This window comes from Pseudoalteromonas aquimarina (genome assembly GCF_049257255.1).
Classification (GTDB): domain Bacteria; phylum Pseudomonadota; class Gammaproteobacteria; order Enterobacterales; family Alteromonadaceae; genus Pseudoalteromonas.
The window spans coordinates 1-115343 of sequence record NZ_JBMMUG010000001.1; the positions used below are offsets into that span (position 1 = coordinate 1).

A 115343-nucleotide genomic window follows, 5' to 3' on the forward strand; every position below is an offset into this window, starting at 1 on the left:
TGGTGACCATAGCGTTTTGGAACCACCTGACTCCATGCCGAACTCAGAAGTGAAACGAAACAGCGTCGATGATAGTGTGGGTTCGCCCATGTGAAAGTAGAACATCGCCAAGCTCCTAATTAAAAGAAAGCCTCAACAGTGTGTTGAGGCTTTTTTGTATTTAGATATTAAGTTCATTACAACAAATATCGTCACTATACCTCGTCGTAACTTGGTTCCATCACATATCTCTATGTTCATCCATATGATGGGAAGCTTCTTTAAATGCAAGCGCCAGCCTTCAGTTAGATAAATCAGCTGAGCTGCTCAAAATATTCTTGCCGATCTATCGTCACTCATCTGATTCCCTAGCTCTGTGGGCACTTAAGCATCATTAGCTGTTCATAAAAAGCATACCTTAACAATATGTTTGAGTTTTTTGCATTTTAGAATTGAGATAGCGTTTCCTTTAACCCATCTATAAATATCATCTTTTATTGTCGTAGGGAGCAAGGTTTGTGTCTCTCAGCGCTATGAGTACATAAACACCCAACAATTGGGTCCAAATAGTGGATCACTAAAACAGCAGAATACTAAAGTAACTAATTAAACTCTTCGACTACTCAAATTAGGTGGATCTATTAATAGCTAGATTTTTAAAATTGAAAATGTTTTATTTAAGTTGTTTATTTGCGATGAGATGTATTTGATTCATTTCGTTATCATTTTTGTGTGCCTCTATGTATTTATCATTACTTCATAAACAAACTCATAAGGAAATTTAGGCTAGAAATTTTAAGAGATGTATTTAAACTGTTTTCTTGATAATTAACTCCGCAGTTTACTTCATAACCAATTGAGAAATAAACACTAAAAACTGCTTGCTGTGGTTGTATTAGTTTGTATAATGCAAATTCTTGATAAAGAGATAAGCCTTTTCAAGAATTTGTGCCAGTGTGATGGAATTGGTAGACATAGGGGATTCAAAATCCCCCGCAGCAATGCGTGGCGGTTCGAGTCCGCCCACTGGTACCATTAAATACATATAAAGTATTAATGAGAAGATAACCGACGAAAGTCGGTTTTTTTATGCCTGTAATTTAGCTTGTTTTAACTTTAATTAGCGTGTGTTCCTCTCTCTGGGTTAGAATAACGCGTACTTCAGCTTTAAGGTTTTACATCTTCTATGTCAAATATCGAACAACGAACTGGATTTATGCGCCGTTTAGCATCATGGGTTTATGATGCATTAGCTACCATCGCAATCATCATGTTAGCGCAGATTATCTTTTTAGGGTTAATTGAGTTATTGCTGTCTTTAGGAATAGTTAATAAAACAGATGATGCTGATATCTCTCATTTTGTAACGACTCAGCCATGGAATTTTATTAATCAATTTTATTTAGTGTGTGTGGCGTGTTTTTTCTATGTGTATTTCTGGTGTAAAGGCGGTCAAACCATCGGAATGCGTGCTTGGCGACTAAAAGTAAGAAATCTTGATGGTTCTCCAATTAGTAAAGGACAAGCGCTTATTAGAGCGGTTACGGCGCTTTTAGGGGTTGGCAACCTTTTGGTTATCTTCGATTTTAAGAATAAGCGAGCATTACAAGATTACTTTGCAAAAACAGAGGTAATTACCTTGTCAAAAGAAGAGAACAAAAAGGTATATCGAGAACTCGATTAACCCTATCTTAAAAAATAAAAAGGCGCTATTGGCGCCTTTTTAGTAGAAATGTTGCAATGGCAATAAAGATAACGCTTGGCATTATGGCACCAATAGAGGGGTGTAACTCATATACCAATACAAATGGGCCAAATATACGATCTGTTAAGTGGAAAACAATACCTGTTACCACACCCATTACAATGCGAGCGCCCATGGTTACGCTGCGTAGTGGGCCAAATATAAACGATAAGGCAACTAATAACATTACAGCGATTGTAAGAGGTTGAACTACCTTTCGCCAAAACGCGAGATCGTAAGTGCTAGTATCTTGATCGTTTTCTTTTAAATATGAAAGGTATGAATACAAACCAGTAAATGAGAGTGTTTCTGGTTTTACTGAAACCACTCCTAGTTTTTCAGGTGTTAATTTTGATTGATAGAAAAACTCTTTACTTACAGAAGTATCTGTATTGTTAGCATTAATATCAAGATTCTGAACCTTGTATAGCTGCCAACCATCTTTTTCAGGAACGGCTTTTTCGGCACGTTTTATCGATTGTAATTCAAGGCGCTCGTTGAACTGGTACATAGTTAATCCATCAAGACGACCTGACTCATCAACATTATTAATATTAATAAATGTATTGCCATCTTTTGCCCAAACCCCTTGTTGTGCGTTGAAAATACTACCACCGGAGATTTCCATTGTGCGTAGTTGCTTTGCGGTTTTTTGCGCTTCAGGAACAACCCACTCGGCGATTGCCATCATCACTAACGCAAGTAACAGTGCTGTTTTCATTACCGAGCGAATAATTTGAAAGCGTGATAGTCCAGCTGCTTGCATAACCACAAGCTCACTGTTTGAAGCAAGCGCACCAAGCCCAAGCAGGCCACCAATTAACGCAGCCATAGGGAAGAAGACAACTATATCGTAAGGCATGCTATATAAGGTGTAGAGCACAGCATCAACAATATCATATGTGCCGCGACCAACAGATTTAAGCTGTTCAATAAATTTAATTAACGTACCGATACCTACCAAAACTAACAGGGTAAATCCCGTTGTTTGTAAAAGGCTGCGGCCTAAATAACCATCTAATATTTTCATGCTGTAGCCTCCTTCTTGCTAAACCAAGCTCTAATTGTAGAGCCAAGAGGCCGGTCTCTGAGAATTAAGAATGTACCAATAAATAAAGCACTTAAGTGGATCCACCATAAACCAATAGAGGTAGGTACTTTGCCATCTTGCACTAAAAAGGTACCTGCATTTAATAGAACAAAGTAACCAAGGTACAGTGAAATAGCGGGTACTAATTTAGCAAACTTACCTTGACGCGGATTAACCACAGATAAAGGCACTGCTATTAGGGTAAGTAACGGAATTGATAAAGGCACTGCTAAGCGCCATTGGAATTGCGCAATCGCCTCTTTAGTGCCTTGCTCTAATAATTGCATTGATGGCAAAGCTTCTAATTTGCGACGTTTTTGTTCAATTGCCTGATCTTGAATTTGTACTTCATAATTAGTGAATTCAGTTAACTGCAATTGCTTTGAACCCGCAGGATTTTCGTAACGTTTACCATCGTTTAATATCAGTTTTTGTTCACCGGTGTTGCTATCTTCTAATACTTTACCTCTTTCGGCATAAACAACTTCTGAGGTACGCATTTCTCCGTCTTTATCAATCTGCGCATAAAAAACGCGGTCGAGCTCAGTTCCGCCTTGATTAATATCATGAATAAATACAACGGCTTTTTCGTTATCAGTTTGCTGAAATCGCCCAGAGCGAAGCGCTGCAAGGCCTGCATCGGCTTCAATTTTCTCTTTTAATTGGTATTCGTGCTCATTTGCCCATGGTGCAAGTTTAAGTGTAAGAAAACCGGCTAAAATAGCTAAAAGTGCTGAAGATACTAAAGTTAAGCGCACCACATACCATTCACTCACGCCGCACGCCTTTAAAACTGTCATTTCGCTGTCAGCATAAATGCGGCTATAAGCCAAAATAATGCCTAGGAAAATACTTAACGGGAGAATTAATGAGGCTAATTGCGGTAATTTAAGCATTACCATTTGGAAAACTAATTGGCCAGGAATAGAACCCTCTGCCGCATCAGCTAAAATAGAGACAAATTTCTGACTGACGAAAATTGTCATCAGGGTGAGGAATACCGCGAGCTGAGATTTAAATACTTCTGTCGATAAATAGCGAAAGATTAACACCGCGACCCCTACAAAACTTGTCTTTTTACTGGAATAGTCTGAAATTTTAAGTAAACTTTGTATTTTTACAACTTAAATATATGCCATTAGGACTTAAATTTAAAAATTAAGTTTGTTTTGGTTTAATTTATAGTCAAAATCACTCAGGAGTCGCTATGGAATTTAGCGTTAAAAGTGGCAGCCCAGAAAAACAACGCAGTGCATGTATTGTTGTGGGTGTTTATGAACCTCGCCGTTTATCACCAATTGGCGAGCAACTCGATCGTATTAGCGATGGTTATATTTCTAATTTGCTACGCCGCGGCGATTTAGAAGGCAAGCCTGGGCAAATGTTGCTATTACACCATGTACCAAACGTGTTAAGTGAGCGCGTGCTTTTAGTTGGTTGTGGTAAAGAGCGCGAGCTTGATGATAAGCAATACAAGCAAATTATTTCAAAAACCATTAGCACGTTAAACGATACGGGCTCAATGGAAGCGGTATGTTTCTTAACAGAATTACATGTTAAAGGTCGCGATACTTATTGGAAAGTACGCCAAGCTGTTGAAACAACGCAAGACAGCTTATACGTTTTTGATCAGCTAAAAAGCAAGAAAAGCGAAGCACGCAGACCGCTTCGTAAAATCGTTTTCAACGTACCAACGCGCCGCGAATTAACGATTGGTGAAACAGCGATTGAGCATGGTCTTGCAATTTCGCACGGTCAAAAGCTGTGTAAAGACGTTGCAAATATGCCACCAAATATCTGTAACCCAGCGTATTTAGGTGAGCAAGCGCAAGCACTTGAAGCAAACTTTGATAACGTTAAAGTAAACCTTGTTGGCGAGAAAGAAATGGAAGAGTTAGGTATGCATTCATACCTAGCGGTTGGCCGTGGTAGTGCAAATGAATCGATTATGTCGGTTATTCACTATACCGGTGCGGCAGAAGATAAAGCACCAATTGTACTGGTAGGTAAAGGTCTTACCTTTGACTCAGGTGGTATTTCAATTAAACCAGGCGAAGGCATGGATGAAATGAAATACGATATGGGTGGCGCCGCAGGTGTACTAGGTACGATGCGTGCGATTGTTGAAATGCAGCTGCCAATTAACGTAATTGCGGTACTTGCTGGTTGTGAAAACATGCCAAGCAGCAATGCATACCGCCCAGGTGATATTCTAACAACCATGTCTGGTCAAACTGTTGAAGTTTTAAATACGGATGCAGAAGGCCGCTTGGTATTATGTGATGCATTAACTTATGTTGAAGCATTCGATCCAGATACTGTAATTGACGTAGCTACCTTAACAGGCGCGTGTATTATTGCACTTGGTCACCATACTTCAGGTCTACTTGCTAACCACAACCCACTGGCACATGACTTATTAAAAGCATCAGAGCTTAGTGGCGACAGAGCATGGCAGTTACCGTTATGGGATGAATATCAAGAGCAACTTGAAAGCCCATTTGCAGATTTCACTAACTTAGGTGGACGCGCAGCGGGTACAATTACTGCTGCGTGTTTCTTATCGCGCTTTACCAAAAAGTATCACTGGGCACACTTAGATGTGGCGGGTACTGCATGGCGTAGTGGTAAGAACAAAGGTGCAACAGGTCGCCCAGTTGCAATGTTAACTCAGTATCTATTAAACCGTGCTGATGTTAATATGGAGCAAGATGCCTAAAGTGTTTCTAGAGGCAGTTTAATGAACGCAGTATTTTACGTTCTAAAACAACTAAATGAGCCGGTAAATACCATTCCGGCTCATTTTGATCTAGCAGCAAGGCTAGCTGCTGATTGTTACCGACAGGGAAAAAAAGTATTTATTTTTGTAGATAATCAAGAAGATGCCCATTTAATTGATGAGCATTTGTGGCAATTCGAAGTTGATAGCTTTGTGCCGCATAATCTACAAGGCGAGGGACCACAAGCAGGTTCACCTGTTGAAATTGGCGAGTCAGCGCCAGTGGCAAATCGCAAAGTGATAATAAATTTGGCTAAAACAGTGCCTGATTTTATTCGTCGCTTTTCAGAGGTATATGACTTTGTACCAGCTGATGAACAATTAAAAGGTGTAGCGCGTGAACGCTACAAAGTAATGCGTCAATTAGGGGCGCATTTGTCGACACAAGAGATAGAGATTTAGTATTAAGGTTCTGTGCAATGGATAAAACCTATAATCCACAAGATATTGAACAGTCGTTATATCAAGGCTGGGAAGAGAAAGGCTACTTTAAACCGTCAGGTCAAGGTGACGCGTATTCAATTATGATCCCACCGCCAAATGTCACAGGTAGCTTGCACATGGGCCATGCCTTCCAAGATACCATTATGGACACGCTTATTCGCTTTAAGCGAATGAAAGGCAATAACACATTATGGCAAGTGGGTACTGACCACGCAGGTATCGCAACGCAAATGGTTGTAGAGCGTAAACTTGCTGCTGAAGAAGGTAAAACGCGCCACGAGCTTGGCCGTGATAATTTCATTGACCGTATTTGGCAGTGGAAAAACGAGTCAGGCGGTACTATTACCAAGCAGTTACGTCGTTTAGGTGCATCGGTAGATTGGGACCGTGAACGTTTTACAATGGATGAAGGTCTTTCTGAAGCAGTTAAAGAAGTATTCGTTCGTCTTCATAAAGAAGATTTAATTTACCGTGGTAAGCGCCTAGTAAACTGGGATCCAAAGCTACACACGGCAATCTCAGATTTAGAAGTTGAAAACAAAGACAAACAAGGCCATATGTGGAACCTGCGTTACCCACTGGCTGATGGTTTAACGACAAAAGACGGTAAAGACTACATTGTTGTAGCAACAACGCGTCCTGAAACCATGCTGGGTGATACAGGTGTTGCTGTAAACCCAAATGATGAGCGTTATCAAGATTTAATTGGTAAAGAGATTATTCTGCCAATTGTTAATCGTCGTATTCCAATTGTTGCGGACGAGCACGCAGATATGGAAAAAGGCACAGGTTGTGTAAAAATTACCCCTGCGCATGACTTCAACGATAACGAAGTTGGTAAACGTCACCAATTACCGATGATCAACATCTTCAACAAAGATGCTGCGGTATTAACAGCGGGTGAAGGCTATACCTTTGATGGCAAGCCGCAAGAAATTGACGCACCAATTCCAGAGCGCTTCCATGGCCTTGACCGTTTTGATGCGCGTAAAGCGATTGTTGATGAGTTTGAACAGCTTGGTTTACTTGAGAAAATTGAAGATCACAGCCTAACAGTACCATATGGTGACCGTTCGGGTGTTGTTATTGAGCCACTACTTACAGACCAATGGTATGTACGTGTAGCGCCACTGGCAGAGCCAGCAAAACAAGCAGTTGCTAATGGCGACATTAAGTTTGTGCCAGCACAATACGAAAACATGTACAACGCATGGATGAACGACATTCAAGATTGGTGTATTTCACGCCAGCTTTGGTGGGGTCACCGTATTCCAGCATGGTACGATGCTGAGGGTAATGTCTATGTTGGGCGTAGCGAAGAAGAAGTACGCAGCGACAACAATATTGGCGCTGACGTTGCACTTAAGCAAGACGATGACGTACTTGATACTTGGTTCTCATCGGCACTTTGGACGTTCTCAACGCAAGGTTGGCCTGCACAAACTGAAGACTTAAAAGTTTTCCACCCATCAGATGTGCTAGTAACGGGTTTTGATATTATCTTCTTCTGGGTTGCACGTATGATCATGATGACCATGCACTTCATCAAAGATGAAGACGGCAAGCCGCAAGTACCATTTAAAACGGTTTACGTAACCGGCCTTATTCGCGATGAAAATGGCGATAAGATGTCTAAGTCAAAAGGTAACGTACTTGACCCAATCGATATGATTGACGGTATTGATCTTGAGACCTTAGTTGAAAAACGTACGGGTAATATGATGCAGCCACAACTGGCAGCAAAAATTGAGAAAAACACTCGTAAGACATTCGAAAAGGGTATTGAAGCACACGGTACAGATGCACTGCGCTTTACACTTGCTGCAATGGCATCAACAGGACGCGATATCAACTGGGATATGAACCGTCTTGAAGGTTACCGTAACTTCTGTAACAAGCTGTGGAATGCGAGCCGTTACGTTTTAATGCACACAGAAGAAAAAGACTGTGGCTTTAATGGTGGCGAAATGGAGCATTCACTTGCAGATCGTTGGATCTTAGGCCAATTCCAAAACACAGTTAAAACATTTACTGATCATTTAGATAATTACCGCTTTGACTTAGCGGCAAGCACTATTTACGAGTTCACTTGGAACCAATTCTGTGACTGGTATCTTGAGCTTACTAAGCCGGTATTGTTTAAAGGCAATGAAGCGGAGCAACGTGGTACACGTAATACGCTAGTTACTGTGCTTGAAGGTTTACTGCGCTTAATGCACCCATTAACGCCATATATCACTGAAACAATCTGGCAGCGTGTTGCACCACTTGCAAACATTAACGCCGATACCATTATGCTGCAATCTTTCCCTGAGTTTGATGCAAGCAAAGTGGACGAGTCAGCAATGGCTGATCTTGAGTGGGTTAAGCAGTTTATCGTTGCGATCCGTAATATCCGTGGTGAAATGGACATTAGCCCTAACAAGCCGCTTGATGTACTGCTTAAAAACGCAAGTGACGAAGATAAGCGTCGCCTAGAAGAAAACGCAAAGTTCCTAGCATCATTAGCTAAATTAGAGTCTACGACTGTATTAGCTGACACTGACGAAGCGCCAGCATCTGCAACCGCGTTAGTGGGTGGTCTTGAAGTACTTATTCCTATGGCAGGTCTTATCGATGTTGAAGCTGAGCTTGCGCGTATTAGTAAACAGCTTGAAAAAGCAGAAAAAGGCTTAGAGCAAGTTGAGCGTAAGTTAGCAAACGAAAAGTTTGTTAACAATGCACCTGAAGCAGTACTTGCCAAAGAGCAAGAAAAGCTTGCTGAATACAGTGAAGCAAAAGCGAAACTGCTTGAGCAAAAAGAAAAAATTGAAAGTCTTTAAGGCTTTTGTTAAAAAACCGCGATAAATTCGCGGTTTTTTTTGCAAGGACGAAAATGAATAGCCTAGGTATTTTTTATATTAATTTAGCGCGTAGCCAAGATAGGCGCGGTGCTATGGAAGCCGAATTAAACAAATATAACTGTACTTATACCCGTATTGAAGCTGCAGACGGTAAACAGCCAGAGATGCTTAAAAATTCAGGATACTGTGCAAAGCTTAATAAAAAGTATTACCACAAGGTACTTTCCAGCGGCGAAATTGGTTGTGTAGAAAGTCATAAACGAGCACTCAGCGCGTTTTTACAATCTGATTTTCAATGCGCGCTGATTTTAGAAGATGATGCACGCGCAAACTATGATCTTTTTAAGGAATTAACCTCACTGGCACAAACCTCGAATGACTGGGATGTTATTAAACTGTACTTAGGGAAAAAGAAAAAGCGCTTGAGAAACTCAGTTAAAATTTCAGAAAATTTGAAAATTGGAATACCAACAAAAGTTCCCACTTCGGCATTAGCTCAGTTGGTTTCTCGGGAAGGGGCTGAGAAATTATTGCGAGCTTATAAGAATTTTGGTGAGCCAGCAGATGTTTTGTTAAAGTCGTGGTGGCGCTACAATTTACGCATTCTTGCTGTGGAAAATGCTGTTTTTGACACTGCAGATGTTGAAAGTGAGATTGATGCTCAGAGTCATAGGAAAGGGGGCAAAAAGAATCGGCTCAAACGCCTGTGGCAAAAATTGAAGTATGAAGTGTTTAATCAAATCAATAAGCAATCCGACAACTTACTAAGTTCACTAGCAAAAGTGTCGGTTAAATAAATACCCAAAATTTTTACGCTTGTTTACTTTATTTAGCGCAAAAAATTGACTCGCAAAGTCATTTTAAGAGATAGTGATATTGTAACAATTTCATACGAAATACTAATAAAAAGGAAACGCACAATGCGCATTAAAGCGATCGCAGCTGCACTTGCAGTAAGCTTTGCAGGCTCGGCTTTTGCCGACGAGGGTATGTGGCAACCACACCAATTACCTGAATTAGAAGATGTTCTTAAAGCAAAAGGTTTAGCAATCGATGTTAAGTCAATTTCAAAGCTTACCGAATTCCCAATGAATGCCGTTATCAGCCTTGGTGGCTGTACAGCATCATTTGTATCGCCAAAAGGTTTAGTTGTTACTAACCACCACTGTGCTTATGGTTCTATCCAGTACAACTCAACAACTGATAACAACATTCTAGAAAATGGCTTTTTAGCAAAGAAACCATCTGAAGATTTACCAGCAGCACCAGGTTCACGTGTTTATGTAACTGAAAAAGTGACAGATGTTACGGCTAAAGTGAAAAAGGGTACTGAGAGTCTTGCAGGCAAAGCGCGCTACGAAGCAATTGATGCTAACCGTAAAGCACTTGTAGCTGAGTGTGAAGAGGATAAAGGTTACCGCTGTAATGTATACACCTTCCACGGTGGTTTAGAGTACTATCTTATTAAATCGCTTGAAATTAAAGACGTACGTTTAGCTTACACACCAGCAATGGGTGTAGGTAAATACGGCGGCGATATCGATAACTGGATGTGGCCTCGCCATACTGGTGATTTTGCATTCTACCGCGCTTATGTTGGTAAAGATGGCAAACCTGCAGAATTCTCAAAAGATAACGTTCCATTTGAATCTAACTCATTCTTAAGCGTGAGTGCTAAAGGCGTGCAAGAAGGTGATTTTGTGATGGTAACTGGCTACCCAGGCCGTACTAACCGTTACCGTGTATCTCCAGAAGTAGATTATGTTTTTAACACCGCATACCCGCTTTCTCGCAAGCACAACTCTAAATACGTTGAACTAATCGAAGAAAACGCACCCGAAGGTTCGCAAGAGCGCATCGCATACGAAAGCACGATTGCAGGCTACAACAATTACATCAAGAACTATGGTTCAATGATTGAGAGCTTCAAAAAAGGCTCGATGTATATCCGTAAGCAACAATTTGAACAAGACCTACAAGCGTGGATCAACAATGACAGTGACCGTAAAGCAAAATACGGTAGTGTGTTAGCTGATTTAGAAGCGCTTGTTGCAGAGTCTCAAAAGCACAACCAACGCGATCGTATGTTAGGCTACGTTCACCGCTCACAAATGATTTCAACAGCGCGTATGTTGTATCGTTTAGCCGTTGAAAAGCAAAAGCCAGACGCAGAGCGCGAAAGTGGTTATCAAGAGCGTGATTTACCGCGCATTGAAGCGCGTCTTAAGAGCATGAGCCGTCGTTATGCAGAGCCAGTTGATAAAGCAATTCTACTTCACTTCTTAGAGCTATACGCTGCACTTCCTGAAAATGAGCGTTTAGATGAAGTTGATAACGCGCTAAATCTAACCAATGGTTTTGATAAAACAAAACATGCAGCAATGCTAGATGACATGTATGCAAACTCTAAATTGGCTGATGAAAAAGCGCGATTATGGATGCTGGACTTAGATCTTGCGCAGCTTGATCAAAGCAACGACCCATTTGTGAAATACGCAAAAGCGATTTTCAGTGTAATGAAGTCAATTGAAGATCAAGAAAAAGAGCTAACAGGTAAAATGCAGGCTGCTCGCCCAGCATTAATGGAAGCGATTATTGCTTACAATAAGTCACTTAATAAGCCAGTATATGCAGATGCAAACAGCACATTACGTGTGACTTACGGTACAGTGGGTGGTTACTCGCCGCAAGATGGCCTTGTAGCAACGCCGTTTACTTCACTTGAAGGTTTACTTGCGAAAAATACCGATGTTGAACCATTTAACTCACCGAAAAAGCAAAATGACTTAATCAAGCAAAAGCAATACGGTGATTACACAGGTGGTATGAACACAGTACCAGTAAACTTCTTATCAAATGTTGATACCACAGGTGGTAACTCAGGTTCACCAACACTTAACGGTAACGCAGAGCTGGTTGGTTTACTGTTTGACGGTGTTTACGAAAGTATCATTGGTGACTGGGATTACGATGAAAACTTAAATCGTTCAATCCACGTAGATTCACGTTATATGCTTTGGGTAATGGACAAAGTTGATAATGCGCAAAATCTACTAAACGAAATGAAGATTGTACGATAAGTACAATATGCTTAAAAAAGGAGGCTTATGCCTCCTTTTTTGTTTTGAAAATTTCACCGTTTATTGGCTAGTGGCTGAATATAAGCAGGACTTCTAACGATATATCTATGTTAAATAAGATGTTATGCCAGTTTAGTGTGTGCTATTAAAAAACTCTTCCGCATCTTCTTTAATATCTTGGTAATCTTCATCATCAAGATCTAATACCGCTAACACTTTTTCTTTCATATACGGCCAATCAGGTGAAGCAACAAAGCGGCGATTCACGTGCACTATATTTTCAGCCATTTTAAGGGTCGCAAAGGTCAGTTGATCCTGACCAAAATCAAGCTTTTCTAAAAAGCTCACATCGTGATGACGCAAAATAATTTGGCATATATTTTTTGGTAAATTCCAGCTTGTTGCTAAAAAATAACCAACAACCGCATGGTTTGTGCGGTAAGTTGATTCTTCTCGCTCAATTAATGAAATGTGATAGTCACGATTTGATTCTGCTAGTACCTTAACATAATCATTGTAGTTCATTGCCATCGCAGGAATGCCTGCATCATGAAACAAGCCAACCATATGTAGGTTTTCAGTCGGTACCTTAGATTTAAGCTTTTTACCTATTAGAGTTGAAATTGCAGCGATTTCACTTGCGGTATCCCAAAAACGTTCAAGTTTGATACAGCACTTAGTTTGATCAAATGCTTTTTCTAACAGAAAACCAGTTACCAAATTAGTGATGCCCTCTAAACCAAGAAACATAACAGCTTGTTTTATATCTGTAATTGTTCTGGCAAGGCCATAAAAAGGGGAGTTGATCACTTTTAAAACCATCGCTGCAATAGCAACATCTGCTGCAACAATTGAGGCAATGTTATTTAACTCAGGTGACTCATTACTTAATTCATTTTGCAGTGATTGTAATAACTCAGGTTTAGGAGGAATAGTAAACCCAGATTCTAGGTCAGTAAGAACCTTACTATCAATTTCGATCATGTTAAGCACCATGTGTTCTTTGAATGGCTATTATACTTGGTCTTTATTTCTTAAGTTAGATATAAATCAAAGGTTCTTGGTTTATTGAGCGTATATATTTAGCCATCAGATCTGTGGCACAATCAAATAAGCGTTTTTATATTTGGGCACAATTTTGCGTTACCTACTTTTTTTAATTCTTATCTTTCCCGCTCTTTGTCGGGCGCAGTGGCATTTTGAAGAGCAAGCCATTATGGGCACTTCGGTCAAAGTAACGTTTTGGCATAACGATGAAGTGCATGCAAAGAAAATAGCGTCAGCATTTTTTGCTGAAATGCAGCGTATTAATCAATTAATGAGCCCTTACATTGAATCAAGCGAGCTCTATTCAATTAATAAAAACGCAGGAATTAAAGAAGTGGTAATTGGTGAGGAACTTTACCAGCTAATTAAGTTATCAATTGATATCAGCAATCAAACAAACGGTGCATTTGATATCACGTTTGCAAGCGTTGGCTTTTTATATAACTACCGTGAGCGCATTAAACCAAATCAAGAATTGCTGCAAAACAATCAAGCACTGATTGATTACAGGCAAATAAAGCTTAACCCACAAAAACAATCTGTATTGTTAGCGCAAAAAGGCATGAAAATAGATTTAGGCGGTATTGCAAAAGGCTATGCCGTTGATAATGCTGTTTCCTTGTTAAAAACCTTAGGTGTCACTTCAGCTTTAGTGAGTGCTGGTGGTGATACCAAAGCGCTGGGAAAACATGGGGAAAGGCCATGGTTACTCGCTATTCAAGACCCGCGTAAAAAAGGCAAGCACGCCATTCAACTACCAATGGAAGATGAGGCTATATCCACCTCAGGTGATTACGAGCGTTATTTTATTAAAGATGGTATTCGTCATCACCATATTATCGATCCTAAAACGGGGCGCTCAGCATCAGAGGTGCAAAGTGTTTCCATTATTGGCGCAAAAAGCGTGATGACAGATGCGTTATCGACCAGTGTGTTTGTGCTTGGAGTGAAAGAGGGGCTAGCATTAATAAATCAAATGCCAGCCTATGAAGCGCTGATTATTGATAAAGACAGAAAGCTGCATTTCTCTAACGGCTTATTAGCAAATTAACCCATAGTTTATGCTGCTAAACAATGGGCTCAAATGCGATTAAACTATCCATTAATCTGGCATTGCCTAAACCATGCATGGGGAATAAGTTAGCAAAATTGCCTTGCTCACCATGCAGCGCCATATAATTCAGAATAACGGTCTCAACCAGCAGGTTAACATTATTTGCAGCAGGGCCAGAGGCTGTTTCCACTGACGCATCACGGCGCATGTAACCAATTTGTTGGCGTTTTGCTTGTTGATCTGGTGTTGCACCTAATAACTGTGGTGTGCCCTGAGGGTTATACACCAAAAAGAATGATGCTGAAGTCGATGAATTATCGCCAGTCCATACGCCTTTACCGCGGCCAAACTCTGAGTCATCAATCATGCCGTTACTGGCAACTGAGCCATCACTGTAAACATACATCATCAGTGGTACACCAAGCCTTGCGGCGTACTCTATACATGCACCCATACAGCGACCCGCGCGCAAGTCGCGAATTTCACCCGTTGCTCTGTCACCCGTATGGTAATCATAACCACCCATAGTGATGGTGCCTGCACCCGCATAGCCATTTAAGACTAACTTCATAATTGAAGCTGTTTTTCTAAACTCGCTGTCTTGCTCTAATTCTTGTTCACTAAAAATGGCATTATCACCGGTGATCAGCGGATCAGTGAGTGGGTTTAGGTTATCTGGATTGCCAAAGCGGTCGGTAATATCAGCGGTTTTCACATAGCCACAGCGTACCAAATCTTTTAAAACATCGTCGCGACTTATTTGGGTGCTAACATTATTGAGTTTCATATCGCTGATACGTTGAATGGACTCCATCACTGCTACTGCATCGCTTTGGTCGAGCAGTCCAACTAAGTCGCCAGTATCAACAAGGCCAATAACATCACTTGGTCTATCAATTTTGGTAGGGCGTTTTGCAACATCAAATAAGCTGTTTGGCGACATTGAATTTGCACCAGAGTCTGAGTTACGAGAGCCAATCAGGCTGAGTAACGAGCCATCAGCCCCAACACGGTTAATGCCAAACATTGGGTTGTGAGGGTTGGTGCCAGTATCATTTTCAGAGCGAGCAGGAATAACCGCTCCATTAATGTTTGCGCGATTTGTAACCGACACTTTTTCTAATATACCGCGTAAAAATTGGCTATCAGAATGAAATGCAAGCCCAAGTTCACTATTTACAAAGTCGCTTAACCCCGTTTGTGCATTGGCAATAGGTGGGATCATATCACCGGGCAAGCCTAATTTGCTGTAACCTTCAGTTGATAAGAAATCCATTTGACCATTTGGCCCACCAACGAGCACATTTGAACCTGCGATATTTGCGCCGCCAGCTAAATCAAAACAAATAAAGGGGATTTTGCCAGCGCCTGACGTGGCAATACCGCAGCTTTGTTTTAATGCTTCTAAGTCGCTTGATAAAGTTCTTTGCGCTTGAAGCGGGCATGAGAATAAACTAAACAGCGAACCACTAAAAAAAGTGCCTAAACCTGCGGCAAAACCTTGAGCGATAAAATCGCGCCTGCTAATTGGTTTACTGTGATCTTGATGCAGTAATGGCGTATCTGGATTAAGAATATGTTTTTGCTTTTTCATAAGAGATCCATTACTTGATAATTGTGGCAGCACTACCAACGATGGCAGCACAACTGGCTTTGGCAATAATTTGTGTGCGCTCGGCATCGCAAGATTGCGGGCAGCGATTTAAACGGTCAATCAGATTGCTGAGCTCTTGCTGTAGTGCAACATAATTAGGTGCAGACGCGAGTTCTTGACCAAGTAAATAGTGACTAAGTTCGCTGATAAATTGTGTTTTGCTATTTGTTTCAAAAGCGATGTTTGGTGTTTGATTAACATCGAGTGCGCTAAATGCCTTTGCACGCAAATCACTATTATCAATAAATGCGCTGCAATATTTAATTGCCAATTGTGATATTGCCATCTGATTTGCGGCAACAAAGCTATCGATAGCGTTAACTGTTGGCAGTTGTTGCTTTAATTGCTCAAAGGTAGTTTTTACATCCGCTTGTGAAGTGGCAACACCTGTCATTTGTGCCATCGAAAAATTAATTTCTGAGAAGGCTTTTATGCCGATATCACTGGTTGGCTCAGCTGGAAACTCAATAGGAAAATCAGGCACTTCGGCTGGTACGCGCACAAATTGATGTTCACCTAAACGATCAAAGGTTAAAAAGAATTCATCATTATTTGGCCCTTGTTCTAACGGAATTAAGCTGCCTAAACGTGAAATGGGTTGTCCTGTTTGATTAGAGTAGTTATCACCTAACACCGTTTTAATATTGGCAAAGCTTTGACCTAGGGGACTTTCTTTACCATTAATACCAATACGAATGCCTTCAAGCGAAATATTTTCAGGCGATACCGTATTATCTAATGAGAGGAAAAACGGCTCTTTAAAGAGGTAGCTGAAACTATCAAATTGACTGACTTCGGCAACAATATAACTGCGTGGTAAATCAATAAGTTCACCAATAGAGAATAATAAAAAGAACTTTTCACCAACGCCCACATCATAATTTTGCACAATTTGTTGCGCTGAAAGTGCACGGTTATGAATTGCCAACATGCGAATTTGGCCATGCCATTTAAAATTACTGCTGGTTTCACTGCCTAGAATAAGTGCAAAACTGGCGTCCCAATTGGATAAAACACCCAAACTTTCACTTTGTTGTGCTGCCAGATTACCATTTACAAAAATGCGTTTACCGTTTACTGGGTCAAAAGTTAACACCACATGTTGCAATGTTGCTTGCAGTATTTCTTCATCATTTGGCGTTGAAAGCATCGGTTCGCCATTACTGCTGGTGGTGCTATCACGCAGTAAAAAGTCATAATTATAAAGCGTTTGACCAAGCGTCATGTTGCGTCTGTCATCACCGCCAGAGTAACTAATAATGCGTGCAGGCCCTTCTAGTGTAACATTATCGGGCACAAGCCATGCTTCAATACTAAACTCGCCTGACGCAGTAAGCATTTTGTGCAGCTTGGTACTTGAACTGGTTGCAGCTTGTGCGCGTCCGCCCGCAAGGCGTATGCCCCAGCCACCTACCCAAGAAACATCACCAGATAGTGTTAAATTGGCTGCGGGTTCAATGCCACTGGTATCATAGGCTGTAAAGCCTTGGCCTGATTTAAACTCCCATTTAGCAATAACATGTTGTTCAAAGCGATTGCCATTATTAGCCACAATACCTTCGGTTAATTTAAGTGCTTTGCTGATAACTAACGCTTCATCAACTTGATTAGTGGCAATGGCATCTGCCATTTGGCTAATGGCTGTTTGCATTTGGTTTGCATCGTTTTCGCAATTCGACCAACAATTATGGAATTCATTGCCAAGTCTCAAAACAAAACGTGAAAGTGCAGGTTGATTTAAATCTATTTTAGCTTTTGCAACTTGATAAGCCGCATCAATATTTGCTTCGGCAAAATAGGGCGCCACAGGAAAAGCGGCGCTGCTACTGTGGCAGCTTGCGCAATTAGTTTGCAAAATAGGATGTACATAGCTTGCAAATAATGCGCTTGATTCCGGAAAGCTTTTACTGCTGCCTGGGTCTTTTAAAATTGGGTCATCAAAGTCAATGGTAGTTGCTGTGCTGTCTGTGTCAGCCCATTCACTTATCCAAGTCGTAAGAATATCAGCACATACACTGTCGCTTTGTTGCCAGCAGTTATGGCCGCCAGCAACTTTAGTCACTAAGAGCGAATCTTTCGGGGATGTTAAATTAATAAATCCGTTGATTGCACCATAAGCTAAGTTAATGTCATCTCGCCTAGCAAATTGTGGTGATTGACCTTGCTCATTGTGGCAGGCGCCACATTTATCATCGCCAACAATATTATCCCAAACGGCGATTTTAAATTTTTGTACATCTGCAGATTCAGCTGCTGGGCCACTGTAAACAAATTCACCGCTATTGTCGTTGGGTGGTTTGGGTTGCTCGCTAACTTCGGCGTCAGAACCACAGCCAGCAAGCAGCAATAACAGCAAAAGTGATAAAGTAATGCGCATCTTAATTTCCTTTGCAGTAATTAGCTGTGGCGGCAAATACCGTTTTAAGTTTATACCCTGAGGCTTTAAAGGTATTTGTAATGGCATCAAGGGTAGTTTGGTCTTGTTGGTTTTGTGGTTTTCGTAAGCACACTTTTTCAAATACTTTATTTACTTGGCAGCTGGCAAATTGTTGGCTGTGAGCAATTTCTTTTCCTAAACTTTTTGCCCCTTGACCACTGCCCGAAAGCTGCGTATCCCAGCCTAATCGAGAGTTTAGGCCTTGGCGCCAAAAATTGTCCCAATGGTTTGATCCGGTGATATAGCCAAACTTGAAGGTTTCGCTATTGATATGATATTTAGCATCAACACTATTAGCTTGATAAACTAATTGACCGTTTTCGGCTTCAGCGTCAGTTTCTCTATCGTAAGCAAAATTATAATAAGCATATGCTTGTGCCATCGGATCCATGCCTGCATGGCAGCCACTGCAAGAGTTCATGAAAATTCGACTATCCCCACCAGGGCTTCGACTAACATCTTGGCGAATACGATCTGTTGCAATGCTGGTATCTTTTAACGCATCCAAATCGGTACACATATGATTAATAAAGGTATATCGGAACATAGCGCGGTTGGTGCCAGCAATAAAAAACGCTTTGCTTGCAGCGCGAGACGTAATTACGCCACTTGTTGCTTCAACTGGTAAATTAGTCACGCTTGATTGAGTTTGTCGTGTCAGCGCCTCTTTTAAATTTAATTCACTGTTTTCTAAAGCAATATAATGGTTGTTATCGGTCATTGAATACGCCGGTAAAGCACTACTACTTGATGCGGTATAAACAATATCATCAAACAAAATACTGCGAAAATCGAGGTCGTCACGGACAATTCCCATCACAGTGGCACTGTAGTCATTAAGTGGTTGGTGGATATCAAAATCTCGATTAGTCCAAGGCGTGATCCAGTCTTTTAGCGTCACACGATAGAACGCATCATTTTCCATCGCCAATAGTGCAGCAGCTTCGCTATTGCCTGCGTTAATTAAGTTAACCATTTCGGTTAATACTGTTTCTGATGGCGAAATACCAGTTAAGCGTGTATGCATGCGCTCAGCTTGTTCCTCTGAACCTGCTAAAGCACTGTGTGAGTTCCATGCAAGGATCAATGCAAGCAAGTTAAAAAGTAACGGAAAACTGACCTTGTTGTTCGAAAAGTCCATAGTGAATCTACTGATTGACCTTGATAGAGGTACGTATGTTAACATTGTTAAAAAATAAACATCAAAGAAAAGTTATTGTAATGATGATGTTTGCTGTAATAATATTATATTGCTAATTTTGATTTCTAAAATAATACTAAATGATGGTTTGTTTGGTGGCGCTTTAGGATAGTTTTTAAAAAGGAAAATTAAGTGGGTAAGCTGCTAAAAATAATTTTACTGTTAATGGTAACAGGATGTGGCAGTGATGTTGTTGAGCAGAAACCACAAGTTCAAGACCCAATTGTAGAAGAAGTGCCGTTGGCATTTGTGTTACGCAGTATCGAGCAGGCGGTTTCTTTTGCCGTTAACGACCCAACACTTTTTAACCCCGGTGCTGAACTTTTCTTAAAAAAACTCGCTGGCGTTGATGCCCCATTAATTAGCATTACAGATACTTTATTTGATGCGCCAATCGATATTAAACACGTTGCAGCATCTTACGATGGACAAAAGCTGCTATTTAGTTTGCGCGCGCCAGAGCTTGAAGATGTCTCAGATGATATGCAACCGAAGTGGAATATTTGGCTTTATGATGTAGCGTCAGAAACAGCCACTCCGATTATCAATGATGCATTAATTAGTGAAGAAGGCGATGATCTATTCCCTTCTTTTTTGCCTGATGGCCGTATTTTGTTTAGTTCAAACCGTCAACAAGGTAACAAGGCTCGATTGCTTGATGAAGGCAAGCCACAATACCAAGCCCTTAGCGATAACTTTCGAGAAAAAGCCATAACCTTGCATGTAATGGAACAAGATGGCACTAATATCAAGCAAATTTCGTTTAGCCAAGGCCATGATTTATATCCAACAGTTTTACAAAATGGCAAAATTGCCTTTGTTCGATTTGAGCACAGAGGACGTAACCGTGACCTCAATATTTATCAAATGGACTCAGATGGTAAACAACTCGAATTATTATTTGGTGCCCACTCAGATTTCCCAAATGACTTATCGGTTGCCAGTTTAAAACAAGCTCCAAATGGCCAGTTAATTATTGGTTTACGTAATAGCGAAAGCGAGCAATTTAGCACTGATTTTTATTATTTAGATACTGAAAGTTTTATGGATGAAGGGCGTTTTCATGATGGTGAAGCAACATCTGATTCGGCATTTAATTCTGCACTTTTTGCTGCCAGCCCACCTGAAGGAGAACTTTCACTAACAGGGAAATACCATTGGTTTTCGCCTATTTTTGATGGTTCACAAAGAAACTTAGTGGTGTGGAGTCAATGCCAAGTTGTTGACCCAGAAAATAACAATAATTTTCTCCCTTGTACGGCAGATTTACTAAACGATGAAAGCACCGTAGCGGCACCAGACCTGTTTGGTTTATGGATTTACGATGAAATAACGCAAACGCAAAAACCGGTAGTGCTTGCAAAACGAAATACATTGATTGAAGAAGTGGTTGTACTTGAATCAATAAACAGTCCTTTAACCACAGAATATCCGTCAAATATAAGTTTGCAAAACGAACAAATGGGCAGTTTGCACATACGCAGTGTGTATGATTTCTCTGGCATTGATACTGCTATTCCTAATATTTCAGCAGTTTCGGACCCTCAGCTAAATACCGAGCGCATATATGCGATGCGTATTGTTAAGCCAGTATCCATTCCCGATCGTAATGAATATAACTTTTCAACGGCATTATTTGGCCGCAGTAGTGGTCAGTCGATGCGCGATATTATTGGCTATGCGCCAGTGGCTCCCGATGGTTCGGTGTACGTTAAAGTGCCTGCTGATATGCCATTTGCCATCGAACTTTTAAATCGTAATGGACAGCGAGTTAGTCAACGCCATGAAAATTGGTTACAGCTAAAATCAGGCGAAGAAAGAACCTGCAATGGCTGTCATCAAAGTACTAATGAGCTACCTCATGGCAAAATTAATCAAGCAAACAGTATAAACTTAGGCGCTGCGAGTACGTTTTGGCCGGGCAGCTTTGGTGATATAGATGCAATTGTTGGCGAAACAATGGCGCAAAGTTATGCGCGAGTGGCTGGCATTCCGTCATTAAGTGCTGAGCCGATTTTTGCCGATGTGTGGCGAGATGGTTTGGCCGCTATCGCAAGTGACGATAGCAGTCTCAATAATTTAGATACGACATCGCCACTAACAGAGGCATGTGCAGCACGTTGGATAAATTTATGTCGATTATCAATTCATTTTCCAAAGCATATTGCGCCATTATTTGATTTATCGCGCCCAGTTTTTGACGATATGAGCAACGAAATTGATAACTATCGCTGTTTAAATTGCCATATCACCACTGATGATAATGGGGATGCACAACTACCCGCGGCGCAGCTTGATTTAAGCCTAGCCGCATCAAATGACAATAATCAGCATGCAGTGGCCTATCGCGAATTATTCTTTAACGATAATGAACAGGAAGTTGTTGAAGGCATTTTAGTTGATAAGCTGGTGGACAGATTAGATGAAAATGGTAATCCGGTTTATCTTGTCGATGAAGACGGTAACTTAATTTTGGATGAAAACGGTAATCCAATTATTGAGCAAGTGACTGTGACAATAAGGCCGCCACTGAGTGTCGCGGGTGCCAATGCGAACACCACATTCAATTTACTGTTTTCGTCTGCAGGCAGCCATGGTGCCTATCTATCTGATGCTGAAAAGTCACTTTTATGGCAATGGCTAGATATTGGTGCGCAATACGCTAATAGCCCGTTTTACAGTGAGCAAGATTAATATGAAAGGGATACTATTTTTACTCTTGCTGGCGCTCAGCTTTCAAATCATTGCTGAGCCGTTACAACTTTCGGTCAAAGACCCTTATTTGAATATTCATAGTGGTGCAGGGCGCGGTTATCCGATTATTTATGTTGCCGAAAAAAGCGAAACCATAACGGTAATTAAACGCCATACTAGCTGGTATTTAATCACACTTGAAAATGGTCAAGAAGGCTGGGCAGAGCAATCATCACTGGTAAATACTTTAACCCTAACAGGGCAACCATTTACCATCGAACATACAGGCATTGATGCATTTGAAAATCAAAAGCTTGCATTTGGTATTGGCTTGGGTGAGCTTGATGGTGTGAGCAATCAATCTGTTGATGCAAGCTGGCGATTCACACAAAACCTTTCAATCAACCTTGAATATAGTTATGCGCTCGGAGCGGTAGCAAAGAACCAACTGGTTGATGTTTCTGTTATTCATCACCCATTCCCCCATTGGCGTGTCTCTCCGTATTTAGGTATTGGTGCGGGTAATGTGTGGACAACGCCTAAAACACCTGTGATTGGTGGCGGTGATGAAACCAGACAATCAGATTTACTGAGCGCCACTTTTGGTGTGAACACGTATTTAACCAGCCGTTTTGTACTTAAAGCAGAATACAAACGGTTTAGTGCGCTTACAGAGCGTGATGCTACAGAGGATTTAGAGCAGTGGAAATTAGGTATAACCGTCTTTTTCTAAACGCATTTACCTGTTTAGGTATAGTGTTTTCAGGACAAACGCTCGCATCTAACGAAGCGGCTCCACCTGTTGTGGACCCTCAAATTGAGCGTACAGAAGTAGATGAGTCACTGATTGACAGCGATGATTTTGAGTTTGGTCTTTATGGCGGCGTAATTTCAATTGCCGATTTTTCGTCAACTTCATTAGTGGGTGCAAAACTGGCCTATCATATAAATGAAGATTTTTTCACCTATTTTAAGTATGGCATGGCAACCGCTGGCGAAACTAGTTACGAAAAACTCAGTGGCGGTGCCAAGTTATTAACCGATGACGAGCGCGATTACCAATTATTAGACCTAGGCATTGGTTACAACCTTAAAGGTGAAACGTTTATCTCACAAAATCTCACGCTCAATAGCGCGTACTATTTTACATTAGGTGCTGGCAGCACGCAGTTTGGTGGTGATGACCGTTTTACGGTATCGCTCGGCGCGGGATATCGCGTATTACTGAATGACTATGTAACCATGCATATCGATATGACGGATTACGTATTTGAAAGCGATATTTTGGGCGAGCCCGAAACAGTACATAATCTCGCATTTACACTTGGTTTAAGTGTTTATTTTTAAGGTATTTATAAGATGAAAAAACTGACACTGGCCTATTTATTTATGTTCTGTGTATTTGCGGGGCAAGCTGCTTCAGCTGAATTAGACAAGAGCGCGCCTGATTTCACATTAAAATCACTGAGCGGCGAGAATGTTCGATTAAAAGAATTAACAGGCCAAGTGGTGCTTGTAAATTTTTGGGCAAGCTGGTGCGGCCCGTGCCGTAAAGAAATGCCTTTACTAGATGAGCTGCACAGTAAATACAATGATTTGGGCTTTACTGTATTGGGTATTAATGTTGAGCAGCAAAACCAAAAAGCAAAAGACTTTATTTCAGAACTTAACGTGTCATTTCCAGTGTTATTGGACGATGAAAATACGGTGAGTAAATTGTTTGATGTTGAAGCAATGCCTACCACAGTAATAATCGATCGCAATAGCACCTTGCGTTATGTGCATTATGGCTACAAGGCTGGCGATGAAAAGCTCTATAAAAAAATGGTGAAGGCGCTTATCCGTGAATAAATTACTTATTTTGCTGTTACTCGGGGGGGTGTCTGGTTGCGTTTCAACAGGTGAGATTGAACCGTGGGTAAAACCATATGAGCGAGAGAATTTGGCTCACGCTGTAATGCAATGGCAATTAGACCCTGTTGAGTCTGGTTATATTCATCACGTTTACCAAGCCCGTGAGGGCGCAAAAGGCGCTGAAGGAACATCAGGTGGTGGCTGTGGCTGTAACTAACTTTAACCGTTTTTGTATTTTAGTTTTTGCGTTTATTAGCTTTTCAACGTTAGCAGCGGTATTACCTGAAGACCGTGTCGATGCTATGTACCATAGTTACGATGGCGGCGGTATGAGCATTGATGGCCCTTCAATTCTTATTCGCAAAAAAGTATCTAATGCGGTGTCGGTTTCTGCAAATTATTATGTCGATTCGGTGAGTTCCGCATCTATTGACGTTTTAGCAACGGCAAGCCCTTATAAAGAAAAGCGAGATGAACAATCGCTTGGCGTCGACTACTTAAATGAGAAAACCATTTTTTCATTAGGTTATAGCCAATCGCAAGAAAATGACTACGATGCGAAAAGCTATAAATTAGCGGTGAGCCAGAGCTTTTTTGGCGACTTATCCACTTTAAGCTTAAGCTACGCGCAAGGGGATGATGTTGTTAAACAAAATGGCAATGAATTATTTGAAGAAGAAGTAAAACGTTCAAACTACGCCGTATCATGGTCTCAAATTGCGACTAAAAATTGGACGGTCGATGTCAATCTTGAAGCAATCACAGAGCAAGGCTATTTAAATAACCCTTATCGCTCGTATCGCTACCGCGATGATAGCGCCGCGTTAGGGTACAGCTACGCGACTGAGATTTACCCTGAAACCCGCACCAGCAATGCAGTTGCACTGCGCTCTCGCTATTTTTTACCTGTGAATGGCGCTCTTTATGGTGAGCTACGTTTTTTTAGCGATACCTGGGGGATTTCTGCGAGTAATTATAAGCTCGGTTACAGCCAAGCACTTTATGATAATTGGTTGATTGATTTTCATGTGCGCCATTACGCTCAAACAAAAGCTGATTTTTATCAAGACATGTTTGAGCGAAAAGATCAGTTCAACTTTATGGCTCGTGATAAAGAAATGAGTACCTTCAACGATTTAACGATTGGTTTAAAAGCGCGCTATTTACATACATTCGACCGTTCAAGCTTGATTAAAAGTGCCAGCGTTAATATTGCTTGGGATCATGTGCGGTTTGATTACGATGATTTTAGAAATGTACTGCAAACTGAAAATCCGGGTGAAGAAGGGTTTTACAGTTATTCGGCAAACGTCGTGCGAGCGTTTGTTTCGCTGTGGTATTAGGAAAGCAAAAATGAAAAAGATTAGTCACCTTGGTTTTATGCTGCTGTTTTCGCTTTGCGCTGCAACTGCCAATAGCAATGAAAGCAAACCGCTTACAGAACAAATAGAAAATTTAAAGCAACAAGCAATTGCCTTAAACCGCGATTTATTTATCTTAGAAGAAGATCTGTTATACCCACCGGCAACACAAATTGCGTTTTATGTTGCGATGGATACCAGTCACTTATTCACCCTTGATGCGGTAAAGCTGTATGTGAATGATGAATTAGCAACACAGTACCTTTACACCGAAAAACAATTAAATGCCTTGGCCAAAGGTGGAGTGCATCGCCTATTTCAAGGAAATGTTAAGCAAGGTGAGCACCAACTTACTGCGTATGTGCTGGGTAAGGGGCCACAGGGCAGAGATATTAAACGTGCCGCGACACTGTCATTTACAAAAGATGACGAAGCAAAAGCACTCGAACTGGTTATTTCAGCCAATAGCACTAAAGAACAACCTGAATTTGAAATACGAGAAATAGAGTAAGTATGAAACGGGGTGTAGTGAATTTGCTGTTTTTAGCATTAGGCGTTAATGCCTTTAATGTTATTGCAAATAACGATATGAAGGCAAAAGTAGAAGATCCTCACTACGGCGTTGCCTTGTATGAGCTCTATCAAGGTAACTATCAAAATGCACTGACCGAGTTTGCTATTGCCGAAACTAAGGGCTCGATACAGCACCAAGGAGTTGATGCCCGTCTTGTAAAAGCTGGCGCGGCATTTTCTTATGGATTGCACCTCTCGGCTGCCAACGATTTTAAACGATTACTCGATGAAAAAGAGTTGGGTCTACTTAATTATGCGAATTTGCAATTAGCTAAAGTGTATTTTACGCGTGGAGAAATAGCCCATGCAGAACAATTTATTAATGAGATTTCCTTACAAAATCTAGATATGCAATGGCAAGATGAATTTCATTACTTAAAAGGGCGTATTAGCCTTGCTTTGCAGCAATTTAACCTTGCAGAAAGTGCACTTTCGCAATTGCCTAGCGATAACCCTTTACATGATTACCTTGCCCATAATTTACTGCTGGTTGCGAGTGAGCAGCAAACAATCCCCACTTTGCCAAAAAAACCAATTACAGCGCTCGACGACGAACAACTGGCTTTGTTAGACCGAAGCTTTTTAGCTATTGGCTACAGTGCACTTGAAAAACAATTGGGCGAGCAGGCAGAGCTCGCGTTTTCACAAGTTTCTCAGCAATCCATTTGGTTAAATGAAGCACTTTATGGCTTAGCTGCTAGTCAGCTTTTGCAAAGTAACTATGCTAAGGCGCTAACTGTATTAGACATGGTGATTACATCAGAGCAAGGGAATGTGTTTACCCAGCATCAGGCGCTTACTGCCAAAGCGCACGTGTTATTAAGCGAAGCAAAGTTTCAATTGGCACTTGATGCAATTGAACACGCAGAAAAGCGTTTTGCTGAATTTAATGCTGAGTTGAATACTGTTAATGCTAACTTGCAAAACAGTGCTGTGCTATTAGCGATGTTAAATAGTTCTGAGCAGCAGAATCAATACCAAAACGCATTGCACTCAGTGTTTGTAAGTGATGAATTTTATGAGAAAAATGAACAATTAAAATCACTTTTACAGCTTAAAGATCAGTTTAAATCGCAACAGCGAGCGCTAGAAAATTATGCTGAAATTTTAGCTGAAAAAGCGGCGCGCCAAAAACGTATTATTGAAACGACAAATTTAACAAGTTATGAGGCTCGTTTATCAGCACAAAAAGCAGAATTAGCAACATTATCAACTCGATTAGCTGAGGCAAAAGAAACGCGAACAGGGTTAATGACAGTAGATGAGTTAAAGATAAATCAGCGTATTATGAGTGCGGAGCAAAGGCTATCAAGCCTTTCTCAAAATCGAAATATGCAGTCTCAACAAGCCCGATTAATGCGCTTAAAAGGCATATTGCTGTGGCAACAAGACTATATGTTTGATGAACGTTATCAAGCCCATGCAAATCAGCTATTAGCAGCGCAAACAGCTTTGCAAGAGGCAACAAGGCAGTATCAAAAAAGTAGTCAGCTAATACAAACAGGGCAGGACTACAATCGTCTTTCACAGCAACTAAACGCGATAAAAGCGCAGCTTAGAACACGCCAACAACAGGCAAATGCGCTTATTAATCAACAGCTCGATGAAATTCAAATCTTACTTTTAGAAGATCTTAAAGAATCGCAAGCTTTTTTATCTGACGATGTTTATAAGCTTAAAGTAATGCGCAGTATTGCCCTTGAGGGGTTGGCAAGTCATAACGCTAATTCAGAGAGTGTCTTACCATGAAACGATGTTTAGTAAGTCTACTTTCGCTCAGTTTAACAGGCTGTTTTTTGACAGAAACCAAGCCATTAGAGCGCAAAACGCTTGGCCAATTAGATTTGTCAAAACCACAAAAAGAGGTAGCTGTAAAAGCGGTTACGCCAAGTGCAGATGATATTGTTGCTGCCTATCAAGAGGTGGCAAAATTAGCACCTCAAACCAATGCAAAGCTGCAAGCAAATAGTCGATTAGCACAATTAAGTTTAGAGCAACAACAGTTAGCACAAGAGCAAGGGCTTTCGCAAAGCAATGATTATTTTAGCCAAACAATAAACCAGTACCAATTGCTGCTAGCACAGCCTGATGGTTTAGAGTCTCGTGACGATGTGTTGTATCAATTAGCGAAAGCGTATTTTCTGAAAGGCGACCTTGACGCTGCATATACTACAGTAGCAAAGCTGCTTAATGAATATCCAGAGTTCGAACACAGTGAAGAGCTTTTATTTCGTCAAGGCGAATACCTCTTTAATCAGAAGCGTTATGGTGAGGCAAAAGCGCATTACGCACTTGTTATTGAGCAACACCCCAATTCAACACTGGTAAGCACTGCGCGTTATATGCTGGCGTGGTCTGATTTTAAATTATTTAATTATAAAGCGTCACTTAATAACTTTACCAAAGTGCTGGATTTAGCATTACAGCAAAATGGTGAAACTGCACTTAGCGTTGATGAGATAAGTAGCAGTGCCCGTTATTTAGTCGCAGATACCTTGCGCATTATGAGTGTGATTTTCTCATATAACGATTTTGACCAAGACCCCGTGTCGCATTATCAACAATATGGTTGGCAAACATTTAGTTTTATGAATTTTGAAGCACTTGCCAATTACTATTTGGAGAAAAAACGTTATCTTGATGCGATTGCGGTGTATCAAAAGTATATTGAACACGCACCAGCTAAAGCGCATAAAGTTGATTTTGCTCTGGCGCAGCTAAGTGTTTATAAAAAAGCGAACTTTATTGAACTACTTAGCAAGTATGAGCAAACGTTTATAGCGCAATTTGGTATTGGTAGTGTTTATCTTAAGGCGGATAGCGAGCCGCCAAGTGATGCGCATTTTAACGCATTAACGTTGTTAGAAAAAAAGTATGCTGATAGAAGCTATTACCAAGCTCAAACATTAAAAAAACAACATAAACCATTTGAAGCTCAATTTGCATCTGCAGCAAGCGGTTATTCGCGCTATCTTGAAACCTTGGCTTTAAAAAATGAGCGAGATATCGATAGCGAGTATTTACTGGCAGAGAGTTTGTATCAGAGTAAACAGTGGCAGTTAGCCCTCACACAATATAACAATATCGCTTACGACCAGCTGCCAAATCAATATCAAGATAGAGCCGGGTTTGCTGTTGTATCTATCTACATGACGAAGTTGCAACAAGCTAAGGGTGCTAGCAATACGATTTCACCAGAATTGGTGACAAATGTAGTGACCAACTGGCTTAAATTTGCAACCACGTTTAAGCAACACTCGTCTGCAACCACAGTATTGCTGCAAACGTTTAACTTATTGTTTGAACAGGGGCGTTACCAAGAGTTACTAAACTATGAACCCCTTTTAGCACAATTTAATTTAACAGAGCTACAAGGGTATCAAGCGCAATTACTTATGGCGCATAGTCACTATAATCTTGCTGACTATGATCAAGCTGAGCTTGCTTATAAACAATTATTGGCTAATAAGACTCAGCGCTCGCCACTTGTCGCAGAAAACCTTGCGCAAAGTATGATTAAACAGGCGGAGCAACTTGCAGGCACAGAGCAAACCCAATTAGCCCTAGATAAATACATTGCATTATTAACGCTCTTGCCAAACACACTTTACCGTGAGCAAGTTCAGTATCAAGTAACCCAGTATTTGTTCTCGTTACAACGCTTTAGTAAAGCGAGTAGTTGGGTTGATGATTTTATAGCGCGTTATCCAACCAACGACAGTATTGAGTTACTTCAAACTCAAAAGATTGATATTTATAAGCATACTCAGCAAGGGGATAAATTGGCAAAACAATATGCCTATTTAGCTGAAAATCACTCAGACAGAAATACCAGACGTATTTCTCTTTTGAAAAGCGCAGCGCTCTACTTCGAGATGGGGCAAACTGAACGCGCGCGTATTCAATACCGCAGTTATGCACATACTTACCCTGTGCCATTTGCACAAAACCTTGAAGCAAAAATAGCGCTTTCAGATATTTATAAAAATCAAAATAAAGCAAAAGAGTATCGCTTTTGGTTAAACAAAATAATTTTGGCTTATCAAAGTGCACCAGCCGCTGAAAAAGAATGGGCTGGTTTAGCAGCCGCTAAAGCAACTGAGGTGTTTGCTAATGATGCTTTTTATGCCTATCAGAATAGCCAACTAACTGTGCCATTAAAAACCAGCTTAGCGCGTAAGCGTGAGCGTATGACAACGGCACTGAATCGCTATCAACAACTCGCCGAATTTGGCCTTGCCGATTACACTACGCAAGCCAACTTTAAAATTGCCAAAATTTACCACTTAATGGCTGAGCAAATTATGGCATCTGAGCGCCCTAAACATCTGCAAGATCTTGCCTTAGAGCAATATGAGCTGTTATTAGAAGAACAAGCCATTCCATTTGAAGATAAAGCCATTGCGCTGTATGAGCGCAATAATCAGTTATTACACTCAGGGATTTACGATAAATGGGTGAAAGAAACTTTATCTGAACTTGCTAAATTGATGCCCGCACGTTTTGCCAAGCAAGAAGTAGCACCAGGAGAAACTCATGCGATTTTTTAACCTTGGTTTAGCTATTTTGCTGGTGGCACTCTCGGCGTGCCAAACTGCGCCAAAAAAGGATGCTGAACAAGCAACTGAGAAGGTAATTGAGCCTGTTGTTTTGAGTGCACAAGAGCAATTATTGCAAAGCGCAAATAAATACCAACAAGCTGATGTGCCAGAAGCAATCAAACCCCAATTTGACAGGGCGCTAAAACTAAAACAAGCAGGGGAATTGCAACTGGCGAAGCAGCATTTCACTAATATTGCTTTACAGTACCCAACTCTGTCAGGAGCGCATTTACAGTTAGCCTATATTGCAAAACACAATGGCAAACAAGACGAATTTACACAGCATTTAGATGCCGCTTTAGCTGCAAACAAATACAACTATTTTGCAGCTAATGAACTTGCTTTAGTCGCCCGTGAAAATGGCCAGTTTGCAGATGCATTAGCACTTTATGATCAAGCTATTAGTAGTTGGCCAGGTTTTGCACCTAGTTACATCAACAAAGGTATCTTGCTGGATATTTACCTTGGTGAAAAAGCCAAAGCGAAAGCAGCTTATCAAACCTATTTATTGTTAATACCTCAAGATGTGCCCAGTTATCGACAAGTTTCCACATGGTTACTGGATTTAGAGCATCAGTTAAAAGAAACCCAAGGAGCGAGTAATGAGTAAATCGCTTTTATTGTTGAGTTTGATTTTTGTCTCAAATTCCTATGCGGTTGAGTCGCCGTCAAAGCCAAGCAAACAGCCGCAAAAAATTGAGCTACAAACCACGATTTCAGGCGCTGAAGAAGAGCCTAAATTTATGTCAATTTTACCATGGCAAGATTTAGAAAAGGTTCAGTTAACAAAACCTCAGTTACGCTTACTTCCGCGTCATAAAATTAGTGCAATCGACCCGAGCAAACTAAAGCGTCAGATTGCATTTCACCAATCACAGAATAAAAACAATAACCCTAATTAACGGTTACATTTGGAGTTTAAAATGGAAAGTTTCGATACAGTTGTTAGATTTTTTCAAGATGGCGGTAGCTTTATGCTACCAATTGCAATTGTGCTTGCGATAGGTTTAGCTATTGCTGTTGAGCGTTTTATTGTATTAACAGGCGCTAAACTTGCTAATCAAAAGGCATTTAAACAGTTAATGCCTCACCTTGCTAAAGGTGATTATAAGCAAGTGCTTGCAGAGCAAGGTAAATCTGGCGTTGCAAAAATTATTAGTTCAGGTCTTGAGCGAATTGAGCACACTCAGCGCCGTGAAGAAATAGAATATGCTATGGAGGAGCAAGTGCTAGAGCTAATGCCGCGCTTGGAAAAACGCACCGCATACTTGGCAACGCTTGCAAATATTGCAACTTTACTTGGTTTATTAGGTACTATTATTGGTCTTATCGCCGCATTCTCGGCTGTGGCAGATGCTGATCCTGCACAAAAAGCTTCACTACTTTCGGCCAGTATTTCGGTTGCGATGAATACCACTGCATTTGGTTTGATTGCCGCTATTCCACTGCTGTTATGTCATTCATTTTTGCAAACTAAAACCACTGAAATAATTGATGGCTTAGAGATGGCTGGCGTTAAGTGCTTGAACTTACTCACTAAGCATAATCTCGTTTCACAAAAGACCCGTCAAACAGATTAAGGGGGCGACTATGTTTCGTCGCAAATTGCCAAATAAGCAAGATGCTGAGCTTGATATCACCTCATTTATGAGTTTGATGATTGTGCTAGTGCCCGTATTACTTATGATGATGGTGTTTTCTCATATTACCGTGATGCAGCTTAAATTACCGCCTTTATTAGCGGGAGAAAGCGCCGAGCAATTATCAAAAAAAGAGCTTCAGCTTGAGATTAAAAAAGACTCGCTGACTATTTATTATCCCGCAGGCGTACCCCTTAAGCAGTTTGAAAAAACGCAAAGTGCGTATCCGTTTGAGCAGGTTCAGTTAGCATTAAAAGATGTTAAAAACCTACTGCTGGAAAAAGGCGTAGATAAGAAAAATATTACCTTGTTAGTCGCTGAAGATGTTGATTATCAAACGCTGATTTCGGCAATGGAAACTGTGAGAAGTTACCAAGCAGTTGTTGTCGCATCGGTTGTTGAAGCAGAACTTTTTCCAGAAATTGCTTTGGGTGATGCTATGGTGGAGGCGCTATGAAAAAATCAGTTAGAGCACTTCGCATGGAAAGGCACCATAAAAGGGCGCAGCAGCAAACTAAACTGAGTTTGGTGTCGTTAATGGATATCTTTACCATTTTGGTTTTCTTCTTAATAGTAAATTCTTCAACAGTTCAAGTGCTTGATGTAAATAAAAATATTGACCTACCAAAGGCCAAGCAACAAGCATTAGCTGAAGAGACATTAGTGCTTTTGGTAAGTGAAACAAATCTTATTTTGCAAGGGCAATTAATTGCACAAATGAGTGAATTGGATAGCAGTAAAACAGAGGTATTTGCCCCTTTAGCAAAAGCATTAGCAACTCATGCAGACGCAATTGAGCCTGTTGATGATATGCGGCCGCTAACAATTATGGCAGATGGAAAAATTGCCTATCAGCGCCTTAAAAAAATCATGCAAACATCACAACAAGCAGGGTTTGGAGATTTATCGTTGGCTGTTGAACAAATTGCCGAAAGTGGTGGTAAACTATGACCACAGCAGTCTTGAATGCAAATTTTGAACTTTATGATAACGCAGGAAATCGATTATTTAGTCGTTTAACCAGTGCGTTTTTAGTGGGTACTTTGTTATTTGCTGCTGTCGTTAAACTCACGGAGTTACCCGAGCTTACACCAGCACAAAAAACAAAAATTCCGCCAAGTCTGACACGGGTTATTGAACGCGTAAAAGTTGAACCAAAACCGGAAAAGCCAAAACCCGAGATCAAACAGGAACAACCAAAACCTGAGCCTGAGAAGAAACCACAACCCGAAATTAAAGCGGAAGTAAAAGTAAAAACGCCTAACAAAAAAGCCCTTGAAAAAGCAAAAGAAGAGGCAAGTCGTGCAGGTTTAGTTGCGCTCGCTGATGATTTAGCGGCGCTTAGAGATGACTTTGATTTAACGCCTACTACACAGCCGTTAAAAACCAAAAAGCCAACATCTAAGGTGACGAGTGTTGAAGAGGTTACTGCCAAAGCCGATACATCCAAACAAATTAATGTGAAAGATGGCGCGCAAGCGAGTGCGAATGTACAAGCATTGGCAGATAAATCACTGATTGCTTTAGGTGATGAGGTTGTTGCAGAGCAAGGCGGTTATCAAAGTGATATGAGTGAGGGCGAAGTAGTTAGTGAAGAAACACTTGAGATGCGCAAAGTAGAAGCGATCCGCGCAGTACTTGATAAAAATCAAGGCGCATTTTACACCTTATATCGTCGTGCACTTCGCAAAAATCCAAGTTTGCAAGGTAAAGTCACGGTTGAAATTGTGGTTGCTGGCAATGGCCAAGTAAAGACTTGCGAAATACTTTCAAGCGACTTAAATGACGCGGAGTTGGAGCGAAAATTAGTTAACCGCATTCGCATGATCAATTTTGGTCAAGAATTGGTATCAGAAACGAAGCTCAATTACTCGTTTAATTTTTTACCTTTCTAACTTAGTGCGTTAACTGCAAACATGGCAGTTAACGCATTATTTTTCTTATTCAAGTGAACCATTTTCCTTTTTTAACCCTATAGCAGTGGGTGCTGTTCTTTCGATTAAGGCTTTAAGCTTTGTAAAAGCGAGCTAACCTATTATTTATGGGATTTGGCGGATAAAGTTTGTAACAGGCATTGAAAAGCTGAAAAAAGCACATATTTAAACCTACACGCTAGTTTCAATAAAAAGCTAGTGTTATAATATCACAAAATACTTGTTGGAAATGTCGTGGCTGAAGTAAGAGCAAGAGTCCAGCTCAAAGTTGGCAAAAACAGTAAAATCCCTGCAGAAATTGTATCTTTTCATGGTCTTTTAGACGGTGAAGAACACGTCGCTTTAATCTTTAATAACGCTGATAAAGAGCCAAACCCGTTAATTCGTATGCACTCTGAGTGCTTAACAGGGGATGTATTCCATTCTTCACGCTGTGATTGTGGCGAACAACTTGATGAATGCATTGAAATGATGCACAAGCAAGGCGGTATTATTCTTTATTTACGCCAAGAAGGGCGCGGTATTGGTTTATATAATAAAATTGATGCCTATGTTTTACAGTCGCAAGGTATGAATACCTACGAAGCAAATAATCATTTAGGCTTTGCCGACGACTTACGTGAGTTTAGAGATGCAGCGTTAATGTTGCAGGCGCTTGATATTGACTCAGTTAAACTTCTTACAAATAATCCACGTAAAGTTAAAGCGCTCAGTGAATCGGGCATAAACATAGTGGAGCAAGTCGGTACGTCAGCGCATTTAAAAGAAGGCAATGAAGCCTATTTAGCGACGAAAGTGGCTCATGGTTCACATATGCTGGATTTAACGCAACTAAAAAAGTAGCATAGACCTATCGTGTTGATTTATTAACGCTCCATTTTATGGAGCGTTTTCATTTATAAGAAAGAAAAATGGCAGTTGAAATACGGATTTTTAAGGCAAAAGCGGGTGTTAACTGGTTTAAAGCTGGTTGGGAGTTGTTTAAATGCCAACCTGGTACCTTTATTCTAATGCACCTATTTATAGGAATTTTATCTTTAATCGCATTGGTTGCGCCGATTTTTCAGCTGCCTGCAGCACTGGCAATGCCATTTTTCACGGCGGGTTTTTACCGTGCCATGCTAAATCGCCAACAAGGTAAAAAAATCGCATTTTTTGACCTTTTTAATGTGTTCAGTGAAGCTGGGCGACGTTTGATGTTATTTCGCTTAGGGCTTTATCACCTTTTTGGTGGCTTTATTTTAGCGCTTTTAACAACGTCGTTATTTCAAGGTTTGAGTGAGCCTCTTAATGCGTATCTTCAGGCTGTTGAATCACAAAATGTTGACCTAGTGCAGTTACATGCGCAGCAAGTAATCGATAGCATTCAGGTTTCAAATATCATTGTGCTAATTGCTGCGTATTCACTTTATACCATGTGTTTTGCTTACACGATTCCGCTGGTTTATTTTTCTGAAAACAACAGTATTTTAGAGTGTATCAAAGCAAGTCTTTTGGTGTTTTGGCATAATATGGCGGCACTGGGTATTTTTGGTGCAATCTCAGCGGGCCTAATTTTATTTGCGGCATTCTTATCGTTTATTCCATTGTTATTTATTTTACCAGTGCTTTATGCAGGGTTCTTTGTGTCTTTCCAAGCGATGTTTATGTCATCAGTAATCGTTAAATCTGAACAGTCAAATAATGAACAGCCGCAGGCGCAAAATCACGATAGATTTGATGCGTAAATGACAGAAAAAGAACAAGCCAAATTAAAAAATTATGTGCTTTGGTTGCTTTCACGACAAGAGTATTCCAAAGCACAAATTGCCAAAAAATTAGCTGCGCGTTGTGAAGACAACGAGTTTATTGAAAAGCTCATTTTATGGTGTGAAGATTATGGCTTTATTGATGATATTCGCTATGCCGAAAGTTTTGTGCGACGCCAAATAAATAAAGGTTTGGGGTTAATGCGAATTAAAAATGAAGCCTATCAAAAAGGGGTAAGTGCCGATCTAGTACAAACTATTGTCGAAGAATTAGAAATAGACTGGTATCTGCAGGCCCAATCCGCATATAATAAGAAATTCACAAATACAAGTAGTTCCCTCGACTTTAAAGAAAAAGCGAAGCGCATTCGCTACATGAATTATCGAGGGTTTAATCATGAACAAATTGAATTTGCAATGCAAACAAGTCCGTCAAACGAGTGAGAGGTAGCATGCAGCATATGACGACCGCGGAAATCCGCAACGCGTTTCTAAATTATTTCGCATCAGAGCAACACCAAGTGGTGCCATCAAGTTCATTGGTACCAGGCAACGATCCTACCTTGCTATTCACCAATGCAGGTATGGTGCAGTTTAAAGATGTATTCCTAGGTGCAGAGCGCCGTCCATACAATCGTGCAACGAGTTCGCAGCGCTGTGTGCGTGCTGGTGGTAAGCACAACGATTTAGAAAACGTAGGTTATACTGCCCGTCACCACACGTTCTTCGAAATGCTTGGTAACTTCAGTTTTGGTAACTACTTCAAGCAAGATGCGATTAAATTTGCATGGCAATTTCTAACAGATGTTATCAAGTTACCAAAAGAGAAGCTGCTGGTAACGGTTTATCATACTGATGACGAAGCGTTTGATATCTGGCACAAAGAAATGGGTTTACCGCAAGATAAGATCATTCGTATTGATACAGCAGATAACTTCTGGTCAATGGGTGATACAGGTCCTTGTGGTCCTTGTTCAGAAATTTTCTACGATCACGGTGAGCACATTTGGGGTGGACCTCCGGGCAGCCCAGAAGAAGACGGTGACCGTTTTATCGAAATCTGGAACCTAGTATTTATGCAATACAACCGTCACGCTGACGGTTCAATGGATCCTCTGCCAAGTCAGTCTGTTGACACAGGTATGGGTCTTGAGCGTATTTCTGCAATTATGCAGGGTGTTCACTCAAACTACGAAATCGATATCTTCCAAAACTTAATCAAAGCTGCGGCTGCTGTAACTAACGCACAAGATTTAGAAGATAAATCATTGCGTGTTATCGCTGACCATATTCGTTCATGTGCATTTTTAATTGCTGATGGTGTGATGCCATCAAACGAAGGCCGTGGTTACGTATTACGCCGTATTATTCGCCGTGCTGTACGTCATGGTAATAAACTTGGCGCAACAGGTACTTTCTTCTATAAATTAGTTGCAGCGCTTGCAACTGAAATGGGTGAAGCTTATCCAGAATTACATCAGCAACAAGCGATTATCGAAAAAGTACTTCGTATTGAAGAAGAACAGTTTGGTAAAACCCTTGACCGTGGTCTTGCGATTCTTGAAGAAAGCTTGAAAGACCTAAAAGGCGATGTAATCCCAGGTGATTTAGTATTTAAGCTTTACGATACTTATGGTTTCCCTGCAGATTTAACGGCTGATGTTGCACGTGAACGCTTTATGACAATTGATGAGCGTGGCTTCCAAGAAGCAATGGAAGTTCAACGTAAACAAGCGCAACAAGCAGGTAAATTCGGCGCAGATTACAATGACCAATTAAAGTCAGAAAAAACCACTGAATTTAAAGGCTATGATAGCGAACAATACACTGGCACTGTGGTTGAATTATTCAGCGGTGCAGATGCTGTTTCAGTACTAGAAGATGGTCAACAAGGTATTGTTATTCTTGACCGCACACCTTTCTACGCAGAAAGCGGTGGTCAAGTTGGTGATACGGGCGTGCTTAAAGTAGCTAATGGTGAATTTATTGTTGAAGACACCACAAAACTTGGTAATGCATTTGCCCATAAAGGTAAAGTAGTTGGCCGTATTGGTGTTAATGATCGTGTTGATGCACATGTTGATTCAACGCGTCGCGATAACACCAAGAAAAACCACACTGCAACGCACTTATTACACGAAGCACTTCGAGTGGTACTTGGTGAGCATGTTACGCAAAAAGGTTCATTAAATGATCCTGAGCGTTTACGTTTTGACTTCTCACACTTTGAAGCAGTAACAAAAGAAGAGTTACAACGCATCGAAGATATGGTGAATCTTGAGATCCGTAAAAACATCGATCTAAATACCGAATTAATGGCAATTGATGCGGCGAAAGAAAAAGGCGCAATGGCATTATTTGGTGAGAAATACGACGATGAAGTACGCGTTGTTAGCATTGGCGATTTCTCAATTGAGCTTTGTGGTGGTACGCACGTTAAGCGCACTGGAGACATCGGTTTATTCAAGATTGTGTCTGAAGGTGGTATTGCTGCAGGTGTTCGTCGTATTGAAGCGGTGACAGGTGAAGGTGCAGTTGCTTACATCAATAAGCAAGCTGAAACATTATCAGCAATTGCTGCGCTAGTTAAAGGCGATAGCAATAATGTGTTAGACAAAGTATCAGCATTAGTTGAGCGTGCTAAAGGTCTTGAAAAAGAAATTGCACAGCTTAACGATAAGCTTGCAAGTGCAGCTGGTGCATCATTACTTGACGCTGTAATTGATGTAAATGGCGTTAAATTACTTGTAGCAAATGTTGAAGGCACTGAGTCAAAAGCATTGCGTGGTATGGTTGATGACCTTAAGAACAAACTTGGTTCAGGCATTATTGCGCTTGGTGTTGCAAGTGGCGATAAAGTAAGCCTTATTGCAGGTGTGACGAAAGACTTAACTGGTCAGTTTAAAGCCGGTGAGCTAGTTAACCACATGGCATCACAAGTAGGTGGTAAAGGTGGTGGTCGTCCTGATATGGCACAAGCAGGTGGCTCTCAACCAGAAAACTTAGCTGCAGCACTTGAAAGTGTGAATGCGTGGGTGAGTGAGCGCGCTTAAACTTGGCGTTATTAGTTAAAAAATTTGGCGGCACTTCAGTTGGTTCAATAGACCGAATTGAAGCTGTCGCTGACCTTGTTGTACGATCTAAACAGCAAGGACATCAAATCGTAGTTGTTGTGTCAGCGATGTCTGGCGAAACTAATCGTCTTATTAATCTTGCAAAACAAATAGATTCCACCCCTAGTTCTCGCGAACTCGATGTACTGTTAACTACTGGTGAACAAGTCTCAGTAGCACTTCTTGCAATGGCAATTATCAAACGTGGTCATTCGGCAATTAGCTTACTGGCTGATCAAGCGGGTATTATGACGGATAATCTGTTTGGTAAAGCGCGGATTCAGATGATCCCGCCAAAACGCTTAAATCAAGAGCTAGAGCAGGGGCGTATTGTGATCCTTGCTGGATTTCAAGGACGTGATATCGAAGGGAATATCACGACGCTTGGTCGTGGTGGTACGGACACCACAGCGGTAGAAGTTGCAGCAGCAATTAATGCTGATGAATGCCAAATTTATACCGATGTTAATGGCGTTTATACCACCGATCCAAGGGTTGAGCCAAAAGCAAAACGAATGGATTACGTGACTTTTGAGGAAATGCTTGAGCTTGCCAGCTTAGGTGCAAAAGTTTTGCAAATCCGCTCTGTAGAAGCCGCTGGTAAACATAACCTGCCTTTACGTGTGCTTTCATCATTCGAACCTGATCATGGTACTTTAATTAGTTATGAGGAAAACCCTATGAATTCTAAAGTAGTTTCTGGGATTGCATTCAGCAAAGATGAGGTGCTGATCAAAGTACATAACTTAGAGAATACACCACAGCAACTGGCTGAATTATTAGAGATATTTTCTGATAACAACATAGAAATTGACATGATCAGTAATTTTTCCTGCAAAGGCGATAAAGTCGGCTATGCTTTAACTGTACATGAAGTCGATTCGCAGTTGGCAGAACAGTTAATTAAACAAAATCTTACAACTCTTAATGCGGATTCAGTTACAGTTAATGAAACTGTTGCTAAGATTTCTGTTGTTGGGATAGGAATGAAATCAAATGCTGGTGTCGCAGGAAAGCTTTTTAGAGCATTAGCAAATGAGAATATTAATGTTCAGCTTATTTCAACCTCTGAGATAAAAGTCTCGGTTTTAGTAGATGAGAAGTACCTAGAATTGGGAGTTAGAGCGTTACATAGTGCTTTTACTTTAGACCAGTAAAAGTTTCTAACTTTTTGAATAATATTCATGTAAAATGGAATTGATACGGAATCTTTAAACTTTGGATATTTAGGAGCAAAGAATGCTAATTTTGACTCGTCGCGTAGGTGAAACCCTAATGATTGGGGATGAAGTTACAGTTACTGTACTTGGCGTTAAGGGTAACCAAGTGCGTATTGGTGTTAATGCACCAAAAGATGTTTCAGTACATCGTGAAGAAATTTATATGCGAATTCAAGCTGAAAAAGCTAACTCTGAACCAGGCAACGAATAGTTTAGAGCAGAATTTTAAGAGCCAGCATTAATGCTGGCTTTTTTTTGTTTTTAATACCTTGTCACTGTTTTATCTACTGTTATGATGTATACAATTTTAACAATGATAAAAACGCTATGATCAAACAAACTTCTCTCGCATTAGCGGTAGGCCTTGCACTAACAGGTTGCATGGATACACAAACAAATTCGAATACAACCGCAATTGAAAAAACAGCCACAGAGCAAACAGCTCAATTATCTGAAAATCAAAAACTCAATCAACTTGTTGAAAGCTATTTTGATGAAGCTTTAGCATTTTCGCCGGTATCTGGTACTTATGTGGGTGAATCTCAATACAACAATCAATGGAGCCCGGTAATAAGCGCTGAAAACCGAGCGAAAGCAACGGCGTTTACTAAGAAATACCAGTCATTACTAGCTGCTATTGATGCTACAAAGTTAACCGGCCAAGATCTGTTAAGCTACCAAATTTTCAAGCGTGACTTAGCCCTTTCTTTGGAGTCAGAGAAATTTCCAAGCTACTTAATTCCAATTGATCAAATGGCGGGCGAACATAATACCTTTGCAAGCCTTGGTTCAGGTAAAAGTGCACAACCATTTACAACTAAGGCTGAGTTTGATGCCTTTATTGGTCGCGCTAATGGTTTTGTTACTTGGTTAGAAAGTGTCGAAGAAAATATGCGTGAAGGCATTAAGCAAAATGTGACTTTGCCTCAAGTGCTTGCGAAAAAGTTACTGCCACAATTCCAAGCCCACGTTGTAACTGATCATACACAAAGCGTTTTTTGGATGCCTGTAGCTGATATGCCAGAGTCAATTTCAGCACAAGATAAAGCGCAAATCGAAGCAGATTATCAAGCACTTATTTTGAACACGCTTGTGCCAGCATACGCAAAAATGGCTAAATTCTTAGAGCAAGAATACATTCCGGCAGCAAACGAGAAAGTCGGTTATGCAAACTTACCAAATGGTAAAGCATGGTATGAGTTTTTAATTAAACAACACACTACGCTTGATTTAAATGCTGAGGAAATTCACGAAATTGGTTTACGTGAAGTAGAGCGCATTTTAAATGAAATGAAAGGTGTGAAAGAAGCTGTTGGCTTTGAAGGTGATTTAGCCGCATTTTTCGTTCATTTACGTGATAGTGATGAGTTTTATTATGATAAGCCAGAAGATCTAGTAAAAGCGTATGAAGACGTAAAAGTTAAGATCGATGGCAAGCTACCTAAACTCTTCAATATCGCGCCAAAAGCAGATTATGTTGTTAAACCAGTAGAAGCATTTAGAGCGGCATCTGCTGCGGGCGCATCATATCAAGCACCAGCACCAGATGGTTCAAGACCGGGCGTGTTTTACATCAATACGCATAACCTAAAAGCGCAGCCAAAATTCTTATTAGAAACTCTTTCAATTCATGAAGCTGCTCCTGGTCACCACTTCCAAATTGCATTACAACAAGAAGTAGAAGGTTTACCACGTTTTAGAAAATTTGGTGGCTATACAGTATTTGCTGAAGGCTGGGCATTGTATGCAGAAAGTTTAGGTAAAGAGCTAGGCTTATTTACAGACCCTTACATGTGGTACGGACGTTTAGTTGATGAGCAATTACGTGCGATGCGCCTTGTCTTAGATACGGGTTTCCATGCGAAAGGTTGGACACGTGAGCAGGGTATTGAATACATGAAGGCAAATTCATCTATGGCTGAAAGTGACATTATTTCAGAAGTTGAGCGATATATTGGCTGGCCTGGTCAAGCGCTTTCATATAAGTTGGGTGAGTTTAAAATCCGCGAGCTGCGTGAAAAAGCGAAAACCTCACTTGGCGATAAATTTGATATTAAAGCGTTCCATACGCAAATTTTAATTGATGGTGCACTGCCAATGCCGATTTTAGAAGCTAAACTAGATAGCTGGATTGAAAGTGTAAAATAAGCAAATTTAAGTAGCAGTTTCGGCTGCTACTTAATGCAAAAACTTGTATATTCTAGCCGTCTTAGCTAGAAAAATAAGCAAACTGCATATTCTGTGAACGAACAGAAAAAATATGACTAAAATTGTTTGACTTATTTTCAATAGGCTTTAATATACGCACCCACAAGACGGAGAGGTGGCCGAGTGGCCGAAGGCGCTCCCCTGCTAAGGGAGTATAGGGTTTGTAGCCCTATCGAGGGTTCGAATCCCTCCTTCTCCGCCATGTCTTGTACGAGCTCGTAGAACAATTGGATAGTTTATCTAGGTTAAGTTGGCTACGAAAAAGGTTCGTGTACATCAGAGTAAGATGTAAAAACTAAAAATTTCGGACGCGTAGCTCAGCTGGATAGAGTACCTGGCTACGAACCAGGCGGTCGGAGGTTCGAATCCTCCCGCGTCCGCCACTTTACTAAAGTGGTTAAATAAATAGTCATCGGCTAAGATGTAAAATTAGAAATATCGCGGACGCGTAGCTCAGCTGGATAGAGTACCTGGCTACGAACCAGGCGGTCGGAGGTTCGAATCCTCCCGCGTCCGCCACTTCTTTTGAAGTGAAATCAACCGACAAACGTCGGTTTTTTTGTCTCTATAATTTAATAGACAAAAGCATCAGAGTAAGATGTAAAAACTAAAGCATATTGCGGACGCGTAGCTCAGCTGGATAGAGTACCTGGCTACGAACCAGGCGGTCGGAGGTTCGAATCCTCCCGCGTCCGCCACTTCTTTTGAAGTGATATCAACCGACGAAAGTCGGTTTTTTTGTGTCTAAAATTTGCTAGACACAGAACATCAGAGTCATATTTAAACGCAAATACATACTTCGACGGTTTAGCCCAGCTAGATAGAGTACCAAGCTACGAACCAAGCGGTCGGAGGTTCACTCTTTTAGGAAAAGAAGTCCCGCGCTAGCCACTTCTTTTGAAGTGATATCAACCGACAAACGTCGGTTTTTTTGTGCCTGAAATTTGTTAGATAGAAAGCATCAGAGTCAGATATAAACACTAAGACATATTACGAACGTGCAGCTCAGCTGGATAGAGTACCTGGCTATGAACTAGGCGGTCGGAGGTTCACTCTTTTAGATAAAGAAGTCCCGCGTCCGCCACTTCTTTTGAAGTGACATCAACCGACAAACGTCGGTTTTTTTGTGCATGAAATTTGTTAGATAGAAAGCATCAGAGTTAGATATAAACACTAAGGCATATTACGAACGCGTAGCTCAGCTGGATAGAGTACCTGGCTACGAACCATGCGCTCGGAGGTTTACTCTTTTAGGAATAAAAGTCCCGCGTTCGCCACTTCTTTTGAAGTGATATCAACCATTGAGCGTCGATTTTTTTTCTTAAAATTAGATAAATACTTTTTCAGATTTATCAAATTTCGCGATGATTCTGATTTTTGTAAACTTAATCAAGCTAATCAAAATTAAAATCGCCTTGTGACAATATTTCATCTACAGAGATACCTCTATTTATACTCCACTAATATTCGAGTCCATATTTTGAAAAATTGCGACATCAAATAAATATAACTTAGACTTAAATAATTGGTCTTACCAATTTTTAGTGTGATGACTTGCCTATTCGAATATACCGATTAAGCAGGTAATTTTATGTAAAAACAGCAGTAACATGCATAGCTGCTATCTACTTCCTCTCATATTAGATAAAAAAGGTCATGAAATAAGCTCATGTTTGTCATGTTTTTAGCCTATTGTTAATGACATGTTTAATCTTGTATAGTGTTGTGAATTGGTTTTACCAATTGACAACTACTTGTAAGTGATCAATATTGGTCATCACTTTTGAATAGTTATTAAGAAAAGTTAACTAAAAATTCTAATTTGAGGTGGGGAATGGATGTATCAGGATTGCTGATAGAAGCAGCTGTTTTAATGTTTACAGGTATGGTGGTGGTGTTTGTCTTTTTGACCATATTAATTTTTACCATTAAAGGCATGTCTAGAGCACTTGCTAACTTTGATACACCTGAAGTCAAACCAAACCCAGTTAAATTATCCGGTAATCAAGTACCAACTAGTCACGTAGCTGCGATTGCCGCGGCAGTCAAACAATACCGCGAAAAGCAATAATAAAAGGGGCCAAATCAATGTCACAATTAAAATTAACCGAATTAGTATTGCGTGATGCTCACCAGTCTTTGTTAGCAACGCGTTTGCGTTTAGAAGATATGTTACCCATTGCAGAGAAGCTAGATAAAGTCGGCTATTGGTCTATGGAATCTTGGGGTGGAGCGACATTTGACGCTTGTATTCGTTATTTAGGTGAAGATCCTTGGCACCGCATTCGTGCCTTAAAAGCGGCAATGCCAAATACTAAACAGCAAATGCTACTGCGTGGACAAAACTTACTAGGCTACCGTCATTATGCCGATGACGTTGTTGAACGTTTTGTTGAACGTGCACATAAAAACGGTGTTGACGTATTTCGTATTTTTGATGCGATGAATGATGTACGTAACTTAGAGACGGCAATTAAGTCTGCGGTAAAAGTAGGTGCACACGCGCAAGGTACAATCTCATACACAGTTAGCCCAGTTCACAACCTACAAATGTGGCTTGATCAAGCAAAACAGTTGGAAGATTTAGGTGTGCACTCAATCTGTATTAAAGATATGGCGGGTTTGCTCAATCCGTATGATGCGGAAAAACTGATCACCGGATTAAAAGAGACTGTTGCAGTGCCGATTGCAATGCAGTGCCATGCAACAACAGGTCTAAGTACAGCAACATACCAAAAAGCCATTGATGCCGGAATCGATATGCTTGATACCGCAATTTCTAGTATGAGTATGACTTATGGTCACAGTGCTACTGAAACTATGGTATCAATCGTTGAGAATACAGATCGTGCCACTGGCCTTGATATGAATCTATTGGAAGAAATTGCAGCCTATTTTAGAGAAGTACGTAAAAAATATGCGAAATTTGAAGGCAGTTTAAAAGGCGTTGATGGACGTATTTTGTTAGCGCAAGTGCCTGGCGGCATGTTAACAAACATGGAAAACCAGTTAAAAGAGCAGGGCGCAGAAGATAAGCTTGACGATGTATTACTGGAAATTCCAAAAGTACGTGAAGATTTAGGCTTTTTGCCATTAGTAACACCAACGTCGCAAATTGTTGGTACCCAAGCTGTTTTAAATGTACTTACTGGTGAGCGTTATAAAACAATCACTAAAGAGACCTCAGGTGTACTTAAAGGTGAGTATGGTGCAACGCCAGCACCAGTAAATAAAGAGCTACAAGAACGAGTTTTAGACGGTGCTGAGCCAATTACATGTCGCCCTGCGGATCAAATCGAGCCAGAGCTTAGTAAATTAGAACAAGAGTTAGATGAAATTGCGCAAAAAGATAAACTCGATTTAGCGGATGATGTGATTGATGATGTTTTAACGTATGCATTATTCCCGCAAATTGGCTTGAAATTCCTTAAAAACCGCAATAACCCTGATGCATTTGAGCCTGCGCCAAGCAATGAGCCGTTACCAACTGAGCAAACGCCAGCACCAAAAGGTAATGGTAAAACAGAACATTACAGTATTAGTGTTGACGGTAAAGTGTATGCGGTAAGTGTGGCGCCAAGTGGTGAATTAACCAATATTCAACCAGCACCAAGTGCTGCAAGCCAGCACACAGATGTATTGCCACAATCAGCTTCTGTTGATGCTGCCGAAACGCTAAATTCACCATTGTCAGGTAATATTTTTAAAGTGAGTGTAAAGCCTGGTCAACAAGTGTCTCAAGGTGATGTTGTGATTATTATGGAAGCGATGAAGATGGAAACTGAAGTTCGCGCAGCAAAAGACGGCACAGTAGCTGAAATATTTGTATCGGAAGGCGACTCAGTAGCGACTGGCGATCCTTTATTTTCGTTAGCGTAAGGTTGGAGAGGTGTAATGGAAAGCTTATTGACCTTATGGCAAGCGACGGGCATTGCTAATTTAGAATTGCCACAGTTAATCATGATGCTAGTTGGTGCACTATTGCTATACCTTGCAATTGTGCGCAACTTTGAACCTCTTTTATTAGTACCTATTGGTTTTGGTGCCATTTTAACTAATATTCCACTTGCTGGGCTGTCAGAGGCTGGTGGGTTACTTTATTACGTTTATAAAATTGGGATTGATTCAGGGGTGTTCCCACTGCTTATTTTTATGGGCGTTGGTGCGCTTACTGATTTTAGTGCGCTGATTGCGAACCCTAAAATGTTGTTACTAGGAGCGGCTGCACAATTTGGTATTTTTGCCACGTTATTTGGTGCAATATTCTTAAATTATATTCCTGGTTTTGAATTTACGCTGCAAGACGCTTCGGCAATTGCGATTATAGGTGGAGCGGATGGCCCAACTGCTATTTTCTTAGCGTCGAAACTGGCACCAGATTTACTTGGCGCGATTGCGGTTGCTGCTTACTCTTATATGGCATTAGTACCAATCATTCAGCCACCAATTATGAAGTTGTTTACTACTGAAGCTGAACGTAATATTGAAATGCCACAGTTACGTCATGTAAGCAAAGCGGAAAAGGTTATCTTCCCGTTATTAGTGTTAGTGCTTATAGCCATGTTTTTACCTGCGGCAGCACCACTTGTAGGTATGTTCTGCTTAGGTAATTTAATGCGTGAATCGGGTGTAGTGGATCGTTTAAGCAAAACAGCGCAAAACGAATTAATTAATATTACCACTATTTTCCTTGGTTTGGCTGTGGGTTCTAAGCTTGCTGCTGATCAGTTTTTAACAGTCGAAACTTTGGGTATTTTAGCCCTTGGCGCAGTGGCGTTTGGTATTGGCACTGCATCAGGTGTACTAATGGCTAAAGTAATGAACAAATTCAGCAAAACACCGATCAATCCACTTGTGGGTGCTGCGGGAGTATCAGCTGTGCCAATGGCTGCACGTGTTGTTAACAAAGTTGGATTAGAAGCAAATCCACATAACTTCTTGTTAATGCACGCGATGGGGCCAAATGTAGCAGGTGTTCTTGGTAGTGCAGTTGCTGCCGGTATACTGCTTGCCATGGTGGGATAAGTTTCATCGTAGAGCTCAACCAGCTCATTTCGCGGCCGTTAATTCGGCCGCTTTTTTATCTGCACTTTTCTCGATACAATCACTTTCTAAGCTAATACATTGGATTGTTTTAAATGAATGTTTTCATTTTGTTGATTGTGCTTTTTGTGGCATTAATTGTCATTATTCCACTGATTGAAAAATCGGGTGTGCGATTTTCAGAGCAGCAAACAGCTAAGATTGCTCGCTGGATTTGGCCACTGGTAATGATTTCAATGGTGATAAGCTTAATTTACCATTTAATGCGCTAAATGGGTTTCCTAAATCGGGTTTGCTGTAGTCGCACACTCCATTTGGGAATGTTTGTGCTAACTTGTCACGATAAGGGGCCATATCGATAGGGTGGTAAACACCTTGTTTTATAGCCTGCTCCACTGAAATTCGCTGGCATTTAAATACGCTGCCAGCCCAAGGGCCGCCAGCTTGAATGCGTGAGTTGGTATAAATTGGGAAATGACGCATGCACTCTCCGTCGTCTTGGTTATTCCAATCACCATTCCATACATCTTCTCCATCAGCGATAACTTCACCTTTTTCACCAAAGCAGCGATCACTGGCGTTTAACGGCGCTTTTTGTGTGGTTAACCACAAATCTAAAGTTTCAAAAGCTTCATTAAGTGGCGTGTAGTGCTTGTTTGATATCCAAATTCGGTGGTTTTTAAGGTTGCCATGTTGTTTCAGTATTCGTAAGCGAGTCGCAAAAGAAGTAGATATATGGTGCATATCAAGCTGCTCCTCGAGGTAGTGATGAATATCGATAGTAGGTATATCATTTACCCCTAAATAAACTTGGCCATAGCGATAGGCCTGTTGAATTGCCGCGATATTTGATTGAGTACGTTGTGCTGGCTTGTCGTCTGCACTCGTTATATTGTGGCGACTCCATTGCGTTAACCATATGGGTGTTTTAACAAAAGGAAAAAACAACAACTGCTCAGGTTGCTGTTTCGATTGCTGTTTCCAGCCACCAATATGGTAGTTGAGATGCAAAAACGTTTCGGGTGTTAATACTCCTTGCTGTAACCCTTTTAAACCATATTGCACACCTTGGTTGTCCCAAAGCGCAGGGGCATCCGTTTCATCTTTTTGCTGTGTAATAAGCGCTAAGTCTTGCCAATAACTCCAGTTAGTTTGCTGATTAACAGTTTGACTAAATAAAGGCTTTAAAAAACCTTGTGCTGGGTTATTAACAAGACTACTTAAGCCAAAATAACCATGTACACATTCACTGTATACTTTTGGGCGATACACTGTAGTGCCTGTTAGCAGTTGGTTGATAGGTGTGTAAAACCAAGATTTATGCTCAATTTCTGCATTATTTAAGCCTTCAACAGCACGTTTTTTTACGCTGTTATCCCACTGCGATAGCTCACTTTTAAAGTGGTAGTAGGTGTTAAATAAATCGCAATCTAAGGCGTAGATAGTTTGTGAAACCATGTCAGGGTAAGAGTAGAGCGGGATAGCTGCATCAATTAAGCCTGGGCTATTTTGTGCTATTAGATATTGAGCAAGGCCACCGCCAGAGCCGCCAATGCCAATGGTATATTTAGGTTTACCGTAAAGTGACTCAAATTGGCGTTTAACGCGCCAAGCAGTGTCCTCGGCAAGGAGCATATTATAGGTATAACTTGTTTTGTTGGCGCTTGATGTAATTACTGCATAGCCTTGATGTAATTCGCGATAGCGTCGATTAAGTAATTTAGCTGGATTAACTTTGCCTTGACGAAAGCCAATGCCAACACCGCCAGCAAACTGATAAATGAGTTTGTTGTTCCAAAGAGAGCGAGTTTTCCAACTACCAAATTCGTGTGGTGTAATTGGCATCGCAATGGTGTAGATATGTCGGTTAATTGTCCCTTGTTCTAATCTAATGAGTAGCAGCTGTTGGCTATTTTCTTTTCTTTTAAATTGTGAAAGGGAGAAAATCTCATCACTTTTACCCTCAGCGCTAAGAGCAAAGTAACGTAATTTTGAGCGTGCTAAACAGTCTTTACTGTAGCCCACAATAGTATTGGTGATTTTGCCTGTTTCATCTTCACGATAGACAGCAGTTCCAAATGCTTGCTGGTTATCTACCTCGGGTTGACCAAGCCCAGAGCGCATTGTGTCACAGGAAAATGGGTAGCGATTTGCGCCTGCGTAAAGAGGTGTAACGGGGCCTACGGAACCAAGCGCAAGTGGGTATTTAACAAAATCTGTTGGTCTTTTACTAAAGCGAATGTGTGACTCAACATCCAATTGGGTTGCCGTTTGTAAAGGTGCGGTGTTTAAAACGCGAAACTGGGAATGAGGTGCAGGAGTGCAAGTTAATAAAAAAGAACAAAGGCTTATAAGAATGAGGCGTCTGACGAGTAAAATAAACAACATAATATCTTCCTCCTTAGCCTTAAGTATAGGCAGAAGATATTTGCTCTGTTAGAACGAAAAAGGCACCCGAAGGTGCCTAATATGCTATTTTGCTAGAGCGAGTTGTAACTCTCTGTTTTTCTGTAAACTCGCAACCATATTTTGAGCATAAGGCTTAAAACTGGCTAATTCAGATTTAGGTAACGCCTCAGCTTTTGGTAGCTTAACAGTACGTGGATTACGATGAACCCCGTTTACTAAAAACTCATAGTGTAAATGTGCGCCTGTAACACGGCCAGTTGCACCAACAGTACCAATAAGTTGGCCTTGTTTTACTTTTTCACCGCGTTTAACTTTGCGCTTATGCAAGTGAAGGTACTTGGTTACGTATTCTTGCCCATGGCGAATAAAGACATAATTACCATTGTACTTGTTGTAACCAGCTTTAATCACCGTACCGTTACCAGCTGAAACAACCGGAGTACCAGTTTTTGCTGCGTAATCAATACCGCGGTGTGCTTTAACTTGACCAGTAACAGGGTGCTTACGGCGTGGATTAAAGCTTGAGCTTATATATTTGAAGTTAACCGGTGCTCGTAAAAAAGCTTTGCGTAAGCTACGACCTTCTGGGGTATAGAAATTATCATCGGTATGGCGCACTGCGGCATAGTTTTCGCCTTGGTTAATAAATTCAGCAGCTAAAATTTTACCTGTACCAATGTATTCACCGTCAACATAATGATTTTCATAGATTAGCGTAAATGCATCGCCCTTTCTCAAATCGTTGGCAAAGTCGATGTCCCAACCAAAAATATTAGCAAAATTAATGATTTGCTTTTCATTAAGGCCAGCGCTTATTCCTGCATTCCAAAAACTTGAATCAATAATACCTGATGCATATTCAGTGCGTTTTTCAATGTCTTTTTTATCAAGGCTTGAGCTAATTGTTTGATCATCGTTGAGTTTAACAATTAAAGTTTCTGTGCGGCTAATTTGATAGTTTAATTGAATAAGCTCGTTGTTTTCGTTTGCGGCAAAAAACAGCGAATCACCGGGATGGATATTAGTAAGCTGTTTGTTTAATTTATTTGCATTAATAATTTTATGCAGAGTAGAAGCTGAAAAACCTGCTCGTTTAAAGATTTTTGCGAGGTTATCGCCTTTTTTAACTTTGAACTCTTTAAAATCAAGAGTTACTACAGGCAACTCCACAGCAGGTTTGGCCGCAGCAGTTTCTTGTTCTAATTTTTCTACTTCAATTGCAAGTTCATAACGCTTGCCAATTTCAAGCGCATCTTGATTGGTTTGCCTTGACGCGCTCGCCTTTTCAGAGGGTAGAAGCACCAAAGCTGTAATAAATGTAACTACCCCAGCGAGCAACATTTTATGTTTTTTCGGTAGTTTTTTTACTTGCAAAACCATAATGTGCCTTTTGCTACATTAATTAAATAAAAGTGAATAAAATCAGAATAACCTTATATGACCTGTAGTGCCAGTGTTTTGTGCATTTAAAGTGACCAGAATATAGGGTAGAATCAAGAAATTGTTATCTTAAAAATGAATTTTTTGTCAAAGTACACAAATGTGCTTTGGTAAATGGAGAAATACATGGCTGATATCCAAGCTGCGTTAGCGGAAATAAAGCGTGGTGCAGAAGAAATCCTGATTGAAGAAGAATTAGTTGAAAAGCTAAAGTCAGGTAAAAAATTAAAAATCAAAGCGGGTTTTGATCCAACAGCGCCAGATCTTCATTTAGGTCACACTGTACTGATCAACAAAATGAAGACATTCCAAGATCTTGGCCATGAAGTTATCTTCTTAATTGGTGACTTCACGGGCATGATTGGTGACCCAACAGGTAAGAATGTAACGCGTAAACCGTTAACTCGTGAAGATGTGCTTGCCAATGCAGAAACATATAAAGAACAAGTATTTAAAATTCTTGATCCGGCAAAAACAACGGTTGCATTCAACTCTGAGTGGATGGAAAAGTTAGGTGCAGCAGGCATGATTAAACTGGCTGCGCGTCAGACGGTTGCGCGTATGTTAGAGCGTGATGACTTTAAAAAGCGTTATGCTGGTGGTCAGTCAATTGCAATTCATGAGTTCCTATATCCGCTTGTACAAGGTTGGGATTCGGTTGCTCTTGAAGCAGATGTTGAGTTAGGTGGTACCGATCAGCGTTTTAACCTGTTAATGGGTCGCGAATTGCAAAAAGACGAAGGTCAAAAGCCGCAAACAGTATTAATGATGCCATTACTTGAAGGTACTGATGGCGTTCAAAAAATGTCTAAATCATTAGGTAACTACATTGGTATTACGGACGCACCAAACGATATGTTTGGTAAAGTAATGTCAATCTCTGATGATTTAATGTGGCGTTACTACGAGCTACTAAGTGCGTTAAGCATTGAAGAGATTGAAGCGATTAAAGAAAAAGTAGCGAGTGGTATTAACCCGCGTGATATTAAAATTGATTTCGCAAAAGAAATGATTGCTCGTTTCCACTCTGCGGAAGCTGCTGAAGAAGCACATCAAGATTTCATTAAGCGTTTCCAAAAAAATGCGTTACCAGATGATATTCCTGAAGTAACAATTACGGCAGATGGCGAACTTACTATTGCTAGCTTACTTAAAGAAGTTGGTTTAGTTGCAAGTACATCAGAAGCAATTCGTATGATTAAGCAAGGTGCTGTTAAAATCAATGCGAAAGAAAAAGTGTCTGATAGCAAAATGCTGATTGAAGTTGGCAGTTGTGAAGTTTACCAAGTAGGTAAACGTAAATTTGCAAAAGTAACTGTAAATTAATAAAAGGAGCCCACGAAAGTGGGCTTTTTTATATGTCTAAAATAATTATCACAGAATATAAAAGCCCGGTAGGTGAATTGCTTATAGGGTCTATAGATGAACAATTATGCTTGTGTGATTGGCAAAATCGTAAAGCAAGGTCGCGTGTAGATAAACGAATTAGTAATGGGCTTAAGGCTGAGTTTATATTTGCTAAAAGTGAGTTTAATAAGCAGGTAATAAATCAGTTAGAAGCTTATTTTGCAAAAGAACTTAGCGAATTTTCATTGCCGTTGAAGTTGGTTGGTACTGACTTTCAGCAAAAGGTTTGGCAAGCACTGATGACAATTCCTTTTGCAAACACACAAAGTTACGGTCAATTAGCGCAGTCGATGAATATGCCAAGTGCGGTTCGCGCGGTGGCAAATGCCAATGGTGCCAATGCAATATCAATTATTGTGCCTTGCCATCGTATTATTGGCAGTAATGGTAAATTGACTGGCTATGCTGGTGGGCTTGATGCTAAACAGCGATTACTTGAAATTGAGGGCTTAATCTAAACCCTCAAACATTACTATTAAAAAGCACTAACCTTGTGGCAAAGTTCATTGGCAGCAATAAGCACACGGTTGGTGTAGCGATGTAAATGATCAGGATTTAGCTTGATTATTTGCCCTTTTTTCACAGCAGGGATAGATACCATACCTTGCCAAATCTCAGACTGCACATTGTGTTCATCCATTTCTGAAATCACAATAAATTCAGGCTGTTTCAGCATTACTTGTTCTTTATTAACCGTTGGGTAATTAACATCACTTGCAGCAAACACATTTTCAAGGCCACATATTTCAAAGATTTGATTAACCAAAGTGTGCTTATTTGCAGTCATAATAGGGGTATGCCATAGCTGAAAAAACGCTGGGGCGAATTGTGACTTTTGGTAGTGCTGTTTTAATTGTGCAATATCGCTTTTAAATTGTGTGGTGTAGTTTTTGGCCGCGACTTGTTGCGCTAACTTCTCACCAAGCGCTGTAACTTCTTTTTCGATATCTTCGAGCGTATGTGGATCTGATATAAATACATTTAGCCCTAATTGCTTCATTCTTTCAATTTGCCCAAGTTTGGCATTCGAGCGCCAAACTAAAACAAGGTCGGGGTTTAGCTCAACTAACTTTGCTAAGTTTATGCCGTTTGCATCAGCAATTATTGGGTGCTTTTTTGCATCTTCAGGGAAATCACTATAGCTACTTACCGCGATTACGTGATCACCACTACCAAGTGAATAGGTCCACTCCGTTAAGTGAGGAGCAAGTGTGGCAATACGTTTAGGTGAAGCTGAAAGAGCATGGCTGAAAAAAAAGAAAAATGACAATACAAGACTATAGATAATGGGTAAGCGCATAAATTGTTTCCAACAATAAAATAATCACAAGCCAAAATAGGCTAGCAAAAAGAAGTGCATTTTTAGCGTGTTTAATGGCATCTATTTTGGGTAAATGTTTTGGCCCAATGCGTGTTTTGCTGTACCTAACCCCTTGATAAAAAGCAGGGCCACCAATTTGTTTGTCAATATATCCGGCAAGGCATGAAAGTAGAAAGCAAGAATTCTTGTTATAACCATTACTGACAAATAAAGAAAGATAATGAAAACCATTGGTGCGCGGTTTTAATAGTAGTGGCAAGCAAAATAGGCGTAATGGAATATATTCGAACGCGGCAATAATGGCGTTACTTGCAAGGCTAAATTTACTATTGGGTGGTGTTTCTTTTGAATATGCATTGGCGCAGATAAGTGTTAAGCAATATACCAAGGCAATCACAAAACCAAAGCAGTAATAAAATACCAAGGGGATAAAAAATTGACGCACGAAGCTTAAGCTTTGATATTCGATAATTGCTTTTATCATTCCCGTTTCAGATAAATTAGTGGTGTCGCGCCTTAAAAATTGGCTCAAAATATCGCGTACCACAGGTTTTTGATTCTGTGCCAACAACCAAGTGGCGCGTTTTAGTTTTGGGTTACTGTACGGATTAGAAATAAATAAAAACAAAACCAGTAACTCAAATGCGATTGGGAAATGGGCAAAGCTAATAACGCCAATACTTAATATGGTAAAGCAGCAAACGATTAATGAGGTTAAAAACAGAGACGAAAATACTAGATAAAATGGGGATGACTTATCGTCATAAATGCGTTTTGCAAGTTTGCCAATTAATAGTCGAATTAGCGGTGTAGGGTGATATTCAGCGGGTAGATATATAAAGGAAGTAATCAGTGCAAGCAGCAAGGTGCTCCATGCACTGATAGAAAAAAGTGGGAGTTCAAATCCCACTTACAGAGAAACCTGCTTTAAGTTATTTAGTAATGCAATAACCATTTCAGAAGAGTTTTCTGACGCTTTTACTAGGTATGATTCAAATGACTCTGGTGACTCTTTACCGGCAATATCCGAAAGTGAACGGATAACCACAAATGGTGTATTTAACTGATGACATACTTGTGCAATAGCTGCGCCTTCCATTTCAACAGCTAGCATATTTGGAAACTGCTCACGTGTTTTTTCGATGCGAACAGGGTCACACATAAATGAATCACCTGTACAAATTTGGCCAACCATTGTTTTAATGCCTTTCGACATAGAAGCAATCGCTTTTTCTGCATTTTCTACCAGTGTTTTATGTGCAATAAACGCAGGAGGCATTTGTGGTACTTGACCCATTTCGTAACCAAAAGCAGTAACATCAACATCGTGATGACGAACTTCGCTTGAAATAACCACATCGCCTACGTTTAAGCTTTGTTCAAAACCACCTGCAGAACCCGTATTAATGATGCAGTCAGGTGCAAAAAGTTCAATCATTAGCGTTGTAGCAAGTGCCGAAGCAACTTTACCAATACCTGACTGAACTAAAATAACGTCCTGATCTGCCAATTGACCTTGGTAAAAAGTGAAACTACCACGTTCAGTGATTTGCGTGTTTTCGATAGCAGCTTTTAAAATTGCTACTTCAGGCTCCATTGCGCCGATAATACCGATTTTCATGATGATTTTGCCTATCTAGAAAGCGAATAAAATAAATATGGCGGAATTATAGCTAGGTTAACAAGCAATAGACAAACAAAACCCGCAATATGCGGGTTTTTATAAGAAAGTTTAAACTTGTGCCAGTGCGGTTGACTGTGACTTAATTTGTGAAGGTGATAGCACAGGGGTATTTTTAATCGTTGATTTACGAATAGGCTTACTGGTATTCACTTGTTTGCCCAATTTAAATAAGATGGCTTGTCTTACTTCTTGTGCTTTGTAGCCTGATTTCACTTTAATACGAATTAGTGGAATGCCAGCAGATTCTAAAGCGCCATTTACAAACCAATCTTTTTTCGCTTTATGGCCGTTCTTGCTTGCGTTATTCACAAGGTCAATTGCTGCGACAATTTTTAGGCTTTCTTTATCAAGCAGTACATAATCTAATTGCTTATTTTGTGCTTTTGCCAGCGCACTGCGACGAGATTTATCGTCTGTGCCTGGTTGGAAATCTAACACATCAACCAGTCGTACACGACTTACAATTTTATAATCCGAACCAATCGCTTTTTCTAAAAGGTTAAGAAATGCGGTTTCTACCTGTGTAAATAGCGACTTCTTTTGTGTGAATGGGTAGGGGTTTCCCGAATGGGTAAACTTTGAAGCAACAAAGGCTGCCACAACTACCAGTACTAAAATTAATAAAGAAACAAGTTCCATAAATACTCCAAATCAAAACTTTGACGCAAATTTTTACAAACAAACTTAAGCAATTTGAATGCCACAATTAATTTTGTTTTTAAGTATATAAACGATGATTTTAGCCTGCTTAACGTCCTTCACTACTTGTTACTCGCGGAGAACCTAGGTAAAATTTGAAGATTCCGTTGTGCTCATTCGAATTTGGGTATTGCCGCAACGCACTGTTCGGTATCTAGATTGACGCAATAAAATAACAATAAATGGTGTTAATTATGCGCTTCGCTCGACTTTGCCTGTTAAATAAAACGTTTAGCAAAAACGTAAAAACTGTTGTTAATACAATGCTTGCAACTTCTTTTGTTGCTTTAGCACCGCTAACAACTGCCTCTGCCAGTACTTTAGTGCTGCTCTCTGATGATCTCACAGTTTGTTCTAGTGAAAACCAACGCTTCTGTACTGAAGCTGGTAAAAATTCGTTTTCTGATGATGTAAAACAAAAAGCTATTTTTGATATTACTGATGAAGCATTAGTCCGTGTTTCTGAATACCCATGGACAGAACAAGAAGAACTAAAAAAACAAGTTGCTGATATTTTAAAGACAGTTAAACCTAAATTTGAAAATGTAAAACTAACAGAGCGTCAATTTGTGCGAGCATTGCGTGGTGTTACGACAAAAGCGGGTGAAGAGTCAGTTTCTGGTCGTGATATTTGGCAAAGTTTATATGAGTTTGAAAGACGCAATTTATTTGACTTACTTGAGCAAAAGCAAGTTGAAGGCCGTAACAACCGCTTAAAAACCCAAGTGAATTTAGCCCAGAGCACAAACGTTGAAGCGTCTCTGGCTTATCAAAAATTATATGATTTAAGTGCGGAAATTGCTGGTGGTAAACGTAAACCACGTATTGCTGTTATTACTGGCACTAACCGTGACCCATACGCTAAAGTGGATTACTACTTAAATTTATTCGAGCAAGTAGGCTTTGAAGCAACGTGGTTACCAATTGATGCCGCAATGCAAACCGCAATTACTGCAAAAGACTACGAGAAAACAGCCTGTGATAGCTTGGAAGATTTTCAGGTTAAGCGCCTAGCAAGTTTCCGTCGTGAAGTGCTTTACCCTGATTTATTCCAACAGCAAGTGAGTGAATGTAAAAAATCAGAACCACTACTTGGCACGATTAAACGTATGGATGCTATCTATATTGCTGATGGTAGCCCGTTATTAAGTTATCACGCATTTTATACACCAACAGGCAGCCACAGTGCTGCGCTTGATAAAATCGTTGATATGTATAAAAACAACGAAGTACTGGTTGCCGTTGAAGGTGGCAGTATTAATGCTATTACCAGTAATTCAAAACCGTTAAGTATTTTAACCGGTGTTGTGAATGAGATTAATACAGTTGAGCCTGTTTCATTTGCTTCAGGTAATGATGCATGTAGCCTAGGTGCAGATTGTATTGCACTTGAAAGCGAACGTGAGTTTGCTGTGGTAGAGTCGGCAATTTTACCTTTCCTACCAAGTGGCATTATTGATACACAAGTATCTGAGCGTGGTAAGCAATTGCGTGGTATTCATGCGGCATTATTTAGCTCTAATCAACGCTTATTTGGTTTGGATAATAAAACGTCTGTAGTAATGCAAACCAAAGAAACGCATTCAGAAGTTGAAGTAATTGGCTCTGGTGGTTTGTGGTTATTTGAAGTAGCAAAAGAGAATAATCAAGAAGGTGTGCGTGAGTTTACCAGCCATTACTTTACCCATGGTGACCAAGTTTCATTGCGTAACGGTAATGTGTCTGTTGAGTTTCCAAGCTGGAAGTATGCAACTCAATTAACTGGTTCTCAACCACAAGTAACTTCGGCACAAGCACTTGCTCGCGATAATTTTTATAAGTTAAATGAAATGATGTGTAAAACAGGTGCGAAGCAAGCCCTGGGTAATGACACAGTGAATGAACAGGAAGTTAACATTTCGATTTCGCAAAATAGTTCAGCTTTAGCGCGTTTGGGAATTGTGAAAGTACGTGGCGGTGAATTCCAAGTATGTTCTTTATCTCAGGTAGCTAATAAGTTGACGGTTGCACAACCACTTTAACTTTCTCAAGGTGAGTTATAACTTGGACTATAGTTAACAATTATGATTAGCTCACCGACAAGCTTTTGGGTTTTAGCCCTTAATCGATTAATAGACCGCTTTGGCACAGGTAAGGCCGGAGCGGTTATTTTCATTTTAATTCAATTAATCGCCCTCGCTGTTGCCTGTATCTATTATTATATTTCGCTAGGGCAGATCCCTTGGCTTGAAGTAGTCGGTATGTTGGTATTCGCAGCCATACTGGCGCCGCTTTTTATCATTTCGATTTTTGATATTAACCACCAATTAAGCACCTCAAATAACTATATAGAGAGCGCGACTAAGCAAGAAAAGCTTCTCAACCAAAGCCTTAAAGAGAATATTCGCCGTTTAAATAATGAAATTGACGACAGAAAACTCGCTTTCCAAGCAAAACGCCGTGCAATAGAAGAGCTTCGTCGCGAAATTGCTGAACGTAAACGCACACAGCAAGAATTAGATGAGCAAGAAGTACTTTTGCGATCGATTGTTGATTCATCTCCCGATTTATTCTATTACCGTGATAATTCAGGGCGATTCGCTGGCTGCAACAGAATGTTCGAAGAAGTGATGGGGTTATCTTCCCATCAACTGATAGGGCGTCGCGCCGATGATATTTTTGGAAAAGGGCAAACACCTTCGGTATTAAACACCGATAACGAGGTTCAGCAAAATCATGTCTCTGTTACCTTAGACGTAAGCTGCAAGGTGAATGAAGATTTACGGTGGTTTGAGATGCGTAAGGTACCTTTTTTTAACCCCAATAAAGAGTACATTGGGTTACTAGGTTTTGGCCGTGATATTACATCGCGTAAACAAGCTGAGCAGGATTTAGAAACCGCGTACAAAGATAAAGGTAAGTTTATAGCGACTTTAAGTCATGAGCTTCGTACACCGCTCAATGGTATTGTTGGCTTAACACGCATGTTACTGGATACTGAATTGAGTAGTGAACAGCGTAGTTGGTGTAATACGGTGTTTTCAAGTGCCGAGACCTTAGGCAATATTTTTAATGACATTATTGATTTAGACAAAGTAGATAGAGAGCAGCTGGATATTGCATGTGAAAGCGTTAACCTTGCTGATTTTCTAAATGATATTTTCAATTTTGGCGGTTTGATCGCACAGCAAAAAGAGCTTGAATTTAAAGTGCTGCAAGAAGGTGTGTTTGACGTTCATGTTGAAATTGACCCAACGCGTTTACGCCAAGTGCTTTGGAACTTAATTAATAACGCAGTTAAATTTACCCAACACGGCACAGTTACTTTAGATTGCAAACGTGTTTATCGGGGTAGTAAATCATTTTTGCAGGTTAGTGTGAGTGATACTGGTATTGGTATTGCAAAAGACGAACTCAGTAGAATATTCGATTTATACTACAAAGTACCAGATCTTTCTGGTGGTAATGCTCTTGGCTCAGGTATTGGTTTAGCAGTATCACGTGCGCTTATTATTGCGATGGAAGGTGATATTCATGTAGATAGTGAGATGGGAGAGGGTAGTACCTTCAATATTGAAATCCCATTGGTATTAACTGAGCAACCGGTACAGCAAGTATATGATGGGCGTCCGTTAAATATTCTATTAGTAGAAGACGTACCATTAAATGCTGAAATTGCAACAAACTTACTTGAACAACGTGGTCATGATGTTATTTGGGCTGAAACTGGCGAGGATGCCTTATCATTTATTGAAACAGAAGATGATCTTGATTTAGTGTTGTTAGATATGCAACTGCCAGACATTAATGGTGATCAGGTTGCACGAATTGTGCGCTCAAGAGAAGAATTTGATCATCTACCGTTAGTTGCATTAACAGCAAATGTACGTCGCGCTGAAGAAGATTTAGCTGGCGTTAAAATGCAAGGCTCTCTTGCGAAACCGATAAATACCCGCAAGCTTGATAGCGTGCTTGCTGAGCTCTTCCCACATTCAACTAAAGCAGTAGAGCTTGAAAAAGCTCCTGCTATTAAACAATCTGATATTGAAATACCCGATAGTCACTTACTTGATATGGAAACATTAACAGATTTTGTGGATTCTATGGGTGTGCAGTCGTTTGCTCGTGGCGTTCAATTATTTGAGAAGCTTTGGCCAAACTATTTAAATGAATTAAAGCAAGCATTACAAAATAAGAATTACAGCGAATATAAATCTGTGGCACATAAATTAAAAGGTGCGGCAGGCTCAGTTGCGTTAAAAGATGTTCAGAAACTTGCTAAACAGATGGAAGATAATGCTGAAACAGCAGAAGATGCGCAATTAGAAGCGTGGTTGGTTAGTCTTGTTACAGACATAGAAAAAGGGCTTAAAGCCCTTAATCAAGTATTGGATGAAAACGATTAATTAATCGATTTTACCAATAAAGCGATAACCTTCACCGTGAATGGTGCTGATAAGCTCAGGCGTATTTGCTTCGCTTTCAAAATGCTTACGAATACGACGAATCGTTACATCAACAGTTCTATCGTTAGCGCGAAGCTCGCGGCCAGTCATGTGCTTAATAAGCTGTTCGCGGCTGAAGATTCTGCCTGGTGAGTCAAGCATTAAACGTAATGCACGGTATTCACCTTTAGGTAAGCGCTTAACATCACCTGTTGGAGACGTTAAACAACGACTATTTTCATCTAGCTCCCAACCATTAAATGTCAGTAAGCCAGAACTATTGCTTTCAACTTCTTCACCGCTTGAGTTAGTGCGCGTTAATAAATTGCGTGCACGAATTGTCAACTCTCTAGGGTTGAAAGGCTTTGTGATATAGTCGTCGGCACCAATTTCTAAACCAAGAATACGGTCTACATCGTTGTCACGACCAGTTAAGAAAATAAGGCCAATATTGCGCTGCTGACGAATTTCACGAGCCAGAATTAAACCATTTTTCCCTGGTAAATTGATGTCCATAATTACCAAGTTAATATCATCATTTTGCGAAATACGCTCGTGCATTTCTTCACCGTCCACGGCTTCAAGCACTTTATAGCCTTCAGCTTCAAATAAGCTGACAAGATTTAACCTAGTTACGTCTTCATCTTCGACGATTAAAATCACAGGCGTCTGCATTCTTATTTAACCCTTATAGGTAAATTAAAATTATTTTCAGTAATTACTTACAATTTAGGATTATAGGGGCTATCACTTTAGTAAACAAGTTTTCAGGGTCAGTGATAGCTTACAATTAGTTAATAGTTGGCCACTTTTGCCAGAGACATAAGGCGAGCATTAAAACTTACCGTATTTTCGTCGAGCTTAGTTCGATTAATATGAATACGAATTTTATTTTGCTCTTGCACCAGTGACATTAATGCACCATCTTCCATTACTGAAAGTTCTTCACCAATCGCAATTGTTTTTGTATCTGCTTGTTTGATGTATTGATCTATATTGTCAGTATTTTTGGCCAAATATAAGTAAGTACACTCTTTTAATTCATTTGCGTTCGCTTGTTTTACAACAACCAAAGAGAAGCTCATTCGCTCTTTTAGGACTGATTGCTGTGCGTCAATTAGGCCGCCGACCTTTCCAAGCTGCTCAGCAAAGCAATAGGTTATTTGGTATGGCTTATGATTGGTGTTGGTATACCTTACAAACGCGGGAATTTGCATAAGATACGCGGCACGAAGTTGCTCTGCTGTTTTAGCGAAAGAAACAGAACTAAATACAAGTAAGCAAAGCAAACAAAAAGCACGCATTAGAAATCTCCCTCAATGATTGGGATTTCTATAATAAAATGCGCGCCTTTTTGCGCTTCAGTATTGAGTTTTATGCTGCCATCAAGCGCCTGTGTTACAAGGTTATACACTAAGTGCATACCTAAACCACTGCCACCTTCACCACGACGCGTAGTAACAAAAGGGTCGAAAATGCGGCTGCGAATATCAATTGGTACACCATTACCATCATCTTGGTAATCAATAATTGCGTTATTGTTAGACTCGGAGATGGTTATCACAATATGACCGTGCTGCTCGGAGTTAAAAGCATGGATCAAACTATTACTAATAAGGTTCTCAACAATTTGTTGAATTACTGGCGGTTTAGTCCAAATTTCAAGGGTTCTATCACCCTCAACGCTAACTTCGTGTGGAAATTTAGCAAGCTCACCAGTTAAAGTAGAAATAACCTCATTGGTAAAATCATATAGATTAATCCGTTTACCTTCTTGAGTTTCGTGGGTGACTGCTAGTTGTTTAAAGCTTGATACAAGCTCAGCTGCACGATTGAGGTTTCGGTAAATTAAATCTAAGTTCTCAACGCCATCTTCAATAAAACGGCTCATATGTGAAGAAGTTAATGTTTTATTGTCAAAATGTGATTTCAACTCTTCAAGTTTATCTTTTAATAGTGTTGAACCAGTAATACCAAGGCCTAAAGGTGTGTTTACCTCGTGGGCAACACCAGCAACCATTTGTCCAAGTGACGCCATTTTTTCGTTTTCAACGATTTTGGTTTGGTACTGATGCATTCTCTCAAGTGTGCTCAGTAGCTCCTGATTCGCTTCTTTTAATGCAACGGTACGCTGGTTAACTTTTAGCTCTAGATTTTGGTTAAGTTGCCTAATTTCTTGCTCATCTTTTTTCTGGCGCTCAAGTTGTGCCAAAGTGCGGGCAAATAGTGTGTTAATGCTTTTTGCTAGCATGTCGAGTTCTGTGATCTTCGCATTTGGCACAATCACATCGTAATTTTTGTTTTTGGATACGTCTTTTACTACTGTACTTAATGCCTCAATAGGGCGGGAAAAACGACGTTGAAAAGTAAGTGTTATTAATAACACTGAAACCAAAATCACTAAGCCAACAACAACATCAATCGATACTCTATTTTTTAATGCTTCTTGTATTGGCGCGTCGGTACCAAGAATGTAAACATATCCATCAATTTTCGGGCTTGTAGTGCTAACGCCATCAATGTCATCAGTACGAATAGGGTATATGACCTCGATATTGTCACCTTCAACATTCGCAGTAATTTTATTTGAAAGCTTTTTAACACGTGATGGAATTGGTGGGTTATCGCCGGTGTCGTATGTCGCAAAAAGCGAAATTGTGCCTGTGAAGTCATCTACCTGATAAATGTGTATGTTTTTTATATACTCAATTTTTTCGTAGGCCTTCAGTTGTTTTTGCATTTCATCTTTATCTACAAAAACAAGCGGTACGTAAGCATTAAACGAGATAATGCCTGCAAGCGTATTAAGCTCTTCGATTAAGTTCTTTTTTTGATTAGAAACGTCTAACACTGTACTTACAATTACTGAAAGCAGTATGCTTAAAGACGTGATTACGATCACCGCACGGCTTAAGGCCTTTCTAATTGTTATTGTTTTATGAGAAGTTGGCATATCGCATTATTTTTTTCAGGGTTAGTTACATGTTACTGAGGCCACTCTTTTTAAGCAAATCTTTGTATAAACGCGATTTAGCCGAATTTGATAAGGCGTCTCATCAAGTTTAGACGTTATATGAGTATATAATCAACAAGCATATGGAAAATAACAGATCTTCACTTTGGCAAATTTATCAAACAGCCAAATTTACGCCCTTTAAACAGCATAAGAAGGCGAGTTCATTAACACTTATTTTAAGTGTGTGGAATGCGTTTGGTCAGATTCAAAGTAAACAACAAAATCGTGTTTTAGAGCAAAGAGTATTCCAGCACCTTCGTAAAAATCATATCAAGTACTCTTTACTTTGGGGTGGTTCAGAAAACATGCTCTACCGAGAACTGTCGATTGCTTTGCAGGTTAATAACTTAAATGTTGCAAAACGTTATGCCAAATTTGCCAAACAAAAAGCCTTTTATGTGATGAAGAATAAAGCTCTTTATTTAGTTAAAACAATAGGTAGGCAAAAGCCGCTGAAGCTTGCGCATATCAATAAGCGCACTAAATGCTACCCACTTAAGTTTTTAAAATTTAAGGTAAATCAGGCTTTAGCTGAATAAATAGTAAACTTTTTATTGTCTTCTAGTTTACTAAAACCACCAAATTCATCGGTTAGTGCATCTGCATAAGGCAAGAAACTATTAGCAACAATCAGTAATTCACCTTGCTTATTGAGCTGCTTTTTGGCGTCAGCGATAAATAATTGGGTGATATCGTAATTAGTTGCAAGACCAGTATGGAAGGGTGGGTTTGACACAATATAGTCAAATTTTGCATTTATTGATGAAATACCATCAGCTAGCTTTAATTCTGCATTTACACCGTTTTGGGCGAAGGTCAATTTTGCAGCAGCTAATGCCAGGGCGCTTACGTCTGATGCAATAATCTGGCACTGCGGATAATGTTTGGCTAAAAATGTAGAGATAACCCCACAGCCTGTCGCAAAATCCAGAAGGGTTTTTGGGTTATTTAGCTTAATTGTTTCAAGCAGTAACTCAGTGCCTTTATCAAGCTCACCATGGCTAAATACGCCTGGCAAAGTGACTAAACTAAGCGGTGTTCCTGCTACATTTATTTCAAATTGCTTAGCATAGTTTGCTAGTTGGAAATCAGGGTTAATAGTTAAACCTGAAAACTGAAACAAACTGCAGTGACGCGCTGAATCAACTTTACGAGAAAATTGCGCATCGTTCTTAAGTTGCTTGATAGCTGACTTAACACCGCCTTTATTTTCACCAACAACCAGTAAGCGAGTAGTCTCTGAACTTATAGCGCGAATATTATCCAACAACATTTGTGCTTCAGCTTTTGCTTTAGGGTAAAAAAGTACCACTAAATCAAAAGACTTATTAGGTAATTCAGCTGCAACTATTTGCTCAAGATTTTGACTTTTTGCATCTGTTTGGTTGGTTAAAATACTGGTAAATGCGGTTACCGATGTGTTTGGATAAAGGTTACACAGCTGCTCAGCAAAACCATCATTTACATGGTTTACCAATAAAATAGATTCGGCTTCTAAGTATTCTTGATTACGAATTAATACCTGGCTGGCAGCTGATAACATGGTTTATACCTTTCTTTCGAACATTAAGTCCCAAACACCATGGCCTAAACGGTGGCCGCGCTGTTCAAACTTGGTTAATGGGCGATCTTCTGGTCGCGGCATATAATCATTGGTTTGAGATAAATTGCTAAATTTCTCAGCAGCCATCATCACTTCAAGCATATGCTCTGCGTAGTTTTCCCAATCAGTCGCCATGTGGAAAACACCGCCAATTTGTAATTTACCACGTAAGCTTTCAACAAACTCAGGCTGAACGATACGACGCTTATGATGGCGCTTTTTATGCCAAGGATCAGGGAAGAATAGCTGTAATTTAGCTAGTGAGCTGTCAGCGATACAATCAGCAAGTACCTCTACTGCATCGTGCTCGTAAACACGCAGGTTTGTAACGCCAGCTTCGCTTGCATCCATTAAACAGGCACCCACACCTGGGCGGTGTACTTCAATACCAATAAAGTTTGTATTTGGCGCATTTTTTGCCATTTCAACAAGTGACTTACCCATACCGAAACCAATTTCTAGTACCACAGGGTTGTCATTACCAAACACTTTGGTGAAATCAAGCAGGCCGTCTTGGTGGTTTAATCCCATTGTTGCCCAATTATCTTCAAGTGCTTTTGCTTGCCCTTTAGTTAAACGACCTTCGCGTTTAACAAAGCTGCGAACTTTACGAATGTATTTACCTTCTTGTTCTGCTTGCTCTAAAGCAGTTTTAGATGTATCGCTCATATCTCACCGACGTTGAAAATTTGGGGGCGTATTATCCCCGTAAGTTGGATTTAGCTCAAGTAAAGCTGTTGCTTTTTTATAATAAATAGCAACAATTCCTTGAATTTTCAGTTTGCCTTAATAGACTGGCGACGATTTAAATCAATTCTATTTAGGGTCGTGCGTGATAATAGAGAAAAGCGAAAGCAAGTGGTTTGCTGATCAAGTTGTTGATTGGTATCACTTATATGGACGAAAAACCTTGCCGTGGCAGTTAGCTAAAACACCATATAAAGTTTGGGTGTCTGAAATTATGCTGCAGCAAACACAAGTAATAACGGTGATCCCGTACTTTGAACGCTTTATGGCAAGTTTTCCTACAGTTGAGTCACTCGCTGAAGCTGATGAGGATAAAGTGCTGCATCACTGGACAGGCTTAGGTTACTACGCACGGGCTCGCAATCTGCATAAAGCAGCAAAGATCATTGTGGAAAAATACCAGGGTCAATTTCCAACAAATATCGAAGAGGTGATTGCACTGCCGGGTATCGGTCGCTCTACTGCGGGAGCGATTTTGTCACTTTCCCTTGGCCAACATCACCCAATTTTAGATGGTAATGTAAAGCGTGTTTTAGCGCGGTTCTTTATGGTGTCTGGGTGGTATGGTGAAAAGAAAGTTGAAGATCTTTTATGGCAGCTTTCTGATCAAGTAACACCTAAGGGAAATGTGGTTGAATTTAATCAAGCGATGATGGATTTAGGAGCAAGCCTTTGTTCACGCACAAAGTTTGATTGTGATCCTTGCCCATTAGTTGATAAATGTGGTGCACATAAAGCTGAGCGTGTAAAAGAATTTCCAAATCCTAAACCGAAGAAAACCAACCCGACCAAGTCATGTTTAATGGCAATTGTTAAATCAAATAATGAAGTATTAATGGAAAAGCGCCCATCTTCTGGTATTTGGGGAGGGCTATTTGGCTTTTTTGAATTTGCAAATGAAAGCGAGTTAGATAATTGGTTGGCAACGCTTAACCTGACAGGTGAAAAAGAAGTTTTAACTGAGTTTAAACATGTGTTTAGCCACTTTAACTTAATGATTACACCTGTGGTTATTAATGTTGAAAAAATGCCATTGCAAGTGGCAGAAAAAGAAGTGTTAGCGTTTAATTTGCATGAGCAGCAACAGGTTGGTCTTGCTACTCCAACAAAGAAAATAATTAAAACTTTAACCAGAAAAGGGTAAACTGCACTCAAAGTTTAAAGTGAGACTGATTATGGCACGTACTGTTTTTTGTCAAAAGTTACAAAAAGAAGCCGATGGCTTAGACTTCCAACTTTACCCAGGTGAAATTGGCGAGCGTATCTTTAACAATATCTGTAAAGAAGCATGGGCACAGTGGCAACACAAGCAAACTATGCTGATCAATGAAAAGCACCTTAATATGATGGACCCAGAACATCGTGGGTTTCTAGAAGAGCAAATGGTTGGCTTTTTATTTGAAAATAAAGATGTTGAAATTGAAGGTTATAAACCTGTAGAAAAATAAAAAAAGGCGCCAACGTGTTGGCGCCTTTTTAATTTAATCAGCATTCCTTAATTTTTAAGGCTATTTTTTAAATAATCATGAATGTATTCATTTGCTTCAAAGAAGCTGCGCTCTAACTCATCGGCATAATGGGTGAGTGTTATACTTGAAATTTCATGCCTTTGCTCAACCAGAGTTTCTATAGCTTGAGCCGCATCAGCTACGTTAATCGCGCCAATAGTATTAGCTGTTGATTTTAATTGATGTGCCAGTTTGCCAGCTTGTTCTAAGTCTTCCTGCTTTAATGCTCTTGAAATATCAAAAGCAAGGTCCTGCCCATGTTTGGCAAACATATCGAGGTAGTGTTGATGTTGCTCTACATCTTTACCAACATAGCTTTCTAATTTTTCAATTAAAATAGGTGTTGTACTGGTTTGTATTTGCGCTTTTGGCAACCATTTCTCCATCAACTCTTCTAGTACATTAAGTTCTACTGGCTTGGTGATGTAGTCGTTCATGCCACCTTCAATACACTTTTCGCGTTCACCCTTTAATGCATTAGCTGTTACTGCGACTATGGTTGTGGCATTTTTTAGGTCGGTACGATAGGGCGACTCTTGGCGTATTTTTTGTGCTAAGTCGTAGCCAGACATCTTCGGCATATGCAGGTCGGTTAAAACGAACTCATAGGTACCGTTTTTCCACATTTCAAAGCCTTCTTCACCATTTGACGCAATATCTACACTGTAGCCAAGTAAGTTTAACTGATCGCAAATCACTTGCTGATTCATAAGGTTGTCTTCAACCAACAATACTTGGCACCGACCCTTATGTTGCTCATTGGTAAGTGGGCTAATTTTACGTTGTGTATTGATTACTTTTGGCGATTGTAAGCCTGCTGCAATAAGTAACGAGTTAAAGAACGCCGTTTTACATAAAGGCATCGCAGATAAATAAAAGAGGTTATTTAAATTTAGCTTTGCTTCAGTTAAGCGACCAAGCACGATGGCTTGCTGGCTATGTTCTTCCAGATTATAAGCAATTTTGCGTAAAATCTTGTTGGCTTCATCCATCTCGTTGGTGCCATCAATTACCCAAATAAGCCCTTGTTTTAATTGCCACTCTGCGAGCTCATCCGTAATTTGATTAAAAGGCGTTACCTCCGCACCTAAATAAGTTAGGTATGAACGTAAACGCTCTTTATTTTTCTCTACAGGGCTATATAGCGCGATGCGACGTTTTTGTAAGCGCCCACGATTCCCTTTTGCGGCATTTTCATCTTTAGTAAATGGAATTCTAACGATAAATTCACTGCCAAGACCAAGCTCGGAACTTACACGAATATTACCGTACATTAGCTCGGTTAAACTCTTACAAATAGATAAGCCTAGACCTGTACCACCATATTCACGGGTTATACTTTCTTCAGCTTGGCTAAACGGCTGGAAAATACGCGCAAGTTGCGTTTTATCCATACCTTTACCATTATCGCTAATAATAAAATCAATTGTGTCAAAGTCATGGCTATTTGAAGTTAGTTTTGCTTCTATACTTACTTGGCCTTGAATATCGTCATTGGTTTGCGTGAATTTGATTGCGTTAGAGCATAGGTTATAAATCACTTGGCGAACACGCACTGCATCACCCAACACTGTTTCAGGGATTTCTGGGTCAATATAAAGCGATAATTCAAGATTGCTCTTATGGGCAATTGAACTCATTACTTTTGCAACTTCTTCAACTACATTTACAACGCTGAAAGCTTTGTTTTCTACCGTAAGCTTACCGGCTTCAATTTTTGAAAAGTCTAAAATATCGTCCAAAATACCTAGTAAAGAAAAAGCGGATTCACGAATAATGCTGCTCAGTCGATGTTGTGAGCCACTAAGAGTCGTATTGCGCAGTAAGTCAATTGTGCCTATCACACCATTCATCGGCGTTCTAATTTCATGACTCATGGTTGCCAAAAAGGTTGTTTTAGCCTCATTAGCACGTTCTGCTACTTTAATTGCTTTTTGCAGTTCTTGAGTTCGCGCTACCACTTGGTGCTCTAAGCTTGATTGCAGCGTTTGTAATTCATTTTCTGCTTTAATATGAAGTTGCTCACTTTTATTTACCGCATCTAGTAATAAGTTCACACGTTCAGCAGTGGGTGCCAAACCCAATCCAATATTTGTATCAACCCGAAGTTGGTAATCTCCTTTTTCTGTGATCATGCTAATTTCATTATCTAACTTTTGGGTATTGGCAATAATTTTACGAGACAATGCGGTAGGTAAAAACGTTAAACAGAAAATACCGCTAATAGCTGCAAGTGCAAACCAAACATAAGCAGCATTTGAAGACGTTGCCGCGGCAACAATTTGCGAAGGCTTTTGATATTCAATTACCAATAAACCATGAATTTTATCATCTAGGCTTAATTGTTGGCTTACTATGATTGCATTGTCATTCTCAATTACAGAAGTTTTATTTTGTGGGTTATCGAAGCTACCACCCGTTTTGCTAATAAGTTGTAGCTCATCTCGTTTTAAATTAAATAAGTAGTAATCGAGTTGTTTGTCTACCGATTTAAGAGAGTGAATGATTTGAATTGCATTATTAAAACCAAATCGGGTAATCGCATCGACTAAGGGTCTATCAACTTTGTCTGCAATAGTTTGAATATTAAGTTTAGTATAACTTGAAGGGGGGGCTGTATTTGCCTGTTGCTGGGAAAAGCTGTTTATTGCCATATATAGTGTGGCTGCGAAAAAGACAAAGGCAACGGCATTGATAGTGTGAATTAGTTTGAGGGACAAAAACTTGTTAGCAAACATTTTAAAAACCTTACTCCAATTAATGGGGCTTATTTGGTTATTATTGTTATTTATTCAATGTAAGAGCAAATAAATTGTTAATTTACCCTTACAACTAGTAAAAAATCACTACAAATCTTACTATTACATACGAATTTAGCAAAGTGAATTCATTTGTGTTGCGTTCTTTGTGTGCAAGTTGGGTGATAAGTGTTCAAACGAATATAAATCTTGAAAAAAGTGTTGACTTAAAGAGGTAAAACCCTTTTAATACGCCGCACGCCCAGACAGGCAGAACGCAAAAGCAAGATGCACGTAGCGCTCAAATGTCTAGTGAAATTCATTTTCATGAAATGCCCAAGTAGCTCAGTCGGTAGAGCGGTTTGGAATAGCATTGAAAATCCTTTTTAGGTTTTCTAGTTTACCGAATTAAAACGCCCAGATAGCTCAGTCGGTAGAGCAGAGGATTGAAAATCCTCGTGTCGGTGGTTCGATTCCGCCTCTGGGCACCATCTTTTATAGATGACCAGTTTTAGTGTGCCTGCTTAGCTCAGTTGGTAGAGCAACTGACTTGTAATCAGTAGGTCGCCAGTTCGACTCCGGCAGCAGGCACCATTTATTTACTCGGAAGAGTGTACTTTAGCAGTACTGAAATAGCTAATGCATTAAAGCGCCCAGATAGCTCAGTCGGTAGAGCAGAGGATTGAAAATCCTCGTGTCGGTGGTTCGATTCCGCCTCTGGGCACCATCTTTTAAAGATGACCAGTTTTAGTGTGCCTGCTTAGCTCAGTTGGTAGAGCAACTGACTTGTAATCAGTAGGTCGCCAGTTCGACTCCGGCAGCAGGCACCATTTTATTTACTCGAAAGAGTGTACTTAAGCAGTACTAAAAATGCTTGCCAATATAGCTTAGTCAGTAGAGCTAATTGGAATAGTATTGAAAATCCTTTTGAGGTTTTCTAAGTTACTGAATTAAAATGCCCAGATAGCTCAGTCGGTAGAGCAGAGGATTGAAAATCCTCGTGTCGGTGGTTCGATTCCGCCTCTGGGCACCACTTATTCTGAAACCCTGACCTTTAGGTCGGGGTTTTTTTATGTCTGAAATTTAGTATTTGGCGAAATCTCATTATACCAATTGCATTAATTGATAGGTCACTTATTGCGACAGAGAAACGGTTCATAAACAAGGCGAAAAATTTAACATGTAGTTGTTCTACATAAGAATTTTTTAACGCAGTTAATGAGGCGTTTAACTCGCTAGAATGACAAAGTAGTTAATAAAATTGGTATGAGTTCGATGAGAAAATACATCCTTGTATTTTCCAAGCCATGCTGCGCATGTTCAAAATTGTTCCTGACAATTTTGTCCGCCTCAATTGCAGGGCACCACTTATTCTGAAACCCTGACCGTTAGGTCGGGATTTTTTTATGCCTGTAATTTAGTGTTTGGCGAAATCTCCACCGCTATTAAACCTTTTTAACTGAAGTCTTATCTCTCTAAATCGTTATTCATTGATTGATCCAAATAGCTTTTCCAATCCATCATAAATTTAAACATCAATTAATCTCAATAAAATCGTTAACAGCCGACATTAATGATCTTATTCTCATGTGTTTCTGTATTAGCAATGAATGTAAGTCTATGTAAAGTTTATTGAGACACTTCTTAGACAATTATTAAACTATGATATTGAAGATATAAAATTCTCTAGTGAGAGATGATAATGAGCAACAGGTTGAAGCCCTTTATTAGCATTAATTTAGCCATTGGCTTAATGACATTGCTAGCAGGCTGTAATACAACACATAAAATTGAAACGGATTATCGCGAGAAGATAACAACCCCAAGCGCGTGGCAAGTACAAGATGACTACTTAGCTGTTCGTGACAACTGGTTGGCAGAGCTGCAAGGTACGCAAGTGTTTAATCTTGTTGAAAAATCACTTGCCAAAAATCGGTCTTTGCAACAAAAAGCATTGGATATAGCAGTTGCAAAGCAACAACTGGTGATTACAGGAAGTGAATTGTGGCCAACCCTTGATTTATCTCTCAGCAGTAACCGTCGATATATTCCAACTACTGACAATTACACAAACGGTAATGGATTAGATGTTAATTTATCTTACGAATTTGATATTTGGGGTAAATTATCCGCAAAAGAGCGTAATGCGAACCTAAATGTAATGGCATTAGAAGCGGATTATTACTCGCAAAGACAAGCATTAGTTGCTGATGTGGTAAAGGCTTGGTTTGCGGTAATTGAAGCGAATAACCAAGTTGCACTTTTAAATGAACGTTTAGTATTAGCGCAGCAAAATCTCGACATAATAGAATCAGGTTACCGCCAAGGGCTTAATGATGCACTTGATGTGTATTTAACACGTAATGAATTTAATAATGAAAAATCCCGTTTAGTTGCCCAGCAAAATACACAAATTGAACGCATTCGCGCATTAGAATTGTTGATTGGTGACTACCCTTCAGGCTTACTTTCAGTTACCGCTGAGTTACCACTGTTACAGTCGGATATTCCATTAGGTATGCCGTCAGAACTGCTCTCTCGCAAACCGTCATTAATTGCCAGTTGGTATGCATTACTTGCCAAAGATGCGGCGCTTGCCTATGCCCATAAACAGCGTTTCCCTAGTTTAAAATTGACTGGCAGCATTGGCCCAGATAGCAGTGATATAAGTGATTTGTTAGCTGGTGGCAATATTGCTTGGTCGGTAGCGGGTTCGCTAACAGCACCTTTATTTAATGCTGGCCGTTTAAAAGCGAATGAAGAAAAAGCACTACTTGAATTAAATAAACAAGAAATAAGCTACTTAGATAACCTCTATTTAGCATTTCAAAGTGTCGAAAATGGTATTTCTGCAGAGCGTAATTTGCAGCAGCGTTATGATGCTACATTGTTAGCTGCTAATAATGCGAAATTGGCAGAGACCCTGTCGTTTGAACAGTATCAAAAAGGCCTAGTAAGTTACACCACCGTACTTGATGCACAAAAACGCTCGTTTGATGCACAAAGTAGTTTAATCAGTATAAAGAATTTGTTAATTGCTAACCGCGTCAATTTACACGTTGCGCTAGGTGGTGATTTTGTAGTTGAAGAATTAAAGGAAAACGCTAATGCCGTTCAATAAAAACCGCTTTCCACGTTTTGTAATGCCAATTGTTATTTTAATCGCGGCAGGCATTATCGTGAGCCTGATATTCAAAAACCCACCAACTACAAAGCGTTTTGGTGGCGCTAAACAAACCCAGCTAGTAGTTGATATTAAAACAATTCACGAAAGCCCATATCGAGTAAACGTTGCTAGTTATGGCGTAGTAAAACCAAGAACGCAAAGTGTGCTGGTGGCTCAGGTTTCGGGTGAAATCAGCTTTATAAGTGAAAGCCTGCGCGATGGTGGCTTTTTCGAAAAAGGGCAGGTGCTACTTAGTATTGATGAGCGCGATTACCGCTCTGAAGTGAAAATTGCCGAAGCCAGTTTACTGTCTGCAAAGCAAGCGCTGTTTGAAGAGCAAGCGCGTGGTAAACAAGCGCTTGCAGATTGGCAGCGACTAGGCAGTGGTGATGCTCCGAGCGATTTAGTATTACGCAAACCGCAGCTTGCTGCACAAGAGGCAAATGTGCTTTCAGCACAGGCCAAGCTCGAAAAAGCACAACTGGCGCTTGAACGTACAAAAATAGTCGCGCCTTTTTCTGGTCGAGTTTTGAAAAAACATGTTGATATCGGTCAAGTCGTTTCAAACAACACTCAATTAGCGGAGATATTTGCCACTGACACAGTGGAAATTCGTTTGCCTATCAATAATAAAGACTTAGCTTTTATTGATTTGCCTGAAGTGTATCAAAGCGGTGAAAAAACTAATCAAAATAGCCAAGTCACTTTTAATTCTGACTTAATTGGTGAACAAGTGTGGCAAGGCACTTTAGTACGTACAGAAGGTGCAATTAATGATGCTTCACAGCAACTTTATGTGGTTGCACAAATTGAAGATCCTTACTCTTCCCCTGTGACTGGGCAAAATCCGGTGAAAATTGGTCAATATGTTAATGCCACAATTACAGGGCGTGAAATTCCAAATGCCTTAGTTATTCCTAATAATGCCATTTATCAGGGTAGCTATGTCTATGTACTTAATAATGAAAACCAATTAATGCGAAAAGACATTACGCTTGCATGGCAAGGCGAAACTGAAAGCTTAGTGAGCAAAGGTCTTGAGGCAGATTCAAGGCTTGTTGTGACGCCACTTGGACAAGTGAGTAGCGGTACTAAAGTTGCTGTACTGGGCGAGCAGCCAAGCAAAGAAAAAAATCAAGAAGCGCGCTTAACTAAGTTAAAAGAAATTGCGAAACAACGGGGTATTACCGTTGAGCAACTGATTGCTGAGCGTAAAGCGAAACGCGAACAGGAGAAAGCCCTATGATCGCTTGGTTTACACGCAATCATGTTGCCGCAAACTTGCTGATGATCAGCATTCTAATTGGCGGTTTATTCTCATTAACAACGCAATTACCGCTAGAGGTGTTTCCATCTTTTGAAACCGATCGTATTAGCGTGAATATGTCTTTGCGAGGCGCAACACCAGAGGATGTTGAACAAGGTATTACCATTCGCGTAGAAGAAGCGGTGCAAGACCTTGAGGGTATTAAAGAGATCCGCAGCCGTTCATCGGAAGGCTCGGCATCGGTTACCATTGAAGTAGATTCTGGTTACGACCCTCGTGAAATGTTAGCAGATATTAAAAGCCGTGTAGATGCGATTAATACCTTTCCAGCAGACGCCGAAAAACCAGTGGTGTCTTTGGCGCAGCGCAAACGTGATGTTATTAATGTAACGGTATCTGGCAGTTACTCAGAAAAAGAAACACGTGAATTTGCCGAAAAAGTTCGTGATGACTTACTGCGTATTCCTGGAGTTACTCAGTTAGAACTTGATGGCGTACGTAACTATGAAATTGCTATTGAGATTAGCCAAGACAAATTACGCCAATATCAATTAAGCATTGCTGATGTGGGTAATGCCATTGAGCGTTCAAGTGCGGATATTTCAGCGGGTAATTTACGTTCTAGCGGTGGTGATATTTTACTGCGCTCAAAAGGGCAAGCTTATTACAAAGATGAATTTGCCAGCATTATTGTGAAAAGCTTAGCTGATGGTTCGTTAGTGCGTTTATCCGATGTAGCGAATATCAAAGATGACTTTGAAGAATCACCGGTGCGTACTCGTTTTAATGGCAAACAGGCTGCGTTTATTGAGGTCTACCGTATTGGCGATCAAAGTGCGATAGATGTTGCTGACAAAGTAAAAGCGTATATCGAAAATCAACAAGGCAAATTACCTGAAGGCTATGAGTTAAGTTATTGGGATGATGATTCTGTGATTGTTAAAAACCGTATTTCGACACTCACATCAAACGCCTTACAAGGTGGTATTTTAGTACTTGCTTTGCTTACTTTATTTTTACGCCCTGCAATTGCGTTTTGGGTGTTTATTGGTATTCCTGTGTCGTTTATGGGCGCATTTTTAGCAATGCCACTGTTTGGTATTACGCTAAATATTATGAGCTTATTTGGCTTTATTTTGGTGTTGGGTATTGTGGTTGATGATGCCATTGTCACCGGAGAAAATGTTTACACTCATTTAAATAGCGCAGAATCAGGCGAAGAAGCTGCAATTAAAGGCACGCAAGAAGTCGCAACGCCAGTGACATTTGGTGTATTAACTACGGTTGCCGCCTTTTTGCCGCTGGCGTTTATTGATGGCGCCCGTGGCGCGTTATTTGCGCAAATCCCTGTCGTGGTCATTCCTGTATTATTAATGTCGTTGGTTGAATCAAAATTTGTATTGCCTGCTCACCTTAAATATCTAAAACTTCGAAAAGAAAAGGGCAAAGTAAGTAAATTCAGCCAATTCCAACAAAATTTTGCTGATGGCTTTGAGCGCACTATTTTTAAATACTATCGTCCTTTATTAAATAAAGCGGTTAGCCACAAAGGCGTCACGGTTTCTTTATTTGTTGCTGTGTTTTTTATTATCTTGTCTCTTATTATGAGTGGTTGGACGAAGTTTATTTTCTTCCCGCGAATTCCAAGCGAAACAGTGCGTGCAAATCTAACTTTACCAACGGGAACTCCTTTTGAAGTCACCTCTAAATACATTGATCTGATGGCAGATAAAGCCGAAGTATTACGTGAAAAGTACCGTGATGCTGAGACCGGTGAAAGTGTCATTATTAATGTGTTGGCAACTACAGGTGGCCGCGGTGGCGCAACTAACACAGGTGGGGTACGATTTGAGATCACACCGCCAGAGTCGCGTACGCTTGATATTGGCTCACGCGAGTTAGTGTCGGAATGGCGTGGTTTAATCGGGCAAATTCCAGGAGCTGAAAGTTTAACTTTTCGTGCTGAAATTGGTCGCTCAAGCGATCCCATTGATGTTCAATTAACTGGAATGTCACTGACTACGTTGCAAGAAGTTGCAGATCAAGTGAAGAAGCAACTTGCGACTTACCCAACGGTATTTGATATTGCTGACAGCTTAAGTGATGGCAAAGAAGAGTTGCAGTTAGAGCTTACAGCGCAAGGCAAAACCCTTGGTTTAACTAGAACAGACGTGACTCGCCAAGTACGTAATGCATTTTTTGGGGTGCAAGTACAACGAATTCAACGTGGTCGAGATGATGTTCGCGTTATGGTGCGTTTACCGCTTAATGAGCGAAGCTCGCTTACTACGTTAAACTCGTTATTAATCAATACACCAAGTGGTGGTCAAGTGCCTCTTAACCATGTGGCAACACTAACGCCAGGGCAAAGCCCATCGAGTATTTACCGTATTGACCGTTATCGTACTGTAAACATTACTGCGGATATTGAAAAAGCAAATACCAATATGACAGTGTTACAGGCCGAACTTAAAGATTTTCTTGATGGTTTAGTCGCTAAATACCCAGGTGTTCGACACTCCCTTGAAGGTGAAGCGAAAGAGCAAAGAGAGTCATTTAGCTCACTTGGTTGGGCGCTCATTTTTGTGTTTTTTGTAATTTATGCATTACTAGCTATTCCCTTTAAATCGTATATTCAACCACTTATTGTAATGAGCGTAATACCGTTTGGCATGATAGGTGCGGTACTTGGACACTGGATTATGGCGATGGAGCTTACCATTATGAGCTTACTAGGAATGCTTGCCTTAATTGGGGTGGTAGTAAACGACTCATTAGTATTAGTTGATTACATTAACAAACGCAGAAAAGAGGGTTTTGAACTAATGGATGCGGTATTAACCGCAGGCGTCTCACGCTTTAGGCCTGTAATGCTCACCAGTATTACCACCTTCTGTGGTTTAATGCCGTTATTATTTGAGCAGCAAACGCAGGCACAATTTTTAATTCCAATGGCAGTATCGCTCGGCTTTGGTATTGTGTTCGCTACGTTTATAACCTTAATTTTGGTGCCAGTTAACTACTTGATTGTTGAAAAGTTTAAAACCAGTTACCGAAACTTGACGGCGGCATATGAGCAAGCTGCCTAAAAATTGATTTTCCCACACCAAAAGGAGCTTAGGCTCCTTTTTTCTTATTTTTTGCATTAAACAGTTTCTTCGTCAAAAAACTTTCTGATTATATTAGATCACAATTCTAAGTCTATCTATCTGATAATTAAGTATTAAAAACTATTTTTCGTCATTTCTTATTAATATTTTGTATACAAAAGTGTAAAAAATTATTTATTTATGTAGAAAGTATACAATATATTTTATATAAATAAGCTTGTGTTATGTACTCTCACTTAAATGACACAATTACATAAATTATTTTAATAAATGGCGAGCAATATAATGAAATCACATTTTTTGGGTTACCAAATGAGTTTTAAAAAGGCGTTACTTCCTTTAACTATTTCTTCCCTTTTACTTGGCGCACCTGCAATTAATGCGGCAGAAGAAGAGGCTGCAGCACAGGTTGAACGTATTGCGGTTACTGGTTCACGCATTAAACGTGTTGATATGGAAGGCGCATCACCGGTTATTTCAATTACAGCTGCAGATATGGAATTATCTGGTTTTTCGACAGTAAGTGATGTGTTACGTAACTCCACATTGAATAGCTTTGGTTCGTTTGGTGGTGCATCAAACAATGGTTGGAGTTCACAGGCGCAAGTTGCACTGCGCGGTGCTGATTCTCGTCAAACATTAGTTTTAATTGATGGTGTTAGATTAACAAAGTCGCCTGTTACTGGTGGTTCAGCTAACTTAAATATGATCCCAACTGCGGCAATTGAGCGCATCGATATTTTAACTGATGGTGCTTCAGCTGTGTATGGATCAGACGCGGTTGCAGGTGTAATTAACGTTATTTTAAAACGTGATTATGAAGGTGCTGAATTCTCTGCAAAAGTAGAAACACCAGATAGCATTGATAATGGTGATTCACAGCGTTTTACTCTTACAGCAGGTGGTTCTTCTGAAAAAAGCTCGTTTGTATTTGCTTGGGAGCACTACAAAGAAGAGCAAGTACTATATGCAGATTTACCTTATGCAAAAGCACAGTTAAAAGAAGAAGGTTTAGACCCTCGCTATATTGATAACTGGCACGGCATTAGTTCTACAGGTAGATCATTAGAGCAGTGGAGCAATGGTTGGGTTACAGAATCATTTAACCAAGAAAATAATTGCGATGTTTACAACGGCCAAGGCTCAGGTACGTTTATTGGTCAATTAAGCCGTCTTTCTGATGAAAGCTATTCGATTTGTGGCTACGATTGGACGCAGGCAGCCCAAGTGCTTCCTGAAACGCGTCGTGATTCTGTCATGGCAAATTTCACTTACTCACTTTCTGAAGACACAACTATGTTTGTGCGCGGTATGTGGATGAATCAAAACACCGTTGATATTTCAGCGGGTGATCCGGCTTGGTTCCCGGTAGATGATGCATTACCAGGTCGTACTATTACTACATCAGACGGTACCACCCTTAACTTAACACCAGTAGAAGCGGGCGGCTGGTTTGGCTACCGCATGAATTCTGCAGGTGACCGTACTGCTGATCACAATGATAACTCACTTGATTTAGCAATTGGTTTAGATGGCAACTTTGGTGATGTTTATTGGGATGTAAGCGCTAACTATGCACGTTATGATGCATTTACTTGGGGTACTAACTATACTAGCACACCTCAGCTTTCAAGCTCGGTAGGTGGTTTTGATGCGGATGGCGTATGGCAAGGTTGGGATCCACGTGACCCAGAATCTCGTCCACCTGCATCAGTTTCAGCTAACTTTGATAAGTTCCGTCGTTCAAGTCAAACCGCGGTTCGTGGTGGCTTGCAATTTGACATCGCTGAATTACCTGCAGGTGCTATGTCTACCTACATTGGCGCATCACACACGCGTGAAACTTACTACAGCAAAATCGATGGACAAGCTGAAGCTGGTAACGTAAGTGGAGGTAACGGTGGTAGCGGCGGTGTTGGTTCGCGCACTATTTCAGCAGCATTTGCCGAACTCGCTATTCCTGTAATTGAGGGAATGGAAGTTAAACTTGCTGGTCGTTTTGACGATTACAGTGATTTTGGTAGCACGTTTAACCCGCAAGCAAATATTAGCTATCGTCCAGTCGAAAGCTTATTACTTCGTGCATCAATAGGTACAGGTTTCCAAGCGCCACTATTAACAAACTTATACAGTGATGTAGTTCGCGCTTATGCTGAAAATGAAGTGGATTTTATTGGTTGTTACCGTGATAGCATTAGCCTTGATGATTGTGATTATCGCACTGCCTATTGGGCAAGTGCAGGTGGTAACCCAGATTTAGATCCTGAAGAATCAGATAACACCAATTTAGGCGTGGTATGGCAATTCTCTGATGGTTGGTCAATTTCGGCTGACTACTGGACACTTGATGTGGAAGGTCGTGTAGATGCTATCGATCATGAAGTTATTCAGATTATGCAAATTCAAATTTGGGAAACCGAAGGTCAAAATGTAGCAATCTCAGATCGTTTACCTGGGGTTGATATTCTATACCGTGGCGACAATATCTCTGAAATTATTAGCCCAATGACAAATGCAGGTGTGCGTGAAAGTGCAGGCCTTGATATGACATTAACAGGTAAATTTGATTTTGACGCAGCAGGCTCGCTAGATTTTGACCTAAATTGGTCACACATGATTGAGTACAAAACCAGCTTTATTAATGAAGAAGGTGCTGTAGAGCTTGGCGTAGATGAGCTTGGTGAAGTAGACCGTCCACAGGATAGAATTAACGCGAACATTACTTGGTCGATGGATGATCATGCGATTAATCTATATTCGTACTATATCTCGTCTCAAGAAGACTCATATATTGATGAAAATGGTGAAAAGCAAATAACTAATGCGCTTGACTCATTTACAGGTCATAACCTTACTTATACTTACAACGCACCGTGGGATGCAACTATTTCACTTGCAGCGTTAAATGTATTAGATGAAGAGACACCGCGTGAAACAAGTTCACCACGTGAACCTGTATTATCTTTATACGATGTGCGTGGTCGTGTATTTACACTTAACTACACGCAGCGCTTCTAAGTTAAACCGAGTTAAAACTTACGATTTCCCTGAGTAAGTTAAGCAAAGCCCAGTTATTTAACTGGGCTTTTTTTGTTTTTATATTACACGTGGAGGTTAGTTATGCGGCCAAACTTGTTTGCCATCTACAGGTACTGATGACTGCACTAGGCTTGTGCAATATCCTGTTCCCGTGCTGGTATAAAACACCTCAGCAAGCTCTTTAAAGCCATTTGATTTAACTTGTGTTTTTGCTGTGTCTGATACTGTGAAACCGTACATGGTGAACCAAGTGGTTAAATCTAACTGGGTTATATTACTGAGCGAAATATAAAGCCAATCGTTTCGAGTGATGCTTGATAATTCTGCACGGGTATAATTAGAAAAACCAAGGCCATCCTTTTTGGCTTCCCATGTGCTATCAGAGTCATCTGCGCGATAAAATTCACGTTCCCAAATATGCAAACGAGGATAGAGGAACCAACCGTTGTTAAGTGTGTTTTCCGCCTGTGCCGCCATCATCAGTTGCAAATAAATTGCGTGATGCTCAGACCAGCCTTTAGTTAAATTCGCTTGCATGTAAGCAATTGGATCTGCTTCAAGTTTACTTTGCTGAAGTGTATTAAACAGTGTTTCAAACGGTAAACTTTGACAACTTGCTGATTCCCCGGTGTCGTCTTCATAAATTGACTTACTGAAGTATGAATAGAAGTTGGTATTTGAGTGACCACCATAGCCTTCAAAACGCATGCTGCTGCGCTCTATACCATGACCAAGTTCATGCAAGTCGCCATGACCTGTAGGGCTGAAGTTCCAGCCGGCATCATAAGGGTTTCCGCTACAGCCCCAGCCACAGGTCGGTTGGTCGGCATTCATATGCTTTACAATATCGATGGTATCTACATCGAGCCCGCGTGCGGTTACAAAGTCGTGAATTTCAGGCTCTACATCAATACCTGGCCCTTTAAAGCCAGCTAATACATGTACTAGGTTGTGAGTGTAGCGCGATGTCGCATTGGCAAAGTCGGATGCAACAGGCCAAATACTACCCGCTAGCGAAGCTTCTAGTTTGCTGAGTTTGGAATGTACTTCAAAGCCAGGAGTAGCAATTTCTGCCCAGTCATAATCACCACTTGCCATACGCTCGGCAAATATAGCGTCATCATCTTTGTTGCGCCAATGAGGGTGACGACCAATATGAGTAAAACTAAAACTTACCTCTACGTCTTTTTTATCAAATGCAATTTGAATTGGTCCACCGTAGCTTGATGTAAGCGTTACTGACTCATTTGGTTTTACTTCTATTTTTTGTGTTTGAAGTAAATAAGGGCGATTATATTTGTTTTCATTAAATATGTGGGTTGCGCCTGTACGCAGCGTATTGATAAAAATATGGGTTGAAACTGCTTGGTTATCAGTGCGCGTTACCGTAAAGGATTGCCCTGGGATGGCATAAACACCTGCTGAGCGGAAATAAGGTTTTGCTGTTAAAGTAATAGCAGCGTGTTCAGGTGTTATATGGCTGAAATCAGAACGGCTAAAGTTACCCATATCAGGCTGAATAGGATTAATGTCTCGCACATTATAAACCGCATAATCGGCGAACAATGATTTAAAGAATGAAACGGTATCGGTCGCTATTTTATCCATAGGAAAGCTCACCGTTTGACGGTAGTGGTCGGCAAGTAAAATCAGCAATTTGTTTAAGCGATAGTCAGCACTTTTGAAAATATTGCGTTTTTCACTATCAAACCCATTAAACATGGCTTTAACAACATCGGCGCCAGCAAAAAATTCGTTATAAGTATTCGAATTATCTGGGCAGCTGCGGGTTTCGCAGTTTGATAAGTCGACATTAAACACGCCTGTTTTGAAGTTATTTAACAAAGTATTTATCGCCTGCATATCGTTTGGCAGCGTATTAAATACAGTGCTTGGGTTAAAGTCGTCTAAATAAAGTTTCCACCAGTAATTATCATTTTGATGGTTGATATTAAGTAACTGCAACAGTTTACGGCCGTGTTCACCAATGCCACCATCGTACTGAATGTATACCACAGGAATATTTTGATTAAGGGCTGAGCTAACGGCATCTAAAATTGCCTGTTGGTTATCACCGTCGCGAAGCATGCGAGAAATGATAATAACGTCAGGTTTTGCAGAAATACACTGGGCTAACTTACTGCCGTCACAATCACCTGCTTGATTGTATGAAACATTGCTGTAGTTAGTATCGAGCCAAGCGCGGGTTAAGCTGCGATCTCTAAACCAATAACTTTCATCTAACTGACTAAGCACAACATTAAATTGGCCTTTAGTGGTTGTGTTAGTTTGAGTCAACCAATCAAAGGTATTTGTCATAAACTTGATCATTTGATCGTTGACGGAGTTTCTAAATGGGTTGCCACCGTAAGCGATGTATCTTCCTGATGTCGGCGTTTTGCTGCCTGCTATTGCGATTGGTAATACTCTATCTGGCCCCCCAGATTGGTTAGAGCTGGTGGTATAAAGTACTGTATCGTTAAACGGATATTGACCTTGTAAAATAGCCGCATCATGGGTTGGATCCCAGTCAATAGCATCTAATACATCGCCTTGGCTATTTTTCTTAAAGAGTTGTGATTTTATATCGTTAAATCGTGCTTTATGTGACGATAATTCGTTTATAGCAGCGTTTAGAATGGTATCGCTTTCTTTTACAACCAATGCATTGCCGGTTTCAATGGCAATGGTCAGCCAACTTTTCTCGGTTGTTAAAATAAGTGATTGTGAATTGCTCTCTTTACCATCAGAAAGGGTGAATTCAAGTGTTTGATTGCCAACGCTGTCGTCCTTAGGTGTTCCTGATAACACCAAAGTAGTGGTGTTAAAACTAAGCCAGTTAGGTAAATTCAGCGGTGTTATTTCTACACTGTCATTGTCGTCATCCTTTACTTGAAGCTGCAAACTAAAGCTTTCATCCGCGCGAGTTGTAGCTTGTGTGGTAACTAAAATGGGTAAGTTATTGGCCGCATCAACAGTCACAGAGAAAGTTAAAGAGCTCTCGGCCTTGCCATCACTTACTGTCAAAATAATGTTTTCAAACGTACCTACATGCTCATTTTTCGCTGTGCCTGACAACTTACCTGTATTTGCCTCAAGGATAAGCCAAGCTGGTAAATTAGATGTTGAAAAAGTTAGTTTGTCACCGTCATTATCTTTAACCGTAGGTAAAAATTCATATGCAATGCCGACAATGGCATTTTTCGGTGTACCTGAAATTTCAGGTGGGGTATTTGTAATTGGCGCTTTGTTTACAGTAATGCTTACTGTCATGCTAGAAGAAGCTTGCGTATCGCTGACCGTGATTTCGATGTTTTCAAAGGTGCCGATATTGTTAGCGTTTGGTGTGCCAGATATTTCACCAGTAATAGTATTAAAGTTAGCCCAGCTTGGTAGATTTTTAACACTAAAACCTAAGGTGTCGCCATCCGCATCGCTAGCACTTGGAATAAATGAGTAAGCTTTATTTTCTTCTGCATTTGCAGGTGTGCCTGATATTACAGGAGGGTTATTTACAACAGGTGCTTTATTTACAGTAATGCTAACCGTGATGCTAGAAGAAGCTTGCGTATCGCTGACAGTGATTTCGATGTTTTCAAAGGTGCCGATATCGTTAGCGCTTGGTGTGCCAGATATTTCGCCATTAATAGTATTAAAGCTTGCCCAGCTTGGTAGGTTTTTAGCACTAAAACGTAAGGTGTCGCCATCCGCATCATTGGCAGTTGGAATAAATGAATAAGGTTTATTTTCTTCAGCATCAGTTGGTATGCCCGATATTACAGGAGCGTTATTAACGGGCTCATTCTCAACAACCGATACTGAAAATGTATGAACAGTCTCTAACTTACTATCACTTACTGTAAGTTTTATGTTGTTATGTGTGCCAATATTTTCATTTGTAGGCGTACCGCTGAGTGTTGAGCCTTCTTCATCAAAACTAAGCCAATTTGGTAAGTTCTCAATATGATAGGAAAGTGGATCATCTTCTTTATCACTAATTTCAAATGAATAACTGTAAGCTTTATTAACATAAGCTTTTGTTGGGGTGCCAATAATAACCGGCGCTGTGTTATTTGCGTCAGGATTGACTACAGTAATGTCGAAAATTCCGTTATTACTGTATTCACCATCAGAGACAGTTATTTTTATATTTGAATGAAGTCCAACATGTTCAATCGTTGGTGTGCCACTAACTTCTCCGGTATTTGTATTAAAGTTTAGCCATGCTGGTGCATTGTTAATTGCCATAGCAAGCACATCATTTTGCGCATCAGTTATATTGGGTGTGTAAGTAAACTCTGTATTAATTACCGCTGTTTGATTTATGACTTGGATCTGCGGCGGAGAATTGACTGTTGAACCTTCTTTCACAGTAATGTCAAAGTTAAACTCAACCTTATTAATACCATCGTTTACTGAAATAGTGATGTTTTGATATGTGCCTAAATCCTGTTTTGTGGGTGTGCCACTAAGGTGTGCATTTGTAATATCAAAATCAGTCCAGCTAGGAGCATTCTCAATGGCAAAACTTAAAACATCATTCTCTTTATCAATAACTGACGGCGTAAAACTAAAGCCTATGCCAACATATGCCGTAGGAATTTGCCCTGAAATACTTGGCGCTGTATTGGTTTCTTGTGAATCAATGACCTGTAAGCTGAATGTATAAGTTGATGATGCTTTGCCATCAGAAACAATAAGATCAAAAGTGACACTGCCTAAGTCAGTTTCACTTGGTGTGCCTTTCAGTATGTTGTTACTTAAGGTTAACCAATTAGGTAAATTTTTAGCGCTTAAGCTAATAGGGTCGTTATCTTTATCTTCAAGTTGAGGCGCAAATTCAAAGGCAGCACCTACATATGCATTTTCTGGCTCTCCAGATAAGGTCGGTGCGGAATTAAAAATGATATTAGTATTTTCTTCTGCGCTGTCACCACCGCCACAGCCTGCTAATGTGGAGACTGTAAATACTAAAAATAGAGTATTAATGTAGTTCATTGTTATTGTTGTTAATTTTGCATTGATGTTGAGCATTAACTCTAACATTTAGCAATAACAAACAGAATCACTAAAAAGTCGGTAATTAACCTAATATTCAAAAAGTTAGTAAAAGCCGATTGAGGTACTATTGGAAGTAGAAAGGAGGTGTTCCCAAAAGTGCGGTATCAGGTGTCAGCCCTTGAACCCTAAGGCTCAAGGCGGAGCGCAGTTAGTTACCGTAGGCTTCTCGGTACATGCCGAGCATGCGCAATAGCAATCTGAACTGAGTTCCTAAGAAAAGTTTATCGGCTCAGGGACGTAACCTTTCTCCAACACTCGAGGGAACATCTTTATTATAAGAAATATTGCCAAGATAACTAGTTAAAATCTGTGATTGTTTGATCAAGTGCAGTAAAAGTATTCAAATTGTTTTTGTTTTAAACAGTTTAGGCTAAAACAATGGCGTGAATAGGGCGTCAGTGTTAGCATTATCACTGAACTACAGCAATTTAAATAGCGCGTTATGTCACAAGATTATCAAGCAACTCAAGTTACTCTCGAAGAGAATGAATTATTTATTATGCCTAGCGAAGTGCATGGTGTAATTACCGGTTTACTCGCATGCGGTATTGATATTGAAGACAAAGAATACCTAACGATTTTAAGCGATGTGTTTAATGACGGTATTGCATTTTCAGGCGAACTAAAAACGTTGTTAGTTGGTTTTTATAGCCAAATTCGCAGCACTTTAGATAATCGCGAACTGCAATTTGAGTTATACCTTCCAGATGAAGACGAGTCACTTCACGACAGAGCAAACGCGCTAGTTTCTTGGGTGTCGGGCTTTTTATTAGGCTTTGGCCTTAAGCAAAAAGACTATGGCAAACTATCTAATGAAGTAAAAGAAGTAATTCACGACTTCACAGAAATTAATCAAATGGATACTACATTTGATGAAACGGAAGAAGACAAACAAGCATTTCATGAAGTAGTTGAGTATGTGCGCATTTCAGTACATTTATGCTTTGCTGAGCTTGGCAAGTCAGTACAACAAAACGCCGCAATTAATACCACCATTCATTAAGCAGTAGGATTTATCATGACACACTCACTTTCAATTTCTGTTGAAGAAGTAAAAGCGCGTCGCGCTAAATTATTAGCAGCAATGGAAGCTAATTCGGTTGCGATAATTCCTGCAGCTGTCGAAGTAACACGTAGTCGCGATACCGAATTTGCGTTTCGACAAGATAGTGACTTTTTCTATTTAACCCAATTTCCAGAGCCTGATGCGGTGTTGGTTTTAGTTAAAGGTGAATCAACTGAATCACAATTGTTTTGCCGTGAAAAAGATAAGCTTGCAGAGATTTGGTGTGGTCGTCGCATTGGCGCAGAAAAAGCACAACAAGATTTTGGCTTTGACAGCGCGTTTACCCTAGCAGAGCTTGACGACAGCCTCGTAGAGTTAGTGTCAGGTAAGCAAACGCTTTACTACGCACAAGGCACTTACAAAGAGTTCGACGACAAAGTGTGGGCGCTTTTAAGCAAATTGCGCGGTGCACCAAAGCGTGGCTGGAAGGCGCCTACTGTAATTAAAGATATTCGCAACACATTACATGAAATGCGTTTATTTAAATCGGATGCTGAACTTGCGATTATGGCAAAAGCTGGCGAAATAAGTGCTGAAGGGCATATTCGAGCAATGAAATTTGCCAAAGCAGGGGCTACCGAATATCAATTAGAAGCTGAAATTCATCACCATTATGCGATGGCTGGTGCACGTCACCCAGCTTATGGCACGATTGTTGGCGGCGGCGATAATGCCAATATTTTGCATTACACCGAAAATAGCGATGTGTTAAACGATGGCGATTTAGTATTGATTGATTCTGGCTGCGAGTTAAATGGCTATGCTGCAGATATCACCCGCACGTTTCCAATTAACGGTAAGTTTAGTGAGGCCCAGCGCGAAGTTTATGAGCTGGTATTAAAAGCACAACTTGCCGCGCTTGAGATGGTTAAACCGGGCAATACCTTAAAACAAACGGCAGATGTTGTCGTGCGCATTCTAACTGAAGGCTTAGTAGATTTAGGAATTTTAACGGGTGATGTTGAAAGTCTGATTGCGGATGAAAAATACAAAGATTACTACATGCATGGTTTAGGTCACTGGTTAGGACTTGATGTACACGATGTAGGTGAATATAAATTAGATGATAAAGACCGCCCATTTGCACCGGGTATGGTACTGACTATTGAGCCAGGTTTATATATCGCAAAAGATAGCGATGCACCTGAAAAATACCGTGGCATTGGGATTCGTATTGAAGATGATGTTGTTGTCACAGAGCAAGGTCACCGCAATTTAACTGCTGGTGTACCAAAAGCAGTGAATGAAATAGAAGCGCTAATGGCAAACTAATTTCAGGTATTAAAACGATGTTTGATATTGTAATTGTAGGTGGTGGTTTAACGGGGGCATGTGCTGCCCTTGCTGTTAAGTTACGAAATTCATCGCTTAATGTGGCCGTGATAGAAGCATTTGCTGCCACAGATGAAAGTCAACCAAGCTTTGATGACCGCAGTATTGCGTTAGCCAGTGAATCGTTTAAATATTTATTTTCATTTGGTTTGCTTGATGCAAATAATGATTTTACTGCTGCGATAAAGGAAGTACTGGTTTCAGACCGCGGTCACTTCGGCAAAACCCAAATTCACAGTGATGATTACAGCGAACCTGCGCTTGGCTATGTTGTTGAAGTAAGGCCATGGGGTCAACAATTACATAAAAAAATGGTGGCAGAGGGCATAACGCTTTTTTGTCCGGATAAGGTAAGTACTTACCAACAAAAAGCTGAGTGTATAGATTTAACGCTCGAATCTGGTGAGCAGCTGTCAGCAAAACTAATGTTGGTAGCTGATGGTGCTCATTCCAAAACATTAGCACCGCTGCATATTCATACTCACACAGATGATTACGATCAAGTAGCGCTTATAGCCAATATTGAAGTAGTTGATGGCCATCACAATAAAGCGTTTGAGCGTTTTACTGAAACGGGCCCAATGGCTTTATTACCAATGACTAAAAACCGTTTTTCATTGGTATGGTGTGTAAAACCCGAGCAGCAAGAAACACTTCTGGGCTTATCTAATGCTGATTTTGTTGCCCAGTTACAAGCGTCGTTTGGTTATCGTGCGGGCATATTTACTAAAGTCGGTATGCGTGCTGCTTATCCATTAAAAGTGGGGAAACCAGAGCGTTTAATGCATCATCGCGTTGCCATTTTAGGTAATGCAGCCCATCTCGTTCATCCTATTGCAGGGCAGGGCTTTAACCTTGGTTTACGCGATGTAATTTTACTTGAGAAGTTAATTTCAGAAGCCACCGCTGAGCAAAACGATATTGGTGATGTTAGTTTGCTTAATCGCTACCAAGTTGAGCGAAATCAAGATGTTGATACCGTGTTATGGTTAACTGATGCCCTTGTTAGAGGGTTTTCTAACGACAATCGCGCATTTGCATTAACGCGCAGCATTGTGTTAACCGCTATGGCAAAGTGCAAACGTTTAAAAGCGCCATTGGCAAAACAATTAATGGGGAATGTAGGCTAGTGAAACAAGTTCAAGCGATTGTTGTTGGCGGTGGCTGTATCGGTTTAAGTGCGGCATTAGGTTTAGCTAATCTTGGTAAAAAAGTTTTGTTAATAGATGCTGGAAAACCTGCAAACGTCAATAGTGATGAATTTGGCTTGCGTGTTAGTGCAATTAGCAAAGCAAGCCAAGCATTGTTTGAAGAGTTAGGTATTTGGCAAGGCATTCAAGCACAACGGTTAGCGCCTTACTGTGACATGGATGTACGTGATAAAGACTCAACTGGACGCATTCATTTTTCCAGTAACGACCTAGATTTAACAGAGCTTGGCCATATTGTTGAGAACGAAGTTATTCGTCAGGCACTGATTAATGAGTGTGAAAAAAACAGCAATCTTGAGCTGTTATTTGAAACACCTTACAGCAGTATTCATCAAACAGATCAACAAGTGCTGGTAACACTGGCATCGGGTGAGCCGGTTATGGCGGAGCTTTTGATTGCCTGTGATGGAGCAAATTCGGCGATTCGCAGCCAATTTAAAATGCCGATTACTTTTTGGGATTACGACCATCACGCGCTAGTGGCAACGATTAAAAGCCAAGCTCCCCATGCAAATACGGCGCGTCAGGTATTTTTACCAACAGGGCCATTAGCATTTTTACCGTTACCAGAGCCAAATACCCATTCAATTGTGTGGTCAACCTCGCCAGAGCAAGCAAAGCAATTGCTAGCAATGGAAGAAGCTGAATTTAATAAAGCACTAACCGCAGCGTTTGATAGTGAACTCGGTTTATGCGCTGTGGAAAGTCAGCGTTTAAGCTTCCCACTTAAAATGCGATATGCGCGAAAGTGGGTAGAAAATCGCGTAATTTTAATGGGCGATGCTGCACACACTATTCATCCGCTTGCTGGCCTTGGCATGAACTTAGGTTTGAAAGATGTGGCGAAGCTATTAGAGCTGATTGCCAATGAGACGGGCAGCGATTTTGCGAATGCGAAATCACTTCGTCAATATGAAATGGCGCGAAAAGCCGATGCACAAACGCATATTGCGATGATGCAAGGGTTAAAAGAGTTATTTGAAGGCAGTAACCCAATTAAAAAACTAATTCGCGGCATTGGGCTAAACTTGGTCGATGCAGCAAAACCCATCAAGCATTTGTTTGCTGAAAAAGCATTACAGTAAAGTTATTTGGCGCGTTTAGCGCCAAATTTTTATTTGCACTTTTAAATGATGACTAATACTTCTCCCCTTTTAAGCCCAGCGCAAGTGTATCAAGCTGCACTTGAAAACGGCTTTGTATCTGATAGCGCGCAAGCTCAAGCAGTGGCTGCGCTGCAAAATTGTTATTTAGCATTAGAAAGCAAACAATCGAGTGTACAAGGGGTTTATCTATATGGCCCGGTAGGGCGCGGTAAAACGTGGTTGATGGATAGCTTTTATAACAGCCTAACCGTACCTGCTAAACGGCAACACTTTCATCATTTTATGCGCTGGGTACATCAGCGTTTGTTTCAATTAACTGGCCGTGAAAATCCGCTCAAGTTATTGGCAAGTGAACTGGCAAAGGATGTTGATGTACTCTGTTTTGATGAGTTTTTTGTTAGTGACATTGGCGATGCGATTTTATTAAGTGGGCTGGTACAAGCGTTTTTCGACCAAGGCTTAGTGCTGGTGGCAACGTCAAATCAACACCCTGACAAACTTTATGAAAATGGCTTTAATCGCGACAGGCTGCTTCCTGCAATTGAAGCGTTGAAACACCATATGCAGGTACTGAGTGTTGATGGCGGGCAAGACCACCGTTTACACCCGGGGGACAGCCAAAAACGCTACTGGGTGAAGCAAAGCGATGCGCTCACTGAGCAATTTAACTTGCTTGTCAAAACGCATAATCAAACATGTTTTTCGGATGAATCAATAGAAATTGGGCATTTAAAAATAGATGTCATTAACCAAAGTAAACATCTACTTTTTTGCCACTATGACGCGATATGCGAACAGCCTTTGGCGGCTGTCGACTTTATTTCATTGTGCGATACTTACAAAGCGATTTTTCTTGACGGTGTGCCGCAGCTATCGTGTGATTCAGTTGCAACTCATATCGCCCGTGGTACCGAAGATGGCGTAGAGCGTGTCGCCGCGGGAGATCGTGCTTTGCCTCAGTTATCACGTAAAGATGATGGTGTACGCCGTTTTATTGCCTTAGTAGATGAATGTTATGACCGCTCAATTCCGCTTTACATAAATGCAGATGTACCATTGCATCAGCTTTACACACAAGGCATATTAGAATTTGCATTTAGGCGAACACTAAGTCGCTTAAATGAAATGCAATTAGCACGCTTTCAGGCTGAAGGGCTTAGTAAAGAGTGACTAAGTCATACAGATTGTTGAAAATTCTGAGTTTTGTCTGCGCAAGATCAAGCAATTTTACAAAGCTTATCTATACTGTGTAACGGAACAAATAATAAAAAAGGAAACACAATGAGCTTAGGTACCGAACAAATCACCGATTTAGAGTTGCTGCTAAAATTTCCAACCTCCAGTGCGATGCAAGGATTAAAAATTCATCATGATGCGCCAGCAAGTGTACAAGCATCGGCCAAGCGTTTATTTGAACGCGGAATTATTGATCAAGTTGATGGTGGCTACTTAACGGAGCTTGGCCATGAACTACAGCAACACGCCCTGCATTTAAGTAACGCACTGAAATAATCCCTGTCATTTAGTGCTGCTAAATTAAAAGTCCAAAACCTGCCTAGATTGGTGTAATCTAGGCAGGCTACTAAATATAAGGACTTTCATGTTTACTCTCAAAAACTCATTTTTATCACTTTGTTTTGTAACGAGCTTTGCATCTTATAGTGCTATTTATAAATGCGAAATTGATGGCGTGCTCACCTTTAGCGATCAGCCATGTAGTGATAAGTATGAAAAAATTGAAGTAAACCCACAGGTTATCAAAAAACGTCCAAACGCTAACGCAAAGCCAAATACTGATTCAACCGACACTTATGTTAAGTCACGTCAATTAAAGCGCGAGATTGAACAAGTAAAAGCCCGTATTAAAAAACTGCAAAAAGACATGGATGTAGAAATTAGTGCGGTTAAGAATATGACTGTTCGCACTGCTAATAACCTCTACGGTGCGTCGCGATCTGAAGCGCTAGCACTTGAAATGAACGCCATTACTGAGCGTTACCGCGGGCTAATTGACGTTGAACAAAGCAACTTAGCGCGTTTACAAAATGAATTAAATAAACTGAATAACAGTAGCGCAACTAACCAAGGCGATGGCAATTCGCACACACAAGAACTCAACCGTATAGGCAGCTATGTAGATATGCAAAAGGTTGAAAGGCAAATTGCGAATAATGATGCGCAAATTAAGCGCTTGCAGCGTGAAATGAATGAAGAAGTTGCGGCATTAAAGAAGCAATCGGGCAATGCTAATACCAATCTAGCAGGAGCAAAACTGCAACAATCTCTTGCGCAAGAAATGGCTGCGGTAAGCAAACAATATCAAATCAAAATTAATGCATTGCAAAAAGAGTCAGAAATTTTACGCTCACAAAAAGCAAAATCAGCAGCACAAAGAGAGCCAGCTTACAATGGTGAGGGCTATTAAGGTTATATTGCCAAAATCATAGGCACAAAACTATTATTTACTTTCATGAGCCTCAATTTTTTGCCAGAGGCTTTCTGCATCTGCTGTTAACATTGAATAGGTTTTGATGTCACCATTTCGTTGTGCATGCATGGCTTTTTCTAACAATTTAAAATAATCCTTTTTCATTTTTTTACTGGGTTTGGTTTTAAAAAACTAAACATTGAGAATCCTTTGAAGTGTTTAGTTAGCTAAACGTAATGAGCTTATAAGTGGATCACGCAAATGCTTAATAAGGTGCTTTCAAAGTTAGTCACTGTTTTAAAAATAAAAAAAAGCCTGTGTTTCACAGGCTTTTTGTTGGGTGCCAAAATATAAACGAGGTTATCCACCTAGCTTATGTTTATACGTCCACAAATGCAGCATTTCGAGCGCAATGGTGGCGCCTGCAAGTGCAGTAATTTCGCTGTTATCGTAAGCGGGAGCAACTTCTACCACATCCATTCCGACAATATTCAGCCCTTTTAATTCGCGAAGAATATTGAGCGCTTTGTCGGTGGTTAAGCCACCACATACTGGTGTGCCCGTACCTGGTGCAAACGCTGGGTCAAGCGCGTCAATATCAAAGGTTAAATACACAGGTAATTCACCTACTGTGTGTTTAATCATCTCACCAATAGTGTGTGCTGATAATGCATTACTTTCAGCGCCGTCAATCACTTTAAAGCCATGCTCAGCTTGGGTGTAATTAGTGCGAATACCCACTTGTACCGAACTGTTTTTGTCGATGAGCCCTTCATTTGGCGCATGGTAAAACATAGTGCCATGATCATACTGACTGCCATTAGCATAGGTATCGGTGTGGGCATCAAAATGCACTAATGCCATTTTGCCAAAACGTTTTGCATGGGCGCGCAACAGCGGCAAAGTAACAAAGTGATCGCCACCAAAACTTAAAAGGCTTTTACCTTGTTCTAAAAGTTGTGTTGCGGCATCTTCAACTTGCTGTATAAAACCTTCGCTATCGCCCGGTGCAAACACCAAGTCGCCTGCATCAATTACTGCGCAATGATCGTTTAGTGTAAATGGCCAAGGGTAACGGGTTTCTTCCCATGCAAGGTTAACAGATGCGCGGCGCATCGCATCTGGGCCCATGCGGGCGCCTGAGCGCCCAGAAGTAGCCATATCAAATGGTAAACCAAGCACAACCACATCAGCATCACTTGATGTTGGGTCGTTAACTAATGGCTGGCGCATAAAAGTTGCGCCGTTGCCAAACAGCATGCCATTGTGTTTTTCAAATACGTTACTCATGGACTAAATATCTTCCAAATAAGTGTAGCCTTTTAAACCTGCATCTAGCTCAGCAAGTACTTCGCTGCGCTCATGCTCTGGTAATTTGCTATTCGCTAATTGAGCAAATGCGAGTCTGAATTCTTCTGCATCTAAGTGAACATAACGCAGCATATCTTCAACGCTGTCGCCTTCGTTAATTTCAACAATTTCGCTGTTGCCTTGTTCATTCACATTGACGACCACACTATGAGTGTCACCAAATAGGTTGTGCATATCACCTAAAATTTCTTGATAAGCACCTACTAAAAAGAAGCCTAACAAGTAAGGTGAGTCGGCCTGCCAATTTGGCACTGGCAAGGTGGTTTCAATACCTTGTCCATCTACGTACTGGTCGATTGTGCCATCTGAATCACACGTAATATCAAGTAGCACTGCACGGCGATCTGGCATGGTTTCTAAACCAGAAAGCGGTAACACTGGAAACACTTGATCAATACCCCATGCATCTGGCAGCGATTGAAATAGCGAAAAGTTAACAAAAAATTTATCCGCTAATCGCTCGTTTAACTCGTCCATAATTGGCCGATGAAAACGGTTTTTGCCATCCATCAACTGCTGTAACTCGTAGTTAATACGCAGTGTTATTTGTTCTGCCCATGCGCGTTGCTCAAGGCTTAAAAGCCCCATTGCAAACTGACTATGAACTTCCGCTAAATCACTTATACAGTCGTGATAAATTTCAATCAGTGCTCTGTCATCAACACGGTTATTAAGTTGTAACCACGAACGCCACATGTTTTGTAAAAGTAGTGGTGCATCGCTCTCAAGTACTGGCAATTCTTCTACCTGATACGATTCTGTGCCAATCACATTGGTAATAAGTACAGCGTGATGCGCTGTTAACGCACGGCCAGACTCTGAAATAATCATCGGCATTGGTTGCTCATACTGCTTACACATGTCGCCAATGGTGTAGACGATGTTATTCGCATATTCAGCAAGCGAGTAATTCATAGAATTGCTCGATTGACTGCGCGTGCCGTCGTAATCAATGGCTAAACCACCACCTACATCCATACAGGCTAAATTTGCACCTAAACGGCGTAATTCACAGTAAAAACGTGCGGCTTCACTAACACCTGTGCGCACATCGCGAATGTTCGCCATTTGTGAGCCTAAGTGAAAGTGAACAAGTTGTAGTGCGCTTTCCATTTTGTGCGATTTTAGCTCAGCTAATACGCTTAATACTTGTGATGCAGATAAACCAAACTTTGATTTTTCACCACCGCTTGCTTGCCACTTGCCTTTACCTTGCGATGCTAAACGTACGCGCACACCTAAGCGTGGGCTTACGCCAAGTTTGCGTGCTTCTTCAAGCACCATTTCAAGTTCAGAACGTTTCTCAAGTACAATATTAACTTTGTGACCAAGCTTTTCGCCAATGAGTGCTAAGCGAATATACTCGCAGTCTTTATAGCCGTTACACACAATCACAGAACTGACTTTTTGTGCCATCGCAAGTACTGCAAGCAGTTCTGCTTTGCTACCTGCTTCTAAACCTAATTGCTTTACCGATTGGCTAGCTTGGCTTGCTAAAATTTCTTCCACCACTTCGCGTTGTTGGTTTACTTTGATTGGATAAACCAGCAGGTAGTTGTTGCTGTAATCATAGCTTTCAATAGCCGCGTTAAACGCATTGCATAAACTATGTACCCGGTGGTGTAAAATTTGCGGAAATCGCACAAGCGCTGGTAACGATAACCCTTGCTGTTGAATTTGTTCGGCAATTTTAGACAAACTTACTGCATGCGTTGGCTTCGCCATATTTGGTGACACAGTAATTTCGCCTTGATCATTAATTCCATAATAACCTTGGCTCCAATGAGGTACATTGTAGCTTGCACGAACATGTTCAATTGCAGTGGTTTCTTTCATTTCTACCCTTAAAAAATAAATCGGTCATAAGACCAAAAAGTGCGCGCATTTAAAGGGAATAGGGGGGGGAAGTCCAACATAAAATTTTTGTCGTATCGACAAGAATATTATTGGCAAAATTCATCCAAAATTAATTTATATTTAGGCTGTTACACGCTATAAACCCAATTGAAAAATATTGCCGATTTACGTATTGGTAATTGTGAAATACGCTTCATTGGAGCAACTTAATGAGTGACACTGTCACAAAAGATCATCGCCTTATTATCAGCTTTTTAGGCCATTCAATTAATAAAGAAAAAGCAGATATAAAGCTCAATAAACAGCTTGGGGCTATAAAAGTACGTGATGCTTATGGTATCTGCATAAATAGCAAACAAGCCTGGCTGTTTGATTATGCTGTGTTGGTGTGTTGGGACTTTAATCAGACGGAGTTTGAACAACTGATCGCGCAAATTGATGAGCTTATCATCTCGCCTGAAAAACGCCCGAGCATCGATCACTATATTTACCGCGAAGGCGGATATGGTGATTTTAATATCAAAAATGATTGTCTATTTTTAGATAACTCAGATGATATGACCAAGCTCGCACTTAGCCATGCGCTTGCGCAATCGGCAAAATTAGAGTTTTTTGAAGAGCAAGCTCAAGCGGTAATTAGCGAAAATGCGTATTTATCACAGCAGCTTGCCCAAACTGGCAAGGTGCCTTTAACACGAAAAGAATTAGCAAAGTTGCGTGGTACCTTGTTTAAAACCAGTACCGATATTAATTTGCACTTTAATTTGCTTGATACTCCCGAGTTCTTTTGGGATAACCCAAATTTAGAAGGGGTTTATCAGCAGCTCAGCAAATATTTAGACTTATTGCCACGTATACATATTTTGCAAAAAAAGCTCGATACCATTCACAACTTAGTCGACATGCTAAGTACCGAGCAAAACCACAAGCACTCTGCGTTTTTAGAGTGGGTGATTATTATTTTAATTGCCGTCGATATCGCGATTTATTTCTTTTAAGCCTCCGCTTAAATTTTAAAAGCAACAAAAAGCCTGTGTATCTCACAGGCTTTTTTTTGAATAAATTAGATGAGTAAAGCAAGCCGCGCTAAATTCACATAGAATAAAATATGACTTTAATTCCCACTCAGAAATTTAAAATGTGTGTGGTACATCCAGTGGTACAAAAAAATAGTTGATTACTTTCTTCAAGTATTTCAATTATTGGGTTTTATACCAGTCTTGGTAAGTCCGAGATAATAGACAGCGCTTGATTAATAAAATGATAATAAGGCAGTTTTTATGTGTTTATTTTATTGGTCTATGGCCAATTACATTCTATCTGTAGTACCCGCTCTTATTCATTTTGGTAGTACTACTTTATATCTTGATTGTAATTGTTCTTTAAAAATCTAAGTTTTTGATATTCATATCTGTGCCGAATTTTAGGCAAAAGAAAAGCCGCTAAAAAGCGGCTTTGTCTGTGCTATTGGTGGAGCTGGGGGGATTTGAACCCCCGTCCGAAAAGCGTCGACCTTCGGTCCTACATGTTTAGTATCGTCTTTTGGTTAACCTTTAAATCTCGGACGAACACGATAAGTAAAGGCGAGGCCGCTTCAATTTAGCCCTTCAACCCCGGCCAGGGTTTCCGTAGCGATCTTATGTAAGGGTGACACTCCAAAATCCAGTCCACAAGAATACTTGGAAGGAGCGCTAGCGGCCTAAGCTGCTAGAGCGTAAGAATCGTCGTTTGCGATTACTTTAAATACGGCTTTTTTACGAGGCCAGCCGCACCTCGACATGCACCTTAGGCTTCATGAATCCCGTCGAATCCTAATCAGCCCCTGAATTTGTTTCATCTGAATCATACTCAGTTGTATGGATTATAACGCTTAGTTTTTGCGTTAAACAAGGAAAAACCACAAATTAGTGGTTTTTAGTAAGCTATGTGCTGGATTTTTATTCGCTTTCTTCAATTGCAGGCATTGGCCAGCCGCCTAAGGCTTGCCATTTATTTACAATGTAACAGTAAAGCTCGGCGGTACGCTCGGTATCGTATAATGCGCTGTGTGCTTGGCTATTATCAAAATCAATGCCCGCGGCGCGACATGCTTTTGCAAGCACCGTTTGGCCTACTGCTAAGCCAGCTAGGGTGGTTGTATCAAAGCTTACGAATGGGTGAAACGGGGTGCGTTTAATGTTATTACGTTCAATTGCGGCATTTAAAAAACCGTGATCAAATGCAGCGTTATGTGCAACTACAACGCTGCGCTGGCAACCCGCTTCTTTTTGTGCTTTGCGCACTGCTTTGCAGATTTCTTTAATAGCAACATCTTCTTTTACGGCGCCACGCAGTGGTGAAAATGGGTCGATGCCATTAAATTCAATTGCCGAACGTTCTATGTTTGCGCCATCAAACGGTTCAACATGAAAGTGAAGTGTTTTGTCGATGCTGAGTTCACCTTGGTCGTCCATTTTTAGCAAGCTAACAGCAATTTCTAATAATGCATCGGTTTTATTATTAAAGCCTGCCGTCTCAACGTCGATAACTACAGGAAAGAAACCGCGAAAACGCTTGGCAAATAAAGTTGTTGGTGCTTCAGCTTGAGACATATACTTACTTTCAGTGCTTAATAAGGCCGCGTATTATGGCAAAATTAGGTTGATACTGACCAGTAAAATTTTATGAACTAACACCTTATTTAGGTATATTTTTTGCTTAATTTTATTAGCTGCTGCTTGTAACAGTAGATGTTGTGTTTAACCATGCGTTTATCGAATTTAGGAGACCTAAGTGCAATTAAAAAAAATAGTGCAGTGCTTGTGCGTTGGTCTTTCGTTAAGTGCCATTTTTTCTTCACAGGCCGCACTTCGCAGTTATGGTGCTGTTGAAAGTAATGCTAAATGGAATACACCAGAGAGCTCACGTTTAAGCTGTCAGCTAGAGCATGATATTCCACGCTTTGGTAAAGCCAAATTTTTGTCGACTGCGAGTAAAGACAAACCGCTTCATTTCACACTAGATATGTTGATAAAGCCAGAAGGGTATGATGTTGCCGATGTGCTATCGGTACCGCCAGTTTGGAAAGCGGGTAACCCAGCGCGCAGTTTATTTGACGCTAATTTGTTAAAGCAATTTGATACAGAGCTGGATTCAAAAGCCTCTTGGTTGTTATTGACTGAGCTAGAAAAGGGCAATGTACCAACTTTTTATTACCACGATTGGCATAACAGCCAAGATAAAATAAAAGTAGAGTTGTCTTCTGTTAATTTTCGAAACCAATATTTAAGCTTTTTAGAGTGCCGAGATGCATTATTGCCATTTAGTTTTGATGATATTGCTTACACTGTGATGCGTTATGAATCTAACAGCAGTGAACTTACGCGAGATTCAAAAAAACGCTTAGAAAAAATTGGATTATATTTGGAGAACGATCCTACTATTGATTCGGTAGTGATCACAGCCTATACCGATTCGTATGGTGGCCGTTATATTAACCAACAACTGTCAGAAAAACGTGCAGAAGCGATAAAAACGTATATGACAGAAAAAGGCATCGCTGCTGAAAAAATTATGACACAAGGGTTTGGTGAAAGACGCCATGTAGCAACCAATAATACAATTATTGGCCGTGGTAAAAACCGCCGCGTTGTGATTCAAATTGAAAAAGTATAGGAAGAGCTTTGCATATCTAAATTGCTAAAATTTTTTAATGATGACGGGATTATTCCGTCATCATTATGCTGATTTCACACCAACTTTCTTGCTGATAAAACCCAATTTTTACCTTTTTGCCTGCCACATTATAAAAGTATGTGTAACGGCCAATATCTTCAGTTACTATTTGCGGCTCACCTAACTTATCACGGAAAAATTGCATTACAGTTTCTAAATCTTGTTTAACAAAACCACTAATGATCATTGGGTAATCATCTTGAAGTGCCATACGCACTTGAAAGTCATTGGGAAGGGGTACGTCGTCAATATTTGCTTGCGCCACATGGCTTAGGCTCATTAAAACGCTAAGTGCGATACTGCAACATAACTTCTTCATGTAAGAACTCCTGATCACCCGTATTGGGTTAACTTTCTAATAATGTTAAGGATAGTCTAACGAAATCAGATGAGGTAACAATTCCTTGCAACTGATTATTGTCATCTACAACAGGCAAACAACCGTGCCGATTATTTAAGAAAAAACGTGCTGCTTCGGTTAATGGCATGGTTTCGTTGGCAAACACCACGTCTTTATCAACGAGCTCTGAAACAGGCACTTGCTTTTCCCTTCTTTGTAACGCATTTACACCATATTTGTCTAGTAAATACATGGTTTTAGCCAGAACACTTTTTTGCGTAACCATACCGAAAAAACAGCCATTATCTAATACCGGTATATGGCGAATGTTATGTTCTTTCATCATTTGATGAACTTCCATCATGGTGTTCTCAAGCTCAATTGAAAGTACGTTGCGGGTCATTAAATCTGCAATTGTTTTTGTCATGGTATTCAACTTTTAAGAATTCAATATTGTTAGTTTAGCGCGTATCTAATAACTCGCTTTGCGCTAGGGCAATGAATGTTTTTATTTATTGTTGTTTTTAACGCAATGACACTTTTCATGTGCAAACTTAAATCGTTTGAGATGTGAAATTGGCAATAACCCCATACCATTTTATTATTTTTCATTTGTAACTAATTGAAATATATAAACTAACAAAAAAAGTACTGATCTGCCCCTATATTCAGAACAAAAGTTAATATATTGTATACAGTATATTGAATTCATGTTTTGTGATTTCAATATGTCGTTTAGCAACGAAACTCGATACAAATTTATCGAACATTATGACAACAACAATTGGAAAAATAACAAATGAAACTTACTAAATTGGCGTTAGTGCTTGCTACATTAAGTTGTGGGCAAACTGCGTTTGCTGCAAGCGCGCCTATTTCACAAAACCAACCTAAGGTTCACCATCACGGCGTTGAATTTAAGCGTATGGATAATGCGCCAACAGCAGTAACCACACAACAATTAAATCAGCCGTTTGAACATGCTAAACATGATTTGCACACTGTAAATTTAAAAAGTATGCAACAAACAATGGCTGCAACATGTAATGTGAATGCACTTGCAACCAGTAACTCAACGCAACTTATCAGCGAAATTAAATCGCAAGGAACAAACTGTGTTAATGAATTGTTTGGTGCAACAAGCGATATTCAAAAAGCAGCGTATGATTCAAATAATATGTATGCGGTTGCAAATCATGTTAAAGGGCTAGCTCAGAATTACCAAGGTGGCGGTGATAATGACATCGAAGCATTATTCCTATACTTACGCGCTGGTTATTATGTGGAGTTTTATAACGACCAAGTAACGTTTGCATCTTGGGTAAAACCAGCTGTTAAAGGCGCTATTGACGCGTTTGTAAATAACAGTCATTTTTATGACGATAACGATGCGCACGGTAAAACACTTTCTGAAGTATTAATCACAATGGACAGCTCTGAGCAGCAAGATGTGTATCTGCCAGTCGTTGTTGAATGGTTAAACCGCTGGAATGCAAGTTATGCCGCTAAGTGGAATATGCGCGGTGCGGTAAATGGTGTATTTACGATTTTATTCCGTGGTCAGTGGAATACCGAATTTAAAAATAAAATTGGATCTGCGACTGATTTAGTAAGTGCCCTTGCAAAATTTACCACAAGTACTTACATGATTGATTCAGACGCTGAATTTATGATTGCTAATGCAGCGCGTGAATTAGGTCGCTTAAAACAATATCCAGGTACTATTCAAACTGGTGTTGATGCAGCATTAAATCGTATTTTTGCTGATTATCAAATGTATGGCTATGGCGATTCAGTGTGGCTAGGTGCGGCTGATACAGCAGGCTATTACGGTAGCTGTGATACTTACAATATTTGTGGTTTTGAGCAGCAACTTGAGTCACAAGTACTTTCTCAAACATACACTTGTAGTAGCACAATTAAAATTCGCTCGCAAAATATGACGAGTGCGCAACATCAAGCCGCGTGTAGCAAAATGGGTTACGAAGAAACGTATTTCCACGGCCAACTACAAACGAACAACACGCCTGTTGCTGATGATGTGAATAGTCAATTACAAGTAAATATTTTTGACTCAAGCGATGATTACGGCAAATACGCAGGTGTTATTTTTGGTATTGATACTAATAACGGTGGTATGTACTTAGAAGGCAACCCATCAACACCGGGTAATATTCCAAACTTTGTTGCCCATGAAGCAAGCTATGCTAATGCTGACCACTTTGTGTGGAACTTAGAGCATGAGTATGTGCATTATTTAGATGGTCGCTTTGATCTTTATGGTGGCTTTAATGCACCAACTGAAGCAATTGTTTGGTGGAGCGAAGGTGTTGCCGAATATATTGCAAAAGAAAATGATAACCAAGCTGCTATCGACACGATAAAAGATGGCTCAACTTACAGCTTAGGCACTGTATTTGAAACAACTTATGACGGTTTTGATCAAGACCGCATTTATCGCTGGGGTTATTTAGCAGTTCGCTTTATGTTTGAAAATCATCGCGATGAGTTAAACCAGATGCTTGCGTCAACTCGTGTGGGCGATTGGGCGGGCTACAAAGCACGTATTAATACTTGGGCTGCAAACTACGGTAATGAATTTACACAGTGGACTCAGGCACTAGCTAATGGTGATACTAATCCGCCACAAAATACAGCCCCAGTTGCAATGATTAATGGCCCTTATAGTGCTGATGAAGGTGAGTTGATCTCGTTCTCGAGTAATGGCTCATATGATAATGAATCAACTATTGCATCATATAACTGGAACTTTGGTGACGGTACTACAAGCTCAGCAGCAAACCCTACGCACAGCTATGCGGTTGCAGGGGATTATGCAGTAACGCTAACGGTAACTGATCCAGAAGGGCTGAGTGCAAGCGAATCAACAACTGCTACAGTAATCGGCTCAGAGCCACCAGTGGGCAATGAATTACAAAATGGTGTAGCGCAGCAAGTAACAGGAAACACGGGCGATGAAAAACGCTTTGTGGTGAATGTTCCAGCAAATGCAAGTGACCTTGAAATCACCCTAAACGGTGGTTCTGGCGATGGTGATTTATACGTTAAGTTTGGCGATGCGCCTACGCTTACAAGCTATGACTGTCGTCCATATGTAGGTGGTAATAGCGAACGTTGTACTATCGAAAAACCGCAAGCGGGCACATACCATGTAATGGTTTACGGCTACGCTAATTTCGATACACAAGTTAAAGCGAATTACACTGCTCAATCAGGAGGTAACTTCAATGTGCCTAATGCATGTGCAACTGAAGGTCCTAGCGGCGGTGGTCGTTTATACGATGGTGATGTGATGTGTCTTGCCGAGCAAGAACCAATTTGGTTAAGTATTGCTGATGTAAGCGGTGCAACGAGTGTGGCAATTACAGCAGCAAATGGTTCAGGCGATATTAACCTTGAATATCGTAATGGCGGTTGGCCAAGTGCAGGTAATGTAGATGCGTCATCACAAAATGTAGGCAATGGCGAATGTATCTATATTACTAATCAAAGTGAGTACTGGGGCTATGTAAAAGTGTCAGGAACTGCCAATGGTGCATCAATCGTTGTTGACTTTAATACACCGGGTTGTCGTTAATTTCTTAGGAAGTTGATGAATACCTAATTAATATACTATTAATAGTTAAAAGAATTAGTTAGGTAACAAACAATAGCCGCATTGACTAGGGTCTGTTGACCTTTCAAGTTCGTTTTTGCAGCAGTTTGATTGGGTTTTATACAAGGCAGAGGCTGCGATTCATAGTTATTCTATGTGAGTCAGCCGATAACACAGTAGAAAACCCAATCAAGCGCTGCCTAACGGTTCTTTTGAGCGCACTTTTTTCATTGTTGCTCGATATTCGCTTAGATTGCTAGGCCACACACCGAGCGCCGCGATAAAAGCACGCTCAAAGAGAACAAAAATAGAACAGCAAAGATCAACAGACCCTAGAAGGGTGCGGCTATTTTTTTAGCGTTTATTGCGTATTAAGTCGCGAATAATAAAGCGGTTTGGGTGGAGCATTTCACTGATATGAGTTGGCACGGGTTGTGGCTCATCGCAAAGTTCAGCTACTAACATCTCTGCCGCTAGTGGTGCGGTACATAAACCTCGCGCACCTAAGCCAGAGAACACATAAAGACCTTGATGTGGATTAACTGAATTACCAAAATCATAGTGCTGACCTTTTCTCAGCGGCGCAAAATTATCTATAAGCGTTTCTTCACAAACAGCTTCACCCACAATCGGCTGATGATCTGGTGTGGTACAGCGAATGGCAGCTTTTGCATCGAGCATTGAATCAGTTGTAATACCGAGTTGCTCAGGGTAAAACGATGTGAGTTGTTTTAGGTTTATAAGGTTATCTTTTTCACTAATTTCACGGCTCATACTTTGTTTTTCAAAGGTCGCGCCCATGCAATGGGTGTTATCCAGCTTTGGAGTAAAATACCCTTTATGACACAATACGGTGTTGAGTTGTTTAGATAGTTCATTTGTCGCAACGCGGGTTACTTGGCCGCGCACTGGGTTAAATGGCAGAGATTGCATTTGTGAAAAACGCGTTGTTAATTCACCACAAGTGATAAATACCTGGCTAAATTCGCCCAGAGAATTCTGATTTTCATCACGTAATTGATAACCGGTTTGTGTTTTTTCAATGTCACATACTTCGCTATTAAAATGCACTTTATGTGGTGTTTTGCTTTGACTTGCAGCGAAAAGTGCATTTACCAATGCAGGGGGGTTAACCCAACCAGCCGGTTCAATAAATAAGCCTGAGTAGTTAGCTTTTATACCTGCAATTTGATTTGCTTCATCTTTGTTTACACTGCGGATAAGCGATGTTGGCCAATTACCTTTTTGTGTAAGGCGGGTTTGAATTTCAACTTTGCTGTCATTAACGCCATGCAATAAAACGCCGCACCACTCATGGGGGTAGTGAAAGCCATCATTATTAATTTGCTGATAAAGCCTTTTTGCAAAATAAAAACTATGGGCAAAAAATTCGCTGCTACTGTTAAAGTCGGCTTGCAGGTTAGGATAAACCGCCCCTTGATGGTTATGGGATGCGCCTTGTGCAAACGTATCGTCTTTACAAAAAATCTCAGTAGCAATACCGCGTTTTGAAAAACTATACGCAAGGGTTGCCGTTGCAATGCCGCCACCAATAATCGCCACTTTATTAAGTTGTTGTGGCTCACGTTTGTAATACGCAGGTTGGGTTGCAAATTGATTCGCGATGTCTAAAGTCCCGACAACCATTTCGCGTTTACGGCCATACCCTTTTACTTTTTTTGTAGCAAAACCTGCATCACTCAGACCGCGGCGCACAAACCCTGCTGCGGTAAATGTAGCAAACGTACAGTTTTCTCGGCCTAAATTCGCCATACCATCAAAAAGTGATTGTTGCCACATATCGGGGTTTTTACTTGGTGCAAACCCATCGAGATACCACGCATCAACAATGCCGTTTTCGCCGTAGCAAAGTTGTGGCAGCGTATCTTGAATATCACCAAACCATAAATCTAAAATAACGCGCCCTTGCTCAAATTCTAAACGGTGGCAACCTGCCATGGCGACAGGGTATTTTGCAATCAGTTGCTCGCTTAACTCTGTAAGTTCAGGCCAGGCTGCAAGCGCTTGCTTTAGGGCTGTCTGTTCTAGAGGAAATTTTTCAAAGCTTATAAAGTGAAGTTGTTCAACAGATTTATTTTTATCTTGGTTAAAACGTTGCCAAGTGTTTAAAAAATTAAGGCCTGTGCCAAATCCTGTTTCAGCAATTACAAAATGCCTTCTTGGGTGATTTTGCCAACGCGCAGCAATATTGTTTTGCTGAAAAAATACGTAATCTGACTCCAATAAGCCGTTATCGTTTGAAAAGTAAACATCATCAAAGTCTTGTGCGACCGGTGTGCCTGATTCATTAAACTCAATTTTTGCGTGGCGGATCATAATTATTTAAAACAAACTTAACGTAGCGCTATTGTACGAGATATGGGGGGGCGGTTAAACTTGATTTAGAACAAATAAGTCTTATTAATTTAGCAGTTAAGGTTAAAATACTGTAAATTCGAAACACGTGTACGCTGAGATTAGACCAGTTTTTTGTAAATAACACGTAGAATAGAGCACAATTTACTTTGTAGAAAAGGTTTATCCATGAAAAGAGCCGTAATTACGGGTATCGGTATTGTTTCAAGTATCGGTAATAATCAAGAAGAAGTACTTGAATCATTAAAAGCAGGCCGTTCAGGCATTACATTCAACCAAGAATTTGCAGACCTAAAATTACGTTCAAACGTATGTGGTAGCATTGACCTTGATCCAAAAGAGCACGTAGACCGCAAAGCAATGCGTTTTATGGGTGATGCCGCAGCATACTCATATATTTCAATGCAACAAGCAATTGATGACTCGGGCCTAACGGAAGATCAAGTATCTAACCCGCGTACAGGTATTATTGTTGGCTCTGGTGGTGGTTCATCTAAAAACCAAGTTGAAGCAGCTGACATTCTTCGCGAAAAAGGTGTTAAGCGTGTAGGTCCTTATATGGTTCCTCGTACTATGGCCTCAACGACGTCTGCATGTTTAGCAACACCATTTAAAATTAAAGGTGTTAACTACTCAATCAGTTCTGCATGTGCAACATCGGCTCACTGTATTGGTCATGCTGTAGAACAAATCCAACTTGGTAAACAAGACGTTGTATTTGCTGGTGGCGGTGAAGAACTACACTGGACATTAGCAATGGAATTTGACGCGATGGGTGCGTTATCAACTAAGTATAACGAAACACCAGAGCTTGCTTCACGTACTTATGATGCAAACCGTGATGGTTTTGTTATCTCTGGCGGCGGCGGTATCGTTGTTGTTGAAGAGTTAGAGCACGCATTAGCGCGTGGCGCGAAGATTTACGGTGAGATTGTAGGTTACGGTGCAACATCAGATGGTTATGACATGGTTGCTCCATCGGGTGAGGGTGCTGTTCGTTGTATGCAACAAGCACTTGCAACAGTTGATGGTGATATTGATTACCTAAATACACACGGTACATCAACACCGGTAGGTGATGTTAAAGAACTTGGCGCAATCCAAGAAGTATTTGGTGGTAAATCACCTGCAATCAGTGCAACAAAAGCGATGACAGGTCACGCACTTGGTGCTGCGGGTGTTCACGAAGCTATCTACTCAATCTTAATGTTACAAAACAACTTTGTAGCGCCATCTATCAACATCGACGAGTTAGATGAGCAAGCTGCAGGCCTTGATATTGTGACTGAAAAGCGTGATTTAGAAATCAACACTGTAATGTCAAACAGCTTTGGATTTGGCGGTACAAACGCAACGCTAGTAATGCAAAAATACAAAGGCTAATTTGCCTTTTTAAAACGCAAATCTATTTGATTGAAAGAAAAGCCACTTAATTGATTGAGTGGCTTTTTTATTGCCGTTAAAATAGCGCATCTGCTTTGCCTAAATAGGACAACTATGCGCATCCTCGCTGACCAAAATATGCCACTGGTCGAAGAATTCTTTTCAGAGTTTGGTGAAATAACTCGTTTTGCTGGCCGAGAGCTAAGCCCTCAGCAACTTGTTGATACTGATATTCTATTAGTTCGCTCGATTACCAATGTGAATAAAAATTTACTAGCTCACGCAAATAAATTGAAATTTGTTGGCACTGCAACAATTGGCACCGATCACGTTGATCAAGCGTTGTTAACACAAAAAGGCATCGCATTTTCAAGTGCACCAGGTTGCAATGCAACGGCTGTGGCAGAATATGTGATATCAAGCTTGCTTGCGCTTGCTCAAGAAGATGGCTTTAGTTTACAAGACAAAACCGTTGGCATTATTGGTGTGGGTAATATTGGCAGTCGACTTTCGAAAAAATTAGCAGCGTTAGGCTGCAACGTATTACTTTGCGACCCACCAAAGCAAGCGTCAGGCGAACTTGAAGATGGCGTGTCGTTAGACACCATTATTAACGATGCTGATATTTTAAGCTTTCATGTGCCTTTAGTGAAAGAAGGTCAATATCAAACCAAACATTTATTAAATAAGCACAACTTGCCTAAGTTGAAATCTAATGCAATTGTGGTCAATTCGTGTCGTGGTGACGTTATTGATAATCAAGCATTACTTGAGTTTATGCAAGCAGGTGCGGGTTTATCATTGGTGTTGGATGTATGGGAAAACGAGCCAAATATTGAACAAGCTTTACTGCCTTATACGCGTATTGGCTCGGTACATATTGCAGGCCACAGTTTAGAAGGCAAAGCGGGCGGCACAGATATGCTTTATCAAGCGGTTTGTCAGCAATTAGGCAAACCAGCGACACATAAAATGGCCGATTTTCTGCCAGAGCCAGAACTTACTGAGGTGAGTTTAGGCAATACTTTTAGTGAAGCAAACGCGTGCCAATTAGTACACAGCGTTTATGACGCACGCCGTGATTACGGCCTATTAAAACAAGGACTAAACCGTGAAGGGTTCGATAGTTTACGAAAAAACTACCCAGGGCGTCGCGAATTTAGCACTTTAACGGTAAAATGCAGTTCATCTGCAAATGCAAAACGTTTAAGCCAGCTCGGCTTTAATGTGATTGAGGAATAACATGTCACAAAAATTCAATGTTGCCGTTTTAGGTGCAACAGGCCTTGTTGGCCGTCAAATTATTGAAACGCTAGAAGAGCGTAAATTTCCTATTGATACCTTGTATTTATTAGCGTCTGAACGCAGTGCAGGCGAAGATATTAAATTTGCAGGTGAAGACATTGAAGTGATTGATGTGGAAACCTTTGATTTCGCCAATGCCCACATTGCACTATTTTCTGCAGGTGGCAGCGTTTCTGAAAAGTATGCACCAATTGCCGCAGAGGCGGGCTGTGTGGTTATTGATAATACATCACACTTCCGTAATGACTACGATGTGCCATTAGTGGTTCCTGAAGTGAACCCAGAGGCACTAAGCGATTTTAGAAACCGCAATATAATTGCTAACCCGAATTGTTCTACTATTCAAATGGTGGTGGCATTAAAACCTATTTATGATGCATATGGTATAGACCGTATTAACGTATGTACTTACCAATCTGTTTCAGGTGGTGGTAAAAAAGCGGTTGATGAATTAGCAAAGCAAACTGCTAGCCTAATGAATGCGCGTCCACTTGAAAACGATGTGTTTCCAAAGCAAATTGCGTTCAACGTAATCCCACAAATTGATAGTTTTGAAGATAACGGCTATACCCGCGAAGAAATGAAAATGGTGTGGGAAACCCAAAAAATCTTGGGTGATAGCAGTGTAATGGTTAACCCAACGGCTGTGCGTGTACCAGTATTTTATGGTCATGCAGAAGCGATTCACCTTGAAACGCGCATGCCTGTTGATGTAGAGCACGTAAAACAGTTGCTTAACGAAGCAGCTGGTGTGGAATATATTGAAGATGAGCAGGATTATCCAACACCTGTGTCTGATGCAAGCGGCAATGATGCGGTTTATGTTGGCCGTGTTCGTCAAGATATTAGCCACCCACATGGTTTAAATTTATGGGTTGTTTCAGACAATACGCGTAAAGGTGCTGCAACTAATAGCGTGCAAATTGCTGAGCTGTTGGTAGAGCAATATCTGTAATAGTCATTTCTTTGATGCCAAACAAACTGGCGTTTAAGTTTGTTTGGCATAATTCCTAGGGTCTGCTGTTCTTTGCTGCAAAAGCTAACGTGAAAGATAAACAGACCTTAACTAATTGAGTTTTAGCTTAAAGCTTCATTATCATCAATGAGATAGTGTTTTCCTGCCAATTACTTTGCCACTGCCTAATTAATGGATATTCGGTGTTTTCTGGTTTATAGTTTTATGCTGAAAATTATAAAAAGAGTCGCACCATTTTAGGTTGAAATAGCCAGGAAATTAATAAAATTGGTGCAAACTTTGCATAAGTTTAGTGTTCGATCCCTGTTTATTTCGAACAAATGAGCTTTCAGAGTTAATATTAAAGGAAACCCATGCGCAGCTTCTTTTCTTCAAAAGCGATTTTTCTTCTTTCGGTAGTGCTACTTGGCGCTTCAAGCATTTCGTTTGATCTTAATGCTGAAAATACTCGGATCCGTGGGCCCAAAAATGTTGATGTTGGCGAGCAAGGTAAACGTTATGGCCCAGTACGCGATACTGATACTTTGTGGCGTATTGCAACCAAATTAAGGCCAGATAACTCGGTTACTATTTACCAAGTTATGCAGGCTATTTATCAGAAAAACCCTGACTCTTTTTTAGATAACAATATTAACCATTTACGTACTGGCTCATATTTGCGCATGCCGTCAATGCGCGAAATCAGAAGTATTAATGCGGGGTTTGCCCAAGAGCGTTCAGAGCTTGATGATAAGCTTTGGGATAAAAAAGTTAAGGGTGAGATGACGCAAGCTGAGATAGACGTTGTTGCCAAACAAGCTGAACAAGCTAAAAAACAAGATGTTATCGTAGCTAAAAAAGAATTAAGTGAAGAAATTCAACAAGCAAAACAAGCGCAAACAGAAAAATTAGAGCAGCTTAAAGACGAGTTTAAATCGTCAGTAAATAACGTTGAAGCGATCCTCACTGAAAATGAAAATCTTAAAAAGCAAGTTTCAAGTTTATCAACTGAACTAGAACTTATTCGTGGTCAGCTTGATAGCGACAGACAAACACTTGATGAATTAAAAGCATTGCTGGCAGAGCAGCACCGTATTCTTGCAGCGCAAGAAGCCAAGGCAAAAGCAGAAGCAGAGTCGTTTAGCTTTCAGGATTTAACAAATAATCCATTGCTATTAGTTGTTCTTGCGTTGATCCCTGGTTTCTTAATTGTGGGTGGTGCAATTTATTGGTTTAAATCACGCGCCGCGAAAAACGAACCTGAAGAGCCAATTTTTGATACGCCTTCGCCAAATATTCCTGATCCTATCGTAAACGACAACTTGGCAGATGATTTATCAGATGGCTTAGATGATGTGCTTGCAAATGGTTTAGATGATCCACTTGATGATGAATTAAGCGCAGGACTTGATGACCCATTTGATGATGCGTTGGATCAGAGCTTTGATGATTCACTTGAAGACGATATCGTTGCACTTGACGATAGTTTAGATGATGCCTTAGAAGAACCAGATGATCTGCTTTATGAAGATGAAGAGCCAGCACTTGAGAGCAGTAACTCGCTATTAGATCAAGATGAATTAGATGGCTTATTAGGTGATGCACTAGATGATGATGGCTCAGATGATTTAGTGCCAGATATGAATAATGATTCTGCTGATGATGGATTACTTGATGCAGATGATATCGACGCCATTCTTGCACAAGATTTCGACTCTCCAATAGATAATGACGATGAAAGTGATGACATTGCTATTGATGAGATGATCGCTAGCGATAGTGAGATTGAGCTGGATATTCCAGAAGAATTTGAACCATCAAATGAGATTGAATCTGATGTTGCTGATGTTGATGCCATTATGGATGAGCTTAGCAATGATGAATTTGATTTGGATGATAGCTTAAGTGATGACTTAGAGCCGGAAGAGAAAGAACCTGAAATTCAACTGGATATGGATGACATCGATGCAATGATCGATGAAGTTGAAGCAGATGATACCGACCTAACGGACCTAGATGCATTACTAGAAGAAGCAAATTCTGATGCTGAGCGATTAGCTGCTCAACAGGCTGCTGCTGAAGCGTTTGCAAATACCGATACTTCTGAGCAGGACCTTGAAGAGTCAATTGATATCAATGACAGCGAAAATGCGCAAGATACTTCTTATGCAATTGGATCAGATGATGCAGAAGATGACATTGATGCATTGCTTGATGAAGCTGCAGGTAACGAAGAAGTAAATGAAGCTGATGACATTGACTCATTACTTGATGAAGCTGCAATTTCTGAAGAGGCTGAAAGCGAGTTAGCAGCTGCTGAAATAGAGCAAGACGAGCTTGAGCCAGATACTGCAGTCGATGACATTGATGCATTACTTGATGAAGCTACAGATGTTGAAGAAGTAAATGACGTTAGTGATTCTCTTGATGAAGATGATTTACTCGATTCAACGCTTGAAGATACAGACCTAGAAGCCGAATTGCTTGAAAGCGAATTAGCAACTGCTGAAATAGAGCAAGACGAGCTTGAACCAGAAACTGCAGTAGATGATATTGATGCATTACTTGATGAATCTACAGATGTTGAAGAAGTTAGTGATTCTCTTGATGAAGAGGATTTACTCGATTCAGCGCTTGAAGATATAAACGCTGAAACTGAAGTGGCTGAAAGCGAGTTAGCAACTGCTGAAATTGAGCAAGACGAGCTTGAACCAGAAACTGCAGTAGATGACATTGATGCATTACTTGATGAAGCTGCAGATGTTGAAGAAGTGAATGACGTTAATGACTCTTTTGATGAAGATGATTTACTCGATTCAGCGCTTGAAGATACAGACCTAGAAGCAGAATTACCTGAAAGCGAATTAGTAAATGCTGAAATAGAGCAAGACCAGCTTGAACCAGAAACTGCAGTAGATGACATTGATGCATTACTTGATGAAACTACAGATGTTGTAGAAGTAAATGAGGTTAGTGACTCTTTTGATGAAGATGATTTCCTCGATTCAGCGCTTGAAGATACAGACCTAGAAGCAGAATTGCTTGAAAGCGAATTAGCAAATGCTGAAATAGAGCAAGATGAGCTTGAACCAGAAACTGCAGTAGATGACATTGATGCATTACTTGATGAAACTACAGATGTTGAAGAAGTAAATGATGTTAATGATTCTTTGGATGAAGATGATTCACTAGCTACTCTTGAAAGTGATTTTACAGAAGAATTGATTGACGTTGATGGCATAGATACAACAGATGATGCAGCCTTACTTGATTCGTTACTTGATGATGAAAATGATATTTCAAGCGATGGGACTACTGAAACGGATCTTCAAAATTTAGCATCTGAAGAAAGTGCAATTCCTTCACTTGATAATTTTGATGAACAAACCCAAGCACACGATGAAATTACTGCATTACCTGAAGAGCAAGACATCGAGTTAGATAATGTAGGTGATGATTTACTTAATGAATTTGATGAAATTGAAGAACCTCAGTTAACTGAAGCAAATGATGATGCGCTTTTGCAAGCTGATGAGTTACTCGATGACATTTCGCTACCAGATGAACAACAGCAAGATGTAACAGCTGATAGTCTTGGTTTATCAGACGATGATTTAGATAGTGCGTTTGATGAGCAATTATTGTCTGAGGACAGTATTGACTTCGGTGACGACCCTTTAATTGATGTTGATTTAGAAGCAGAAGATGAGCGTTTATCGGATGCATTTGATAACGACGAGCAAATGCGTGCAGATGCCCCTAGTCAAACTTTGGATGAGTATCCAGAACTTGAACTAGATGAAGCGCTTGAGGAAATTGATGCACCAGCTTTTGGCGCAGAAGAATCATTACCCGAAATTAAAGACGCGCAAGCTATTAATGAAGAAGTGATCACCACTGAAGATCTCTCAGCTAGTGATGAAGATGATTTCCTCGATGATGACATTATTGGTAGTGACTTAGATAACAGTAATGATTTACTCATTGACGAATTAGAAAGTACTGATTTTGATAGTTTATTAAATGAATTAGCAGAGCCAGAACCAATTACCGCAGAGTCGCAAAAAGACTTTGAGCTTGATTTTGACTCACTCTTAAGTGAACAAACAGAAGCTGAACCATTTGAAGTAGAAGAAATTGATACAGCAGAGTCAGACTATTTAGATATCGACGATTTACTTGAAGAAAGTGATGATGCTGAATCTGATGTTGAGCCTTACCAAAATGTTGATATGGATGTTGGTTTAGGCGATTTTGAGGATTTACTGGCAGGAGAAGATGCTTTGGATGTTGATATGGAAAGCCAAGGCTACTCTGCAAAATTAGACCTTGCACGCGCTTATCTTGAAATAAATGATGCTGAAAGTGCATTAAAGGTGATAGAAGAGGTTATCAGTAATGGCCCTCCTGAAGTTCAAGATGAAGCGTTAGCGCTAAAGCATCAACTATCTTAGTTATTTGAAAAAGCCCGCAATGCGGGCTTTTTTATACTTGGTATCAAGGCAACGTCTCGGTATAATTGGGGTTTTTCAAATTCATGGAATATTGTTCATGCGAGTCGCTCTAGGCGTAGAATATGATGGTTCTCAGTACAGTGGTTGGCAACGCCAACAACATGTTAACAGTGTACAACAAGAGCTCGAAAATGCGCTTTCAAAAATTTGTAACGAAAAAATAGAAGTGACTTGTGCAGGTCGAACAGATGCGGGTGTTCATGGTACCGGACAAGTAGTGCATTTTGATACTACGGCAGATAGAGCTATGGTGTCGTTCACTCTTGGTGTAAATGCCAATTTACCTGATGCGATTGCTATTCGCTGGGCTAAAGAAGTGAGAGAAGAATTTCATGCTCGCTACAGCGCTACTGCAAGGCGATATCGTTATATTATTTATAACAGCACTTACCGCCCAGGAATTTTACGCTCTGGCTTAAGCCATTATCACCATCCGTTGGATGTTGAAAAAATGCAACAAGCAGCGCCTTATTTACTAGGCGAACAAGACTTTACTTCAGTACGAGCTGTGCATTGTCAGTCAAAAACGCCGTTTAGAAACGTAATGCACTTAAATGTAGAGCGTTTTAACGATTTTATTGTGATTGATATTAAAGCCAATGCGTTTGTTCACCACATGGTGCGCAATATTGCCGGTTGTTTGATAGATATTGGGCAAGGCAAGTATCCACCTGAGTGGATGCAGCAAGTTTTAGCCTTAAAAGACCGCACACAGGCATCTGCAACGGCAAAGCCTGGCGGTTTGTACTTAGTTGAAGTTGATTACCCTGAACATTTTGAAATACCCAA

84 protein-coding genes, 10 tRNA genes, 1 rRNA gene and 2 other RNA genes (1 of these 97 running past the window's edge) are annotated in these 115343 nt (G+C 40.4%); 69 read left to right on the forward strand and 28 right to left on the reverse strand.

Annotation, left to right across the window (positions count from 1 at the left end):
• The 3 genes from rrf to AAEU29_RS00015 all read left to right on the forward strand — a co-directional run.
• A 5S ribosomal RNA gene (gene rrf / locus AAEU29_RS00005) occupies positions 1-113 on the forward strand; the annotation flags it as partial.
• An 816-nt stretch (positions 114-929) separates the two neighbouring features.
• Positions 930-1014: transfer RNA gene (locus AAEU29_RS00010), tRNA-Leu, on the forward strand.
• 151 nt (positions 1015-1165) lie between these two features.
• On the forward strand, positions 1166-1663 hold the full coding sequence (locus tag AAEU29_RS00015; RefSeq protein ID WP_421971540.1) for an RDD family protein: 498 nt from the start codon (positions 1166-1168) through the stop codon (positions 1661-1663).
• A gap of 25 nt (positions 1664-1688) precedes the next feature.
• Here AAEU29_RS00015 and lptG read toward each other — a convergent pair whose 3' ends face one another.
• Together lptG and lptF are read right to left on the reverse strand one after the other, a co-directional pair.
• Positions 1689-2753 carry an LPS export ABC transporter permease LptG gene (gene lptG / locus AAEU29_RS00020; RefSeq protein WP_421971541.1) on the reverse strand — a complete coding sequence of 355 codons (1065 nt, stop codon included), beginning with the start codon at positions 2751-2753 and terminating at the stop codon, positions 1689-1691.
• On the reverse strand, positions 2750-3865 hold the full coding sequence (gene lptF, locus AAEU29_RS00025; protein WP_421971542.1) for an LPS export ABC transporter permease LptF: 1116 nt from the start codon (positions 3863-3865) through the stop codon (positions 2750-2752). The genes lptG and lptF overlap by 4 nt, the downstream gene beginning before the upstream one ends.
• Before the next feature lie 155 nt (positions 3866-4020).
• On the opposite strand from lptF, the gene pepA reads away from it, so the two are divergent.
• The 5 genes from pepA to AAEU29_RS00050 all read left to right on the forward strand — a co-directional run bounded on the left by pepA (position 4021) and on the right by AAEU29_RS00050 (position 11959).
• The gene (gene pepA, locus AAEU29_RS00030) at positions 4021-5532 is read left to right on the forward strand and encodes a leucyl aminopeptidase (protein ID WP_421971543.1); all 1512 of its coding nucleotides are present in this window, start codon (positions 4021-4023) and stop codon (positions 5530-5532) included.
• Between the two features lie 21 nt (positions 5533-5553).
• Positions 5554-5994 carry a DNA polymerase III subunit chi gene (locus tag AAEU29_RS00035; RefSeq protein ID WP_421971544.1) on the forward strand — a complete coding sequence of 147 codons (441 nt, stop codon included), beginning with the start codon at positions 5554-5556 and terminating at the stop codon, positions 5992-5994.
• Between the two features lie 17 nt (positions 5995-6011).
• Positions 6012-8858 carry a valine--tRNA ligase gene (locus tag AAEU29_RS00040; RefSeq protein WP_421971545.1) on the forward strand — a complete coding sequence of 949 codons (2847 nt, stop codon included), beginning with the start codon at positions 6012-6014 and terminating at the stop codon, positions 8856-8858.
• Between the two features lie 53 nt (positions 8859-8911).
• Positions 8912-9676 carry a glycosyltransferase family 25 protein gene (locus AAEU29_RS00045; protein ID WP_421971546.1) on the forward strand — a complete coding sequence of 255 codons (765 nt, stop codon included), beginning with the start codon at positions 8912-8914 and terminating at the stop codon, positions 9674-9676.
• Positions 9677-9799: 123 nt separating this feature from the next.
• Positions 9800-11959: a S46 family peptidase gene (locus tag AAEU29_RS00050; RefSeq protein ID WP_421971547.1), complete on the forward strand. Its 2160-nt coding sequence runs from the start codon at positions 9800-9802 to the stop codon at positions 11957-11959.
• 132 nt (positions 11960-12091) lie between these two features.
• Here AAEU29_RS00050 and AAEU29_RS00055 read toward each other — a convergent pair whose 3' ends face one another.
• On the reverse strand, positions 12092-12943 hold the full coding sequence (locus AAEU29_RS00055; protein WP_421971548.1) for an HDOD domain-containing protein: 852 nt from the start codon (positions 12941-12943) through the stop codon (positions 12092-12094).
• A 154-nt stretch (positions 12944-13097) separates the two neighbouring features.
• Here AAEU29_RS00055 and AAEU29_RS00060 point away from each other — a divergent pair, with 154 nt between their 5' ends.
• A complete protein-coding gene (locus AAEU29_RS00060) occupies positions 13098-14057 on the forward strand; it encodes an FAD:protein FMN transferase (protein WP_421971549.1) in 960 nt (319 codons plus the stop codon).
• A gap of 16 nt (positions 14058-14073) precedes the next feature.
• Here AAEU29_RS00060 and AAEU29_RS00065 read toward each other — a convergent pair whose 3' ends face one another.
• The 3 genes from AAEU29_RS00065 to AAEU29_RS00075 are packed head-to-tail and all read right to left on the reverse strand — an operon-like array spanning position 14074 to position 19292.
• The gene (locus AAEU29_RS00065; protein WP_421971550.1) at positions 14074-15654 is read right to left on the reverse strand and encodes a hypothetical protein; all 1581 of its coding nucleotides are present in this window, start codon (positions 15652-15654) and stop codon (positions 14074-14076) included.
• 10 nt (positions 15655-15664) lie between these two features.
• A complete protein-coding gene (locus tag AAEU29_RS00070) occupies positions 15665-18091 on the reverse strand; it encodes a LamG domain-containing protein (protein WP_421971551.1) in 2427 nt (808 codons plus the stop codon).
• Position 18092: 1 nt separating this feature from the next.
• Complete coding sequence (locus AAEU29_RS00075; RefSeq protein WP_421971552.1) at positions 18093-19292, reverse strand: hypothetical protein; 1200 nt, start codon at positions 19290-19292, stop codon at positions 18093-18095.
• 192 nt (positions 19293-19484) lie between these two features.
• Here AAEU29_RS00075 and AAEU29_RS00080 point away from each other — a divergent pair, with 192 nt between their 5' ends.
• The 29 genes from AAEU29_RS00080 (at position 19485) to AAEU29_RS00220 (ending at position 47323) form a co-directional block, all read left to right on the forward strand.
• Positions 19485-22046 (forward strand): HzsA-related protein, encoded by a 2562-nt coding sequence (locus AAEU29_RS00080; RefSeq protein ID WP_421971553.1) that lies wholly within the window; start codon positions 19485-19487, stop codon positions 22044-22046.
• A gap of 1 nt (position 22047) precedes the next feature.
• A complete protein-coding gene (locus tag AAEU29_RS00085) occupies positions 22048-22779 on the forward strand; it encodes an SH3 domain-containing protein (protein ID WP_421971554.1) in 732 nt (243 codons plus the stop codon).
• On the forward strand, positions 22749-23393 hold the full coding sequence (locus AAEU29_RS00090) for an outer membrane beta-barrel domain-containing protein (protein WP_421971555.1): 645 nt from the start codon (positions 22749-22751) through the stop codon (positions 23391-23393). Before AAEU29_RS00085 ends, AAEU29_RS00090 begins: the two co-directional genes overlap by 31 nt.
• Positions 23394-23405: 12 nt before the next feature.
• The gene (locus AAEU29_RS00095; RefSeq protein WP_421971556.1) at positions 23406-23897 is read left to right on the forward strand and encodes a TlpA family protein disulfide reductase; all 492 of its coding nucleotides are present in this window, start codon (positions 23406-23408) and stop codon (positions 23895-23897) included.
• On the forward strand, positions 23890-24117 hold the full coding sequence (locus AAEU29_RS00100; protein ID WP_421971557.1) for a DUF4266 domain-containing protein: 228 nt from the start codon (positions 23890-23892) through the stop codon (positions 24115-24117). The genes AAEU29_RS00095 and AAEU29_RS00100 overlap by 8 nt, the downstream gene beginning before the upstream one ends.
• Positions 24104-25243, forward strand: a complete 1140-nt coding sequence (locus AAEU29_RS00105) for a DUF3570 domain-containing protein (protein ID WP_421971558.1) — start codon at positions 24104-24106, stop codon at positions 25241-25243. The genes AAEU29_RS00100 and AAEU29_RS00105 overlap by 14 nt, the downstream gene beginning before the upstream one ends.
• A gap of 10 nt (positions 25244-25253) precedes the next feature.
• Positions 25254-25772: a hypothetical protein gene (locus AAEU29_RS00110; protein ID WP_421971559.1), complete on the forward strand. Its 519-nt coding sequence runs from the start codon at positions 25254-25256 to the stop codon at positions 25770-25772.
• A 2-nt stretch (positions 25773-25774) separates the two neighbouring features.
• Positions 25775-27583, forward strand: a complete 1809-nt coding sequence (locus AAEU29_RS00115) for a coiled-coil domain-containing protein (RefSeq protein ID WP_421971560.1) — start codon at positions 25775-25777, stop codon at positions 27581-27583.
• A gap of 47 nt (positions 27584-27630) precedes the next feature.
• The gene (locus AAEU29_RS00120) at positions 27631-30384 is read left to right on the forward strand and encodes a tetratricopeptide repeat protein (RefSeq protein ID WP_421971561.1); all 2754 of its coding nucleotides are present in this window, start codon (positions 27631-27633) and stop codon (positions 30382-30384) included.
• Positions 30371-31045 carry a tetratricopeptide repeat protein gene (locus AAEU29_RS00125; protein WP_421971562.1) on the forward strand — a complete coding sequence of 225 codons (675 nt, stop codon included), beginning with the start codon at positions 30371-30373 and terminating at the stop codon, positions 31043-31045. Before AAEU29_RS00120 ends, AAEU29_RS00125 begins: the two co-directional genes overlap by 14 nt.
• Positions 31038-31337 (forward strand): hypothetical protein, encoded by a 300-nt coding sequence (locus AAEU29_RS00130; protein WP_421971563.1) that lies wholly within the window; start codon positions 31038-31040, stop codon positions 31335-31337. The genes AAEU29_RS00125 and AAEU29_RS00130 overlap by 8 nt, the downstream gene beginning before the upstream one ends.
• Positions 31338-31358: 21 nt before the next feature.
• Positions 31359-32015: a MotA/TolQ/ExbB proton channel family protein gene (locus AAEU29_RS00135; protein ID WP_274761889.1), complete on the forward strand. Its 657-nt coding sequence runs from the start codon at positions 31359-31361 to the stop codon at positions 32013-32015.
• A gap of 10 nt (positions 32016-32025) precedes the next feature.
• Positions 32026-32532 (forward strand): ExbD/TolR family protein, encoded by a 507-nt coding sequence (locus AAEU29_RS00140; protein ID WP_421971564.1) that lies wholly within the window; start codon positions 32026-32028, stop codon positions 32530-32532.
• The gene (locus AAEU29_RS00145) at positions 32529-33026 is read left to right on the forward strand and encodes an ExbD/TolR family protein (protein WP_421971565.1); all 498 of its coding nucleotides are present in this window, start codon (positions 32529-32531) and stop codon (positions 33024-33026) included. The genes AAEU29_RS00140 and AAEU29_RS00145 overlap by 4 nt, the downstream gene beginning before the upstream one ends.
• The gene (locus AAEU29_RS00150) at positions 33023-33970 is read left to right on the forward strand and encodes an AgmX/PglI C-terminal domain-containing protein (RefSeq protein WP_421971566.1); all 948 of its coding nucleotides are present in this window, start codon (positions 33023-33025) and stop codon (positions 33968-33970) included. Before AAEU29_RS00145 ends, AAEU29_RS00150 begins: the two co-directional genes overlap by 4 nt.
• A 273-nt stretch (positions 33971-34243) precedes the next feature.
• The gene (locus AAEU29_RS00155; protein ID WP_274761895.1) at positions 34244-34852 is read left to right on the forward strand and encodes a GTP cyclohydrolase II; all 609 of its coding nucleotides are present in this window, start codon (positions 34244-34246) and stop codon (positions 34850-34852) included.
• A 68-nt stretch (positions 34853-34920) separates the two neighbouring features.
• Positions 34921-35736: a BPSS1780 family membrane protein gene (locus AAEU29_RS00160; protein ID WP_421971567.1), complete on the forward strand. Its 816-nt coding sequence runs from the start codon at positions 34921-34923 to the stop codon at positions 35734-35736.
• Positions 35737-36201, forward strand: a complete 465-nt coding sequence (locus AAEU29_RS00165; protein ID WP_421971568.1) for a regulatory protein RecX — start codon at positions 35737-35739, stop codon at positions 36199-36201.
• A gap of 8 nt (positions 36202-36209) precedes the next feature.
• Positions 36210-38810, forward strand: a complete 2601-nt coding sequence (gene alaS / locus AAEU29_RS00170) for an alanine--tRNA ligase (RefSeq protein WP_421971569.1) — start codon at positions 36210-36212, stop codon at positions 38808-38810.
• A 2-nt stretch (positions 38811-38812) separates the two neighbouring features.
• Complete coding sequence (locus AAEU29_RS00175; protein ID WP_421971570.1) at positions 38813-40027, forward strand: aspartate kinase; 1215 nt, start codon at positions 38813-38815, stop codon at positions 40025-40027.
• Between the two features lie 82 nt (positions 40028-40109).
• Entirely contained in the window at positions 40110-40301 is a 192-nt protein-coding gene (csrA, locus tag AAEU29_RS00180; RefSeq protein ID WP_274761899.1) for a carbon storage regulator CsrA, read from the forward strand.
• Between the two features lie 116 nt (positions 40302-40417).
• Positions 40418-42238, forward strand: a complete 1821-nt coding sequence (locus AAEU29_RS00185; protein ID WP_421971571.1) for a DUF885 domain-containing protein — start codon at positions 40418-40420, stop codon at positions 42236-42238.
• A gap of 169 nt (positions 42239-42407) precedes the next feature.
• A tRNA-Ser gene (locus AAEU29_RS00190) sits at positions 42408-42500 on the forward strand.
• 104 nt (positions 42501-42604) lie between these two features.
• Positions 42605-42681 (forward strand) — tRNA-Arg (locus tag AAEU29_RS00195).
• Positions 42682-42740: 59 nt separating this feature from the next.
• Positions 42741-42817: transfer RNA gene (locus AAEU29_RS00200), tRNA-Arg, on the forward strand.
• 102 nt (positions 42818-42919) lie between these two features.
• Positions 42920-42996, forward strand: a tRNA-Arg gene (locus tag AAEU29_RS00205).
• 1136 nt (positions 42997-44132) lie between these two features.
• The gene (locus tag AAEU29_RS00210) at positions 44133-44369 is read left to right on the forward strand and encodes an OadG family protein (RefSeq protein WP_421971572.1); all 237 of its coding nucleotides are present in this window, start codon (positions 44133-44135) and stop codon (positions 44367-44369) included.
• A 17-nt stretch (positions 44370-44386) separates the two neighbouring features.
• Positions 44387-46177 carry a sodium-extruding oxaloacetate decarboxylase subunit alpha gene (gene oadA / locus AAEU29_RS00215; RefSeq protein WP_421971573.1) on the forward strand — a complete coding sequence of 597 codons (1791 nt, stop codon included), beginning with the start codon at positions 44387-44389 and terminating at the stop codon, positions 46175-46177.
• Positions 46178-46192: 15 nt separating this feature from the next.
• Positions 46193-47323, forward strand: coding sequence for a sodium ion-translocating decarboxylase subunit beta (locus AAEU29_RS00220; RefSeq protein WP_421971574.1), 1131 nt, complete (start codon positions 46193-46195; stop codon positions 47321-47323).
• A gap of 213 nt (positions 47324-47536) precedes the next feature.
• On the opposite strand, the gene AAEU29_RS00225 is transcribed toward AAEU29_RS00220, so the two are convergent.
• Positions 47537-49729: a DUF6351 family protein gene (locus tag AAEU29_RS00225; RefSeq protein ID WP_421971575.1), complete on the reverse strand. Its 2193-nt coding sequence runs from the start codon at positions 49727-49729 to the stop codon at positions 47537-47539.
• A gap of 84 nt (positions 49730-49813) precedes the next feature.
• Positions 49814-51130 (reverse strand): peptidoglycan DD-metalloendopeptidase family protein, encoded by a 1317-nt coding sequence (locus tag AAEU29_RS00230; RefSeq protein WP_421971576.1) that lies wholly within the window; start codon positions 51128-51130, stop codon positions 49814-49816.
• A 186-nt stretch (positions 51131-51316) separates the two neighbouring features.
• On the opposite strand from AAEU29_RS00230, the gene tyrS reads away from it, so the two are divergent.
• Together tyrS and AAEU29_RS00240 are read left to right on the forward strand one after the other, a co-directional pair.
• The gene (tyrS, locus tag AAEU29_RS00235) at positions 51317-52516 is read left to right on the forward strand and encodes a tyrosine--tRNA ligase (protein WP_421971577.1); all 1200 of its coding nucleotides are present in this window, start codon (positions 51317-51319) and stop codon (positions 52514-52516) included.
• A 32-nt stretch (positions 52517-52548) separates the two neighbouring features.
• The gene (locus AAEU29_RS00240) at positions 52549-53055 is read left to right on the forward strand and encodes a methylated-DNA--[protein]-cysteine S-methyltransferase (protein ID WP_274763335.1); all 507 of its coding nucleotides are present in this window, start codon (positions 52549-52551) and stop codon (positions 53053-53055) included.
• A 17-nt stretch (positions 53056-53072) separates the two neighbouring features.
• On the opposite strand, the gene AAEU29_RS00245 is transcribed toward AAEU29_RS00240, so the two are convergent.
• The 4 genes from AAEU29_RS00245 to AAEU29_RS00260 all read right to left on the reverse strand — a co-directional run bounded on the left by AAEU29_RS00245 (position 53073) and on the right by AAEU29_RS00260 (position 56241).
• On the reverse strand, positions 53073-53897 hold the full coding sequence (locus AAEU29_RS00245) for a helical backbone metal receptor (RefSeq protein WP_421971578.1): 825 nt from the start codon (positions 53895-53897) through the stop codon (positions 53073-53075).
• Positions 53875-54828 (reverse strand): cobalamin biosynthesis protein, encoded by a 954-nt coding sequence (locus AAEU29_RS00250; RefSeq protein WP_421971579.1) that lies wholly within the window; start codon positions 54826-54828, stop codon positions 53875-53877. The genes AAEU29_RS00245 and AAEU29_RS00250 overlap by 23 nt, the downstream gene beginning before the upstream one ends.
• Positions 54829-55539, reverse strand: a complete 711-nt coding sequence (mtnN, locus tag AAEU29_RS00255; RefSeq protein ID WP_421971580.1) for a 5'-methylthioadenosine/S-adenosylhomocysteine nucleosidase — start codon at positions 55537-55539, stop codon at positions 54829-54831.
• 111 nt (positions 55540-55650) lie between these two features.
• Positions 55651-56241 carry a DUF2726 domain-containing protein gene (locus AAEU29_RS00260; RefSeq protein WP_421971581.1) on the reverse strand — a complete coding sequence of 197 codons (591 nt, stop codon included), beginning with the start codon at positions 56239-56241 and terminating at the stop codon, positions 55651-55653.
• A gap of 254 nt (positions 56242-56495) precedes the next feature.
• Between AAEU29_RS00260 and AAEU29_RS00265 the strand changes: the two genes are divergently transcribed.
• Both AAEU29_RS00265 and AAEU29_RS00270 read left to right on the forward strand, forming a co-directional pair.
• Positions 56496-58322: a type 1 glutamine amidotransferase family protein gene (locus AAEU29_RS00265; protein WP_421971582.1), complete on the forward strand. Its 1827-nt coding sequence runs from the start codon at positions 56496-56498 to the stop codon at positions 58320-58322.
• Between the two features lie 42 nt (positions 58323-58364).
• Positions 58365-60686, forward strand: a complete 2322-nt coding sequence (locus AAEU29_RS00270) for an ATP-binding protein (protein WP_421971583.1) — start codon at positions 58365-58367, stop codon at positions 60684-60686.
• Here AAEU29_RS00270 and arcA read toward each other — a convergent pair whose 3' ends face one another.
• From arcA to AAEU29_RS00285, 3 genes are all read right to left on the reverse strand, one after another.
• Positions 60687-61400, reverse strand: a complete 714-nt coding sequence (gene arcA, locus AAEU29_RS00275) for a two-component system response regulator ArcA (protein ID WP_274763315.1) — start codon at positions 61398-61400, stop codon at positions 60687-60689.
• A gap of 119 nt (positions 61401-61519) precedes the next feature.
• On the reverse strand, positions 61520-62029 hold the full coding sequence (locus tag AAEU29_RS00280) for a YfiR family protein (protein ID WP_421971584.1): 510 nt from the start codon (positions 62027-62029) through the stop codon (positions 61520-61522).
• Complete coding sequence (locus AAEU29_RS00285) at positions 62029-63678, reverse strand: ATP-binding protein (protein WP_421971585.1); 1650 nt, start codon at positions 63676-63678, stop codon at positions 62029-62031. Before AAEU29_RS00285 ends, AAEU29_RS00280 begins: the two co-directional genes overlap by 1 nt.
• A gap of 143 nt (positions 63679-63821) precedes the next feature.
• On the opposite strand from AAEU29_RS00285, the gene AAEU29_RS00290 reads away from it, so the two are divergent.
• Positions 63822-64280 carry a hypothetical protein gene (locus tag AAEU29_RS00290; protein ID WP_421971586.1) on the forward strand — a complete coding sequence of 153 codons (459 nt, stop codon included), beginning with the start codon at positions 63822-63824 and terminating at the stop codon, positions 64278-64280.
• On the opposite strand, the gene AAEU29_RS00295 is transcribed toward AAEU29_RS00290, so the two are convergent.
• On the reverse strand, positions 64262-65284 hold the full coding sequence (locus tag AAEU29_RS00295; RefSeq protein WP_421971587.1) for a methyltransferase: 1023 nt from the start codon (positions 65282-65284) through the stop codon (positions 64262-64264). The two genes, AAEU29_RS00290 and AAEU29_RS00295, sit on opposite strands and share 19 nt — an antisense overlap.
• A 3-nt stretch (positions 65285-65287) precedes the next feature.
• On the reverse strand, positions 65288-66013 hold the full coding sequence (gene trmB, locus AAEU29_RS00300) for a tRNA (guanosine(46)-N7)-methyltransferase TrmB (RefSeq protein ID WP_421971588.1): 726 nt from the start codon (positions 66011-66013) through the stop codon (positions 65288-65290).
• Between the two features lie 163 nt (positions 66014-66176).
• Between trmB and mutY the strand changes: the two genes are divergently transcribed.
• Positions 66177-67235 (forward strand): A/G-specific adenine glycosylase, encoded by a 1059-nt coding sequence (gene mutY / locus AAEU29_RS00305; RefSeq protein ID WP_421971589.1) that lies wholly within the window; start codon positions 66177-66179, stop codon positions 67233-67235.
• A 31-nt stretch (positions 67236-67266) separates the two neighbouring features.
• Positions 67267-67539, forward strand: coding sequence for an oxidative damage protection protein (locus AAEU29_RS00310; protein ID WP_274763308.1), 273 nt, complete (start codon positions 67267-67269; stop codon positions 67537-67539).
• 47 nt (positions 67540-67586) lie between these two features.
• On the opposite strand, the gene AAEU29_RS00315 is transcribed toward AAEU29_RS00310, so the two are convergent.
• A complete protein-coding gene (locus AAEU29_RS00315; RefSeq protein WP_421971590.1) occupies positions 67587-70253 on the reverse strand; it encodes a hybrid sensor histidine kinase/response regulator in 2667 nt (888 codons plus the stop codon).
• A 499-nt stretch (positions 70254-70752) separates the two neighbouring features.
• Here AAEU29_RS00315 and AAEU29_RS00320 point away from each other — a divergent pair.
• The 9 genes from AAEU29_RS00320 (at position 70753) to AAEU29_RS00360 (ending at position 80898) form a co-directional block, all read left to right on the forward strand.
• Positions 70753-70828 (forward strand) — tRNA-Phe (locus AAEU29_RS00320).
• 27 nt (positions 70829-70855) lie between these two features.
• Positions 70856-70931, forward strand: a tRNA-Thr gene (locus tag AAEU29_RS00325).
• A 57-nt stretch (positions 70932-70988) separates the two neighbouring features.
• Positions 70989-71064: transfer RNA gene (locus AAEU29_RS00330), tRNA-Phe, on the forward strand.
• A gap of 27 nt (positions 71065-71091) precedes the next feature.
• Positions 71092-71167 (forward strand) — tRNA-Thr (locus AAEU29_RS00335).
• A gap of 127 nt (positions 71168-71294) precedes the next feature.
• A tRNA-Phe gene (locus AAEU29_RS00340) sits at positions 71295-71370 on the forward strand.
• 669 nt (positions 71371-72039) lie between these two features.
• Positions 72040-73458 carry an efflux transporter outer membrane subunit gene (locus AAEU29_RS00345; protein ID WP_421971591.1) on the forward strand — a complete coding sequence of 473 codons (1419 nt, stop codon included), beginning with the start codon at positions 72040-72042 and terminating at the stop codon, positions 73456-73458.
• A complete protein-coding gene (locus tag AAEU29_RS00350) occupies positions 73445-74749 on the forward strand; it encodes an efflux RND transporter periplasmic adaptor subunit (RefSeq protein ID WP_421971592.1) in 1305 nt (434 codons plus the stop codon). Before AAEU29_RS00345 ends, AAEU29_RS00350 begins: the two co-directional genes overlap by 14 nt.
• Positions 74746-77859, forward strand: a complete 3114-nt coding sequence (locus tag AAEU29_RS00355; RefSeq protein WP_421971593.1) for an efflux RND transporter permease subunit — start codon at positions 74746-74748, stop codon at positions 77857-77859. The genes AAEU29_RS00350 and AAEU29_RS00355 overlap by 4 nt, the downstream gene beginning before the upstream one ends.
• A 333-nt stretch (positions 77860-78192) precedes the next feature.
• Entirely contained in the window at positions 78193-80898 is a 2706-nt protein-coding gene (locus AAEU29_RS00360; RefSeq protein ID WP_421971594.1) for a TonB-dependent receptor plug domain-containing protein, read from the forward strand.
• Positions 80899-80994: 96 nt separating this feature from the next.
• On the opposite strand, the gene AAEU29_RS00365 is transcribed toward AAEU29_RS00360, so the two are convergent.
• Both AAEU29_RS00365 and ssrS read right to left on the reverse strand, forming a co-directional pair.
• Positions 80995-85917, reverse strand: coding sequence for an ImpA family metalloprotease (locus AAEU29_RS00365; RefSeq protein ID WP_421971595.1), 4923 nt, complete (start codon positions 85915-85917; stop codon positions 80995-80997).
• 146 nt (positions 85918-86063) lie between these two features.
• A non-coding RNA gene (ssrS, locus tag AAEU29_RS00370) (6S RNA) lies at positions 86064-86246 on the reverse strand.
• Positions 86247-86422: 176 nt separating this feature from the next.
• On the opposite strand from ssrS, the gene AAEU29_RS00375 reads away from it, so the two are divergent.
• The 7 genes from AAEU29_RS00375 to AAEU29_RS00405 all read left to right on the forward strand — a co-directional run bounded on the left by AAEU29_RS00375 (position 86423) and on the right by AAEU29_RS00405 (position 93120).
• Positions 86423-86983, forward strand: a complete 561-nt coding sequence (locus tag AAEU29_RS00375) for a UPF0149 family protein (RefSeq protein WP_372771480.1) — start codon at positions 86423-86425, stop codon at positions 86981-86983.
• 15 nt (positions 86984-86998) lie between these two features.
• Positions 86999-88318, forward strand: coding sequence for a Xaa-Pro aminopeptidase (gene pepP, locus AAEU29_RS00380; RefSeq protein WP_421971596.1), 1320 nt, complete (start codon positions 86999-87001; stop codon positions 88316-88318).
• A gap of 8 nt (positions 88319-88326) precedes the next feature.
• Positions 88327-89508 (forward strand): 2-octaprenyl-6-methoxyphenyl hydroxylase, encoded by a 1182-nt coding sequence (gene ubiH, locus AAEU29_RS00385; RefSeq protein WP_421972285.1) that lies wholly within the window; start codon positions 88327-88329, stop codon positions 89506-89508.
• Entirely contained in the window at positions 89508-90674 is a 1167-nt protein-coding gene (locus AAEU29_RS00390; protein WP_421971597.1) for an FAD-dependent oxidoreductase, read from the forward strand. The genes ubiH and AAEU29_RS00390 overlap by 1 nt, the downstream gene beginning before the upstream one ends.
• A gap of 45 nt (positions 90675-90719) precedes the next feature.
• Entirely contained in the window at positions 90720-91865 is a 1146-nt protein-coding gene (gene zapE, locus AAEU29_RS00395; RefSeq protein ID WP_421971598.1) for a cell division protein ZapE, read from the forward strand.
• 111 nt (positions 91866-91976) lie between these two features.
• Entirely contained in the window at positions 91977-92207 is a 231-nt protein-coding gene (locus tag AAEU29_RS00400; protein WP_274761458.1) for a TIGR02647 family protein, read from the forward strand.
• A gap of 88 nt (positions 92208-92295) precedes the next feature.
• Positions 92296-93120, forward strand: a complete 825-nt coding sequence (locus tag AAEU29_RS00405; protein WP_421971599.1) for a hypothetical protein — start codon at positions 92296-92298, stop codon at positions 93118-93120.
• A 33-nt stretch (positions 93121-93153) separates the two neighbouring features.
• Here AAEU29_RS00405 and AAEU29_RS00410 read toward each other — a convergent pair whose 3' ends face one another.
• From AAEU29_RS00410 to speA, 3 genes are all read right to left on the reverse strand, one after another.
• The gene (locus tag AAEU29_RS00410) at positions 93154-93288 is read right to left on the reverse strand and encodes a DUF6435 family protein (RefSeq protein ID WP_421971600.1); all 135 of its coding nucleotides are present in this window, start codon (positions 93286-93288) and stop codon (positions 93154-93156) included.
• A gap of 195 nt (positions 93289-93483) precedes the next feature.
• Complete coding sequence (gene speB, locus AAEU29_RS00415) at positions 93484-94413, reverse strand: agmatinase (protein ID WP_421971601.1); 930 nt, start codon at positions 94411-94413, stop codon at positions 93484-93486.
• Positions 94414-94416: 3 nt separating this feature from the next.
• Positions 94417-96330: a biosynthetic arginine decarboxylase gene (speA, locus tag AAEU29_RS00420; RefSeq protein ID WP_421971602.1), complete on the reverse strand. Its 1914-nt coding sequence runs from the start codon at positions 96328-96330 to the stop codon at positions 94417-94419.
• Between the two features lie 230 nt (positions 96331-96560).
• Here speA and AAEU29_RS00425 point away from each other — a divergent pair, with 230 nt between their 5' ends.
• Positions 96561-97349: an RMD1 family protein gene (locus tag AAEU29_RS00425; RefSeq protein ID WP_421971603.1), complete on the forward strand. Its 789-nt coding sequence runs from the start codon at positions 96561-96563 to the stop codon at positions 97347-97349.
• A 470-nt stretch (positions 97350-97819) separates the two neighbouring features.
• Here AAEU29_RS00425 and ssrA read toward each other — a convergent pair.
• Both ssrA and rnt read right to left on the reverse strand, forming a co-directional pair.
• Positions 97820-98174, reverse strand: a transfer-messenger RNA (tmRNA) gene (gene ssrA / locus AAEU29_RS00430).
• Between the two features lie 114 nt (positions 98175-98288).
• The gene (gene rnt / locus AAEU29_RS00435) at positions 98289-98942 is read right to left on the reverse strand and encodes a ribonuclease T (RefSeq protein WP_421971604.1); all 654 of its coding nucleotides are present in this window, start codon (positions 98940-98942) and stop codon (positions 98289-98291) included.
• A 181-nt stretch (positions 98943-99123) separates the two neighbouring features.
• On the opposite strand from rnt, the gene AAEU29_RS00440 reads away from it, so the two are divergent.
• A complete protein-coding gene (locus AAEU29_RS00440; protein WP_421971605.1) occupies positions 99124-100005 on the forward strand; it encodes a flagellar protein MotY in 882 nt (293 codons plus the stop codon).
• Between the two features lie 49 nt (positions 100006-100054).
• On the opposite strand, the gene AAEU29_RS00445 is transcribed toward AAEU29_RS00440, so the two are convergent.
• Together AAEU29_RS00445 and AAEU29_RS00450 are read right to left on the reverse strand one after the other, a co-directional pair.
• Positions 100055-100384 (reverse strand): hypothetical protein, encoded by a 330-nt coding sequence (locus tag AAEU29_RS00445; RefSeq protein WP_421971606.1) that lies wholly within the window; start codon positions 100382-100384, stop codon positions 100055-100057.
• Between the two features lie 28 nt (positions 100385-100412).
• Positions 100413-100832, reverse strand: a complete 420-nt coding sequence (locus AAEU29_RS00450) for a CBS domain-containing protein (protein WP_421971607.1) — start codon at positions 100830-100832, stop codon at positions 100413-100415.
• Positions 100833-101204: 372 nt separating this feature from the next.
• Between AAEU29_RS00450 and AAEU29_RS00455 the strand changes: the two genes are divergently transcribed.
• The gene (locus AAEU29_RS00455; protein ID WP_421971608.1) at positions 101205-104003 is read left to right on the forward strand and encodes a collagenase; all 2799 of its coding nucleotides are present in this window, start codon (positions 101205-101207) and stop codon (positions 104001-104003) included.
• 372 nt (positions 104004-104375) lie between these two features.
• Here the strand turns inward: AAEU29_RS00455 and mnmC are convergent, their stop codons facing one another.
• The gene (gene mnmC, locus AAEU29_RS00460) at positions 104376-106358 is read right to left on the reverse strand and encodes a bifunctional tRNA (5-methylaminomethyl-2-thiouridine)(34)-methyltransferase MnmC2/FAD-dependent 5-carboxymethylaminomethyl-2-thiouridine(34) oxidoreductase MnmC1 (RefSeq protein WP_421971609.1); all 1983 of its coding nucleotides are present in this window, start codon (positions 106356-106358) and stop codon (positions 104376-104378) included.
• A gap of 207 nt (positions 106359-106565) precedes the next feature.
• On the opposite strand from mnmC, the gene fabB reads away from it, so the two are divergent.
• From fabB to truA, 5 genes are all read left to right on the forward strand, one after another.
• Complete coding sequence (fabB, locus tag AAEU29_RS00465; protein WP_421971610.1) at positions 106566-107780, forward strand: beta-ketoacyl-ACP synthase I; 1215 nt, start codon at positions 106566-106568, stop codon at positions 107778-107780.
• A gap of 114 nt (positions 107781-107894) precedes the next feature.
• Positions 107895-109022 (forward strand): 4-phosphoerythronate dehydrogenase PdxB, encoded by a 1128-nt coding sequence (gene pdxB, locus AAEU29_RS00470; RefSeq protein WP_421971611.1) that lies wholly within the window; start codon positions 107895-107897, stop codon positions 109020-109022.
• Position 109023: 1 nt separating this feature from the next.
• Complete coding sequence (locus tag AAEU29_RS00475; protein WP_421971612.1) at positions 109024-110040, forward strand: aspartate-semialdehyde dehydrogenase; 1017 nt, start codon at positions 109024-109026, stop codon at positions 110038-110040.
• Positions 110041-110414: 374 nt separating this feature from the next.
• Positions 110415-114494: a FimV/HubP family polar landmark protein gene (locus AAEU29_RS00480; protein ID WP_421971613.1), complete on the forward strand. Its 4080-nt coding sequence runs from the start codon at positions 110415-110417 to the stop codon at positions 114492-114494.
• Positions 114495-114591: 97 nt separating this feature from the next.
• Positions 114592-115343, forward strand: the 5' portion of a protein-coding gene (gene truA / locus AAEU29_RS00485) for a tRNA pseudouridine(38-40) synthase TruA (protein ID WP_421971614.1). It continues 40 nt past the right edge of the window; the window shows 752 of its 792 coding nt (coding positions 1-752); its start codon is at positions 114592-114594; its stop codon lies beyond the right edge, outside the window.

What these genes read in the sequence shown, in the direction of transcription:
- AAEU29_RS00225 (WP_421971575.1), bottom strand. Translation starts at nt 49,729, where the DNA reads ATGTTGTTTATTTTACTCGTCAGACGCCTCATTCTTATAAGCCTTTGT.
- tyrS (WP_421971577.1), top strand. Translation starts at nt 51,317, where the DNA reads ATGGCTGATATCCAAGCTGCGTTAGCGGAAATAAAGCGTGGTGCAGAA.
- pepA (WP_421971543.1), top strand. Translation starts at nt 4,021, where the DNA reads ATGGAATTTAGCGTTAAAAGTGGCAGCCCAGAAAAACAACGCAGTGCA.
- AAEU29_RS00310 (WP_274763308.1), top strand. Translation starts at nt 67,267, where the DNA reads ATGGCACGTACTGTTTTTTGTCAAAAGTTACAAAAAGAAGCCGATGGC.
- AAEU29_RS00295 (WP_421971587.1), bottom strand. Translation starts at nt 65,284, where the DNA reads ATGTTATCAGCTGCCAGCCAGGTATTAATTCGTAATCAAGAATACTTA.
- trmB (WP_421971588.1), bottom strand. Translation starts at nt 66,013, where the DNA reads ATGAGCGATACATCTAAAACTGCTTTAGAGCAAGCAGAACAAGAAGGT.
- AAEU29_RS00365 (WP_421971595.1), bottom strand. Translation starts at nt 85,917, where the DNA reads ATGAACTACATTAATACTCTATTTTTAGTATTTACAGTCTCCACATTA.
- AAEU29_RS00115 (WP_421971560.1), top strand. Translation starts at nt 25,775, where the DNA reads ATGAAACGGGGTGTAGTGAATTTGCTGTTTTTAGCATTAGGCGTTAAT.
- AAEU29_RS00150 (WP_421971566.1), top strand. Translation starts at nt 33,023, where the DNA reads ATGACCACAGCAGTCTTGAATGCAAATTTTGAACTTTATGATAACGCA.
- speA (WP_421971602.1), bottom strand. Translation starts at nt 96,330, where the DNA reads ATGAAAGAAACCACTGCAATTGAACATGTTCGTGCAAGCTACAATGTA.
- AAEU29_RS00135 (WP_274761889.1), top strand. Translation starts at nt 31,359, where the DNA reads ATGGAAAGTTTCGATACAGTTGTTAGATTTTTTCAAGATGGCGGTAGC.
- AAEU29_RS00160 (WP_421971567.1), top strand. Translation starts at nt 34,921, where the DNA reads ATGGCAGTTGAAATACGGATTTTTAAGGCAAAAGCGGGTGTTAACTGG.
- pepP (WP_421971596.1), top strand. Translation starts at nt 86,999, where the DNA reads ATGACACACTCACTTTCAATTTCTGTTGAAGAAGTAAAAGCGCGTCGC.
- rnt (WP_421971604.1), bottom strand. Translation starts at nt 98,942, where the DNA reads ATGTCTCAAGCTGAAGCACCAACAACTTTATTTGCCAAGCGTTTTCGC.
- mtnN (WP_421971580.1), bottom strand. Translation starts at nt 55,539, where the DNA reads ATGAAAATCGGTATTATCGGCGCAATGGAGCCTGAAGTAGCAATTTTA.
- AAEU29_RS00475 (WP_421971612.1), top strand. Translation starts at nt 109,024, where the DNA reads ATGTCACAAAAATTCAATGTTGCCGTTTTAGGTGCAACAGGCCTTGTT.
- arcA (WP_274763315.1), bottom strand. Translation starts at nt 61,400, where the DNA reads ATGCAGACGCCTGTGATTTTAATCGTCGAAGATGAAGACGTAACTAGG.
- AAEU29_RS00050 (WP_421971547.1), top strand. Translation starts at nt 9,800, where the DNA reads ATGCGCATTAAAGCGATCGCAGCTGCACTTGCAGTAAGCTTTGCAGGC.
- AAEU29_RS00045 (WP_421971546.1), top strand. Translation starts at nt 8,912, where the DNA reads ATGAATAGCCTAGGTATTTTTTATATTAATTTAGCGCGTAGCCAAGAT.
- AAEU29_RS00185 (WP_421971571.1), top strand. Translation starts at nt 40,418, where the DNA reads ATGATCAAACAAACTTCTCTCGCATTAGCGGTAGGCCTTGCACTAACA.
- AAEU29_RS00040 (WP_421971545.1), top strand. Translation starts at nt 6,012, where the DNA reads ATGGATAAAACCTATAATCCACAAGATATTGAACAGTCGTTATATCAA.
- fabB (WP_421971610.1), top strand. Translation starts at nt 106,566, where the DNA reads ATGAAAAGAGCCGTAATTACGGGTATCGGTATTGTTTCAAGTATCGGT.
- AAEU29_RS00270 (WP_421971583.1), top strand. Translation starts at nt 58,365, where the DNA reads ATGATTAGCTCACCGACAAGCTTTTGGGTTTTAGCCCTTAATCGATTA.
- AAEU29_RS00480 (WP_421971613.1), top strand. Translation starts at nt 110,415, where the DNA reads ATGCGCAGCTTCTTTTCTTCAAAAGCGATTTTTCTTCTTTCGGTAGTG.
- AAEU29_RS00095 (WP_421971556.1), top strand. Translation starts at nt 23,406, where the DNA reads ATGAAAAAACTGACACTGGCCTATTTATTTATGTTCTGTGTATTTGCG.
- AAEU29_RS00410 (WP_421971600.1), bottom strand. Translation starts at nt 93,288, where the DNA reads ATGAAAAAGGATTATTTTAAATTGTTAGAAAAAGCCATGCATGCACAA.
- AAEU29_RS00350 (WP_421971592.1), top strand. Translation starts at nt 73,445, where the DNA reads ATGCCGTTCAATAAAAACCGCTTTCCACGTTTTGTAATGCCAATTGTT.
- AAEU29_RS00165 (WP_421971568.1), top strand. Translation starts at nt 35,737, where the DNA reads ATGACAGAAAAAGAACAAGCCAAATTAAAAAATTATGTGCTTTGGTTG.
- AAEU29_RS00405 (WP_421971599.1), top strand. Translation starts at nt 92,296, where the DNA reads ATGTTTACTCTCAAAAACTCATTTTTATCACTTTGTTTTGTAACGAGC.
- AAEU29_RS00290 (WP_421971586.1), top strand. Translation starts at nt 63,822, where the DNA reads ATGGAAAATAACAGATCTTCACTTTGGCAAATTTATCAAACAGCCAAA.
- AAEU29_RS00375 (WP_372771480.1), top strand. Translation starts at nt 86,423, where the DNA reads ATGTCACAAGATTATCAAGCAACTCAAGTTACTCTCGAAGAGAATGAA.
- AAEU29_RS00125 (WP_421971562.1), top strand. Translation starts at nt 30,371, where the DNA reads ATGCGATTTTTTAACCTTGGTTTAGCTATTTTGCTGGTGGCACTCTCG.
- AAEU29_RS00400 (WP_274761458.1), top strand. Translation starts at nt 91,977, where the DNA reads ATGAGCTTAGGTACCGAACAAATCACCGATTTAGAGTTGCTGCTAAAA.
- AAEU29_RS00345 (WP_421971591.1), top strand. Translation starts at nt 72,040, where the DNA reads ATGAGCAACAGGTTGAAGCCCTTTATTAGCATTAATTTAGCCATTGGC.
- AAEU29_RS00035 (WP_421971544.1), top strand. Translation starts at nt 5,554, where the DNA reads ATGAACGCAGTATTTTACGTTCTAAAACAACTAAATGAGCCGGTAAAT.
- csrA (WP_274761899.1), top strand. Translation starts at nt 40,110, where the DNA reads ATGCTAATTTTGACTCGTCGCGTAGGTGAAACCCTAATGATTGGGGAT.
- AAEU29_RS00085 (WP_421971554.1), top strand. Translation starts at nt 22,048, where the DNA reads ATGAAAGGGATACTATTTTTACTCTTGCTGGCGCTCAGCTTTCAAATC.
- AAEU29_RS00425 (WP_421971603.1), top strand. Translation starts at nt 96,561, where the DNA reads ATGAGTGACACTGTCACAAAAGATCATCGCCTTATTATCAGCTTTTTA.
- AAEU29_RS00110 (WP_421971559.1), top strand. Translation starts at nt 25,254, where the DNA reads ATGAAAAAGATTAGTCACCTTGGTTTTATGCTGCTGTTTTCGCTTTGC.
- AAEU29_RS00445 (WP_421971606.1), bottom strand. Translation starts at nt 100,384, where the DNA reads ATGAAGAAGTTATGTTGCAGTATCGCACTTAGCGTTTTAATGAGCCTA.
- AAEU29_RS00070 (WP_421971551.1), bottom strand. Translation starts at nt 18,091, where the DNA reads ATGCGCATTACTTTATCACTTTTGCTGTTATTGCTGCTTGCTGGCTGT.
- AAEU29_RS00230 (WP_421971576.1), bottom strand. Translation starts at nt 51,130, where the DNA reads ATGGTTTTGCAAGTAAAAAAACTACCGAAAAAACATAAAATGTTGCTC.
- AAEU29_RS00015 (WP_421971540.1), top strand. Translation starts at nt 1,166, where the DNA reads ATGTCAAATATCGAACAACGAACTGGATTTATGCGCCGTTTAGCATCA.
- AAEU29_RS00315 (WP_421971590.1), bottom strand. Translation starts at nt 70,253, where the DNA reads ATGGCAATAAACAGCTTTTCCCAGCAACAGGCAAATACAGCCCCCCCT.
- AAEU29_RS00285 (WP_421971585.1), bottom strand. Translation starts at nt 63,678, where the DNA reads ATGCCAACTTCTCATAAAACAATAACAATTAGAAAGGCCTTAAGCCGT.
- speB (WP_421971601.1), bottom strand. Translation starts at nt 94,413, where the DNA reads ATGAGTAACGTATTTGAAAAACACAATGGCATGCTGTTTGGCAACGGC.
- AAEU29_RS00220 (WP_421971574.1), top strand. Translation starts at nt 46,193, where the DNA reads ATGGAAAGCTTATTGACCTTATGGCAAGCGACGGGCATTGCTAATTTA.
- AAEU29_RS00145 (WP_421971565.1), top strand. Translation starts at nt 32,529, where the DNA reads ATGAAAAAATCAGTTAGAGCACTTCGCATGGAAAGGCACCATAAAAGG.
- AAEU29_RS00455 (WP_421971608.1), top strand. Translation starts at nt 101,205, where the DNA reads ATGAAACTTACTAAATTGGCGTTAGTGCTTGCTACATTAAGTTGTGGG.
- zapE (WP_421971598.1), top strand. Translation starts at nt 90,720, where the DNA reads ATGATGACTAATACTTCTCCCCTTTTAAGCCCAGCGCAAGTGTATCAA.
- AAEU29_RS00450 (WP_421971607.1), bottom strand. Translation starts at nt 100,832, where the DNA reads ATGACAAAAACAATTGCAGATTTAATGACCCGCAACGTACTTTCAATT.
- AAEU29_RS00130 (WP_421971563.1), top strand. Translation starts at nt 31,038, where the DNA reads ATGAGTAAATCGCTTTTATTGTTGAGTTTGATTTTTGTCTCAAATTCC.
- alaS (WP_421971569.1), top strand. Translation starts at nt 36,210, where the DNA reads ATGCAGCATATGACGACCGCGGAAATCCGCAACGCGTTTCTAAATTAT.
- AAEU29_RS00055 (WP_421971548.1), bottom strand. Translation starts at nt 12,943, where the DNA reads ATGATCGAAATTGATAGTAAGGTTCTTACTGACCTAGAATCTGGGTTT.
- AAEU29_RS00265 (WP_421971582.1), top strand. Translation starts at nt 56,496, where the DNA reads ATGCGCTTCGCTCGACTTTGCCTGTTAAATAAAACGTTTAGCAAAAAC.
- lptG (WP_421971541.1), bottom strand. Translation starts at nt 2,753, where the DNA reads ATGAAAATATTAGATGGTTATTTAGGCCGCAGCCTTTTACAAACAACG.
- AAEU29_RS00140 (WP_421971564.1), top strand. Translation starts at nt 32,026, where the DNA reads ATGTTTCGTCGCAAATTGCCAAATAAGCAAGATGCTGAGCTTGATATC.
- mnmC (WP_421971609.1), bottom strand. Translation starts at nt 106,358, where the DNA reads ATGATCCGCCACGCAAAAATTGAGTTTAATGAATCAGGCACACCGGTC.
- AAEU29_RS00065 (WP_421971550.1), bottom strand. Translation starts at nt 15,654, where the DNA reads ATGAAAAAGCAAAAACATATTCTTAATCCAGATACGCCATTACTGCAT.
- AAEU29_RS00360 (WP_421971594.1), top strand. Translation starts at nt 78,193, where the DNA reads ATGAGTTTTAAAAAGGCGTTACTTCCTTTAACTATTTCTTCCCTTTTA.
- AAEU29_RS00075 (WP_421971552.1), bottom strand. Translation starts at nt 19,292, where the DNA reads ATGGACTTTTCGAACAACAAGGTCAGTTTTCCGTTACTTTTTAACTTG.
- pdxB (WP_421971611.1), top strand. Translation starts at nt 107,895, where the DNA reads ATGCGCATCCTCGCTGACCAAAATATGCCACTGGTCGAAGAATTCTTT.
- AAEU29_RS00245 (WP_421971578.1), bottom strand. Translation starts at nt 53,897, where the DNA reads ATGCGCTTACCCATTATCTATAGTCTTGTATTGTCATTTTTCTTTTTT.
- AAEU29_RS00210 (WP_421971572.1), top strand. Translation starts at nt 44,133, where the DNA reads ATGGATGTATCAGGATTGCTGATAGAAGCAGCTGTTTTAATGTTTACA.
- AAEU29_RS00260 (WP_421971581.1), bottom strand. Translation starts at nt 56,241, where the DNA reads ATGGAACTTGTTTCTTTATTAATTTTAGTACTGGTAGTTGTGGCAGCC.
- AAEU29_RS00240 (WP_274763335.1), top strand. Translation starts at nt 52,549, where the DNA reads ATGTCTAAAATAATTATCACAGAATATAAAAGCCCGGTAGGTGAATTG.
- AAEU29_RS00355 (WP_421971593.1), top strand. Translation starts at nt 74,746, where the DNA reads ATGATCGCTTGGTTTACACGCAATCATGTTGCCGCAAACTTGCTGATG.
- AAEU29_RS00280 (WP_421971584.1), bottom strand. Translation starts at nt 62,029, where the DNA reads ATGCGTGCTTTTTGTTTGCTTTGCTTACTTGTATTTAGTTCTGTTTCT.
- oadA (WP_421971573.1), top strand. Translation starts at nt 44,387, where the DNA reads ATGTCACAATTAAAATTAACCGAATTAGTATTGCGTGATGCTCACCAG.